Origin of the sequence: Nostoc sp. (genome assembly GCF_036917935.1) — a bacterium.
Taxonomy (GTDB): domain Bacteria; phylum Cyanobacteriota; class Cyanobacteriia; order Cyanobacteriales; family Nostocaceae; genus Nostoc.
Map to the genome: position 1 here is coordinate 1 of NZ_JBALEL010000047.1, position 115,216 is coordinate 115,216.

The following is a 115,216-nucleotide window of genomic DNA, read 5'->3' on the forward strand; positions in this document are numbered from 1 at the left end:
GAAGCGTCGCTTTTTCGCGCTCCGCTTCCAGCACTTATTCAATATAGCGAACCTACCTCCTCATGTCAACTATTTTTTCCAAAATAATTTTGGACGGCTTCTGCATCACTATCAAAGCCTTGGAAACTAAGGGGTTTAGGCTATAGTATTCCTCAAGTCTCTAAGGAACTAATGAAATTTGTGAGCTATTCTGCTGTTTTGCCGCCCTGGCTGGTTTTAGATCCTCTGTTGCGTAGCTGGTTGTTGGAGGATATTGGTAGAGGCGATCGCACTACAAATACGCTTCTAGTAGAAGATGTGACGCTAGGATCTGCTAAATGGATCGCTAAAGCTTCAGGGATAATTACTGGCTTACCAGTTGCAGCTAGAGTGTTTCAGATTTTGAATGAAAAAGTCAGCTTTGTGGCGGTTGCGGCTGAAGGTGCATGGTGTGAGCCAGGACAGATCGTAGCTGAAATTCATGGTTCTCTGGATGCGCTACTGATGGGAGAACGGGTGGCACTCAACTTGGCTATGCGGTTGAGTGGGATTGCTACGCTGACTAATATATATATAGAGAAAATTGCTGATTTACCTGCTCAGTTGGTGGATACGCGTAAAACGACACCAGGGCTGAGACTATTGGAAAAGTACGCGACTGCTTTGGGTGGGGCAATTAATCACCGCATGGGGTTGGATGATGCGGTGATGATTAAGGATAATCACATTGCGGCGGCTGGGGGAATTGGAAAAGCAGTTATCCGTATTCGTTCTCAGATACCTTATCCCTTGACAATAGAGGTTGAGACGGAAAATTTAGAGCAGGTGAAAGAAGCTTTGCAGCACAAGGCTGACATTATTATGTTGGACAATATGCCTTTGGATATGATGCGTCAGGCGGTGCAGTTGATTCGCCAGCAGGATAGTCGGGTGAAAATCGAAGCTTCGGGGAATGTGACTTTGGAAACCATTCGCAGTGTTGCAGAGACGGGTGTGGATTATATTTCTAGCAGTGCGCCGATTACTCAGTCGAAGTGGTTGGATTTGAGTATGAGGATTGTAGTTTAAATATAATAAGGCGTTTGAAAAGCAACTTGAATTATTTTTGTACTCATAAATAGCTATGGGATAGAATAAATTATCTCAACAGTGCAATAAAGTAAAGTGCAGATAAGTGTTATGTTTAGTGTTTTGACACATATCCAATTATTTGTCCATATAAAGATTACTGAGTTTATGTCTACAGTGATTGAGTAAAGATACTTAATATATTGCACCATGTTTGGTCAAGCTACGATGTGAAATAAGAACAGTGTGGGAAAAGCGATCGCTAACCCATCCTCTAAGAATTATCTGAGAATCTTCGCAATGGTTACACAGCTACCATCTTCCAGTCCAAAACACATTATCTACCCTGATAGTGATGGACAATCAATGGCAGACAACACTAAGCAGTTTGAATTAATTGTCTGGATTAAAAATAATTTAGAACTGCTGTTTGGCAATGACCCAAATGTGTTTGTCGCTGGAGATTTGTTGTGGTATTCGGTGGAAGATGATAACAAGCTCCGCCAAGCTCCTGATGTGATGGTAGTATTTGGTAGACCAAAGGGATACCGAGGTTCTTATCAACAGTGGCTTGAAGACAACATTCCCCCGCAGGTGGTATTTGAAATTTGGTCGCCTGGAAACCGGATCTCTAAAATGGCGAAAAAATTAGAGTTTTATGAGCGCTACGGTGTGGAAGAATATTATCTGTATGAACCTGATGTGGTTGACTTGACAGGCTGGCAGCGACGGAACTCAAGATTAGAAGTGATTGACCAAATTGTTGGTCGGGTGAGTCCTCGATTGGGGGTGCGTTTCGAGTTGACTGAGGAAGAACTGCAAATTTATCGTCCTGATGGCGATCGCTTTCTGACCTTTTTGGAACTAGACCAACAACGACAGCAAGAAAGACAACGAGCAGAACAAGCTGAAGCCCAGTTAGAAGCCCTCCGTGCTTTACTACAAGAACGGGGAATTAATTTAGACCAATTGTGAGCGAATTTAATTTACAAGTTTAAGAAAATAGCGATCGCCTTAAACAACAGGTTTACTAATTTGCAGTCCCATGATCACTAAGTCCCGTTCAACGCTGTCAAGTTCAGCAATTTGCGGCAAATGTCCCCAGCGCTGAAAACCAAATGTTTCAAAGAGTTTTAAACTGGGTTGATTGTGGGCAAAAATGAAACATACTAGGCTCTTTAGACCCAAACTAGGACTTTCACTAATTGCTTGTGTTAAGAGTTGCCGTCCCAAGCCACACCGATGAAAGCTAGGGGCTATATAAATACTAATTTCGGCAGTCTTACTATAGGCGGGTCGCCCATAAAAGGATTGGAAACTAAGCCATCCAGCGATTACTCCGTCTACTTCAATTACCCAAAGTGGTTGTTGCGAAGGCGATCGCCCCTTAAACCAAGCAAGGCGACTTTCCACAGATACTGGTTCTAAGTCAGCGGTTGCCATGCGGCTAGGAATTGCAGTGTTGTAAATTGCCACAATTGCAGGTAAGTCAGTTTCAGTCGCATGGCGAATAGTCATTGCTACCGTCTCGGAAAAATCTTAATAAAATATTCAAAAATAATACAGTGTTAACAGTAGCAATTCTACGGCTTCTATAGCGATTCTCATTTGAATAAAGTAGGCGGTTAGGGGCGCACAACTGTGGCCCCTACTGAATTCTGACTCCTGAATCCTGAATTCTGTTTCGATAACTCCTGATTTTATTTAATTAAGCGCGTGCTAGTAAGGGAGCAGCAGCTAGTAAGGTTTTGGTATAAGGGTGCTGAGGATTAGCAAAAATCTTTTTTGTAAGACCGAGTTCGACAATTTTACCGCCATTCATCACGGCAATACGATCGCACAAAAATCTAGCTAACCAAAGATCATGAGTGATAAATAGATAAGTTAACTCAAACTCTTCCTTTAATTGCAACATCAAATCCAGCACTTGCGACTGCACACTAGCATCTAACATACTCACTGGTTCATCGCAGATTAAAAGTTTAGGATGAGTAATCAAAGCACGAGCGATCGCTACTCGTTGCTGTTGTCCACCAGACAAATCCGACGGATAACGCTCATAATACAATTCTGGCGGTGTTAACCCAACTTTATTTAGCATCCACAAAACCTGTTCTTTTGCCTTGGCAGGATTGGCAAGATTGTGAATAAATAAAGGATCAGCGATACTTTGTCCCACTGTCATCGCGGGATTGAGACAAGCATGAGGATCTTGAAAAACCATTTGTATTTGTCGCCGTGAGGAACGAATTTCTTGACGCGACAGTTTAGTTAAATCCTGTCCTAAAAACTCAACTTTGCCACTAGTGGGACGAATTAGTTGCAAAATTGTTCGTGATAGTGTGCTTTTTCCACAACCTGATTCCCCGACTAAGCCGAGAATTTCTCCTGAATAAATATCCAGGTTGATCCCGTCTACTGCTTTAATTGTCTGCGTTTGTGTGTTAAACAGTCGTTCGATAAAGTTAGGTTCGATGGTATAGTGTTGCTTGAGTTCTGTAACACTCAAAATTGGGGATTTCTCATTGATAATCGGTAATTGCTTTTCTCCGTCATTAACAATTATCAATTCTCCACTATCAGTTACTGCTTGAATGTGTAAAGCTGCTTTTAAGAGCGATCGCGTGTATTCATGTTGAGGTTCCCTAAATACGGTTTCTGTAGAACCCATTTCGACTATCTTGCCGTTGTACATCACGCCAATGCGATCGCAATACTCAGCCACCATTGCTAAATCGTGAGATATCAACAACAGTCCCATGTTTTCTTCACCGCACAGACGAGTTAATTCTTGCAATATCTGCGCGGAAACAGTCACATCTAAACTGGTGGTGGGTTCATCGGCAACAATTAACTTGGGGTTAAGAAGTAAAGCTAAAGCGATCGCTACCCGTTGCCGCATTCCGCCGCTAAACTCATGAGGATACTGATTCCAGCGACTAGCGGGAATATTCACTTTTGCCAAGGTAGCAAGTGCTTTTTCTTTGGCTTTCCGCGTTGATAATTCTGGTGAGTGCGCCTGAAGGGTTTCGATACAATGCTTACCAATCGTCATCAGCGGATCGAGGCGTGTCATGGGATCTTGAAAAACTAATGCGATCGCCTCTCCCCGAAATTTCCGTAACTGGTTAGGTGTCAAGTCAAACACTGACTGTCCCTGAAATATCACCCGTCCCTCAACACGACTAGAGGCTGGTAGTAAACGCATTACTGCCCGTCCGATAGTTGACTTACCACAACCAGATTCTCCCACCAATCCCATTCTTTCACCTGGTTGCAAGGTGAAAGATACATCATCAACCGCCCAGCTTGCTTCTTCTCCACTCCTCTGAGGATAGGCAACTCGCAGATTTTCGATACAGAATAAGGCTTCACTCATAGTTAGTTATCAGCCCTGAGCTACCAGCTTTTATAATTTCAAATTTAAGATAGTCTATCAAATTAAGTATTAGACCTGTTTTATAAAACTTACCTAAACATAGCAAAACATGCAAAAGTGTATCTCGTAGCGATCGCGATAAATCTCCAGTCCTAGCAATTGCAGACAGCTATCGATATTCTTGATAACCACTGCTAAAGTTGATACAGCACACAACTATGATGTTATAAGTGTAAAATTCCAATCTGTAAAAACTAGAATCAAAATTAATTCAGCAAATCAGGATTTTTAAGTCAATATTATGGAGCAAAATCAGCCACAACAGCCCCGCGTCGCCGATCAAGTGTTTGAACAATCCCTCGATCAGTTGGAGGATATCTTACAAGAAAGTTCGACTGAGGAAGAAGAGATCCCCCAACTGCATACTAGTACTTTCACTGAAGTCGAACTCGATCAAGACTTGATAGATATTGATTTAGCGGCTCTTGAGGACGCCGTTGCCGATATTGAACAATATCTCGAAGAAATAACAAAAACCGAATAGGGGTAAAAAGTTAAAATTCATTACTGACAAATCAATTGCCGTTGAGCTTCGTACAACATTAAAGCGGCGGCGATCGCCACATTCAAAGATTCCACCCCAGGACTTAAAGGAATTCTTACTTGCCGATCTGCGATCGCTGCTAAATCTGCCGACAATCCAGCACCTTCATTTCCCAGTAAAATCAGACTGGGTTTTCGCCAGTCCACTTCCCAATAAGTTAAAGTCGCATTGGGTAAGGTTGCCACTACCTGCATTCCTGCCTGCTGACTTTGTTGAACTGTCGCTTTTAAATCTTCGGTTACGGCTGTTGCGAGGCGAAACCATTGTCCTGCTGAAGCCCGGAGAACTTTGGGGCTATCTAAATCTACACTATCTCCACTTACCCACAAACCTGATGCTCCGGCGGCGGCAGCAGTACGGATCATTGTACCCAGGTTGCCGGGATCTTGCACCGTTTCTAAAGCTAGCACTAAACCAGTAAATGGTAGTTGAGTTTGGCGTTCACTTCGTTTTGCCGTTGCTACCACACCATCCGGTTGGACTGTGGTAGCGATCGCATCCAAGACTTCTTTACTGACAATTTCGGCGCGATCGCATAGACTACAAGCTTCATCCCACAGGGAAGGGTGGGCTGCTTGCCAATCTGGGGTACAACACACTGTTTCTAGCGGGTAATTCACCGCACAAGCTTCTTCTAACAGGTGTGTCCCTTCTAGTAAAAATAACTGCTGCTTGTGCCGTTCCTTGGTGGAGTGCAGTTTGCGAATTTGCTTGACTAGAGAATTCTGTAAGCTGGTCAACACGATTTTAGATTTTGGATTTTGGATTTTAGATTAATCCCTTCTCCCTTTGGGAGATGCTGTGCGAACGCTAACAGCAATCGGTCTTGGGGGAAACCCCTTACCCCTAGCCTCTCCCAAACGGAGAAGACCCCGCTGCTTCACCAAAATCGGCAATCTAAAATCCAAAATTGATATGCGGAACCCGGGACTTGAACCCGGAAGCCTTGCGGCACTAGAACCTGAATCTAGCGCGTCTGCCATTCCGCCAGTTCCGCTGGCACTTGTCACTTGACGACAATTTCTTATTATTGCGTAATTTTCTACCTTTGTCAAGTAACAACATCGCACCTAGTTAAGAATCTTAGACTGGAAAGGAGTGATTCAGGCGATAGGTCAAATCAAAATATTAACTGGACAGTACAGCATTGATTTTTAGAGAACACTTAAGTTATTTTACTGAGTATTTAATTTTGCTTTAAACTACTACTTATTCATTCTTTTTTATTAAAATTTTAAAAAGCTCAAAAAGCTGACTATTGCTTCTTTTCAGCCCGTTTTTTTCGCCATAAAACAATTTTTTTATGCAAGACGCTGCCCTAAAACGTGGACATTTTGAATCTTTACTGTAGAATCAAAACCAACTTCAAACATATAAAATACGTATTACTTTTGGAGGTAGGCTTATTAATCCTTCTACCAGCTTACCAGATGCCAAAATTGCTCCAGAAGCAGACTCCTCAGTCTTGCAAATTTGGGGTGGGCATCCTTTGCGAGGTCATGTGAAAATTAGCGGGGCAAAAAATGCAGCACTGGTAATCATGGCTGGAGCCTTGCTGTGTCCGGGCGATTGTCGTATCCGCAATGTCCCTTTATTAGCGGACGTAGAGCGGATGGGTCAGGTGTTATTGGCTTTGGGTGTACAATTAACACGACAAGGTGACATTTTAGACATCAACGCCAGCGAGATTAAAACATCAAAAGCTCCCTATGAACTAGTTACCCAATTGAGGGCGAGTTTTTTCGCCATTGGTGCGATTCTGGCAAGACTGGGAGTAGCACAGATGCCCTTACCAGGCGGTTGTGCTATTGGGGCAAGACCAGTTGACTTGCATGTTCGAGGACTGCAAGCAATGGGAGCGGAAGTACAAATTGAGCATGGCATTTGTAATGCTTATGTCCCTGGCAGCAGCCGAAGATTAAAAGGTGCGAAGATTTACTTAGACATCGCCAGCGTTGGAGCGACGGAAAACTTGATGATGGCGGCTACCCTAGCAGAGGGGGAAACGATCATCGAAAATGCTGCTAGAGAACCGGAAGTTGTTGATCTAGCTAACTTCTGTAACGCGATGGGAGCGAAGATTAAGGGCGCGGGGACTAGCAGGATTATTATCGAAGGAGTCCCCAAGTTGCATTCTGTTGACTACAGCATTATTCCCGATCGCATTGAGGCTGGGACGTTTTTGCTGGCAGCAGCAATTACTCGCTCAGAACTTATCCTCTCGCCAGTGGCTCCAGAACATCTCATACCAGTGATTGCCAAGCTGCGGGATATTGGAGTAACGATAATTGAGGAAAAGCCTGAACACTTACATATTCTGCCAGCGGAAACTCTCAAGGCAACGGATATTGAAACCCAATACCATCCAGGTTTTCCTACAGATATGCAAGCGCCGTTCATGGCTTTACTGACATTAGCAGAAGGCGACAGCGTAATTAACGAATCCGTGTTTGAAAATCGCTTGCGTCATGCCTCAGAGTTGAATCGCTTGGGGGCAGACATTCGTGTTAAAGGCAACGCTGCTTTCGTTCGGGGAGTACCAAAATTGTCTGGCGCACCAGTATTAGGTACAGACTTAAGAGCATCGGCAGCGTTAGTCATCGCAGGACTGGCAGCAGAAGGACAAACCACGATTCAAGGATTACAGCACCTCGATCGCGGCTACGATCGACTTGATATGAAGTTGCAGCAATTGGGGGCTAAAATCCTCCGCGTGGGTGAAACATCAACAGATGCAGAAATCGTTCCCAGTATCAGTAGTCTGTCAAGTTGAAATTGATCGGTTGAGACTGACGCGGGGAGAAGGGAGATAAGGGAGACAAGGTAAAATTTTCTCCCTTTACCTCTCCCATCTACACCCTGCAATCTGCGGAATTATCCTCATAGATAGAGGGTTTTAAGCTTTGCCCATATCTTTTTTTGATGAATATTCAGGAAAAATCTGTGTTGGCTGTTACAATATTGTTAAGAAAAGTTGCCCGTTGCATTTTGGGAACGCGCAATTGGGTCTTAACTCTCTTGAGAAGACAACGCAAAAAAACATTTTCTAGACCAGCTGTGGGAGGCTGGTCTTTTTGTATTTAAAGTACTCATGCATTGGTTATCCGATAACTGACTACAAACACTTTGAGCATCTCTAGTTAATAACTTCAAGGCTCTAACTGACAATGCTAAAAAGGGGCCATCTTTAAGTAATTTCCGCAATTTCTATGTTTCATCTGCGTTCAATTCACTAGAGATTTTAATTTTCCTGCTCCTACAAATTGTTGTATAGCAGGGAACAGGGAATAGGGAACTCTTAACAGGCTTGAAAGTCTCTTGGTGTCAGTGTTTTCTGATTAACTGATGTCAACCGCTACCTGGCAACTGCTATATCTACATGAAAATCACTATAATGTTTTGAGATACCATACTCAGCATTTTTGCTGAGTTTTATTTTTGAAACTACAGACAAAATAAAAGACGCAAATTTATCCTTTGCGTCTTCAAGCAAGATTTTAAAAATTAGAAAGTGAATGTGGTTCTCACTGTACCAATCACGATATCATCGTTTTGATTGTTATGATCTGGCGCTGTTAGCCAAATAACTCCTGGGGTAATGCTGATATTGTCACTCAGCTTATATTGATAGAAACCTTCAATGTGATATGAAGTGTCTGGATCTTTGTTGATACCTGCATTACGGAGAGAACTGCTCACGCCGGTAACTTTAGGTTCCATACCCACAATAATGCCTGCAATGTTACCTTTTTTACCAAGATCCGGGAAAGCCAGTGTGACGGCATAGTTCCAGATGTCAGCATCACCAGGAGTAACTGAAAGGATGCGAGCTTTGGTCAAGCCAGCCCAACCGCCAATCACGAATTTTGAGCTAGGTTGAAAGGATGCTTGTACACCGTAGGAGTTACTAGAAGCATTCTGCAATATGTCATTAGCGTTATTGCTACCACCACTACCATTAGCAAAAAAAGTATTTCTGTAGGCGTTAATGTAGGTCAAACCAAGGGTAATTTGATTGCTAGGCTTAACAGTTAACTGCCCCATAGCACCATAAGCACCGTTGAAGAGTCCAGAGCTTGGCTGAGGACTAGCAGCATTATTCGCTAAATACCCCAAGCTTAGTTCGAGGTTATCACTGAACTCGTGTTTGATTCCTATACCAGTACCGTTGACTAGATAATAAATTGGGTTGCGACTCCCAAATTGGGAAAAGGCACCGCTACCACCGTCCCCATCTAGGTAGGGGTTGACTGTGTTAGTGAAATCATCAATTGCACCTGCATTTGCTTCCAGGGTGACGCCTGTTTTCTTACCGAGAGGAAACTGATACAACAGCGCGTCTACCACAACTCCATTATTGTTGTTACCACCAGCAAATCGGAAGTCACCTTCTGGTGTAAAGGTAGCAGTCTGAGAGAAGGGGTCTAGGTTTGTTGCCTGAAGTCGTGTTCTGAGTAAATCTTGACCTGTGAAACTGGTGTCGAGGTTCAGACGCACGCGGTCTGCAAGGACAGGATTTTCGTTGACTTTTTGACCCTTAACTGTATTTCCACTTATGACACTGGCGATCGCAATTACCACTTCCCCATTCAGTTTGGTTGTGGTTGAAAACTGATTCGCTTCTAATTCAGCAGTGCGTGCTTCTACTGAATCCACACGACCTCGGAGTGTGGCCAGTTCTGCTGAAAAATCTTCTTGCAGCTTTTGTAATGTGGCTAAATCTTCTTTTTTAACTAAATCGCCAGTGGCTGTAGCAATAAGTTCATTAACGCGATCGAGACAAGCATTCAAACCAGCAGCAAACTCATACCGCGTTAATGCCCGATTACCACGATAAGTACTATTTGGGTATCCTGCAATACAGCCATAGCGCTCAACCAAGGACTGCAATGCTTGGAATGCCCAATCTGTAGGTTGTACGTCGGAAAATTGAGATACGGAGGTAACTTGCCCTATGTTCTGATCTTTTTCTTTGATGTCTGGATTAGCTAAAACTTGCGGTTGATTGATTTCAGACGTGCTGGAAGTTTCACCTGCAAATGCAGCAGTATTCACAAATAGTATTACACCGCAGACTGCTGGACTAACTAGCAGATATTTACAGAATTTTTTCATTTTTCCCCTCACACTTATCTCCAATTCACACCCAAACCACGTTTAAAAAAACGTGTATTTTATGAGAATATTTCTCAGTAATCTTATCAGAAGTAAGCAAACTTTTTAATAAAAAAGTCAAGAATTCCTAATTATTCAGGGAAAACTAAATTGCAGAGGGCTGTATCGGCTGAAAAAATTTTGTTGTTACTCATTAGACAGGAAACGCAGAATGATGTTATATATTTTGAATGAGAATGAGAATTATTATAGTCTAAAATGTAGAACAGGTCTGATTGTCAATAGAAACTGTGACAGAGGCAGAGCAAGCATCCGTTTCGAGGAGAAAACATGGTGATGATGAATTGCAGAGGACAAACAAGGGGCAGACAAACAAGCGGCATCTTGCCCATAATTGCTCTATTAATGTTGTCAATGGCTACTGGCTGTAGTCAATCGAATCCGAATCAGAGAAGTACTTCCGAACAGTCGCCGCAAGCACAGGAAGCTGCCTCTACCCCATCGGTGCAGTCAGGAAAAACTAAAATAGTGGCGACATTTTTGCCGATATATTTGTTTACCAAGGCAGTAGCTCTTAATGTGGCAGATGTAGAAATTCTAGTGCCACCCGGTACGGAGGTACATGAATACCAAGCGACACCAGAAAATGTTAAAGCGATCGCTAATGCGAATGTGTTAGTGAAAAATGGTTTAGGTTTGGAGGAATTTCTGGAAGGTACTGTCAAAAATGCCCAAAATCCCAAATTAATTGAAATTGATGCTACTAAAGGTATTAAACCCTTAAATGAAATTTCACCTGTTGTGAAAACGGCGCAAGAGGAAAAAGACCACGACCACGCCCAAGGTAATCCTCACGTTTGGTTAGATCCAGTTTTGGCAAAACAACAAGTAACAAATATTCGGGATGGATTAATTGCTGCCGATCCCGCAAACAAAGCTACTTATGAGGCCAATGCTGCGGCTTATATTAAAGAATTAGAAAGTTTAAACAGCGAATTTCAGCAGACTTTGCAGAAAACTCCTAATTGTACCTTTATTACCTTTCATGATGCCTTTCCATATTTAGCTAAACGCTATAATCTCAAGCAAGTTGCTGTGGTGCAAATTCCCGAAGATCAACTTTCACCAGCGGATGTACAAAATGCAATCAATGCCGTGAAAAAGTACAAAGTTAAAGCTTTGTTCAGCGAACCAGGAGTAGATAATAAACTTCTGACTAGTCTCTCCAAAGACTTGAAATTAAATTTGCGTACTCTGGATTCTCTGGAAACTGGCGAAACAGATCCGCAGCATTATTTTAAGGCAATGAAAGCTAACTTGCAAACTTTAGAAACGGCGTGTAAATGAGTTAGGAGTTAAAAGTCATAAATCCTAATTTATCAATTATTATTTTTGAAATAATGAATAATCAGATTGCTATTTTGAAAGTAGAAGGATTAACTGTTTATCAAGGCAGCTATCTAGCTGTTCGAGATGTTTCCTTTGAATTGTTGCCAGGAACAGATACAGCCATCGTTGGCCCCAATGGTGCTGGTAAAAGTACTCTGGTAAAAGCGGTTTTAGATTTGATCCCTCGAAGTGCTGGTACGATTGAAATATTAGGTCGCCCAATTGCCAGGTTGGGGCATTTACGTCACACATTAGGCTATATGCCGCAAAACTTCATCTTTGACCGCAGCTTTCCCATTTCTGTCAGCGAATTGGTGGGACTGGGATGGACTAAAGAAGGCAAAAGAAAGGGTTTGTTTTTCTCTAAGCTGTGGAGACAAGACCGAGAAAAATCGGCAGCAGTAATAGAAGCTTTACGGCGAACTGATGCTTATCATTTACAGCATCAAGCTATTGGTACTCTTAGCGGTGGTCAACTCAAGCGGGTTTTATTGGCTTATTGTTTGGTAATGCCTCGGAAACTGTTGGTGCTAGATGAAGCCTTTGCTGGTGTTGATGTGCAAGGTTCAGCAGATTTTTACGCTTTGCTAAATGAATTAAAACGGGAGGAGGGTTGGACAGTATTGCAGGTTTCTCATGATATTGATATGGTAAATCGCCATTGCGATCGCGTGCTTTGCCTGAACCAAAGCATTGTTTGTACTGGTAAGCCGGAAATTGCCCTTTCACCGCAAAACCTGTTAGCAACCTACGGCCCAGGTTTCAGTCGCTACCAGCACCAACATTAATGCCCATAAGTATGAATTTATTCAATGATTGTCAGATAGTTTGGCTAGCGATCGCCAATATTAATGACTTCGTAAGTTTGTTACAACACCCCTTTATGCAGCGTGCGATCGTCGGTGCTGCCTTGATGGGAATACTTGGCGGGATGTTGGGTAGTTTTGTCACCTTACGCCAGTTGTCTTTTTTCAGCCACGCGGTTGGTCATGCAGCATTAGTAGGTGTGGCGTTAGGTGTGCTGCTACAGGTAAATCCTACTTGGATGCTGTTACCTTTTACCTTAGTTTTTGGGGTTATTGTCCTCTACTTTATCGACAAAACCGACTTAGCTAGCGATAGCGTACTTAGTATAGTGTTATCTGGAGCATTAGCGATCGGTCTAATTCTCACGAGCCTAATTAAAGGATATCGTGGCAACTTGATGGCTGTCCTTTTCGGGGATATTCTAGCGATCGACACCACAGATTTGATTTTGACGCTGCTAGTCCTTGTGGGAGGCGGCATATTTTTACTATCAACTCTGCGACAGCAAATTTTATTGACCCTTAACCCCGATGTTGCTCAAGTTCAAGGCGTTCCCGTCCAATTGTACCGCTACGCTTTTGTGGTCTTGCTTTCACTCGCCGTTGCTGTCGCGATTAAAGCTGTTGGCGTTTTACTAGTGAATGCCTTTTTGGTCATTCCCGCCTCCACTGCCAAACTGATGAGCCACCACTTTAGCCGCTTTCTAGTCATGTCGGTGATAGTTGGTTCCATCAGCAGCATTGCTGGCATCATGGTGTCAGGTATTTTCAACCTTGCTTCTGGGCCAAGTATTGTTCTTGTCCAGTTTCTACTATTTGTAGCCGTTTTCATCTGGTTTAAGTTGAGTTTGAAAGCTGCATAACTATTTTTCTCCAAAGACTTGCTATATTCTTAGATGTTTGCTACATTGATTAATCGTGGCTCATAAAAGCCCCAGCCGGGATAGCTCAGTTGGTAGAGCAGAGGACTGAAAATCCTCGTGTCACCGGTTCAAGTCCGGTTCCTGGCATACTTTCAATATGTAAAAAGCCTTGATATATCAAGGATTCAAGAAAACCACCCTAGTAACGGTAGAAAAACTAGTGGTGGTTTTTACATTTTTTAACTTGACTTTGACGATGAATTGACTTGTTTACTGGCTTAGTAATCCGATCGCCATCTCAAGGTGAATTCTAGCCTTGTGCAAGTTGAGTAGGTTCTCTGGGTCAAATCTATCAGGGTAGCTCATAGCCTTGCCCTCCATTGTTAGCTTAATCAGCGCGGCTTGCTCGTCAGTAGGTGAGTTCATCAAAAAAATGGGTAGAAACCCCGCCCTACAAGGCGGCTTTATATTGGGAATAGTGCATCTCACAGAATAAATGCTACAATGTGAGGATGACACAAAAAGCTTTTAAGTACCGATAAATGAGGCGACTGTTTACACCATCTCAAGAGGCTGAAATCTGCAAAAGATACATCGCTAAAGAATCTACCTCTGTGATAGCAAATTCTTTGGGGACAGGGCATAGAGTGATTAATGGGGTTTTGAAGCGGAATAATATTGCAATTAGGACTCGCGGCAGGTACATTTCTGTTGACTACAATCTGATATTTACGCTTTATAAGCAAGGTCTTTCTGACGGCGAGATCGCAGGTAAATTGAATTGCACTAAAGGACTTGTGCAATCTGCTATTTACAAAAAGAAACCGGAAATCAGAAGAGGTAGATCGGAAGCTATCAAAATTAGTCAGCGAACCAAAAATAGAAAGTGGGTCAACGGGAAGCCCGAACTTAGAGGAAGTAAAAACCCTCTTTGGAAGGGAGGAAAAACTGAACTTAGTCAGGCTATTCGAGCAGATGCACTTTACAAAAAATGGAGAAGCAACATTTTTGAGCGAGATGAATATATATGCCAAGATTGCGGAGACAAATCGGCTCCAGGAAATAAAGTTATTCTTCACGCAGATCACATCATTCCACTCCATGAATTGATTGATATTCATCGCCTCAAAACGATCGAACAATCCAGAAATTGTGAGTCCCTTTGGGATATTAGCAACGGTAGAACGCTTTGCCGTTCTTGTCACAAAAAGACTGCTACTTACCGTGTAAATAGGCATATCAAATAAATGCAACGCAGTTTCAAGTACCGCTTCTATCCAACTTCTGAGCAAGAAACCTTGCTTCGGAGAACGTTGGGCTGTACTCGATTGGTCTATAACCGTGCCCTCGCCGCAAGGACTGAGGCATAGCTGACTCGCCTTGAGCGAGTCAGCTATGCCCAAACTTCTAGTCTGCTGACAGATTGGAAAAAGCAAGACGAACTTGATTTTCTTAACGATGTCAGTTGTGTGCCGTTGCAGCAAGGCTTGAGACATCTGCAAACCGCTTTCACTAACTTCTTTGCAGGAAGGGCGCAATACCCAAACTTTAAAAAGAAGCACAGTGGCGGTAGTGCGGAGTTTACCAAATCTGCTTTCAAATGGCGCGATGGTCAATTGTTCCTGGCTAAAAGTTCGGAACCTTTGGACATCCGATGGAGTCGAGCCATTCCCGGAGGCGCAGAACCTTCTACCGTGACGGTGAAGCTCTCGCGCTCTGGACGCTGGAGCGTCTCCCTGTTGGTGGATATTGAGATTGAACCATTGCCGGAGTCTCCTAACGCTGTTGGGATTGATTTGGGCATCACGAGTTTGATTGTTCTGAGTACGGGTGAGAAGGTTGCGAACCCCAAAGGTTTTAAGGCAAAACGCACCAAGCTCAAAAAAGCGACTAAAGTATTGAGCCGTAAGCTTCATGGGTCGAACAATCGCGCTCATGCCCGCCTCAAAGTCGCTAAAGTCTATGCAGAAATTAGTGACGCAAGACTTGATTTTCTTCCCTTCGGGACGCTTTGCGAACACAAGTTGACGACTCGGTTGGTGAGAGAGAACCAAACCATCGCCGTAGAAGATTTGGCTGTGAAGAACATGATGAAGAACCGGAAACTCGCTCTTGCTATCAGTGATGCCAGTTGGGGCGAACTGATCAGACAACTTGAATACAAGTGCGATTGGTATGGCCGCACTCTGGTCAAGATTGACCGATGGTTTCCAAGTTCTAAGCGATGTGGCAACTGTGGACATATCGTTGATAAATTGCCGTTGAATGTACGAGATTGGGATTGTCCTAAGTGTGGGACACATCACGACCGGGACGTCAACGCAAGTAAGAATATTTTGGCGGCTGGGCTAGCCGTTTCAGTCTGTGGAGCGAACGTAAGACCTAATAATCTTGAGCTTATTGGGCAGTTGCAAAAAACCCTTTTGGCTCGCACTGAGCATAGCCGAAGTGGAAAGAAACAGAAACCTAAGTCGTGAGTCTTAGGAATCCCTGTCCTTTAGGTCAGGGAGGATGTCAACTACTACCCCTTCAAGGAACTGAATAACGCTAAAGCCTGGTGACTTTAATCCTCTTCCCTGCCTTAGTTGAGCGAGTGCTATCTGTGGAAATGCCATCAAGGTAATTATTCAGCTAACCTTGTAGCCTCCATTGCCGGTAGGCTTTAGTCCGTAGCGCCTACACAAGTCTCTTAACTCAGCAGTGGTTTTGATTTCGAGTTCTGACCTTGTGAACATAAAATAGAGTTACCCGAATATTGGCAACGCGATCGACGCCAAACGTTTGAAATTTACAAATTGGTAGATAAAAATTATCAATTACAAATTGGCGAACCCCATTGGATGCCAGAAGTTGGTTTAGGGATTGGACGACATCAAGGTGTTTTTGGTGGGATTGGTCAGGAATTTCTATCTTGGTATGACGAACAAGGAAATCGGTATTTAACGAGAGAAGAAAAAGCAGAAAAGTTGGCGCAGCATTTACGTTCTCTTGGTATCGACCCCGATAATTTACTCAGCAATCCGTAAATTAGCTTTTCTTGAAGCCAAGAAGCCGGAGAGTTGCCAAGTAGTTGAAATCTTGTTAGCATTTATGTTTAAAATTGCACAAGAGGTTTATTTAGCATCTACTCACAGCTAAAGTTGACCCTTTGCAGGACTCTCCCAAGCAATGCTGACTGAAATTTTGCCTTTCCGCTTTGAGTTAGACACGATCGCGATCGCCGGAGCGAGTTTGTGGTCATTAGCCCTATATCTAGGTTTTTCCAGAGTCAATGAATGGGTAATCGAGCAACTCAATCGCTGGTTTAACTTTGCGGAGCGATCGCTTTACACCAGCCAGTCAGAATTTGAAAAGACTCGTAAAGCTAGAGAATCCCAAAACGCTTTCTACGCCTCACTGTTTAGCATTGTGCCTTTTTTGGTAGTCGGCACTTTATGTAACTGGGGTCTGGAAATTAGTTTAGGTGAAAGTTGGGGAATTAGTACAGGTATATTAGCTTGTATGGGTGCCGGCATTTATGAACTTGGGCGCAGGGATGGAGAATCTTCGGATTAAGCCAGAGTGAAAATGAGGGGGATGTTGCTCCCATTACTCCCTCATCTTTCACTACTTGCCAATTTCCTCACGAACAATCTCTGCTATCTTCTGGGCTGCACCGCTTTCACCGCGAATATTACGGAGTTTGGCGCGGATATCAGCCAATTTTTCTGGATGTGCCAAAAAGTCTAAAACCATTTCCCCAACTTCTTGCGGTTCAAGTTTACCCATAAGTTCTGGCACGATCTCTTCCTGTGCCCAGATATTTGGCCATGCTAATAAACCTTTGTGTCTCACGAATCTCAGAAATGACCAATTAATCACCTTAGCGCATAGTGTACCGACTACTGGCAGATTTGCCAACAATCCCGGTAAACCATCCCAAGAACGCATGGCATCAAGTTGCTGTGTTGGTAGCAAAACAATCATTGGCACTCCTAAAGCACCGAGTTCAGCAGTGTTTGCCCCCACTGTAGTCAAGCACATGCAGCACTGGGATAATAAGTGATATGCAGGGTTTTCTTGCCACAGTTCTACAGTTAAACCACTTGCTGTTTTTAGCGATGCCTTGCCTGTAGCGTCCTCTGAAATAATTAAGGAACCACCGCTAAAACCAAAAGTTTCCACAAAAGGGTTTTTTTGGGAATCGCCAAAACTAGCTAAGGTTTGTAAATCGACGGTTGGAGCGACAGGAATCACAAATTTGGTTTGGGGTCTTTTGCTGTGGATGTATTCGCCAATGGCTAACATTAAAGGTATCCCTTGGGTTAATTTTGCCGCTTTTGAACCCGGTAAGACACCAATTAAGTCAGTTATTTGTCCTTTGTCAGAGGAATTACTACTAGCTTCTAACATCAAATCTCCCACAACAGTGAATTTGTGGGCATATTTTTGGGAAACACGGGCAGCAACTTCAGCTTTCATCACGCCAAAGCGATCAATCCAGTTATGCCAACGGGCTGACCATTCGGCGTAAACCACTGTGCGATATCCGAGCTTTTTGCCTATGACTACAGGGAAAATTTGATCGCCACCTAGAAAAACAACTACACCGCGATCGCACCAGTCCCAATGATCAAATGTTTTGCCCCAAAGCAGAAATTGCCAAAAATGCTCTGCTCCCTGTACTCTATCTACTTCTGGATAAGAAAGAGCGATCGCTGCTTCTTTACCACTGGCATTTGAGCAAGGTGATAATACCACAGAAATCCTCACTACAGAAGGATCATCCCCTAGTTCTTGCCGCAATGCCCTTACTACTGGACGCACCCAGGTTGTTACTTCACCTGGGCCATTTGAAAGGATAAGAATATCTACTTGAGTCATTAGTCAAGAGGTAAATATTAGCTAAGTAGCAATTGGCCATTTTCAGAGACTGAAATATCGGTAATTTCGTCTACTTGATCTAGGAAAGACTTTACACATTGACTATAATATGCGTGGCAGACTTGTTAAGTTAAAAGTCTTGCCCTGACTTGTTCTTGGGCTGCTACCTTGTTACCAAAGGTAATTTACAGTTGGTTGTCTCTGTCAATGCATAAGTCCTACTTCACTTAAATAAGTCTTTTTCAAAAATCACATTTTGTTCCTATATAAATATATTGATTATTTTGTTATGGATAACAATCAAAGCTGCGATTATCAATAATTTTTTGGGCAATCTAAATATAGCCCTTTTTTTGCTTACCAAACCCATTATTTAGAGGGTGATACCTTTGATGAAAGGCAGCTCCAGCCCATCTGATGCCAAAATACATTCCTCGCGCAATTTGTTGATCCGATTTATTCTTGGCGGCACTACTCTGATTGTGAGTATTTCTGCTTATTTTAGCTATCAGGCTGCTCGAAAAATAACCCTAGAAGACTTGAGAGGAAAAGCTTTTTTAGAGGTAGAGAGAGGGGTTGATGAAATTGAGGAGTGGTTGCATGTTCGCAAAGTGGAGGTGCAAACCCTTGCTCATACTTCAACTGTACGCTCCTTAGACTGGTCTGTGGCAGAACCCTATTTAAAGTCAGAAGTTGAGCGGATCAATGAATTTTTCTTTTTCCTAATAGCTACCCCGGATGGTTCGTATTTTAATACTAAGGTTGGCCGGTCAAATAAGAATATTAAGGATCGAGACTACTTTCAAAAAGCACTAGCTGGAAAAAGCAACATTTCTGATCCCTTTATCAGCCGTTCCACGGGCATTCCTTTAATTGCGATCGCCACCCCAATTTGGTCAAATTCTCTTACCAATCATTCACCGATTGGGGTCTTTCACGGCAATGTTAAAGTCGATCACATTGCAGAGGTGGTCAACTCGCTGCGCTACGGCAAGAATAGCTATGCGTTCGCTCTCAATTCCAAAGGAGAAGCGATCGTCTACCCCAACTCAACGTTAATGTCAACGCTAGAAAAACCTGCACCCAGCCTGCTGAAAATTCCAGATCGCAATTTAAATGCGATCGCGCAGCAGATGGTAAACAGACAACAGGGAATTCAGTTGATGGAAATTGACGGTACCAAAAAGTATGTTGCTTATATGCCGTTGCGAGAAGCTAATTGGTCTGTGGCTTTGGTAATTCCACGCCAAAATATTGAATCTCGGCTACAATTCCTCGATCTGATAGCCTTAATTGTGGGCGGGTTGACAGTGACGATGATCACTGTCTTGTGGCAGGTGCAAGCGTTTGAACAGGCTCAACTGAAAAAGTCCAAAGCAGCGGCTGATACCGCAAATCGTGCTAAGAGCGAATTTTTAGCCAACATGAGCCATGAACTGCGAACGCCCTTGAATGGTATTTTGGGTTGCGCTCAAATTTTGCTGCGTTCTAAAGGTTTGCCGGAGCCAGAGCAATATCATGTAAACATCATTGAACAGTGTGGTTCTCATCTGCTGACTTTAATTAATGACATTTTGGATCTTTCCAAAATTGAAGCGCAAAAACTGGAACTGCATCCTCAAGATGTGCATTTCCCGTCTTTTTTACAGGGGATTGGGGAAATTTGCCAGATTCGGGCAGAACAAAAAGACATTTTGTTTGTCTATGAACTCGCCAGCAACTTACCCACAGGGGTTAATGTCGATGTCAAAAGGTTACGTCAGGTTCTCTTGAATCTGCTGGGAAACGCCATCAAATTTACGGATGAGGGTAAAGTTAGTTTCAAGGTTGAGGTAATCGATCAACTTCCTGCTGATGGGCAAACAGTGAAATATCGCATTCACTTTAGTGTAAAAGACACAGGAATTGGCATAACTCCAAACGAATTGGACAAGATTTTTTTGCCATTTGAACAAGTAGGTGATAAAAAGCGTCAGACAGAAGGGACGGGGCTGGGTTTAGCTATTACTCGGCAGTTGGTGCAGATGATGGGTAGCGATATCCAGGTTAAAAGTCATCTTGGTCAGGGTAGTATTTTCTGGTTTGAAATTGCGATCGCCCAAGCCAGCGAATGGGTACAGTCTGCTATGGCTGCATCCAAGGGACAAATCATTGGCTTTGCAGGTAGCCCCCACACCATCCTGATGGTAGATGATCGCTGGGAGAATCGCACAGTAATTACAAACTTACTGCAACCATTGGGTTTCAATGTGGTTGAAGCCAGCAACGGTAAAGAAGGTTTAGAAAAAGCGATCGCCCTTAAACCAAACCTGATCATTACAGATTTGCTCATGCCAGAAATGGATGGGTTTGAATTGATTAAACACCTGCGTCATACCCCAGACATCCAGGATGTCAAGATTATCGTCTCTTCCGCTAGTGTCTTTGAAGCCGACCAACATCGCAGTCTGCAAGCAGGAGGTGACACCTTTTTGAGCAAACCTATACAGGCAGATGAATTACTCCAGCAATTAGAGTGCCACTTAAATTTGGCATGGATTTACCAGCAGTCTCAGTCTGAGGAACAAAGAATCAACTCTTCGGCTACAACACGTGATAGCCCATCAGATCAATTGACTACTCCTTCCCCCGATGTATTGCGAGAACTAGTTATTTTAGCCAGCAAAGGTAACTTCAATACCATTCTCAAATGGGCCGATAAACTAGAGGAAACAGACACAAAATTCGCTGCCTTTGCTAACCAATTGCGGCAACTAGCGAGGCAGTTTGACGAAGATTTAATCCTCAACTTTTTGACCAAAAAAGTTGAGGATTGATTCCTCTAAATTTATTTATGGAGATTATGAATTTTGAATTCGGAGCCTTTGTCTTTGGCGTCTCACAGAGAAACAACGTAACTCAATATAGGGTAGAAACAGCATGACAGCGACGATAGGCGATCAAAAAAATTCTCTGAATTGCGAGCCTACCAGAGGAATTATTTTAGTCGTTGACGATAACCCTGCCAACTTACAAGTTTTATCCAGCTTTTTGGATCAGTCTAGCTTTGAAGTTTGGGCAGCTCGCAGTGGTGAAAAAGCCATTCAGAGATTAGACAATGATAATTTACCTGATTTAATCTTACTTGATGTGATGATGCCAGGTATCGATGGGTTTGAAACTTGTAAACACCTAAAAAGCGAAAGCAATCCTCGTATCCAGGATATTCCGATCATTTTTATGACTGCTCTTTCAGATACTGCTGATAAGGTTAAAGGATTGCGATTGGGAGCCGTAGATTATATTACTAAACCTTTTCAGTATGAAGAAGTCTTGGTGCGAGTAGAGCACCAACTAAAGCTGAGAAATTTGACGAAAACCTTGATTGCTAAAAACGCCGAATTACAACAGGCTCAAACCCAACTGATTCAAGCAGAAAAGGTAGCAACATTGGGTCAAATGACAGCAGGAATTGCCCATGAAGTAAATAATCCCATTAATTTTATCGCTGGCAATTTGAATTTTATTGAGCAATATTTCCAAGAGGTTGTCAATTTACTCGAGCTATATCAAAAGTATCTGCCCGATCCACCTGCTGAAATTCAAAATGCTATTAAAACAAAAGATATCAGCTATTTATTAAATGATTTCTCCAAAATTATTCAATCTATGCAATTGGGTACAGATCGCGTGACAGAAATTGTGTCATCGTTGAACAAGTTCTCTCGACACGGAGAAGCAGGGAAGAAACGGGCTAACCTGCATGAAGGGTTAGAAACTACGCTACTCATTCTTGGACATCGACTCAAAGCAAATGCTCATCGTCCGGCAATCCAACTAAACAAAGAATATGGAGAGTTACCACTTATTGAGTGCTATCCAGGCGAAGTAAATCAGGTTTTTATGAATTTAATTGGTAATGCGATCGATGCAATTGAAGAAATACCAAAAAATCAAGACTTGGATGAAACTTTTAGACATATTGGTGTGATTTGGATTAAAACTGAGAAAATTGGAGAACAAGTTATTCTCCGAATTGCAGACAATGGCTCAGGAATCAGTGAAGCAAATCGGATAAAAATATTCGATGCTTTCTACACTACAAAAACCATCGGAAAAGGAACAGGTTTAGGTTTATCAATTGCTTACCAAATTGTAGTTAACAATCATCACGGCAAGCTAAGTTGCTATTCAACACAAGGTGAGGGTACAGAGTTTGTGATTGAATTACCTATCCGATAAATTATAATCCTAAATCGTATCCGTATCGGTATTCAGAAAATACTTGCAATGGCTGAGTTCTCGGTTACAGACACAACGAGAGTCATTCAAATTCAGGGGTGCCGCAGCTACGCCCGTCGTAGACATCGCAGCAATGGCAGCTTTACGATTGTTACAGTGCGTCTTAATTGTAATTCTAGTAGTTTTGTGTTTACAACGAGCGATCGCTCTCTGGTCTGTTATTAAACTGATATAATCTGCTATATGTTTGATAATGTCTGTAAGTTTCTTGCTGAGTCATTTTCAGCCGACTTTGCAACATGGCTACTCGGTGAAGCAATAACTCTCACAGAACTGAGTCCTTCTGAATTATCCCTCGAACCCATTCGCGCCGATGCACTAATTTTATTGCAGTCGGATGAGATTGTCCTCCATCTCGAATTCCAAACCGTACCTAAAGCCGATATTCCTTTTCGGATGAATGATTATCGCTTACGGGCATATCGAAAATTTCCCCATAAGCGAATGCGTCAGGTGGTAATTTATCTAAAACCAACTGATTCTGAGCTAGTCTATCAAACGGAATTTGTTCTAGAAAATAGTCTGCACAGATTTGAAGTAATTCGACTTTGGGAACAGCCAACTGAAATATTTTTCAATTCTCCGGGTTTGCTACCCTTTGCAGCTTTAAGTCAAACCAACGATCAAACGCGAACCTTAGAAGAAGTTGCCCAAGTTATTGAAGCACTCAACGACACCCGAATCCGCAGTAATGTTGCTGCATCAAGAGCAGTCTTAGCTGGGCTAGTATTAAATAAAGACGTGATTAAAAGAATATTGCGGAGTGATCTTATGCGCGAATCTGTAATTTATCAAGATATTCTGCAAGAAGGGCTTGCACAAGGTTTAGAACAAGGGCTTGAACAGGGTATTGAACAAGGTTTTGAACAAAAAGCTCAGGAGATTGCAACAAATATGCTCAACGAAGGAGTTGCGATCGCATTAATTGTCCGTGTTACTGGTTTAGCTGTCGAGCAAGTTGAGCAATTACAGGCTAAAACCTCACGGTAATCAAGCTGAGTGAGTCAATGATACGCCAAAAGAGTCTTAGAATCCCGGCTTCTGGGAGAAGTCGGGTGCTAACAAAACACCTATAAGCGCCATATAATCAATACTCAGAGATTAATAATTGCTAGATGCCATAGTCAAATCTTGAAGATTGTCTTAGATTTCCTGATGTAATCTTACCATAATTCCTGATGGCAGCTAGTGATAATTAGCTTTTAATTGAAAGATACTGAGATCAAAGCAATAAAAGTTACAAAAAATTTAAGTGGTTGTTTGATTAAGTTCAATCATTAAATTTTGCATGAGAGGAATTAACTGATGTTACCGGATTGGTTATCTAAAAACTTACCTAAGCAGAAAAAAGTTGATGATTTTCATGAATCTCTAATCTTTAATCTTGATAATCTCAATAAATGGTTACAAGACTTATTTAAGGTGCGGGAAGTCGTGTCTGTAATGACCTACGAAAATGCTTTCAAGTATTTTGTGACAGAGCGACCATCCGACCCAGAAGCAGAAGTTAAAAGGGGAGCGATTCTAAAGCAACATCACCAACAAGGTTATTATTTAGCTCAAGTTTTTCTTGATAGTTATAATAATGTTCTTTGTCAAGCTAATGGAAAACCCTATGGTCGTCAATTAGTTGCTAGAGAGCTTGATGAAGAGTTGCGGGATATTTTTGGTGATAAAGATTTAATTATTGTGGAGTAAAAAAGTATGTTTGACCCCATTTCACTTTTGATTCGTGGCGTAATATTTGCAATGGCAGCTTGTGAAATTGTTTATTATGCTTACCTTACCTGGACAATAGTTGTTAATTGGTTTCAAGACAATGAACATCTTGCTACTCAACCTAATAATGTAGCTGCAACTATCAAGACAAAACTAGATAGTGGAGAACATGTTGTTGTTCAGGGTATTTTTAATAAGAAAACTGGTGATACTGTAGAAACACGTACTATTAAGTACGATCAACTCGATTCAGATATTAGAGATGCTCACCGAGGAAGTGAAGTTGTTATTTGGCAATAGAATCACATACAAGTTTTTAAAACATTGGTATTTGTCAAATGAAAGTATCTCAAAATATCGTAATCCAGGGTATCCCCAATAATGTACCTGAAGATATTGCTGCTCTTTTTCGTTCTCGAATTTTAAATGCTGTAAATAAATTAGTTGATGAAACAAGTTTAGAGAAAATCAATATAATTGTAACAACTGCTTCGGAAGCAAGAAATATAGATGAAGGAAATTCTATAAAAAAAACCGAAGCTGATAATCAAAAATCAAATAATCATGATTTATCAGTCGAAGAACGTGCTGGTAAATACAAAGCTGCACAACCACTATTTGATTTTGAACAGTTAGTCATCACTGAAGAAGTGAAAGATGACCTTTTGCTAGCAGTTGACTTAATTAAGTTAGAAGCTCAGGTTTTTGATGATTGGGGTTTGAGACAAATAGAACCTTTTCCCCGGACTGCATTAAATTTTTACGGTTCACCAGGTACTGGAAAAACTTTATCTGCACATGCAATAGCTTCTAAAATCAAACGACCAATTTTAGCTGCTAGTTATGCTCAAATTGAGAGTATGTATCACGGTGAAGGTCCGAAGAATCTGGAGGCAATTTTTCTTGCAGCAGAAAGAGATAATGCTTTGCTATTTATTGATGAAGCTGATTCTTTACTTTCCAAGCGACTTACAAATGTAACGCAAGGTTCAGAACAAGCTATCAGTAGCTTGCTTCCCCGTTCGCGGAGCGTCCCGTAGGGAAGGATTACGCCACAATATTTATTAATAGCTATTTAGTCATTAATAAATATTGCAAAAAATTTACAAATAATTGAGCAAATACTTTTATACACAGTAAATAATTACAAAGAAATATTTCGTTTTTTATATCAATTTGTGTCAGATACACGATAAAATTCCCACTGGGCAAGCGTTTTCTGATAAAAAACAGATATTGCCTAAATATCACAAGTTACCTGTGGCTGATGATGCCGCTAGGAACTTCGAGTAGAGAACACGCATCAAAGGAGCCGAAGAAGCATGTTCACCCACGTCAAGTCCACCATTAGACACATTGCGCCTGATGACTTACGCGGACGTAATTTAATCAAGGTGGTCTATGTCGTGCTAGAGTCCCAGTACCAAAGTGCTTTGTCGCAAGCGGTTCGCACGATTAACGCGAACAATCCCGACTTGGCGATTGAAATCAGTGGGTACTTGATTGAGGAACTCCGCGACCCAGAGAATTACCAGGAGTTCAAACGAGAAATTGAGAGTGCGAATATCTTCATCGCTTCTCTCATTTTCATCGAAGACTTAGCACAGAAAGTAGTAGCAGCAGTAGAACCACACCGCGATCGCTTGGACGTTTCCGTTGTCTTTCCCTCGATGCCAGAAGTAATGCGCCTGAGTAAAATGGGCAGCTTTTCCCTGGCACAGTTGGGTCAGTCAAAAAGTGCGATCGCCCAATTTATGCGGAAACGCAAAGAAAAATCCGGTGCGGGATTCCAAGATGGAATGCTAAAGCTTTTGCGAACACTCCCGCAAGTGCTGAAGTTCCTACCAATGGAAAAAGCCCAGGATGCCCGAAATTTCATGCTCAGTTTTCAGTATTGGCTAGGTGGTTCTCCAGAAAATCTGGAAAACTTCTTGCTGATGCTAGCTGATAAATACGTATTTAAAGATTTAGAGAAACAAAATTTTGCACCTTCTACATACGAACAGCCGGTGGTTTATCCCGATTTAGGGATTTGGCATCCTTTGGCTCCCAGTATGTTTGAGGATGTCAGAGAGTACCTCAATTGGTATACAGCTCGTAAGGATATTTCTAGCGATCTCAAAGATCCCCTAGCTCCTTGTGTCGGGTTAGTATTGCAACGCACTCACCTAGTTACAGGGGATGATGCCCATTATGTCGCAATGGTGCAGGAGTTGGAAGCAATGGGCGCACGGGTATTACCTGTGTTTGCTGGTGGTTTGGATTTCTCCAAGCCTGTGGATGCCTACTTCTACGAACCAATTACCAAAATACAGTTAGTAGATGCAGTGATATCGCTGACTGGTTTTGCTTTAGTGGGTGGCCCAGCTAGACAAGATCATCCCAAAGCAATTGAATCACTCAAACGCTTAAACCGTCCTTATATGGTGGCGTTACCCTTAGTTTTCCAAACCACAGAAGAGTGGATGGATAGCGATTTAGGGTTACATCCGATTCAAGTAGCTTTGCAAATTGCGATTCCCGAATTGGATGGGGCAATTGAGCCGATTGTCTTATCAGGTAGGGATGGGACTACAGGGAAAGCGATCGCACTGCGCGATCGGGTTGAAGCTGTCGCCGAACGCGCCTTAAAATGGGCAAACCTCCGTCGCAAGCCGAAACTGGATAAAAAAGTCGCCATCACCGTTTTCAGCTTCCCGCCAGATAAAGGCAACGTCGGAACCGCCGCTTACTTGGATGTATTCGGCTCCATCTACGAGGTAATGAAAGCCCTCAAAAATAACGGCTACGACTTACCAGAATTACCAGAATCAGCCGAAGCGCTGCTGCAAGAAGTCATCCATGACGCTCAAGCGCAGTACAACAGCCCAGAACTGAACGTTGCTTACAAAATGTCGGTTCCTGAGTATGAGGCGCTGACCCCATACTCTCACCGCTTAGAGGAAAACTGGGGCCCACCTCCTGGACATCTCAACAGCGATGGGCAAAACTTGCTGATTTATGGTAAGCAATTCGGTAACGTCTTCATCGGTGTCCAACCCACATTTGGTTACGAAGGCGACCCGATGCGGCTGTTGTTCTCCCGTTCAGCTAGTCCTCACCACGGTTTTGCTGCTTACTACACTTACCTAGAGCAAGTTTGGCAAGCTGATGCTGTACTGCATTTTGGTACACACGGTTCCTTGGAATTCATGCCAGGTAAACAGATGGGGATGTCTGGTGATTGTTATCCAGATAACTTGATTGGCTCAATTCCCAACTTGTATTACTACGCAGCCAATAATCCGAGTGAGGCGACAATTGCCAAACGCCGGAGTTATGCCGAAACAATTTCTTACTTGACACCGCCGGCAGAAAATGCTGGTTTGTATAAAGGTTTGAAGGAACTCAGCGAATTAATTGCTTCCTACCAAACCTTAAAAGATAGTGGACGCGGTGTTTCCATTGTCAACAGCATCATGGATAAATGCCGGATCGTGAATCTGGATAAGGATATTAACCTGCCAGAAACCGATGCCAGAGACATGAGTACCGATGAGCGGGATAATATTGTTGGCAACGTCTACCGCAAGTTGATGGAAATCGAGTCACGGTTGTTGCCTTGTGGGTTGCACGTTATTGGTAAACCGCCAAGTGCAGAAGAGGCGATCGCAACTCTGGTTAATATTGCTAGTCTAGATCGTCAAGAAGAAGGACTTCAAGGCTTGCCGGGAATTATCGCTAACAGCATTGGGCGTAATATTGATGATATTTACCAAAGTAACGACAGAGGCATTTTAGAAGATGTCCAGTTATTGCAAGATATCACTTTGGCGACCCGTGCAGCAGTTACTGCCCTTGTTCAAGAGCAAATCGACGCGGAAGGACGAGTTTCTCTGGTTTCCCGGTTGAATTTCTTCAACATGGGCAAAAAAGAACCTTGGGTAGAATCATTGCATAAAGCAGGTTATCCCAAAGTTGACACCGCAGCCCTCAAACCCCTATTTGAGTATTTGGAATTCTGCCTGCAACAAGTTTGTGCCGACAACGAACTAGGAGCATTACTCAGAGGCTTGGAAGGTGAATACATCCTACCTGGCCCTGGTGGCGATCCCATCCGCAACCCGGATGTATTGCCCACAGGTAAGAATATCCATGCCCTCGATCCCCAATCCATCCCAACAACAGCAGCAGTACAATCAGCCAAAATCGTTGTAGATCGGCTTTTGATCCGTAACAAGGCAGAAAACGAAGGAAAATGGCCAGAAACCATCGCCTGCGTCCTCTGGGGAACCGATAACATCAAAACTTACGGTGAATCCCTGGCGCAAATTATGTGGATGGTGGGCGTGCGTCCAGTTCCCGATGCTTTGGGACGGGTGAACAAGTTGGAATTGATATCTTTAGAAGAGTTGGGACGCCCCAGAATAGATGTGGTAATCAACTGTTCTGGTGTATTCCGCGATTTGTTCATCAACCAAATGAACCTGCTAGATCAAGGTGTGAAAATGGCAGCCGAGGCAGATGAACCCTTAGATATGAACTTTGTTCGCAAACACGCTTTGCAACAAGCTGAGGAAATGGGAATTAATCTGCGTCAAGCAGCAACGCGCGTTTTCTCCAATGCTTCTGGTTCCTACTCCTCAAATATCAACTTGGCGGTAGAAAACAGCACTTGGGATAGCGAAGCCGAGTTGCAGGAAATGTATCTCAACCGGAAATCCTTCTCCTTCAATTCCGATAACCCCGGAATCATGGACGAATCGCGCGGTATTTTTGAAAGCACATTGAAAACTGCTGATGCAACTTTCCAAAATCTCGATTCTTCGGAGATTAGCTTAACGGACGTTTCCCACTACTTCGACTCAGATCCCACCAAGCTTGTGGCAAGTCTGCGCGGTGATGGTAAAAAGCCAGCATCTTATATTGCAGATACAACCACAGCTAACGCTCAAGTGCGGACATTATCGGAAACCGTGCGTTTGGATGCGCGTACCAAATTGTTAAATCCCAAATGGTATGAGGGGATGCTGTCACACGGTTACGAAGGTGTGCGCGAACTCTCCAAGCGGTTGGTGAATACAACAGGTTGGAGTGCGACAGCTGGCGCTGTGGATAACTGGATTTACGAGGATACTAACGAAACCTTCATCAAAGATGAAGAAATGCAGAAACGGTTGTTGAACCTTAATCCCCATTCTTTCCGCAAGATTGTATCAACTTTGTTAGAAGTGAATGGACGCGGTTATTGGGAGACTAGCGAGGATAATTTAGATCGTCTGCGCGAGTTGTACCAAGAAGTTGAAGACCGAATTGAAGGGATAGAATAGGATTACATGGGCAGGCGTTATGCCTGCCTTAACTTTTGAATCCGAGATATGACTATGAATGCTTTAACCGTCAACCTTCAATCAGTATTGGAACTGACAGATGAGCAGTTTTTTAATCTATGTCAGGCAAACCGTGACTTGAGGTTTGAACGCACTGCAACCGGAGAATTAATTATCATGCCACCAACCGGGGGAGAAACCGGAAATCGTAATGGTAGACTAAATCAACAATTATTTAATTGGTCAGATACTGATGCTACTGGCATCGCTTTTGATTCTTCTACTTGTTTTAAATTACCTAATGGTGCAGATCGTTCACCTGATGCTTCTTGGACAAAGTTAGAACGATGGGATGCTTTAACTGAAGAAGAAAAACAAAAGTTTCCTCCCATTTCTCCTGATTTTGTAATTGAGTTACTTTCGCCAAGTGATAGTTTGAAAGTAGCTCAGGAAAAGATGAGGGAATACATAGGTAATGGTGTGCGTTTGGGTTGGTTAATTAATCGTAAATCGCGGCAAGTGGAGATTTATCGGCAAGGACAAGAGGTTGAGGTGTTGGAATCGCCTGTTACTTTGTCAGGAGAAGATGTTTTGCCGAGATTTATTTTAAACTTAGAAGCGATTTGGTAATAGTTAATAACTTGAGTAAATTGGCTATCAAAATTTAATATAATGTGATTTAGAGCAAGAGGTGATTTTCCAATAGATAAATTAACTCGATATCGCCAGCTTGTACAACAGATATTACAGGAATATAGTGAGCAAAAACCCGCTTACGGAAATATAGAAGTTGAAACAATTTTTGATACAGAACGTGACCATTATCAAATAGTTAATGTAGGCTGGGAAGGTCAAGACTGGGTACATAGTTGTATTATTCATATTGATATTAAGGGTGGAAAAATTTGGCTTCAGTGGAATGGTACAGAAGATGATATTGCAGCTAATTTGGTAGCTGCGGGAGTTCCCAAAGATGACATTGTGTTAGGTTTCCAATCTCCTTTTATGAGACAGTTTACAGAATATGCAGTGAGTTAAGAGATGTTTTGAAAATCTCCAAGCGCGATTTATGTAAATTTAGTTCAATCTCAGCTAAGTAAGTGGATACATTAATTATGGATAATTGGCAAGATATTACTGATGATAGATTAGTAAGACCAATACATCCTGGCGAAGTAATTGCAGATATTTTAGATGATTTAGATATTAATGCCGCAAATTTTGCAGAAATTTTAGGAGTATCTAATCAAACAATTCAGGAGATTATTAATGGTCAAAGATCAATTACGGTAGATATAGCAATACGTCTTGGTAAAGCTTTACGAAATAGTCCAAGACTTTGGCTTAATCTTCAGCAAAAAGTTGATCTTTGGGATGCTTTGCAAAGCCATAAAGAAGAATATGAGCAAGTCATGACATTGGTTTATAAGAAATTGTGAAGAATTATTTTTTAATAATTGAAATTTAGAGCAATTTTCAGGTAAATGAACCACATTTTTAAATATCACGCAGAGGCGCAGAGAGTAAGAGTGCAAATTCTTGGTTTATTAAATTTTATAATTTTTGGCTAGGAGAAATACCTATTGATAAATCCATACCAACAGTACGAATTGTATTTGGACGCTTGATAGGATGAAGTTTTGCAATTTCTAGTTCTGGATAGCTATTTTGAGAATAACTGGAATCATCAGCTGATTTCAGCCAGTAAACAAGATAAATACCGTAATTTGTTCCTATCGATTGCATATATTTGGGCAACTGGACAGTTAAACCATGCTCCAAATCATCTGAATTAGCCTTTTTGGCTTCTATTGCTATCTTTCCTAGACCTTTGATATTAGATACTGGCGCAACTACATAAAAATCTACCCTGCCATTGCCAGCAACTGTTTCACATAAAACATCGAAGTTTTTCATCGTTCCGTAAATGCTTAAAAAAGCCGCAACTCCCTTTGTTATATCTGGTTCATTGAGAGGTTTTCGTATTTTTTTATCTACAGGTCTCCAAAAGAGAGTTTCAGAGCCATGCCGTCGAATGTCTTCCTGACAGCAATGAAGACAATCCAAGACAGTAGAAAAAAAATCATCCATATTTGGATAACTATCATTTGAGAGAAGATTTTCTCTCCTTAGAATTGTCACGATTTCAGCCGGAGGTATTGTAATTGGTGTACGAACAGATATCATATGCTGATTCATATCTGTCAATGAACCGTAAGGAACAATACCACATCCTATAGAGTCGGCATTCCACTGCAAAGATACCTGGCATGGTTCGTTTCCCAAATACTGCTCACTATGCTGATATAAATCATTGCGCTTAATAAAAACCATGCCATTGTGAATCTTAGCTTCAAATACGAAATCACGATATGAAAAATTAAAAAGCTGTACTGAATTCCGTAAAAAACCTTCATAAGCGTTAAAATCTATAGTCCCAGCAGGTACACAGAAGTCAGAAAAAGTTAGGCAAGGTCTCATACTAGAGAGTAGTTCCAATGTGACTTCTCCCAGTTGTACTTTGTCAATTTTCATGTATTTTTAGTATAGTTATAATTTTCGGACTGTATCTCTAAATTGTATCGCTGCTTCTACGAGAGACAACGCCGAAGTTACAAACTTGCCTGGATATTTTATTGATAGTGAAACTTAGAAGTAGAACGAGACTGCTCAAGAATTAGGTCTTCCTATTCCTGAATTTAGATAGCGTTTGATGTCTGCCTAATTGATTATAATACCAAGCGCGATGGCACTCTCTCTTCCACAACAGGCGATCGCTTTATTTTTGAGGTTTTAATGCAAGGCTATACCTAGGGTGAGCTTCGCTAATGCACTCTCTCTTCCACAACAGGCGATCGCTTTATTTTTGAGGTTTTCTGTAAGGCTATACCTACGGTGAGCTTCGCTAACGCACTCTCTCTTCCACAACAGGCGATCGCTTTATTTTTGAGGTTTTCTGTAAGGCGATCGCATTGTTTTTGAGGTTTTCTGCAAGGCGTAGGCGTAGCCCGTCGTAGACATCGCACTCATTTTTCCCCAACACGCGATCGCATTATTTTTGAGGTTTTGTGCAAGGCGATGTCTACGGCGGGCAACTCTTAGAGAGGCTACGCCAACGCCTACGCTCTTTTAGCCATCCAAGCATAAAATCGAAATATGACTGTTCATAAAACGGATATGCTAAAAACGCTTTGGGCTACTGTTCGGCAAGGAAAAATAGAACTGCTGGAGTCAGAGGAATTACCGGAAGGAACAAGAGTGCTAGTGACGCTGCTTCCTAATGATGAAACTGAATTTTGGCTTCAAGCCAGTCAAACATCACTCGATGCAGTTTGGGATAAGGCTGAGGATGATGTCTATGCCCAACTACTCTAAAAATAACATCATTTTGGTTCAGTATCCCTTTTCAAATTTGTCTAGTTCAAAAATTAGACCTGCTGTTGTTATAAGTGCGCCACACGTTTCTCAAGACATCCTAATTACACCCTTGACGAGCAAAACTGGAGTATTACTAGAAGGCGAGTTTGTCTTGTTGCTATTGGGAGATAAACGGCTTGATTCAGATACAGCTTATGCGCTGTCCCAAATTATCAAAGCAACGTATCGTTATTTGTTAGAGTGAATGGGCAGCAGCAGGGCTAAACGTGGCTACAGCAGTCAAGAGAGGTTTATATACAGTGCATAAAAGCTTGGTTGTAAAAGTGATTGGCAAGTTAGCTGATGCTGATGCTGAACTGTTAGAGCAATCTTTGCGGTGTTGGTTGGGGTTGTGATAGGAGGTAGCAATAGTATTAGGAACTTCGCAAAATTGAGAATTGAATGCCTAGATAATGCGATCGCTCACTCTTCCACAACAGCGATTGCATTTGCTATATCGGCGATCGCATTTGCTTAAGTAGGGGCGCACAGCTAGCTGTGCATCCCTATACCAAAATCCACGCAGCCTGAAAAAAGTCGCGCTCGCAAAACATCGCATAACGATAAGTGGAATGCACAACAGAATTGGTAACGGCATAATTGTCAACCAAATTTTCTAATTGTTGTGTTAGTGGTTGAAAGTCTGCACTGCTATAAGTACGAATCCAGTCTGCATATTGATGATTAGGAATACCGTTACCAGCCAATTTTTCTCCTAAAAAGGCATACAAACGCATACAAGGAGACATCGCCGCCGCAGTTAAACCCACATCTCCACCCCAAGCAGTTGCTAATAAAAAGTCAGTATAGCGGCGGGTGGCAGATGCAGGTTCCACAGAATGTAAATTGACTCCCCACCCAGAAGCATAGCCACTATGCAACCGCAGTTCTTCTAAAACTCCACTAGCTAAGTTATGAAATGTGGTGAAACCTAACCAATCTGGTGCTTTAGCTGCGGCAATACTGTAGGCACGGGCAAAAGCTTCTAAGAAAAAAGCATCTTGCCCTACGTAGTAAGCAAATTTAGCTTGCTCAAGAGTAGCATCGCCAATGCCTTGAACGAAAGGATGCTCTAGGCAAGCTTGGGCCAAGTCTTGATTTGCTGCCCATAATTCCTGAGATAAAGTCATTTGTTAGTTGTTATTGGTCATCTGTTATTATCCCCTTCAAAAAGGGAAAAACTGAAGCAAGACTGAGCCAATACTTCCCAAAAAGTCAACGAAACTGGGGCTACCAGTACTTACCTTTTCATTGACGGGTGTTTGCAGTTCTTTGATAAAAGCTTGGGCTGTTAGCGTTCCAGTGCTGTTGTTTTGGGATGTAAACAATTTTTCCGCAATTTGGGCATCTTGGAATGCACCTTGTCTATCTAGTATTTGGTAACGGGCGACACCACGAGCTAGATAAGCATCCGCATATTCTGGTTTAATAGCGATCGCTTGATTAAAATAACCGATTGCTTGCTGTTGGTTGCCTTTTTGTCCTTCTGCTACACCCCAAGCATAAAACTCTTTTGCGGAAGCAATTTGTAATGGTATCCCAACTGCACCCTGAAAGTTAGCACCATTCAGGTAAGCACCAGTAAATTCTGCATTTGCTAAATAAGTATTTCTCAAATCAGCACCCGCCAAATTTGCCCCACTAAATTTAGCTTCGCTCAAGTTAACACCAAATAAACTAGCGCCACTCAAGTTTGCACCCCGTAAATCTGCGCCACTCAAGTTTGCACGGCTGAGGTTAGCACCTGTGAGATTAGCACCGCTCAAATTTGCTCCAGATAAGTCAGCCATCACTAAACCTGCACTCGTCAAATCACAGTTTTGACATTGTTTAGTTGCTAATAACTGTTTAACATGTTCATAATTTGCTGCTTGTACGGTTGTTATCAAACTAATCGTGGTTAAAAATGCAGCTGCACCTAGAATTTGTTTTTTCATATTTGTGTAATATTTCTTACTCAATACCAACATTAACTGAGACGGATTTATACCTCAGCATTATGATATGAGCAATCTCAACAATTTGCCCTCTGTAGTTGCCTATATCACTTATAAATTGGCGATACCTTTGCTGCGGAACCCTACGCTAAAGGATTGTAGAAAAGTAGTCAAGCGATCAATTGAGCCAATATTAAGACTGATAACTCCGGTAATCATGGTAAACGAGGAGCATTCGTCAAGAAAAATGATACACTCCACGATAGGCAAAACTGATGTCACAAAACTAAACTTACTGCAAAACATTGCTTCAAAGAAAGCATCTGTAACATCCAAATAATTAGCATTTTTTGCAATCAAGTAAATCAGTCCAGTAGTATCTCAGCCTAAAGTTTGCCCTGAAAACTCGACTAGCCATTGTCATCAGGGATACTCTCACTCAGGAACAAAATCATAGTTTTGCTTTTGTATACCCTGATTTTAAAGAAATATGAGACTATAGAAACATTAAGACGGTCAGAAAAACGTGAGTCAGCAAGACAAACTCTTAGAAAAAATTATCTCTGGGACTTCTGATACAGACATCCCTTTCGCTCAACTGTGGCAACTTTTATATAAACTAGGCTTTGATGAGCGGATTCGTGGCGACCATCGTATTTTTATCAAAGCCGATGTTGAGGAAATATTGAACCTGCAACACAAAAGAGGAAAAGCCAAAAGCTATCAAATTAAACAAGTTCGGGCAGTGATTCTCAAGTATAAGCTAGGAAGTAAAAATGATGTTTCGGTATGAAATTATTCTCTACTGGAGTGAATTAGATCAAGCCTTTATTGCTGAAGTACCAGAATTATCAGGCTGTGCTGCTGACGGTGATACTTATCAAGAAGCCCTGCATAATGTAGAATTAGTTATGCAGGAATGGATAGAAACGGCTAAGGATTTGGGGCGTCCAGTTCCTGAAGCTAGACCACGTTTGATGTACATTTAATTGATACACAAGCTAAGTAAAACTGATTTTTTAGCATCATCAAAAATGTTTGACACGCCCTAGATACGGATAAGAAAAATTTTCACTATAGCGATCGCTCCTTTGTATGCAATACACTTTCATCTCTCTCCTAAAAACCTAGCTTGATAAGACTTCCCTCGTTCCCAGTCTCCGACTGGGAATGCATTCATTGAGTCTCTGACTCAATATCTGACTGGAGGCAGCAGCCCCTAATCAGGCATTCCCAGTCGGAGACTGGGAACGAGATAAACGAGAGAACAATGGGAATTATTCACGCCCACTTACTTAGTTACTAGCAACCTTACAAATCACCATAATATATGATTTGTATTTGTCAGAAAAATTGCTTTGTTGGGTTGCGCTTTGCTTAACCCAACAAAGCCCCGGAAATGTTGGGTTTCGTTCCTCAACCCAACCTACGCAGTTTAAGGGTTTTTGCGTTAACCCAAGCGTATTGAGTTATACCCAATTTGCTGTAGGTTCGCTGTTTTGGAAATGACAGAGGAAATCGAATTGAAAAGCTTAGTTACTAGCAACCTGACAAATCACCATAATATGTGATTTGTATTTGTCAGTATTATAGTGAAGAAGTTGTAGTCCAGAACGTTCTATTTCTTGCAAAAGTTTAGGCATTTCATACTTGTGATGTCGCCAAATAGTAATCTCTTCACCTTCAGAGATTTCAATCTTTTTATCTATCCCCATCTGACTAAAATTTATAGTGTAATCATGACGGAGTTTCAGATTAGCAACTATACTATCTGTTTTTAAATCATACTTTCTTACTAATTCGCAATCTTCAGATTTAATCCCAATCTTATTTTTAACCCACCCATATATTTCTTCTACATGATACTTGCAGCCACCTCTAACTATTCCATCCCATTGAGAGTTAGAACCAGTTTCGTTGGTGAATACCAGAAAATCGTTTTTCCCCATGCTATCTCTAAAATTTTTGAGTACCTCATCTCTATTTTGATGATTCCCAATGGTAACTCCTAAGTGTAAAAAGATTTTTGCTGTGTCGTCAATTTCCAGACTAGCTGGATTTTGGAATAAAATTTTGGGTACACAACTATTTTCTATATCAATTGGGGAACTAATAAACTCAACGAAAGGAAACCATTTTTTAAAATTATTTCTGGATACATGAAGTAATTCTTCACTAATATCTAAGGCAATATATTTATTCACCTTTCCTAATTTATTCAGTCTGCGGATAAATTTTTTAACTGGATAGGAATTTCCTGCACCAACGTCTACAATATTGACTTTTTTGCCAGGTTTTATATTGTTATTTAGACATTGAAAACTATCTTTTAAAAGGTCAATTTCTACATTTGATCTTCCATACCATCTAGGAATAATATATTTTAGATAAAAATCGTTCCAAATTGTTGCACCTCTACCTTTATAAGAATACTTTAGAGGTATTTCTCGTCTGACTTCTAATGCATGAATCATCCCTAAAACTTCTTCTTCAGAAAAAAGAGAGTAGAACTCAGAACTTGGCTTTGCTGTGCGACTGATAGCAGATGAAATATCTAAGGGAAGTTGGGAATTGCTATGAAAATTTTGAGCCATTATTCTTGTTCTTTGGTTTTTTTCGGTCTTGAAATTGATTAGCCGCAATGCTTGCTAGAAATGTATTCTCCCATACCACTGTCCCAAAACTTGAAATTTTAATCACAAATAATTTGCCGCAAGTCATACAGTATTTAATCAAAAACAACATAAACCTTGCTACTCTTCTTTTGGCAGAGATGCTATGCTAACGGGAAAGCTCCGCAAACGTCGTTCCTCTTCGCAATTACATATTAGATTTAATTATGTCTGCCTACTTACATTATGGTAGATAATTCCCAAGAGCCAAAAGAGCATGATATATCTCTGTGCGGTCATTCTAAATTCCCAGCAGACGGTGTAGTTTTGGGAGAACTTGAAAGAATTAACCAGTTGATGGCGTATGGAAGGATTGAGCAAAAAATTGATGCTCTTCTGGATGCTTTTGAATATGGTCAAGCTGGCTTAGAAATAATTATTCATTCGTTGCATGACTCTTCAAGAGAAGTGAGGGAAGCTGCCTATTTTCTACTTCAAGAAAGTACAGAATTGTCAGCAAAAGAGGTATTACAAGAATATATACCCTATGAATTTTTTAAATGCCTTCATGCATGGAATGGGGAAACTGTAATGTCTTTGTGTTTTTCAATCAGTTCAGATTGGAAAACTCTAGTAAGTGTTGATAATGGAAAGTGCAACCTTTGGGATTTAAGAACAGGTCACCTAATACGCACTTTGGATATAGATTTACCAAATGATGATGTTGATGATGTTACTGATTATGTTAATATCGCTTTCATTTCTGATACGCAAACACTTCTCATTTCATCTGAAGGTATAGTAAGTGTATGTTTAATTAGGGGAGAAAAAATACATACGCTTGAAGGCTCCGCACCTGTGGCTTTCAGCACAGATGCTAAAGTTATCGTTAGTGGAGGTGCAGACAATACAATCATTGTGTGGGATTTACAAACGGGTGAAAAACTTTGCATACTGGAAGGTCATTCATCTCGAATTGTAGACATTGCTATCAGCCCAGATGGCCAAACTATTGTCAGTTCCAGTGACGTTAGTAGTTACTTTGCTAACGATACTACTATCAAAGTCTGGGGAGTGTGATAATACTAACACCCTAGATGGACTAGCCAACCAGTTTTATACAATCAAAGTAGGTGATAATTTTCCAAAGATACAGGGGTAAATACCATTGGTTCAGCTACCAGAACTTCAGGAAACTTCGTCAATCAAGTCAACCCAGCGTGTGCTTAAGAGTTTAAGCACTTACCGATGGACTTCACTGGGAGCATTAGTCAGCTTATTGCTGTTAACGATCGCCAACGCTATTACCCCACAACTATTTCGGTGGGGAATTGATCAGGGGATCACGCCAAAAAACCTCCAAATTGTGCTATACAGCGCCGCCTGGATGGTAGTAGCGGCGATCGCTCGTGGGGTATTTAATTTTGGACAAAGCTATCTAGCAGAAGCAGTGTCTCAGGGTGTTGCTTATGACCTGCGGAACAAAATTTTTAGCAAAATTCAAAATCTCAGTTTCAGCTATCATGACCAGGCGCAGACTTCCCAACTACTAACCCGTGTCACCAGCGACATTGAGCAGATTCGTACCTTTGTTGGCACTAGCTTAATTCAGGTCGTCGGTTCAATTGTGACATTGGTGAGTATTTCGGTACTTTTGCTGGTGATGAACTGGCAATTAGCCCTAATTACCCTCACAGTAGTGCCCATTTCCGCATGGTTAATGGCGCGATTCATCAGCCGAAATAACAAACTTTTTCGGCAAGTACAAGAGCAACTGAGCAACCTCAATGCTGTATTGCAAGAGAACTTGCTAGGAATCCGGGTAGTGAAAGCCTTTGTGCGGGAGTCAACTGAAAGGTCGCGTTACACGACACTGAATGATGGCCTAGTCAAGGCAAACATGAAAACCATTAGCGCCATCCGTGATACCTTTCCGTTGATCTTTTTACTGAGTAATTTGGTAACACTGGCAGTTTTCGGCTATGGGGGAGCGCAGGTGATTGGGCGCAGATTTTCCATTGGGGAACTGGTGGCGTTTAACTCCTACCTAGCGTTGATACTCCAACCGATTTTGTTAATTGGATTTGCCGCACCCGCGATCGCTCAATCAGCTGCTTCTGCGGAAAGAGTCTACGAAGTTGTAGACGCAGAGGTAGAAATTCGCGATCGCCCCGGTGCTGTCCCATTTGACACCTGTGGGGGTAGAATTACCTTTGAAAATGTTTCCTTTCGCTATCCAGGAGCGACAACCGAAACTCTCAAAGAAGTTTCCTTTGAAACCAAGCCCAACGAGCTAATCGCCGTTCTCGGAATGACTGGTTCGGGGAAAAGCACAATTATGAACCTGATTCCCCGCTTTTACGATGTCACAAAGGGAGCAGTTCGCATTGACGGACGAGATATAAAAAGTTTCACACTCAAAAGCCTCAGATCGCGTATTGGTATTGTATTTCAGGAAACCACCCTTTTCTCTGGCACAATCCGCGAAAATATTGCCTACGCCAAACCCGATGCCACCTTAGAGCAGGTGATTGAAGTTGCCAAAACTGCCCAAATGCACGATTTTATTAGCGGTCTACCCGATGGCTACGAGACGATTGTGGGTGAACGGGGCGTGGGCTTATCTGGTGGACAAAAACAACGAATTGCGATCGCTCGTACCTTACTAACCGATTACAGCATTCTGATTCTTGATGACAGTACCTCAGCGGTAGATGCAAAGACTGCTGCCCAAATTCAAGCCGAACTAGACCACTTAATGCGCCAAAAAGCTTGTACAACCTTTGTAGTAGCTCAACGTATTAGCACCGTCCAGAATGCCGATCGCATTTTTCTTATGGATAAAGGACGATTGGTAGCACAAGGTACTCACGAGGAATTGATGCAAACCAGCCCACTCTACGGTGTGATTTTGGAATCTCAGGTAAAGCCGAAGCAAAAAAATGATCCCAAGTTAGGATAATTACTCTGGCTGGAAATTTTGAACCAGCCTTGTAAAAAAGACTTTTAATCCAAAATCCAAAATCTAAAATCCAAAATTTTTATGAGAGGCACTATTCCCGTTGTTGCATCTGAGCAGACGAGTCAGCAACTTTCCACCCTGCGGCGCTTTTTGCAATACGTGCTACTCTATCGCAAAGAAATTCCCATCGCCCTGACATTAGTATTAATTGGTGCCATAACCCAAGCAGTTGGGCCATTCTTTATCGGCTGGTCGATCGATCATCTGATTGCACAAGGGAATTTGCAAGGACTGCTGATGTTGTTAGGGCTACTAGGGCTGAACTATGGACTTGGTGTGTTGGCAATTCGGGGTCAAATTATTCGAGTCGGCTGGATTATGCAGCGATTACTGGCTCAACTGAGGCAAGATATTTTCATTAAAATCCAAAGTCTACCACTCAGCTTTTTTGACCGCAGCGAAGCAGGCGATTTAATGAGCCGATTGCTGAATGATGTCAATACTGTGAATCAAGCATTTGGACTGACGATCGCCCAAATGCTGGGCAACACTTTCAGTTTGGTTGGCATTGTAATTGCAATGCTCTCAATCAACCTGCAACTTGGTTTGTTGAGCAACCTGGTTGTACCACTGATGATTTTTACCACAAGCTTATTTGCACGTTGGGCAAGAGCCAGATTTCGCGTCACCCGACAAACTATTGGGGAGCTTTCGGCCAAGTTAGAAGAAGATATTGGCAGCGTGCGAGAAGCACAGGCATTTAATCGTGTACAGATGAATATTGAAGAATTTGACATTCTTAACGCTGCCAATAGAGATGCCAACGTTGAGGCTGTGGCAATTACTTCAGCCTTTTTGCCCTCCATCGATTTTCTCAACACACTAGCAACCGCAGGCGTGTTAGCTTATGGCGGTTATCTGGCGGTAACAGGAGCTGCAACAGTGGGTGTGGTGACATCCTTTTTACTTTACGTCCAGCAATTCTTCCGCCCGATCCAAATTCTCAGCCAGTTTTACACCCAAGCTCAATCTGCCTTCGCTGGATTAGAGCGAATCTTTCTATTATTAGATGAACCGTCAGAACTCAAAGATGCACCCGATGCCACAGAAATGCCGCCTATTCAAGGTGAGGTGACATTCGAGAATGTGAAGTTTGGCTATAACCCAGATCAACTAGTTCTCAAAGGAGTGAATTTGCACGCCTATCCAGGGCAGATGGTTGCGTTAGTAGGGCAGACCGGTTCGGGAAAAAGTACAATTATTAACTTGATTTTGCGCTTCTACGATGTATCTGGCGGTGCAGTGAAAATTGATGATATTGATGTGCGTAGTGTTACTCAAGCAAGTCTGCGGCGTCAAATTGGCATCGTCCTGCAAGACAATATTCTGTTCAGCGGCACCGTCGCCGAAAACATTGCCTTTGGCGCTCCTTACGCCACCCAAGCTGATATCGAAGAGGCTGCACAACTAGCAAATGTGCATGAGTTCGTTACCTCACTACCACAGGGTTATACAACTCAATTGGGTGAACGGGGCGCACCCCTCAGTCAAGGACAGCGACAACTAATCAGTATTGCGCGTGCGGTATTAATTAATCCCCGAATTTTGATTCTTGATGAAGCCACCAGCAGCATTGACACGCGTACAGAAGCGCTAGTGCAAAGTGCGATCGCTCGCTTGCTCCAAGGTCGTACCAGTTTCGTAATTGCCCACCGTCTCAGTACAGTTACCCAGGCAGATCAGGTATTAGTAATTCAGCAGGGACAAATTGTAGAACAGGGCACTCACGCCGAACTCGTCAATCATCAGGGTGTCTATGCCAACCTCTATGCTCTGCAACTGGGTGCAGCAGACACAATGGTTCTTCAAAATGAAAAGTAAAATATATATAGCGAGAATTTACCAATTGTCAGCAAAAGAATGAAGCTACCTAACCTCGATTCACAAACCATCGATCGGATCATCGAAATGGCATGGGAAGATAGAACATCTTTTGATGCTATTGAGGCTCAGTTTGGGCTACTGGAGAAACAGGTAATCGCCCTAATGAGGCGCGAAATGAAAGAATCTAGTTTCAAGATGTGGCGAGAGCGAGTCACCAAACGCAATACAAAGCATTTATCTCAGCGAGAATTTATTGCAGGTCGGTTTAAATCGCACAATCAAAAAACTTAAGTAATTGGGTAAGCGACGCCGATAGCGAAGCGGTAGCGAGTCATCGAGCGTCATAGCCCGTCGTAGACATCGCTATGATGTGATATGTTCAAGTGAACTACTCAGACTTGGCTTCGCCTGAAGTCTGAGCTTCCCAATTCATCGGGAATAGCCATCAATTACTCCGTAGTTTTTTTGGTCTGACATTCCCTCCAAGGGCAGGAGTCCTGGTTCCCAAGACCCAAATCTTTCTCTTACGACATATACCTATTAGCTTGCTTTTCGCTTGTGGCATTGATGGTCAAGATATTACCTATGTTACCAGAAAATCCTGGGGATTCGTCATACATCCAAAATTTGTTTTTGCACAGCAAAAAATCAATTCCAGATGCAATCCTCATCCCCCGCTCACAATCCCCATCTTAGGAGTACCTTGTTCGCGTTAGCGTCTCGCAGAGAAGATGGGGACTTCCGCGATACGTTAAAATATCTAAAATGCTGTAGAAGAAATAAGCCTGTGTTACGCGCTTCGCGTTGCCGCAGGCATCGCTTGCACCAATTGAGTGAAAACTACCAAATTCACCAAGCACAATGACGAAAGTTACACTCTACATTGCAGCTAGTTTGGATGGCTACATTGCTCGAAATGATGGCGGAATTGATTGGCTATCAATCCTTGATACAGACGGTGAAGACTACGGTTACAGTGCTTTCTACGAATCGATTGATGCTATCGTCTTAGGTAGCAAGACATATCAAGTAGGGCTTGGTTTTGATCAATGGCCTTATCCGGGAAAGAAATCCTTCGTTTTCACCCAGCGCCATCTCCAATCTGACCGTGATGACGTTGTGTTTGTTTCTGACCCAGTAAAACAGGCGTTAGCAAATATAGAGGCTCAAGGCTTAGAAAACATCTGGCTAGTTGGTGGCGGAGCATTAATCAATTCGTTTCTTCAGCACCGCTTGATTGACGAATATATTATTTCAACTATTCCAATTATCTTAGGTGGCGGTATATACCTTTTCCCATCACCTACCCCTGAAGAAAAATTGGAGCTGATTAACTCAAAACAATACCCAGGTGGTTTACTTCAAGCACATTATAGGTCAATACACTTGAGTTAAGGGATTTCCAACAAATAAACTATCCAATCTTGTGGGGTGAGACACCCACCCCACAAGAAATTATTGGATGTTTTTTTATTTGGAAGTCCCTAAGAAGAATACTAAGTTGGGTTGGGTTTCGTTTCTCAACCCAACCTACGCCAGTTTTAGTTTTTAGCCTTAACCATTATGGGTGAAAAGGAAATGTCTAAAATAATTCGTAATTTTTAATGATCTTCTCTACGAATTATCTAGCTTGCTTCTCCCCGGAGGCGAGTATTACGAATTAGCTAAAGAAGCTTCTGAACAGCGTTGCTGAAGTCCTCGTAAGGAGAAACTCCTACGATGGTTTCTGCTAAATTACCATCTTTAAAAATTAAAACCGCTGGAATACTGCGAAGACCGAATTGTTTGAAAATCGGCTTATTGCTGTCAACATCTACCTTCACCACTTTAGCGCGACCTTTGTATTCTTCAGCAAGTTGATCCATTAATGGACTGATTAAGCGACAGGGGCCACACCAAGTAGCAGTAAAATCAACAACAACAACTTTCTCATCACTTCCATTTAAAACAACATCAAATTCACTTTCTTGAACGTAAGCAACTATCTGAGTATCAGTAGACATTTTTTTAACTCCTTAGTATCAAACTAAAATTTCAGCAAAAAGCTAACTATATAAACTATACTCCCTTCTGCCGGTCAGATTCACCAGTTATCTACATTCGAAAAACCCCGTAACTGAGGTTTGCTGAGGAGCGTATATTTAATAACTTACAATTTTTGTACGTAGAGTGCGATCGCATTACGCAGCCAAGCAACCAACCTCATCCAAAAACCTATATCTCCAAGGCGTAGAAGCGTCAATAGTCATCCTGCCGATCAAACAGTTCTAACAACCCAATAGTGCCGACAAAAAAAGTATAAGTAGCATATTTTATTGGCATCTTTTTTCTTGAAGGTGCGTAAAAAGCTGCTATAATACTCTCGATGAAATGGCTCATCATAGCAAAACGCTCAATCCAAAAAATTGGATTAAGGCTGCTTGGTACATTAATATTATTTATTACTGCATAAATATTCCACGATTCCAATCCAATTGCACTTGTTATCAGCACTGTAGATATAATTTTTACAAAGGTGTAAATGTTTCCCTTTATCAACTTGAAGTTCATACTGTTCACGAAAAAATTCTTTAACATATCTACAAGACTCGGTAAAATAATAGACAAGTTAATCTGTGTATCTAAAAATCCGCCCCAAGTCAATCAATCTTATATATATGATTTCTGTTTTTGTAAAAGTCTGTAAAAATATGGACATAGTATTAGAGAATGTTTGAAAAGTATTAGGCGAATATCATTCGCTAGTAGACAAAGCTTAGTCCACCTTCGTAGACTAAGAGAAAATCAAGGGTTTAAAACCCAACCCACGGAGGTGGGTTTTGCCTATATAGCCGCGACTTCTAGTCGCCAGGGCTAGTATATTTTGCGACTTTTCAAACATCCTCTTAAGCCCATATCCCCAAACTATTGAGAATGGAACTGTGAAAAAAACTATCATAGTCCTCTCCTCGCTTGCGGGGGTTGGGGGTGGGGTTCTTGTAGCTCACTGAAAACCGCAATATTTAAAAAATGAGAAAAGTGTGGAATAATACATAAGTGGTAAACTTAATTGCACTCCATAGATTGATAATAAATGTAAAGCTATGATTGCTCAACATTACAATTCAATTCATGTTGAAAATAACTTACTTAAAAAAATCAAAATTAAAGAAAATCAGCTAAAAATTGCACAAGAATCTAATATGATCTATGCAGCAGAGGCATTACAGAATCAATTATTAAAGTTACAAGCTGAATTATCAGAGCCGCAAGACGTTGAAATTCAAGCGTTGATGAGTTTGCTAGACGATTAAAATTGTAAATTTATATTGCAAAGTTAATTGAAAACGCAAAACCTGTGTAACCCAGAAGCAGAGCATAGTGATTCTGATGCCTGGGAATGTAGTTTATGTGCTATGTCTCCAGACTTAACACTACAACAAATTGCCATCTAAAGTCTCATAGAATAATGATTATTCTTACTTAGATAAGACGTTGGGGTTTTTGCTGGGGATGTGGTCTTTTAATCTGCGGTACTGAATCAATCTTAAGAACAGGTTTAATTGAGGGCTGTTGTCTTTGCCTAAGAATTTGAATTTCTCTCTCAATTGAATCTTTTCCTTGCCTAAAAAAGTCTTGAGAATTATATGGAACCAAGTCACGGGATAAATGTTGAGCTTGTGCTGGCGTCAAACTAGGAACAGCCTGTTGAGCATTGGCAGAAGTTTGTACAGCCAGAAAAAAAGCTGTTGAAACCACCAAGAGTTTTATTTTTATACATCTGGTGAATATTAGGTTGAACATAGTTGATACATCTGTTGCGTGAATCCTGCTTCAAACCATCTTGTATTGGTCTGATTATAAGCAAAGTACACTTATTGGGTTGCTAATTACCTCCTACAAATGGGTGAATTAATCAACTAAACTATTGGTACAGCACAGCGAAAATCCAGCTACCATCTCAATTAATCAGACAAGTTGCTCAAGCAACTTGTTAAAGGTAAGCAAACTTCCGCCGCTTGGAATTTCGATGGATGTTGAGAGTAAGAGAATTGTGCTATTCAGTAGATAATGGTATTTTCGCCTTTTGAAACACCTGCTCAACAGTAAATTCTAGTCCCTCAAATAAAGAATCTGTGAGTAATTCTTCTCCCATATAAGTTTGTGGTGCTGCATCTGGATAAAAAACAGTAATGCTTCTGGCTTTACTATCTAATACCCACACTCGCAGCACCTTAGCATCTAAATAGTCTTTGGCTTTAGCCGTCATTTGCCCAAAGGTTTGTCCTGGGGAAATAATCTCAATCACCAAATCAGGAGGAACAGAACATGCTCCTTCTTGATTCCAATCAGGGGGTAAACGTTCATTAGAAATATATAAAATATCTGGTATTGGCATCCAATCTCGCCCTCGACGAGTTAATGCGACAGCTAATTCTGGGCAAACCTCTCCTTTAGCATCACAGCACTGCTCAATTAAATTGAGAAGAGCGCGGGTAAGTTTAGAGTGGAATTTTTTAGCTCGTATTTTAGGAATTGCTTGACCATCAACAAGCTCATAACTTATATCTCCCTTACCTGTTGGAAGATTTAAGAACTCTTGCAAGGTTAATTGATTCTTAGAGGTTGTTTGAAAAGTGGTGAGTGAGGTATCCAAAACTTTAGATCCTCTTAAATCCTCCGATAAATTGGAGGACTTTGAGAACGTTATTCCCCCCTTTTTAAGGGGGGCTAGGGGGGATCTAGATACAAGCGTAGACTTTTCAAACATCCTCTTAGCTTGGAGTATCATGGCTCAATAACTTCGTAATTCGTAATTGAAGGATAGAGCAACTAATTTTTATTCTGACTCCTGAATTCTGACTCCTGAATTCTTCTTTAAATTGTTCACATTCCCCGCAAAACTTGCCGAATAATATCCGATGGCACCTCATCGGTAACTGTTACTACACCAATCTCTGTTGGTAAAACAAACCGCACTTTCCCGGCTTTGACTTTCTTATCTAACTGCAACGCCTCAATAATTGCTTCAATATCTACTCCATCTGGTAACTTAGTCGGTAAACCCGTTTTTTGAATTAAAGCATTTTGACGTTCTCTGTCTTCCTTTTGCCACAGTCCCAAATCCACAGCAATTTGACCGGCTGCTACCATGCCAATAGCCACTGCTTCACCGTGATTCACTAGACGATAACCAGTCAAACTTTCTACTGTATGACCGATGGTATGTCCATAGTTAAGAATTGCGCGTAATCCGGCTTCTTTTTCATCTTTGCCAACAACATCAGCTTTAGCTTGACAAGAGCGCGTTAATATGTTTGTTATTAGGTCAGGTTTGACATAGCGGAGTTGGTCGAGGCGTTTACTTGCTTCCAACTGGGAAAATAATTCGGCATCCCAAATCACACCGTACTTAATAACTTCTGCCATCCCTGCCCGAAACTCACGCATAGGTAGAGTTTTTAACACATCTGGGTCAATCAAAACCAAACGCGGTTGATGGAATGCCCCAATTAAGTTTTTACCGTGGGGATGATTCACGCCAGTTTTGCCACCAATTGCCGAATCTACCATCGCCAACAAAGAGGTAGGCACTTGGACAACATTAATACCGCGCAGCCAAGTTGCAGCCGCAAAGCCAGTCATATCGCCAATTACACCTCCGCCCAAAGCCACCATTGTAGAAGAACGTTCTAGGCGGTTTTCCAAGGCGATATCGTAGAGTTTTTGGATGGAATTGAGGGTTTTGTAGCGTTCACCAGGTGGTAGGGTGCAGCTAGCAACTTCAAATCCAGCAGATGTTAGGGATGTGATTGCTCTTTCCCCAAAATGCTTAAAAATCGTCGGATTAGAAACCAGCAGTACCTTCTTGCCCAGCTTGAGACTGGACATCTGTTGACCCAGTTGATCTAAACTCGAAGGTGCGATCGCAATCTCATAAGACTGCTCTGGTAGATTTACATTAATTACAGAAGTCATTGCCCAACCCCAAACAAGCGCCTGTGGGGTGTATTGTATCGCAATCTAGGAAATGGGCATAGGGATAGGGCATAGAGCATAGGGGATTGGGAAGAAGCAGGGGGAAGTTGTACTAAGTATTTCCCCTCTGCCCTATACCCAATGCACAATGCCCATGCCATTCGCCCAATACCCAATGCCCAACAACTAATGATTCAATAGATTTAGGAAGTATTCTGGAGAGAAATAAATGTTTGCAATTGTAGCTTATGTCCTCTTCTTGGCTTTATTCTTTGGCTTATCTGTAGGTTTGCTGTTCGGTCTGCGGACTGCCAAGATAATTTAATCGAGAGGTATATTCAACCCAAGACTCTTGTGGGGTGGGCATCTTGCCCACCCTCAATTTATCAATATCCGATAAAACCCTTACTTTTTCACCAAGCCCATGTCGGCGGACTTAGTGAAAGTGCCGTAGGCTTTAGTGCGTCGGCACTTACTGGCTAATGTTGACAAGAAGTTAATTGTTTTTTCCTAAAGTATTGTTACCGGATCGTGATATGATTCATCTGACTGAATGTGCAGTCATCATATTTTACTGTACTGGTTTCAAGTCCCGTGAGCTTGTCTGACGAATCAATTGCGCCCACTCCGACAACGCAACAAGATGCTAAAACTGGTTCTGAAGACACAGAATCAGGTAACTCCATGCAAGAGTTCCATCAACTCTTCCAGCGATTATTGGTAATCACGCTTGTCTTGACGGGGGTTATTTTTATCTCTGTGTGGATTTTTTATTCCTTAAACATTGCCCTAAATTATTTAATTGGGGCGTGTACAGGTGTGGTTTACTTAAAAATGTTGGCTAGAGATGTTGAGCAGCTCGGTAGTGAGAAAACCAGTCTGAGCAAAACTCGTTTTGCTGTATTTTTGGGAGTGATGATCGTGGCAACTCAATGGCGTGAGCTACAGATTCTCCCCATTTTTTTGGGATTTCTAACTTACAAAGCCACGCTCCTCGTCTATATGGTGCAAATTGCGTTCATTCCTGATTCTTAAAAGTCAGGCTCACAAAGATAGTAATCCCATCCTCGCTCGTTGGGGAAAATGCTTGAAGAATGCAAATGCTTAGTGTCTTAAACGCCTTTAATTCTTTTCCCCTCGCCGAATTAGAAGTAGGACATCATTTCTACTGGCAGTTGGGCAATCTTAAAATTCATGGGCAAGTTTTTCTCACCTCATGGTTTGTGATTAGTATTTTAGTAGTGGCTTCAATAGCTGCGACTCGCAACGCACAAAGAATTCCCAAGGGCATCCAAAATTTGATGGAATACGCCCTAGAATTTATTCGTGATTTGGCCAAAAACCAACTTGGTGAGAAAGAGTACCGCCCTTGGGTGCCATTTATTGGCACATTGTTCTTGTTTATTTTCGTATCGAACTGGTCAGGTGCGCTAATTCCCTGGAAGCTCATCAGGCTACCTTCGGGCGAATTGGCAGCTCCCACCAATGACATCAATACGACTGTTGCATTGGCACTGCTGACCTCTTTAGCGTACTTTTACGCAGGTTTTAGCAAACGGGGTTTAGGCTACTTTAAGAAATATATAGAGCCTACACCTATTTTGTTGCCGATCGCAATTCTTGAAGATTTCACCAAACCTCTCTCCCTAAGCTTCCGGCTATTTGGTAATATTTTGGCGGATGAATTGGTTGTAGCGGTGTTGGTGCTGCTAGTTCCTCTATTTGTACCTCTGCCTGTAATGGCCTTGGGTTTATTTACTAGTGCCATTCAAGCCCTGGTTTTTGCCACCCTCGCCGGAGCATACATTCATGAGGCAATGGAGGGGCATGGTGGAGAAGAACATGAGGAGCATTAAACTTCTCAGCTGATAGCACAGTTCCCAGAGCATATTCGCTCAAAACATCGCAAAGCGCGATTTAAAGAACCCGGTGCAGCGTGAAAAACACGTTTCTAATCGTTAACGTAATGTCTGTTAGTTTTGTAATCAAAGCAAGGAAAATCAACATGGATCCATTAGTTCAGGCTGCTTCAGTTCTCGCTGCTGCTTTAGCGATTGGTTTAGCTGCAATTGGCCCTGGTATTGGTCAAGGAAACGCTGCTGGACAAGCAGTAGAAGGTATTGCTCGTCAACCTGAAGCAGAAGGAAAAATTCGCGGTACTCTGCTATTAACCTTGGCATTCATGGAATCCTTGACTATCTATGGTCTAGTAATTGCCTTGGTATTGCTGTTTGCTAACCCCTTCGCTTAATACCTGAAAGTTTTTGTGAGTGTGGAGACGTGAACCATCACGCCTCTACAATCGAAATGTTTTGGGTATCTTAATAGTTCTAATGTTCAGTTGACCCTTATTGGCTATGGGTCTCTAAAATATGAAAGGTTGGATGATGTTGCTAGCCACGAAAACTGCTACTCCAGCCAAAGAGGAGACAAATGTTTGATTTCGATGCTACCTTGCCCTTCATGGCATTGCAATTCCTGCTATTAGCAGCTTTGTTGAATGCAATTTTCTATAAGCCACTGACCAAGGTACTAGACGATCGCGATAATTATATCCGAACGAATACCCTGGAAGCGCGCGAGAGCTTGGCTAAAGCCGAGCGCTTGGCTACCGAATATGAGCAGCAACTCGCAGACGCTCGCAGACAATCGCAAGCAACTGTAGAAGCAGCTCAACTTGAAGCTAAGAAAATTACTGCCGAGAAAATTGCTGAGGCCCAAAAGGAAGCTCAGACTCAACGAGAACAAGCTGCTGTTGAAATAGAACAACAAAAGCAGGAAGCTTTTCGCACCTTAGAGCAACAAGTTGATGCTTTAAGCCGGCAGATTCTAGAAAAACTATTGGGGCCAACTCCAGTTAGATAAGCTAACTAGACTGGTTCTGTGAAAGCATACGCGCAACTGGGCCCTAGTCCAGAGCGCTTAATTAAGTGTCAAAAAAAGGCACTTTTTCCCTACGAGATAAAGATACTTTATTTACTACGGGAAAAGATACTTTATTTCTCCTTGGGAAAATACAACGTATTAGCAAGCGAGCAGCGCACTTGTAAATGGGTATCATGGGCACATTCTTATTACTTGCCGCAGAAGCGAACGCTGTTCACTCTGAATTGGCAGAAGGCGCAGCAGAAGGTGGTTTCGGTCTAAACCTAGACATTTTTGAAACCAATCTGATCAATCTAGCGATTCTGATTGGCATACTATTCTACTTCGGACGTAAGGTTTTAAGCAATATCCTGAACGAGCGACAATCCAATATTGCCACTGCAATTCAGGAAGCAGAAGGGCGCTTAAAAGAGGCTTCAACTGCCCTTTCCCAAGCGCAAGAGCAGTTGAAGCAATCTCAGGCAGAAGCGCAACGTATCCGCCAATCTGCCGAAGAAAACGCCCAAAAAGCGAAAGAAGCCTTGTTAGCGAAGGCAGTGCAAGACGTAGAACGCTTGAAACAAACAGCAGCAGCAGATTTAAACAGTGAAACCGATCGAGCGATCGCTCAACTGCGGCAACGAGTTGCTACACTAGCATTGCAAAAAGTCGAATCGCAACTCAAAGGCGGGATTGCCGACGATGCTCAACAAAGTTTAATTGACCGCAGCATCGCACAACTGGGAGGCAATGTATGACAAGCCAAGTAGCGGCAGCCGAAGTAGCCCAACCTTACGCACAGGCACTTTTGTCAATAGCGCAATCGAAAAATTTGACAGAAGAGTTCGGGGAAGATGCGCGTACTTTCCTGGGACTGCTCAGGGCAGACAAACAGCTACACAACTTCTTCAGCAACCCGTTTATTCAGTCTGAGAACAAAAAAGCTCTGATCAAACAAATACTCGGTGAAGGCGCTAACCCCTACTTACGCAATTTTTTGCTAATACTAGTAGACAAACGCCGTATTGCATTCTTGGAATCAATTTTTCAACAATATCTGGCGCTGTTGCGGCAGCTGAATCAAACCGTATTAGCGGAAGTAATTTCAGCCGTTCCCCTCACAGAAGCTCAACAGCAGGCAATCATCCAAAAGGTCATCGCCATCTCGAATGCTCGCCAGGTAGAACTAGAAACCAAGGTAGACAGCGAGTTAATTGGTGGTGTGATCATTAAAGTAGGTTCGCAGGTAATTGACGCCAGTATCCGGGGTCAGTTGCGCCGCCTTTCATTGCGCTTAACTAATAGCTAGAAAATTAGAAGTTAGGAGTTAGCAGTTAGGAGTTAAGTAAATAGTAATTTATTTTGACTTTTAACCTTTGCTTTTTTAACTCAGCACGGGCTAAACCCTAGCTATCCGCTAACAGCACGGAATTCAGTCTCGAAAGCAAACAAGATAGACACATGAGCATATCAATTAGACCTGACGAAATTAGCAGCATTATCCAACAACAAATCGAGCAATACGATCAAGAGGTCAAAGTTGCTAACGTTGGTACCGTTCTACAAGTTGGTGACGGGATTGCCCGGATTTATGGTCTGGAAAAGGCTATGTCTGGGGAACTCTTAGAATTTGAAGATGGCACAATTGGCATCGCCCAGAACTTAGAAGAAGACAACGTGGGCGCGGTGCTTATGGGTGAGGGGCTGGAAATTCAAGAAGGTAGTTCTGTAACCGCCACTGGTAAAATTGCCCAAGTACCCGTAGGAGAAGCCTTAATTGGCCGAGTTGTAAACGCTTTGGGTCTTCCCATCGATGGTAAGGGAGAGATCAAGTCCTCAGAAAGCCGTTTGATTGAATCTCCAGCACCAGGTATCATTGCCCGTCGGTCTGTACACGAACCCATGCAAACGGGTATTACAGCTATTGACTCAATGATTCCTATCGGTCGTGGTCAGCGGGAATTGATTATTGGCGATCGCCAAACCGGTAAAACTGCGATCGCGATCGACACCATCATCAACCAAAAAGAAGAAGATGTAGTTTGTGTCTACGTTGCGATCGGTCAAAAGGCTTCCACAGTTGCTAACGTGGTGCAGACATTGCAAGAAAAAGGCGCAATGGATTACACCGTCGTTGTCTTTGCTAGCGCCAGTGAACCAGCAACCCTACAATACCTAGCTCCCTACACAGGCGCAACTATTGCTGAGTACTTTATGTACAAAGGCAAAGCTACCCTGGTAATTTATGATGACCTCTCCAAGCAAGCCCAAGCTTATCGGCAAATGTCTCTACTGCTGCGTCGTCCACCCGGACGCGAAGCTTACCCTGGTGATGTATTTTACATCCACTCTCGTTTGTTAGAAAGAGCAGCAAAATTGAGTGACGAATTAGGTAAAGGCAGTATGACCGCCCTACCAATTATCGAAACCCAAGCTGGTGACGTTTCAGCATACATCCCCACCAACGTAATTTCGATTACCGATGGTCAGATATTCCTGTCTTCTGACTTGTTTAACGCTGGTATCCGTCCCGCTGTAAACCCCGGTATTTCTGTATCCCGCGTGGGTTCTGCGGCTCAAACCAAGGCAATGAAAAAAGTTGCCGGTAAGATTAAATTGGAACTAGCCCAATTTGACGACCTGCAAGCCTTCGCACAATTTGCTTCTGACTTAGATAAAGCCACTCAAGACCAGTTGGCACGGGGTCAACGGTTGCGCGAACTCCTCAAGCAGCCACAAAATTCGCCACTCTCGGTATACGAGCAAGTAGCAATTTTATATGCTGGTATCAATGGTTACCTAGATGATATCCCTGTAAATCAAGTAACCACCTTCACCAAAGGTCTGCGTGAGTACTTAAAGACTGGAAAAACCCAGTATGCACAGGGAGTACAAGCATCTAAAGCACTAGGTGATGCAGAAGAAGCTGCCTTGAAGGAAGCACTGACCGAATACAAGAAGACCTTCAAAGCTACAGCGTAATAAATAGAGTGCTGTTAGCGGATAGCTAGGGTTTAGCCCGTGCTGAGTGCTGAGTGAGAAGAGGAGTCAAGAGTGAAGATAGATGAGCATGATGCTTACAAGTTCTCACATTTCCAATTCCTATAAAGCTTTGCATTCAGTACTTTCTGCCACTCAGGACTCAGAACTCAGGACTCAGAACTTAAAGTTATGGCCAATCTAAAAGCAATACGCGATCGCATTCAGTCGGTCAAAAACACCAAAAAAATTACAGAAGCCATGCGCCTCGTAGCTGCCGCTAGAGTGCGTCGGGCGCAAGAACAAGTGCTAGCAACTCGCCCCTTTGCCGATCGCTTGGCACAAGTATTGTATGGTTTGCAAAGCCGTCTGCGCTTTGAAGAAGCAAACCTACCACTACTGAAAAAACGCCAAGTTAAGTCAGTCGGGTTGTTGGTTATTTCAGGCGATCGCGGTCTATGCGGCGGCTACAATAATAACGTTATCCGTCGTGCAGAAAACCGCGCCAAAGAAATCAAGGCAGAAGGTTTAAACTATCAATTTGTACTCGTCGGACGCAAAGCTACACAGTACTTTCAACGCCGCGATCAGCCAATTGATGCCACCTACAGCGGCTTAGAGCAAATCCCCACGGCAGCAGAAGCCAATCAGATTGCTGACCAACTACTTTCCTTGTTCCTTTCCGAAGAAGTTGACCGCATCGAATTAATCTATACCAGATTCCTTTCCTTAGTTAGCTCCCGTCCTGTGGTACAAACCCTACTGCCTCTTGATCCACAAGGTCTAGAAGTAGCCGATGATGAAATCTTCCGCTTGACAACCCGTGGCGGTAAATTTGAAGTAGAACGCGAGAAAGTGACTAAGCAAGTCCGCCTGTTGGCTCCTGATATGATTTTCGAGCAAGATCCAGTGCAAATTCTCGATTCTCTGTTGCCCCTGTATCTGAGTAACCAGCTATTGCGGGCGCTGCAAGAATCGGCAGCTAGTGAACTAGCAGCGCGGATGACAGCCATGAGTAATGCCAGTGAAAATGCTGGTGAACTGATTAACACCCTCACGCTGTCTTACAACAAAGCCCGACAAGCTGCAATTACCCAAGAACTCCTTGAAGTTGTGGGCGGTGCTGAAGCACTAACTTAAGATATAGCTAATTATTTACTTCTAAAATATAGCTAATTGCTAATTATTTGAAGGTTAGCAATTGGCTATTTTTAGTATTTGGGACTTTTAACTAGATGTCATTGACGGTGTATGAGCCTTTATGTACTGAGATTTATGAAATAATCAAGCCTATTGATCGAAATTATCCTGATGTTAAATACTACAAAAGACACCCTGTATTTCTCAGCAGCACTTGCATAAATCAAAAATTTTTGTCTAGCAACACATTTCAAGAATTACGTATTATAATTGAAGTTATGAAGCGCATGGGTCCGTCACGGTTTCGACAGGTTGGCGAACGCTGCTCTGTGATTCAGGTCGAGAGTGAGTCTCCTCTCGGAAATCAAAGGCTCAAACAAAAAGTAAATGCGAATAACATCGTTAGCTTTGCTCGTAAGGATGCTCTAGTAGCAGCCTAAACACCTCTTATAGGTTCGAGCGTCTTTAGTTTGACTCCGTTAAGGACTGAAGACCAAACCCCAACGGATGCTCTAGTAAGCGTTCTCTGGTTGGCTTGCTGGCTAAGATTAAATCAGAGCATCCTACGTTCGGGATAATGAACGATTCCCGCCTTGAGGATCAGAAAGGCTAAACCTGTGAATGAGCGGGGAGTCAATACCCAATTTGGACAGCAGTTCGACTCTGCTCGGATCCACTAAAAATAGTTAACAAGTCCACCTCGTAATTTGATATCAAGGTGGACTTTGTTTTTTGGTGTCTGAACATAATTTGAGGTTTAATGGGATTAAATCAATAGATGGAATTGACCCAAGAAAGAAAGGAATCAATTCAAAATCGAAAATTATTCGAGTTGTCCAAGAAAAATTTAGATTAAATCATCAAATATCAACAAGTAATTCTGAGCATTTGTGGGCTTTCAGCAGAAAAAGCAGAAAAAGCAGAAACTTTGGCAGTTGATTTTCCCCTGACAGAATTATCTGCCACCTCGGTTTTCCTGAGTTACATCACCAATTTTAACATCACCACCAACGTGCCAATTTTTACCAAATACTTTGTGTACATCATTCCAAGTAGTACACCGAGTGATGCAAAAAACATACTAAAGCTTACATTCTTAAGCTGAAATAAATATTGTAGAGAGTCATTAACACAAGCTTCATACGCTTTAAAACCTAAGCCACTAAGCAATCCTAATAGTCCAAATATTAAAGCAAAATGTACAGTATTTATTAATGAGTTGTGAATGCCTTGATTGGGAACCGCTCTTTTTTTTATATCTATAATTTGGCCCAGTTAATCCAATTAATAGTCCACGTAACAATGCAGTCGTTCTAGTCAAGATATGCGATCGCTTGTACGTGCGCTTCCAAACCTCCTTCCTCTTTTTTTCAGTACTCGTCGTAGTCGATCTGCACTCAAGTTTACTTGACGCTCAGATGCCAGTTTTTTTGCTAATTGTTTAGAGTTATAAGCCTGTGACTCTTGAGCTAAACAATTTTCGAGATAAACCAAATCTGATTCCGAATATCGCGGTTTTCCCCCTCGACCTGGAGCATCCCATAAACCTGCTAAACCCATCTTTTCCCAGCGATGAAGGGTTTGACGCACTGTTGAAATCGCCCAGTTCAAGCCTTTTGCAATTTGCTCATTTTTTAAGCCGCGAGTATTCAGCAGTAAAACTTGAGCGCGATCCTTGGTGCGTTGAGGAACATCTTTGGCTTTTCTCAACTCTTCTAAAGTCAGCTTTTCTTCTTCTGTGAGAAACACTTTTAATCGGCATCCCATAAACAATAACCTTTTATACAATCAATTTTTGCTATTTTTGTATCTATTTACGCCTACATGCTTAATTACTTAGGTATTTCATAATACATTCCAAAAAACTGAACTACAAGTATTAAGGATGTCGCCATTTATAAGGCTGCTACGCAATAAGTATTAGCTTGAGAACACTATCAAAGTTTGCAATTTCTGATCAACAATGGATTTTTCTAAAAAGTTAGGCACATCGAGATGACACCATTAACCTATATAGGCAAATTTATTCGATAGCCTGAAGCTCTAGCTTCTAGCTATGACAATAAGAATTTGTTGGCGTTATCCTGATTAATGTCTAAAGTCGATAATAAAGGACTGTATCATTAAACTTCTGAGATTATTCGTATGGTTACGGAGATTTATCGAAACTTTAAAAATGATTTTTACGCTAGGTTCCATTTGGATGAGCAGAAAAATAGATACAAGCCTAGTTCCTTTTTATTCAACTAGTCTCTGGAAATTTGCCTTATACATCTCCAACAAAATATCTGTTTTCTCGACTTTACATAAAGTTTATATTCTACCTAACCAGATTTTTGATTAAGACAACAATATATTCAATACCCATTGGATCAACCAGTGTTAACAGCCTGTTTGATGCTTATTGAAAACCTAATAAAGTTTGTCCTACTTTTCCCACCTTTCCTACTTTTCCTACCTTTCCTACTTTCCCCAACTTTCCCACCTTTCCTAATTACTTTTAAGGGAGTACCCCGAAAAAATAAATTTTTCTATTTGACATATAAATATATTTTCTGACAACATCAAGTATTACAAGTAATTTAGGGTTGGTAGATCAACCAATAATCTAATATTGTTTAAATTATGCTTTTTTGGTCAAAAAATCTGACGATCATGATATTTTTGAATTAGGATAAAACTAGATAGGTAGCAAAATTAAATACTCAGTAAATTTCAGGAATTAATTAATTAATATTTAGTATTTTTTTAAGTCATATTTTCTGTTAAAAAACAGCAATAATTGATACAAGTTAAATTTTTCAAAAACTGATATTCATTACAACTTCAACAATAAATAATAGAGACAATGGGTGCAGAAGAAAAACCTGTTAATTTGCGCTCGGAGACGAATAATGGTAGCGATGTCTACGACCGGCAATGCCCACGCAGAGAACGTTCAACATCGGTTAACTATACAAACTGTAGAAATTGCCCCTAACACAACGGCGATTCGCTCTCTTGATTGGGATCGCGATCGCTTCGATATCGAATTCGGACTGCAAAACGGTACAACCTACAATTCATATCTAATTAGGGGCGAACAAACAGTTTTGATTGATACTTCTCACCAGAAGTTTCGCGATCTGTATTTAGAGACTCTAAAAGGTCTTGTTAACCCCAAAACAATTGATTACATAATTGTCAGCCACACAGAGCCAGACCATAGCGGCTTAGTAGAAGATGTCCTCCAGTTAGCTCCTAGAGCCACCGTCTTAGCCTCAAAAGTTGCACTTCAGTTTCTGGAAGGATTAGTCCACGATCCTTTTAGTAAGCGGGTCGTGAAAACTGGCGATCGCATCGATATCGGCAAAGGACACGAAATGGAATTCGTGAGTGCGCCTAACCTGCACTGGCCAGATACAATCTTTAGCTTTGACCGCAAAACCCAAATTCTCTACACCTGTGATGCTTTTGGGATGCACTTCTGTGACGATCGCACCTTCGACGAAGATTTAGAAGCGATCGAAGCTGACTTTAGATTTTACTACGACTGCTTGATGGGCCCTAACGCTCGTTCGCTGCTGAATGCGATGAAGCGGATGGGTGATCTCGGAAAGATTAATATTATTGCCAACGGTCACGGCCCATTATTATACCACCATTTAGATGTTCTAACCGGGTGTTACGAAAATTGGAGCCAAAAACAAGCTAAAGCAGAAACCACAGTTGGCATGTTTTTTGTCTCAGAATATGGGTATGGCGAACGCCTTGGTCACGCAATTGCCGAAGGTATACTGAAAACTGGCATTGGGGTAGAAGTACTGGATCTGAGTACTGCCCAGAGCCAAGAAATCCAAGAACTAGCCGGGAGAGCAGCTGGGATCATTATTGGTATGCCCCCGACTACAAGCGCCGCCGCCCAAGCTAGTATCAGTTCGGTGCTAGCTGTCGCCAAGAACAAGCAATTGATTGGGTTGTTTGAATGTTACGGTGGGGATGATGAACCCATTGATACACTCCGCAGACAATTTCTTAACTCTGGCATCAAAGAAGCTTTCCCACCCATTCGGATTAAAGAGACTCCCAGCGCATCAACATTCCAGTTGTGTGAAGAAGCGGGTAAAGACATTGGACAATTGCTAGTGCGCGATCGCAACATCAAGCAAATCAAGTCCCTTGATGTCAACATGGAAAAGGCGCTGGGTCGCATTAGCAGCGGACTATATATAGTCACCACAAAAAAAGATAATGTGTCAAGTGCAATGCTGGCATCTTGGGTAACACAAGCCAGTTTGCAACCATTAGGATTCACAATTGCCGTTGCGAAAGACCGCGCCATTGATTCCTTAATGCAAGTAGGCGATCGCTTCGTCCTCAACGTTTTGGAAGAAGGCAATTATCAAGAACTCAAAAAGCACTTTCTCAAGCGCTTACACCCCGGTGCTGACCGCTTTGCGGGAGTGAAAACTCAAACCGCGAAAAACGGTTCGCCGATTCTGGCAGATGCTTTGGCATACATGGAATGTGAAATACAGACCAGCATGGAATGCAGCGACCACTGGATTTTGTACTGCACTGTCGAAGAAGGTCGTGTCTCCAAAAACGATGGATTGACAGCCGTTCGTCATCGCAAAGTAGGTAATTACTACTAACCGAAACAGTGCTGAGTCAATACGTTTCGGTTAGGTGCATAGTCCTTAAAGATCCCCCTTAGTCCCCCTTAAAAAGGGGGAAATAGAGCCATCCATTCTTAGCCCCCCTTTTTAAGGGGGGTTGGGGGGATCAAGTCTTATCCGAACTGGATCGAAAGAGGAAGGGGAGAGTTGGAACTTAAAGTTTCAGGCTCAAAGGTGCAACTTCCGAGTTAAAAGGTGCAACTTCGAGGTTAAAAGGCTCAACTTCGAGGTTAAAAGGCACAGCTTCGAGGCTAAAAAGCTCAACGTCGAGGTTCAAAGGCTCAACTTCAAGGTTAAAAAGCTCAAGCTTCAGCATCAGAACCTCATTCCCCTCATCTTCTCCAATTCCCTGTTCCCTGTTCCCAAACTTTAAACAGCTATGACCAATTCCAAGCCACGCGACGTACAAGTTTTACCAATTGCTACCAATACTAAAGCTATCAGAGCGCGTAGTTGGTCACGTCTGCGGTTTGAAATTGAATACGCACTTGAAAGAGGTACTACCTCCAATTGCTATTTAATTGAAGCTGATAAAACCGCACTTATCGATCCACCGCCAGAAAGCTTTACCGAAATTTATTTAGAGGCATTGCGGCAGACTTTAGATTTACAACATTTGGATTATATAATCCTGGGTCATTTTAGTCCCAATCGAGTTGCAACCCTGAAAGCAATTTTAGAACTAGCACCACAGGTAACTTTTGTCTGTTCTCTTCCCGGTGCGAACAATTTGCGTGCTGCTTTCCTCGATCATGATTTGAAAGTCTTGGTGATGCGGGGGAAAGAAACTCTGGATTTAGGCAAGGGTCATGTTTTGAAATTCTTGCCCACTCCTAGTCCGCGTTGGCCGGAAGGACTTTGTACCTACGATCAGCAAACCCAAATTCTCTACACAGATAAGTTATTTGCAACTCATCTCTGTGGTGATGAAGTGTTTGATGATAACTGGGAAGCGCTTAAAGAAGACCAGCGTTACTACTTTAACTGCCTGATGGCTCCCCAAATTGCTCATGTGCAAGCAGCTTTGGAGAAAATATCAGATTTGCAGGTGAGAATGTATGCTGTGGGTCACGGGCCCTTGGTACGCACCAGCTTAATCGAACTCACCAAAGCTTATGCAGAGTGGAGCCGTTCTCACAACGATCGCGAGATTTCCGTTGCCCTACTTTACGCTTCAGCTTATGGGAATACGGCGACTTTAGCACAAGCGATCGCTCTGGGACTAACTAAAGGTGGAGTTGCAGTCAAATCGATTAACTGTGAATTTGCTACCCCTGATGAAATTCGCATCAGTCTAGCACAGTCAGAGGGTTTTATCATTGGTTCTCCTACTATCGGTGGTCATGCGCCAACTCCCATTCATACTGCTTTAGGGATTGTGTTATCAAGCGGTGACAACAGCAAACTCGCCGGGGTATTTGGTTCTTATGGCTGGAGTGGCGAAGCATTTGACTTAATTGAAGGTAAACTCCGCGATGCTGGATATCGCTTTGGCTTTGACACCCTGAAGGTGAAGTTTAAACCTGATGATGTCACTCTCAAATTCTGTGAAGAACTAGGTACAGACTTTGCCCAAGCACTGAAAAAAGCTAAAAAGGTACGCGTACCACAACAAGCCGCTACTCCTGTGGAACAGGCTGTTGGCCGGATCGTTGGTTCTGTTTGTGTGGTGACAGCGAAACTTGGAGATGTGTCTACCGCAATGTTAGGGGCTTGGGTTTCTCAAGCCACCTTCAACCCACCTGGACTAACAGTTGCGATCGCCAAAGAGCGAGCGATCGAATCTTTGATGTATCCAGGCGGTAAGTTTGCCTTGAATATTCTACCTGAAGGTAATCATCAAGATTACATGAAACATTTCCGCAAATCTTTCGCGCCTGGGGAAGATCGATTTGCTAACTTTAGTACCGCAGTTGCAGATAACGGCTGTACCATCCTCACTGATGCATTAGCATATTTGGAATGCTCAGTCAATCAACGTCTGGAATGTGGCGATCATTGGGTTGTGTATGCAACTGTGGACGAAGGGAAATTACTCAAGCCTGATGCTGTTACTGCCATCAACCATCGCAAAACTGGCACTCATTATTAGATAGTGAGAAGTTTTACCTAACGAAATCGCCTTAACTAGAATATAGCTAAGGCGTTTGATCACAAAAATTCTCTTTTTTTCTGGGATGGGCATCTTGCCCATCCCAGTTTTTTCATGCTTAATTGACAAAACTTAAACAATTGAAAGTGTGATTCCAATATGTCCCAAACTTAAAGGATGAAATCAGTCGCGGCAATCGTTGATAATCCATTCAGTTGAATTTCTAAATCTGCGAGTGTATTACCGTCGTTATTAATCTCTGCCTGAACGAATAGGTTGCTGCCACTTGTAAAGTAGCGTACTTCTCCAGCAGTTCCAGTGAAGGCAGCAGTACCGATAAAATTAAAGGCTTGATTGCCAAAAACTGAGAGTTCAGCATCTATTGCCGACAAGTCGATCTTGTCAAACCCTGATGTGAAATCTGTGAGGATATCCCGTGCCACACCTACCTGACTTTCAGAAGTACTGAAGTACTTGTAGATGTCATCGCCACCACCGTCAGTTATTCTATCAGTACCTGCTCCACCGATCAGAATATCGTCGCCATCTCCACCATTAATCGTATCGTTGCCACTACCAGTGTTGATGACGTTATTAGCCACACTGCCAGTAATACTGTCGTTCCCAGCACCAGTATTGACATTCTCAAAATTAATTGCCGTCTCACCCACAAAATTGGTGACTCCGGTTGTCAAGTTGAGTACATAAGCCCCACTGAAAAAAGTGACATCCAGAGTATCGACACCAGCACCACCATTTAAGATATCAAGTCCAAATCCACCGTCGATTGTATCGTTGCCCAATCCACCGTTGATTTCATCGCTGCCATCTCCACCGTCGATCCTATCGTTGCCGTTATTGCCGAACAGAAGATCGTTACCAGCCAAGCCTCTTAGAAAATCATTCCCATTATCACCAAGGATTACATCGTCTAAATTAGTACCTGTTGTGGTGTTATTGTCAGTTAGATTGCCATCAAAAATGTCGGTAAAAACTGCATTAGTCATGTTTTTCTTCCTTCAAAGTACTACATTCGACTACATGGAAGATTGTGTTTTATCTATCACTGAATAAAAGAATGAGTTACATAAATTTACATATAAACTCAAATAGTCGTCTCTGAAAATTAAAAAATAGTAGTCTAAGCTACAAACAGACTTCAAGACTTGTGCGTTGAAAGATAATCTCGCGCAATCTTGAGAATTGCAGATTTATAAAATACTATTGCTGATTTCGATATGGTTTCTGATATAGATACCAAATGCTTTGTTTGACCTGACAAAGCGGCTGTTGCTCGTGCATTGCCCAGATTATGGACAATAGAGACATTGACTGAAAGTTGTTTCTGTCCTGCGGCAAGATTCTCACGGATTTAACATCAGAGTTATTAAGGAGTCAAAGTTAAATGAATCCCCTTGACAAACCATCTTTAGAAATCAACGCTTCGCGCCAGTTTACCGCTTGGCTGTATGAGCAAAACCTCAGTTTGTGCTTCACTACCTATCAAGCAGGGAAATTATTTTTCATCGGCTTGCAACCAAACGGCAAATTGTCTGTATTTGAACGTAGCTTTGAGCGCTGCATGGGGTTGTGTGCCAATGGCAACAGCCTCTACATGAGTTCCCTATATCAACTGTGGCGATTTGAAAACATTATCCAACCCGGAGAAAACCACCAAGGCTATGATGCTCTCTATTTGCCCCAGATGAGTTATGTGACAGGAGATTTGGATATTCACGATATCGCTTTGAGTAAAGCAGAAGAGAAAGATGTAAAATCACAAAAACTATTATTTGTCAATACTTTATTTAGTTGTTTGGGAACAGTCAGCGAAACCCACAGTTTCGTTCCTCTATGGCAGCCAACCTTTATTAGCAAGCTGGCGGCGGAAGATAGATGTCACCTGAATGGGTTGGCAATGCAGCAAGAAAAACCCAAATACGTCACCGCTGTTAGCCAATCGGACGTAGCCGAAGGCTGGCGGGACTATCGGGCAAATGGGGGCTGTGTTATTGACGTAGAAAGCAATGAAATTGTCTTGGGGGGGCTGTCTATGCCCCACTCCCCGCGTTGGCATCAGGAAAAACTCTGGCTGCTCAACTCAGGCACAGGAGAGTTTGGCTTTGCCGACTTAAAGCTGGGAGTGTTTGAACCAGTCGTCTTCTGTCCGGGATATCTGCGCGGTTGTGCATTTTATGGCAACTTTGCAGTAGTGGGAATTTCCCAACCCAGGCATAACAAGACATTCAGCGGCTTGGCTTTAGACGAGAAATTGCATCAGAAAAACGTTCAGCCTCGCTGTGGGTTACTAGTGATTGACCTGAAAAGCGGTGATATCGTCCATTCTCTGCGGATAGAAGGGGTGGTACTGGAATTGTACGACGTGGTAGCACTTTTGGGGGTACGTCGTCCAATGGCGATCGGGTTTCGCAGCGACGAAATTCGGCGGGTGGTAACGGTAGGATGAAAAGCAATTCAAAATTTAAGAAAAATCAACATCAATGATATCTAATTGAGCAATTTTTCACCCATCTAATCTCAACGGCAGCAACGGCTTTGTGATGTGGAATCAGAAAAATTGTGCGTGCAATTTCAGTATTAAAGCGGAAACAACATAAACTCACTTGCTGAAATTCCGCAATTGCCACCAGGACAATTGCAAAAAGGCAGTGTAGTCTTTAACTAGAAAAACACTATCAGGCAATTGCTAGAAAAAATGCCAACTATGGCCACTAAACTTTTATAATATTTGTTGTTCTTATGACTCCAAAACACACCAAAATTCAATTTCCCCTTTGGCAGTATCTGAACCAGCCTTTATTTAGTCACGATGCTAAATTAGTTTTGAATCCCCAACGCTTTGCATTGATCTGGCGTCTTCAACTTCTAGAACGCTGCTGGACTAAAGAATGTGACGCTAAGGGGCCTCAACAGCATTAAATATCTGAAAAGCTGCTGTACTCAACTAAAAGCTAGCAAACTAAGCCTCGTCTACAGAACGTGGCTTTTTGCCGTCAAGTAAAGCACTGACAGTCATATCTCCCATGACATTAATTGCGGTGCGGCAGCGATCCAGAAACCAGTCTACAGTAACTAGCAAAGCAATGTACTGGGTAGGTAAACCTACAGAAGTGAACACCAGTGTCATCGTTACCAGTCCAGCATTGGGAATATTTGCCGCACCTACAGATGCAAAAATCGAGGTAAGGATGACAATTAACTGCTGTGGGAGACTCAGATGTTGCCCAATTAGTTGGGAAATATACAATGCAGACATTGCTTCATAAAGGGCAGTGCCATCATTGTTAAAATTTGCCCCTACTAATGCCCCCAAAGCAGCAGAAGATTCTCTTAAACCGACTTTTGTTTGCAAAACCTCAAAGGTTACGGGCATTGCCGCCGCAGAGGAAGAAGTTGAGAAAGCTGTCAAAAAGGCATCAGAACCGCCAGCTAGGAATTTTAACGGGTGTACCCAAGAACCAAATTTTACTCTGGTGAGGTAGTAGCACGCTTGCAATCCCAGCGCTAACAGCACCGCCAGTATAAAGGCACCCAAAGATTTAAATGGTGCAAAGCCTTGCATCGCAATAGTTTTAGCTACAATCCCAAAAACTGCGAACGGCACTAAGGCAATTACCCAGTTGAGGATACGGACTACCGCTTCAAATAAAATGCCGATCACATCCTCTATCGGCTGATATCCATTCTTGCCTTGGGCGATTTGTTCAGATTTTAATCCCCGCAGGACGATGCCAAAACTTAGAGCAATAACAATTAGTTGGATGACATTATTATCAACCAATGGCTTGAGGACAGCTTCCGGTACTGCATCTTTGAGTATTCCCCAAGGGTCAATACTCTGAGGAGTTACTTCTGTACTTGGTGAGGTGGTTACATTGCCCCAAGTCCCTGGACGCAGCACATTCGCTACGAGAAGTCCCACTAAAATAGCTACGGTAGTGTTGGTTAAAAGTAACACCGCCAACCGCCGTCCAGCGGTACCAGGGATGTTAGTCGTCATCAAAGTATGCAGCACTGCTGCCAGAATCAGGGGTGTAGCCAAGGCACGGAGAGCCTTTAGCACCAATTCAGCCGGAATTGCTAAATTGTTGATTAAGACGGCATTGCTGGGGTTGGGATTCCCTGCACCAAGGGCAATTCCGACGCTGACCGCTACTACTAAGGCGATGAGAATTTGTAACGTGAGAGGGATACGCTGCCACCAAGGGCTAGCTTTGGTTTCAGGCGAAGTAGTTCTCTCTGTTTGACTCATTGGCTAGATACTGGTTAACTGCTGTAACTATTAAAACAACACTAATGATAGTGATAATTCCAGAAAAAGAACAGCTTTAATTTTAGTTAAAAACTGTTAATCTAAGATTCCATTGCTTTGTAAAATCTAGCTCGAAAGGGTATACCAAAAGGTAGGCCCCTAGAGGTGTCTTGGCTTGTGGTTGGAGATGCTTATGTCCTTTGTCCCTTTACATATTCACAGTGATTACAGTCTGCTCGATGGGGCAAGTCAGCTACCAGAGTTGGTAGATCGAGCGATCGCACTGGGGATGAAAGCGATCGCCCTTACCGATCATGGTGTCATGTATGGAGCCGTTGAACTGATCAAAATCTGCCGTAGTCAAAATATTAAGCCGATTATCGGCAATGAAATGTATATTCTAAACGGTGATATCGAGAAACAAGAACGCCGCCCCAAATATCATCAAGTCGTTTTAGCTAAAAATACTAAAGGTTACAAAAATTTAGTTAAATTAACCACAATTTCTCACCTCAAAGGTGTTCAAGGCAAAGGAATTTTTTCTCGTCCTTGTATTAATAAAGATTTACTAAAAGAATATCATGAAGGCTTGATTGTCACCAGCGCTTGCCTGGGTGGAGAAGTTCCTCAAGCAATTCTCAGTAATAGGCCAGACGCAGCCCGGAAAGTTGCTCAGTGGTATAAAGATGTATTTGGTGATGATTATTATCTCGAAATTCAAGACCACGGTTCCCAAGAAGACCGGATTGTGAATGTTGAAATAGTCAAAATTGCTAGAGAGCTAGGGATTAAAATTATTGCTACCAATGATTCACATTTTATTTCTTGTTTTGACGTTGAAGCCCACGACGCTTTGCTCTGTATTCAAACTGGTAAATTAATTGCTGAAGATAAGCGGATGCGTTATAGCGGCACAGAGTATCTCAAATCTGGTGAGGAGATGCAGCAGCTATTTCGTGACCATTTGCCGGATGATGTGATTGTAGAAGCGATCGCCACTACTGAAGAAGTCGCTGATAAAGTCGAGCCTTACTATATTATGGGTGAGCCTCAGATTCCTACACCCCCCATTCCCTCCGGTCATACTGCTGACACTTATGCCGAAGATGTTGCATGGCAAGGACTTTTACATAGGTTAAATCGCAAATCTCGCCAAGAAGTCGATTCCGTTTATAAAGAAAGATTGGAATACGAACTAAAAATGATTCAGCAGATGGGTTTTTCCAAATACTTTTTAGTTGTATGGGACTACATCAAATTTGCTAGAGATAATAACATTCCTGTCGGGCCAGGTCGGGGTTCGGCGGCTGGTTCATTAGTTGCTTATGCAATGCGAATTACTAATATTGACCCTGTACATCATGGGTTACTATTTGAGCGTTTTTTGAACCCAGAACGTAAATCCATGCCTGATATTGATACGGATTTCTGTATTGAACAACGAGATAAAGTTATTGAATATGTCACTGATAAATATGGTGCTGATAGAGTTGCCCAAATTATTACTTTTAACCGCCTAACTTCTAAAGCAGTTTTGAAAGATGTCGCCAGAGTATTAAATATTCCCTATGGGGAAGCTGACAAAATGGCGAAAATGATTCCTGTGGTGCGGGGGAAACCAACGAAACTCAAGGTGATGGTTTCTGATAAAACTCCAGAACCAGAGTTTAAAGAAAAATATGATAAAGAACCCCATGTTCGCCATTGGCTTGATATGGCGATGCGAATTGAAGGAACTAACAAAACTTTTGGTGTTCATGCCGCAGGTGTGGTAATTTCTGCCGATCCACTTGATGAAATTGTGCCGCTACAGAAGAATAATGACGGTTCCGTGATTACCCAATATTTCATGGAAGACCTGGAATCAATGGGTTTGTTGAAAATGGATTTTCTGGGTTTACGGAACCTAACGCTGATTCAAAAGACTGTTGATTTGATTCAAGAAACGAGAGGATATCGGGTTGATCCCGATGAAATTCCCCGCCAGGAAAGAAAAGCCCAGAGGATATTAGCTAAAGGTGAACATAGCAGTCTACCAAAAGATGTCCAAAAAACTTATGAATTATTAGAAGCAGGTGAGTTAGAAGGGATATTTCAATTAGAATCTTCTGGGATGCGTCAGATCGTGCGAGATTTGAAACCTTCTAATATAGAAGATATTTCTTCAATTTTGGCACTTTATCGACCAGGCCCGTTAGATGCGGGACTAATTCCTAAATTTATCAATCGTAAACATGGACGAGAAAAGATTGATTATCAACACCAAATTCTGGAACCAATATTAGACGAAACCTATGGAATTATGGTCTATCAAGAGCAAATCATGAAAATTGCTCAGGATATGGCGGGATATTCTTTAGGACAAGCTGACTTGCTGCGCCGGGCGATGGGTAAAAAGAAAGTTTCGGAGATGCAAAAGCAGCGAGAAAAGTTCGTGGATGGCGCAGCGAAAAATGGCGTTCATAAAAAAGTTGCGGATGAATTATTTGAGCAGATGTTGAAGTTTGCTGAATATTGTTTAAGCTATGACACGGAAATTCTGACAGTAGAATATGGATTAATACCGATTGGAGAAATTGTCGAAAAACGCATTGAATGCAGTGTGTACAGTGTTGATAATCATGGAAATATTTACACGCAACCTGTAGCACAGTGGCACGATCGCGGACAACAAGAGGTATTTGAATATTGTTTGGAAGATGATTCAATAGTTCGGGCAACAAAAGACCATAAATTTATGACTGTTGATGGTCAAATGTTACCAATTGATGAAATATTTGAACGCGAATTAGATTTAATGCGGGTTGATGGTTTGCCGAATTGATGTTGCCGCATCTTGAAGGTGTAGAATTTATAACTTGATAGTGAGGTTAGATCGCTATGTATAGATCAACTGCTTTTCAAGAAGATAATGTTGATAAATTGATCGCCTTTATGAAAGCGAATAGTTTTGCTACGTTGGTATCCATCATAGATGGTGTACCTTATGCTTCACACGTTCCTCTTGTTATTGCAATGCAAGGTGATACTGTTAAATTAATTGGTCATTTGGCAAAGCAAAATCCTCAATCACAAGCCCTTGACACTGAATTACTTGCTATCTTCACAGGGGCACACGCTTACATTTCTCCTACTTTGTATGAAAAGCATGAGAGCGTACCGACATGGAACTATATTGCTGTTCATGCCTATGGTATTCCCAAAGTCATCATGCTCAATGACTTCCCAGAATCAATGAACCAAATGATAAACGAGATGATAGACACCTACGAAGCTGACTACAAATCGCATTGGCAAGGTTTATCTGACGGATTTCGTGAAGGTTTGATGAATGCTATTGTGGGATTTGAAATAACTGTTACACGTTTGGAAGGTAAGTACAAACTTAGTCAAAACCGAAGCCAAGTTGAGCAGCACAATGTCTCAAGTACACTGCTACAAAGTTCAGATCCAGCTGCTCGTGCCGTCGGTGTAGAGATGAAACAAAACCTTGAAACCAATGAGGATACAATACGATGAAAACTCGCAGCTTTGCAATCCTTATTTATAAAGAGGACGATATGTATATAGCTGAGTGTCCCGAAGTTGGTACGATTGATCAGGGAGAGACAATCGAACAGGCAATTGCTAGCTTGAGAGAGGCAACGCAGCTTTACTTAGAGGAATTTCCTCTACCTGAAACATCTCCAAGATATATAACCCATGCCCAATGACTAATGACTAATGACTATTTGTGGTTTTCCCCAAAGTATGGTCTCCTGTTTATAAATGGCAATTCCCGGTTTTGCTCCTTTGGGTTTGTAGACGTGTTTTAGCTGAGTGTAAACTACTGGCACTTGCTCACTCTGACGGGCGCGACTGTAGTAGGCAGCAAGATTAGCTACAAATTGCAAATCAGCTTCTTCTGCAACAGCACCGGGTTCTAGACGTAGTAGCAGATGGCTCCCTGGAATTTCTTGAGCGTGGAACCAGATGTCATAATCACCTGCTACACGAAAAGTCAATTGATCATTCTGGCGATTATTACGACCGATTAATACTTCAAAGCCGCCAGGGGTAAGGTAACGATGAAAGTTGGTGCTGGGGGCTTCGTTTGCGCTACGGCTGCGGTATTCTGGATCTTCCAGATACTTTTGCCCAATCAACTCTTCGCGGATTTCTTCTAAAGCTCGCAAATCTTCTGCTGTTTGGTAGGTGTCTATCTGGACGATCGCAGCTTCTACTTGTTCTAAATACTCAATTTCTGTCTGCACTTCTAATAGTAGCGGTTCCACAGCAGCACGAGCGCGTTTCAGCTTTTGGTGCTGTTTGTAAAGACTTTGGGCATTTTGGACAGCATTTTTATCTGGCTGGAGTGCGATCGCAATTGGCAAATTTGTCTCAAAATCAGCAAGGATAATTTCTTTCATCCCCGGTTCCCAGTTTTGCAGGTGAGCCATCAATAAATCAGCTTTTTGCCGATACTCATCGGCTTGATCTGATTGCTGCAAGCGCGTCTTAAAGGTTTGAGCTTTATTCCGTAATTTCGCCAGAATATTATTTAATTTCTGACTCAACTGATGGCGCAATTGAGAAAATAACTGTTGATCAATTTGGTTACTGTAGTAGTGGTTGAGTAACTCTTGGATATTTTTGACCTTTTCAACTACACCCCAACCCATTACCGTGTAGCCATCTTTTGTCCAAGCAGGTTGAAATTTACTGGAATTCAAGCCTTGCAGCCATTCTTGCCAACGCTCAAACAGCCGTCGCCAGTCGTCGGAGTTGAGAGTATCGGTGGATGTTTCTGGTGCGATATTTGCTTCTAGCAGCATTAACTCCAGTAATGCTGCACTCAAGCCACTATAACTTTTGAGCAATTGCCGCTTGATTGCTCCTGGTACTAAACTTACCCGTTCTTGCCAACGTTCTTGAGATTCGCTCAAACTGGGGACAGTTCCAGTCAGTTTCGGTGGTGTTTCATAAGGTTGTCCGGTTTGGATGGGACGAACACTAGATTGTTGCTGACTGACTTGATGAGCTGCGGTGATAATTATATTGCTGGCGTCGGTGAGAATGACGTTGCTATACTTGCCCATGATTTCTGCATAGACATGATATAGGGCGCTTTCTCCGGGACGACGGGCAAATTGCAAATCAATAACACGCTCCCAAGGAGCGATCGCTTCAATCGCCACCAGTGCTAAACCACCCAATTGGTGTATCAATTGTTGGCTAAATGTAAAGGTATCTGGCGATCGCGGTGGCGGATCGCCGATACAAATATGTGCAGCTTGAGGATGCCAAGAAATCTGTAGCCAATCTCGCTGTTCCAGGGTGCGTAATGCCATCGCAATCGTGTAGCGATCGCGCTGGTAAACCTGTTCTAAGCGTGATGGTAGCCAGTTAGCGCGGATTTCGCTACAAGCAGCTGTGAGAGTGGTAAAGTCAACTGGTTGCAAAGCGATTAGTTGTTAACATTCAAATGGTAGCGATCGCTATGTTTTTATTTTCGTTTAATCAAAGCATAGCAGACCTCAACTATCATAGCGGTTACTTGGTTTGGTGATAGCTGCGAATAAAAAAACGCGGAAATCTATCATTAAGATAAGCTTCTGCGCTGAGGTGACAAGTTACTTTTTTATACAGTTTGCTTTTGGTGTCGAGTTTTCCAAGCTTAAGCGATGCCGAAGGCGGGCTTCGCGTACGCTGCCAAAGTTAAACCCAAAATACGATCAAATGATTGAGTAATGGCGACTGAGGACTTAGAAAAGAAAATTATTGCTTATTTCCGAGTTACTCACTCACCATTATCTCTTGGGCAAGAGAATTATTTAGTAACCAAAACTGGCGTTTGTGCAGTTGACTGCACTAATTCGGCTGTTGATTGCACTAATTCTTTTGCTGTTGCTTGCACTAGTTCGACTGTTGACTCCACTAGTTCTTTTGCTGTTGGTGCTACTGGTTGTGGCTGCAACAGTTGGGTGTAAAGTTCACTCAGTTGAGTTGCTACACCATCCCAGCTAAACTTATTTTCGACGCGCTTTCTACCAGCTTTACCCAATTCATCTCGCCATTCTGGATTTAAGAGAATTCGGTCAATGGCAGAGGCAAAGGCATCTACGTCTTGCGGTGGAGCCAATAAACCAGTTTCTTCATTAACCACCGTAAACTGAAGTCCGCCGACATCACTAGCCACAACTGGTGTACCGCTTGCCATCGCTTCGATCGCCACCAGTCCAAAGGGTTCGTAGTGACTGGGAACAACGCAAACATCGGCAGCTGCGTAATAAGTTGGCAAAATATCTTGACTCAGACGACCGGCAAAAGTGGTTAAGTCGCTCATCCCTAATTCGTTGACGATTTGCTCAATGCGATCGCGCTCAATCCCGTCGCTGTTACCTGGAGTACTACCACCACCAATAATTAGCTGGAGATTGTTGGAGTCGCGAAGCCCAGACTCGTTTACTGCCCGCACCAAGGTTTCTATACCTTTGCGTGAGTCAAAACGTCCTACATATAATACAACTTTGGCTTCTTTCTCAATACCCAATTCCGCCCTGGCTGCTTCTCGTGCAATTGAACCAAACCGCTGAATATCTGTACCGCAGGGAATGATGTCGATATTGCCTTTGGTGGAAACTAGCGATCGCATGTGTTGCTGTTCTTGCGGACTTGTCGCTACAATTCGCTCTGCTTTTTCCAACACATCTTTTTCCACTGCTAATCGCACACTTGCAATCAGAGGAATATCTTCTATAGTGTTGTACTTGACTGCTCCTAAGGAGTGATACGTGTGAATCTGTTTACTCTCTTGGATTTTATTTAACTCCATCCCCACCCAACTAGAGAGCCAATAGTTAGTGTGAACTAATTGGTATGTAATCTCATTTTTTACTTGAAATTTGAGGAAATTATCGACAAATTCTGGCAGATATTCAAAAATCTCATCTCGCGGCACAAACTCAAGAGGGCCAGCTTTTAAACGAATAGTTCGACAACTGCCCCTATGTTCAACAATCGAGTCTTGCTCCAGACTCACTTTGCGCGTAAACATATCAACTTGCCATCCTAGCTGCGCTAGTGCTTCACCCACATTACGCACATAAACATTTTGTCCCCCAGCTTCTTCTTTCCCTATTTCAATCGCTGGATCTCCGTGGACGGAAATTAAGGCGATACGTTTTTCGGTGGTAGAGTTCATAGTTTGTGTGTTGCTAATTCTAACAAAGTTTTAGGCTGTTCCAAGCTCGTGTATAGCACACTTGCCTGAATTCTTTAGAAACTTTGATTAATGTTGATTTTAATTTATTATGTCTAATATTTTTTTACATCCTCTACCAGAAGTATACTTTTAGATTAGATACAAATATTTAATTTCTTTAGATATAGAAAATTATTATACTTATATCTCATACTTTTGATAGATGAAAATTATATTTTTTCATTTGTGGCTAGCTCTAATTTCATAGACATAGCAATCCCGTTTAATTTGCTCTCCACCCAGAGACTCATATCCCCGACTTCTTGAAGAAGTCGGGGATCTTTTGGTTCGTAACTCCTGTACGGATTGCTATAGATGTGTAGACATTAATTCAGGAAAATCACAGTTGATTAATGTATAAATTGAAACTAAAAATCATTTAATTCCGATATTGAAGTTCAAACCAGTTATCACGATCAGATCACCGCGTTGAACTCATGTTGTATTAAGTAGTAAGAATAACTGTTAAATATTGATGCAAAATCGGGTATTTTCTTGAATTTGCTTCGGAAAGTTTCAGATTATGTTTTCAACCATTAATAAATTTCAGGAGCAAATCAGGTGTTGACTTCAACCTTACTCGCTGCTGCAACCACACCTCTGCAATGGAGTCCTATCGTTGGACTGATTATGATTATTGCTAATATCGTTGCCATTGCCTTTGGCAAATCTACCATCAAGTATCCCAACGCCGAACCAGGACTACCCTCAGCCAATTTCTTTGGTGGTTTTGGTTTACCAGCCCTTTTAGCAAGTACCGCCTTTGGTCATATCTTAGGAGTGGGCACTATCTTAGGGCTGCATAACCTGGGAAGAATTTAGGTTCTTACCCAAGTTAGCCTTTACGTGATGATTCTTTTGTCTCCAGCTTTGAGCCAGAGAACTAACTCTCTGGCTCTTTTTTTTGTTAAAGGCAATGCCTACGCCTACGCACTCCTAGAAGTAGCTGTAAAAACCAACCAAAAAGGCAAACCTATCTGGGTTGTAGATGATTGCCAAAACCTTGAAACTGAAATTATTGGTATCTAAACAGTATGTTAGATATAACAGATTTATCAAAAATAATTCCTAATAAAGGCGACAATCCACTAAGTCTGTCACCTGTAAACTTGCAGTCACAAGAAGATGCAGAACTTGAGCGAAAACTGCGAGAACTCAAGTTTAAACAAGAACTGAGAAAAGATTGGATTTTATTTATTGTCAGGGATGTAATAATTTTTCCTGCCGCCATCCTTTTTATTTTTGCTGTTAGCGGTTATTCCCTATTTACTCAGATTCATCGGTGACATATCTAGCTACAATTTTTAATCGACCGCAGAGGCGCAGAGTACACAGAGAAAAGAGAGATGATAAGCTGTTGCGCCTTTAATTTACACTAATATTTTTCCAATATGATTGTGGGGTGGGCATCTTGCCCGCCCTGATAATGCAAGTTGTATACGTAACAGCTTAGAGGATGTTTGAAAAGTATTTGGCTGTGATTTTAGGCACTTTGATCCCCCCTAACCCCCCTTAAAAAGGGAGGAACCGGAGTCAAAGTCCCCCAATTTATCGGGGGATTTAGGGGGATCTAAAATATTTTGATACCGACAAGAGGACTTTTCAAACAACCTCTTAGAGTTCAGAAATGTTGTAAATTATTTCTCTTCAGGACTTACGCACTCAAAACCTGAAATCTAGATCCCCCCAAACCCCCCGATAAATTGGGGGGTTGGGGATCTCTTGTGCGTAAATCCTACTCTTGTCTGTTGTGTTTCTTTGCCTCTGCGTTCTCTGTGCCTCTGTGGTTATTTAAAAAAAATCCTAGAACTTATCTAGCTCAGTAAACTTGCGTAACTAATTTTACAGACGACGAAGCCAACTTGCTACAAGTAGACTCATCTTTATATCCACACAAATTTTCCTGGATATCAAAGATTACCGTGATTGGTAAATCTGCAAAAAAGTAAGTACCTAATGGAAATAACCTAAAAATATGGGGCTTTTAATATTTTCTGTTGCTTTAGTTGCCATTGTTGCTGTAATTATCATTAATAGCTACAACGATTTAGTCAAGTATCGCAACCGTTACAAAAATGCTTACTCTCAAATCGATGTTCAATTACAGCGCCGCTATGACTTAATTCCCAACTTGGTAGAAACTGCTAAAGGGTACATGAAACATGAGCGAGAAACCTTAGAAGCAGTTATTGCCGCCCGGAATTCTGCAATTAATGCTAGCAGTCGTGCCGCGCAAAATCCCGGCGATCCCCAAGCGATGCAACAGTTGGGCAATGCTGAAGGGGCGCTCACGGGTGCGTTAAGTCGGTTGATGGTACTTTCGGAATCTTATCCAGAATTGAAAGCCGATCGCGCCATGACTCAAGTGATGGAAGAATTATCTTCTACTGAAAACCGAATTGCTTTTGCACGTCAGGCTTTTAATGACGCAGTGACACTTTACAACACCAAGAGCGAATCTTTCCCCAGCAACCTTGTGGCAAATACTTTTAACTTTACGGTTGCAGAATTGCTCGCCGAAGCTACTCCAGAAATAAGAAATGCTCCCCGCGTGTCTTTTTAGGTATCTATGAATTTCTTTGAACATCAGGATCGGGCACGCCAAAATACGCAACAATTAATCGGGTTATTTTCCCTGTCGATCGCAGTCATGATTATGGCGATTTACATTGCCACTTTATTTCTGTTCCGCATGGCTCCCCGTGTTTGGTGGCATCCAGGATTATTTCTCTACGTGGCTGGGATTACAATAATTGCGATCGCAGTGGGAAGTTTGTACAAAATTGCCTGTCTCCGGGAGGGCGGAAGCGTAATTGCCCAGGAGTTAGGAGGAAGACTCCTGCTACCAGATACGGCAGATGAACAAGGGCGACAACTATTAAATATTGTCGAGGAAATGGCGATCGCTTCTGGTATTTCTGTCCCAGAAGTTTATCTCCTTGAAAGAGAAACCAGCATTAATGCCTTTGCTGCCGGATTTTCGCCCAATGATGCTGTAATTGGAGTTACCCGTGGAACTTTGCAACACTTGAGCCGGGATGAGTTACAAGGAGTCATCGGCCACGAATTCAGTCATATTCTCAATGGAGATATGCGGCTAAATTTGCGTTTAGTGGGACTATTGCACGGGATTTTGTTTATTTATTTAACTGGGGAATTGCTTTGGCGGATTCGTGGTACTTCCCGCGAAGACAAGGGTTTGCCTCTGTGGGCTTTTGGTTTAGCACTGATGGCAATTGGCGGTATCGGATTACTCTGTGGACGCTTGATTAAAGCCGCAGTCTCTCGCCAACGTGAATTTCTCGCCGATGCTTCAGCTGTACAGTTCACTCGCAACCCCAATGGGCTTACCGGAGTCTTCCAAAAACTTCAACAGATGGATTCACGCTTGATTTCGCCGGGTGCAGAAGCTGCCAGTCACATGTTTTTTGGCAATGCCCTCAACCCCTCTTTCTGGGAAAATATGTTTTCTACCCACCCACCGTTAGCAGAACGTATCCGCCGCGTTGGGGGTTTGAGAGTCACTAATTTAGCAGCAATGCCATCTCGCAATCAGATGCGTACTTCTTCCCAGGAATCTCTAACAATGGGCTTTGCTGGTGGTTCTAACGCCACGCCAGAGCAGGTTGTAAACCAAGTTGGAAGCGTCACACCAGAGCATTTTGCCCATGCTCAAGCGGTGTTATCGCAGTTACCAGAATCCCTGCGTTTAGGTGCGCGGGAGCAGCAAAGTGCAATGGCGATCGCTTTTGCGCTAGCGTTAGATACAGAAAATCTCCAAATCCAAGAACGTCAAATTGCTTGGTTACGCGAGGTGCAGCCTGCTGATTTGGTAGACAAAACCCTGGAATTGAGTAGCGAAATTAGTCAGTTAGATCCCAGAATTCGCTTGCCACTTGTGGATTTGGCAGTACCCGTATTACGCCAAAATTCTGCCAAAGAATGCCAAAGTGTCTGCAAATGCGTCCACGGTTTAGTTGTAGCCACCGAAAGTTTATCACTGTGGCATTTTGTGTTGCAGTTAATACTATGGCATCGTCTTCAACCTAGTATAAATCCCGCATCTACTACAACGGTAGAATTCACCTCCATCGAACAGATTTGGCCAGATAGTCTATTAGTATTGTCCGTAATTGCCCGTGTCGGACACTCCCAACCCGATGCGTCTACCGAAGACATCGCCTATGCTTTTCGTTCTGGAGTTTTTCGACTCCCCAAAGCCGGAGAGCAAGAAAAACCAGAAATACCACCAAGTTGTAATTTCACTGAACTCAAGAAAAGTATTGAGCGCCTGCGTCTTGCCACTCCCAAACTCAAACAGGCTATTGTTGATGCTTGCGCCCACACGGTACTATTAGATAACAAAGTTACTCCTTCAGAAGCAGATTTACTTAGAGCGATCGCCATGACGCTAGACTGTCCCATCCCCCCATTTTTAAACCCTCAGCCCCGTGTTTCAAAACAGAAACAATCTTCTCCAAAGCGAAGTTAATGTAACGAGTGAGACACGATTATTTATAACTAAACAAATAAAGTCCGCAAGAACGAACTTTTCCATTAGAGACCATTTATAAAGTAAAAATAAAATTCCTGTAGGGTGTGTTAGAGGATGTTTGAAAAGTCCTTAGTGATGTATCAAATACTCTTAGATCCCCCTAAATCCCCCTTTTTAAGGGGGACTTTGATTCCGTTTCCCCCCTTTTTAAGGGGAGCCAGCGCGGTCTTCTCTACGAGACGCTGCGCGATGGGGTCTCCCCAAGTAGAGCGACTGGCGTGGGCTAGGGGGGATCGATAAGTGCCTGATATCACAGCCGACCACTTTTCAAACAACCTCTTAGGCTAAAGCCATAACACACCCTAACTTTTGATTTACTTTATAAATCAACTCTTATTCTTTATTGTAGTTGCAAATGACTGTTTACCAGAACAATAACCTGTCGCCTTTTGATTATATTTACAGGCAATTGATTTGTTTTTTTATCCTGACTCTTAGAGGATGTTTGAAAAGTATTTTGCTGTGATTTTATGCACTTAGCGATCCCCCCTAACCCCCCTTAAAAAGGGGGGAACCGGAATCAAAGTCCCCCAATTTATCGGGGGATTTAGGGGGATCTAGAACGTTTTGATACCTACAATATAAATAGTTATCTTGGCAAAAGAGTATCATATTGTACAAAAAATCTTGACATTGCCTAGAAGTATTAACTTGCTTAAAAAAGTTTAGACAAAATGCCAGCATTCTATAAATTTGATTGCTATATTAGATTAAATAACTATTCTGGCAAGGGTTGAAAAGCTGTGCGGGATGATTTACAGGACTTGGAAATTAGTCAGGATGATCTGCAAAAGCTGACTAATTTACCTGTCAATGAGGAACTTTTAATCATTACAAATCCTCTCAAGAGATTAGCAAACATATATATACAAAAGCTGAAAAGCTCTGAAGGGGCAACTGTAGTTTTTATTGGATTTTCTACATTTGTTTTTGTCTATATTCTATTTGATATAATTATTAAAATGTTTGTGACGTGGATAACAATTCCATCTTGGATATTATTATTATTTTTAGGTCTTTGGGTTGGGGGTCTGATGCAAAGTATCCTATATTTAACCTGGAAAAGTAGAAGTAAGATTGTTAAACTTAATATGACAAAATCTCTGCAAATCCTGTTAAATGAGGTTAATAGATATAATACTGTTATTAGAGTAATAGATATCAATGACCAAATAGAAGAAGCTGGGAATCCAGAAGTGGTTATAAAGGAAAGGGAGGGTGTGATCGAAGCGCTTAAGCTTACCAAAGCTGATTTAGTTCGTGCTTTGAAGACAGAAAGGATTTTGAGAGAGAATAAGAATTTTATTCTGAGTAATACAGAACTATTTGTCAACAATTTAGCAACTTTAACAGCCATGCAAGTAACCGAACAGGCTACTGAACATGGAAGGTTACTCAATGAAGCATTACAAATTGCATTAGATGTGCAATACGAAATGAAAAGATTACAAACTCAGCGTTAAGATAATTCGTAATTCGTAATGGGGGATTTAGAAAGCAGCCCTGAATTGATTCAGCACTCAGTAATAGTTGGAAAAAGCGTAGATACTCAGGGTAAGTATATTAGACGCTGCTGGGTGGGTTGGCTTCCAGGCTACTAGTCAGATATTCTCAAGGGCTTTTTTCCATAATCCTTCCCACGGTTGCAATCCCCGGTCTAACATAAAGAATATTCGTAAAGCGATCGCTTATCCGCATGGACTGGAAAGAAATTAGAGGGAACTGGGTAATCATCCCCCGAAATCCCATTGGTATCGTTCATTTTTTAGGAGGTGCATTTGTCGCCACTGCACCGCACATTACTTATCGCTGGTTACTCGAACAACTGGCAAGTAAAGGCTATGTTGTAATTGCTACGCCTTTCGTCAATACATTGGATCATACTGCGATCGCAAAATCCGTGCTGTTAAACTTTGACCGCACCCTCGAACGATTACATGATTCTGGGGCATTACGCAAGCTTTACTTCCCCATCTACGGCGTCGGACACAGTATGGGCTGTAAACTTCACTTGCTGATTGGTAGCCTCTTTAAAGTAGAACGTGCAGGCAATATTTTAATATCCTTCAACAACTACGCCGCTAAAGAAGCTATCCCCCTAGTAGAACAATTCACTTCTACTTTTGCGATTGAGTTTACCCCCTCACCGTTGGAAACTAACAAGCTTGTCCAAGAGCGTTACAATATCCGGCGCAATTTATTAATAAAATTTAGTAATGACACCATTGATCAATCGGCAGCTTTAACCAAAATCTTACAAGAACGTTTTGATCAGATGGTGACAGCACAAACCTTACCAGGAAATCATACAACACCTTTAGGTCAAGATATTAAATGGCAAACTGGAACATCTTTTACCCCCTTTGACGCTTTAGGGCAATGGTTCAAGCAAGAAGCATACCGCGACTTGAACCAGTTAAAAAGCAACATCCTTTTGTGGCTAAATCCTCTGGCAGCACCATAATATTTTATGACTGTTCAACAGTCGTAAAATATTATGGGTAAATACAAATGAGTTATAGCACTTCTCATTTGAGTCTAATAGAGACTTAACCCACCAACCCCTTCCCTACCTCTCCCTAACTTAGGGAAAGGTAGGGAAGGGAAGTAAGATTCAAAGCCTCTCTCCTTTTATGAGAGAGGTTTTGATAGAGGTCAAAGTCTATTGTATACAAACGGTCAGCGCTATAATAGCATCTCTGTATTGATATTACTATTCGCTCATAGCATATTTTTATTCTCTATTTTGCCAACAAATTATTAATGAGTGTTTTCAACGACTTTCTATGTTTCAAATATTAGTAATTGATGACGACTATTCAATAAAAATACTCCTGAAAAGGATGTTGGAAAAACAGGGTTATGAGGTAGTTACTGCCAGTAGCGGCGAAGAAGGAATAGAAAAGGCCCTGGCTTACCGTCCAGCATTAATTATTTGCGATTGGATCATGCCGGGGTTGACTGGACTGGAAGTTTGCCACCGCATTAAGACAGACCCCAAATTTTTCACCACATTCTTTATTTTATTGACATCCTTAGATTCCGTTGCCGATTGCGTCAAAGGTCTAGATGCTGGTGCTGATGATTTTATCTCCAAACCTATTGAGCATAATGAATTACAAGCACGGGTAAGAGCGGGATTACGCCTACATCAGTTGAGTAGAGATTTGCAGGCTCAAAAGTTGCTTCTAGAATCAGAAATGTCAGAAGCAGCAGAATATGTGCGATCGCTACTGCCTTTTTCCATGACCGAACCCTTCAATATAAACTTCCGATTCATTCCCTCGCGACAACTCGGCGGTGACTGTTTCGATTACTATTGGCTCGATGATGATTATCTGGCAATTTATTTACTCGATACTGCCGGACATGGACTCAAAGCGACTCTTCCCTCTGTTTCAGTGCTGAATCTACTGCGATCGCGTGCGCTCAAAGGTCTGAATTACTATCAACCTAGTGATGTATTGAAGGCTTTAAATGATACCTTTCAGATGAATTATCAAAATGATAAATACTTTACGATTTGGTACGGAGTTTACAACCGAATCAACCGCCAGTTAATTTATGCTAGTGGAGGTCATCCACCAGCCGTTTTAGTAACCGGCGCATCTCCAAGGAAATCTGAAGTTAAACTCTTGAAAACCCCCGGTATGCCAGTTGGCATGTTTCCAGAGGCAAAATATGTTGATGAGTTTTGCAATATTGAAAAATTCAGTACCCTTTACATTTTTAGTGACGGCGCTTATGAAATCACTAAATCAGACGGCACACTTTGGAGTTTGGATGCTTTTATTCAGCTACTAGTTAGCTTACAAGATCCTATTGATAGCCAACTCGAACGCGTACTCAGTTATTTAATCGCTCTGAACTCCAAAGATGCTTTTGATGATGATTTATCTATTTTGCAAATGAAGTTTGATTAATTACGTTTGAGAGACTAAAACTTGATTAAATGCATCTTGACTAGGGAAGATTTCAAATACTTTATCCATATTAGTCAGTTCAAATAAGATCCTGACTTGCTCATTAATTGAGCAGAGAGCAAGCTTAATATCCGCTGCTCGCAAGGTTTTGAAAGCTAATACTAAAGCTCCCAAACCTGAACTATCCATAAACGTTACATCTTTAAAATCAACTAATACAATTTTCGCACCACTTTCTAGAATCTCAGTGATATTTTGTCGAAAGTCTTGTGAAGTTGTGGCGTTCAAATTACCACTGAGCTTAATAACTTTTACTTGTTCTCTCATAATTATGTCACTCTGATTTGCGTAAATAATGTTCTGATTTCGCCATTATAGAACATTTAAAAATGCTTGTAAAATAAAATCTCAGATTACATATTGAGTAATCATTGATAATTAATCAGGATAGATAAAGATTAATTATCAATTTTATCGTCTGATATTTTGTAATTTTAAAAAAATAATTAGCTTCATGAAGTAGACTTTTCCTACTAGGAACAGACCAATTATAAATAAACACGCTAAGTAAGTTGGCACGATAAAAAACTGGTATATTTAGTTTTGTAAAAATGTTGGAATGACCAATTTCTAAGCTGTTCGTTGATTTTATGTTTCGTCACAGATGTTTGTTTTTTAACGCTGACTTACTTGCATCTCATTGATCTATAGCAATCCGATTTTATTTTTGAAAAAATCAAATCTAAGTATATGTAGGCTGTGTTACGGCTTCCGTAACACAGCCTACGTGTATTTCAAAAATTAAATATGAGTCCTATAGATATATACTTATCTACAAGCTGAAGTTACTGCTTTTCAGATTAATTACCAAAAATTTTTGTTTGCAAAATTGAGATTCTCCAATAAATCTCATGATTATAGCCTTACATTAAACAATTCAAAATTCAACCAGTCGCAGCGATGCCTACGGTTTAGCAGCGGCGTTCTTCTTCCTGAGTACTGATGATAGTAACTAGGATCTACGTTTATTTATGTCCAATTACTTACATAATTGAAATAATTTACCTCTGGACTACCACTCTAGAGCCAAAAATTTAGGTTTCAACAGCGCCAAGCAAGCTCGAACCTACACCAAGGCTTTAAAAGAAGTTTTCTGAAGGCGATCGCCTCTGCTATTTTAGTATTCCCAATATCTGTCATTTATCAACATACAATACAAAAAGTAAAGAGTTATGAATTTGTAACTCCTCACACCCTCAAACAGGACTCACTTTAGCTCTGTAAAGCAGCTTCTCACCTTGAAGGTAGCCAGTGTAGCGTACTTTGACTGTTTCTCCAGGTTGTACAGTTCCTTCCATCAATTGGTGTAGTTGGGGATCATAAGGTAATTCTGCTCCCACGGGTGCGATCGCTTCTACTCCCCACGCCTGTAAAAGCTTTTCCAGGGGTTTTTGCACCAACGGTAATATTTTGACTGCTGCTAGCTGTGAATTCTCCTGCGCTTTCTGTGCTGCTGTTGGCCATTGCAATAATAAAGACTCCAGCAGTTGCAAACTCGACTGCTGGAGTTCTTGTAGCAATATCTCTCGCTGTTGTTGTAATTGAAGCTGCGAGCGATCGTACTCTCTTCTTAAATCTGTAATTTCTTGTAACAATTGCTGAGTAGGCGCTGTTTTCTCTTGTAACAACTCAACTGTTGAAAAAGTTGCGATTAATTCATTCAATGGCATCTGTAGCACTGGCGACAGCTTGAGCAGCACGTCTACCCGCATCTGCTCTAGCTTTCCTTGGCGTAAGCGCAAAAGTTGACGCTCTGAGACACCAGCAGCGCGACTCAGCCCTTTAAAACTAGAAATACCTACCTGTTGCATTAAATCTTGCAACTTTTGGGTGAAATTAATATTGGGCATAGGGCATTAGGCATAGGGCATTGGGAATTGGACATTGGCGATTAAGTTTTTCTCTGTCTCCTATTCCCTATGCCCTGTTCCCTATTCCCTATTCTTCCAGTAAACTTCTCAACATCCAAGCTGTTTTTTCGTGTACTTGCATCCGCTGAGTCAATAAATCGGCGGTAGGTTCGTCGTTAACTTCCTCTAGCACCGGGAAAATAGACCGTGCAGTTCTGACTACGGCTTCTTGTCCTTCTACAAGTTCGCGAATCATCTCCACAGCTTTAGGAACTCCGAGAGTTTCTGGAATCGAACTTAGTTTGGCATATTCGCTGTAGGTTCCTGGTGCGGGATAGCCAAGCGCTCTAATTCTCTCGGCTATTAGATCAACTGCTAAGGCTAATTCTGTATACTGAGTCTCAAACATCAAATGCAATGTTTGAAACATCGGCCCCGTTACATTCCAATGGAAGTTATGAGTTTTCAGATACAGTGTATAAGTGTCAGCCAACAGGTGAGATAAACCGTCGGCAATTTTAGCCCTACTCGCCTCGTCAATGCCGATATTTACATTTTTGACTGTTACTTTCGATGACATAATTTTCTCCTAATTAGGTTATATGTAATTGAGGTTGGGGATTGGGTATTGGGGATTGGCAAGAAAATTAAGCCTTTGATTCCTAGTCCCCAGTCCCCAGTCCCCAGTCCCCACTTCCATTTTCTATGCCAAGTGCATCTTTAAAACGCTGCGGGGTGCTTTACGGACTCTGGCTAACACGGTTTCTTTGCCTAAACGCTGGCAAGCCTCATACCGATGGCAACCAGAAAAGCCATAATATTGTCCATCTACTTCTAGGACATCAATCGGTTCTTGCTGCCCAATCTCCGCAATCGATTCCATTAAGGCTTGCACTTTATTTGGATCGTTTGTACGGGGCAATGGACGTTTTATCTGATTTAATGGAATTTCTTGGACTCTAACCATAAAGAGTTTATCCAACTAGTTCTGTTTTTGTCTCTAAATAAATCATAGTCATTATGACTTCGTTTTGCAACTTTTTGGGGGCAAAACTGTTAATGGTATCATTGGAGCACTCATGCGACAAAAAAACCGCACTACAAAGCAATTGGAAAATCAGCTCCAACGACGCATTAAGGGGCAGAAGACGCTGGAGTACTCGCGATCGCTTCTCTACAAGACGCTACGCGTAGCTTGCTTCCCCGTAGGGGTACGCTATCAGGTAGCCATGAAATTTTCGTTTTGGCGTTTTTCCCACACTGTGCTGACAACATTTTGTCTATTGGGACTGACTGCTGCATCAGGGCCTGAGAGCAACATCCAGGATATAGAACTGAAAATTGGGATTGTGCAGCGATTTGGCGCCGAAGCCACAGCCAAGCTGCAACTGGAACCGATAAAAGGCGATCGCTTAAAGCTAAAATTTCAAGCGGGCAATAAGCAGCAAATCCTGTTTACCAAAAACCCTGTAAAGCTGGAAACTCTCATGCAAGCTTTACCCCAGTCAGCAGTGGAAGAAGTAGTAGTTTTGGGCACATATCGCACTTTTGAAACGGCGGAAGATAGTGCTAATAAATGGCGTTCTCAGGGAATGGAAGTGGAAATAGCCCAGCCAGAACGCTGGCAGGTTTGGGCTAAACGAGATGTTTACAGCACTCCTTTACTGCGACGCTTGCTATTGCAGAACATCCAAGCTTCTACTAAAGAGAAAGTATATCTTGATACTAAGATTTGGAAACAAGTGCCGCGAGTTAGTTGGGTGGTGGATGGTAAACGCTATAGCCCGAATGATTTAGAAATTAGCACTGATAAAAACTTGATTCGGGTAAATAAAAGCGAAAAACCAGAAAATGCTCGTCTTTATGCCGGCCGACTGAATTTGCAGCCAAATTCTTATGGCACATACACTCTAGTCAACCAAGTACCCTTAGAAACTTATTTGCGTGGGGTTGTACCTTACGAAATAGGGACAGATGTACCAACAGCGGCGCTAGAAGCCCAGGCAATTCTTGCCCGGACTTATGCCTTAAGAAATTTACGTAGGTTTGCCGCAGATAACTATCAGTTGTGTGCGGATACTCACTGCCAAGTTTATTATGGGCTGAAGGGAGCAGCTGCCAAAACAGACCAAGCGATCGCCTCAACTAGGGGTAAAGTATTAACTTATAAAAATGAACTAGTAGACGCCCTGTATTCTTCTACCACTGGTGGCGTCACCGCCTCCTTCAGCGATGTCTGGAATGGCGACGATCGTCCCTATCTGCGCCCTGTACTGGATGCTCCGACTAATTTTTGGGACTTGTCTAAGCAGAGTTTAGCGGATGAAAAGAACTTCCAAAAATTTATTAATACGCAACAAGGATTTAATGAAAGCAAGTGGGATATGTTTCGTTGGCACAAGGAAACCCCGTTAAAAGATATTATCAAGGACTTGCAGAAATTTTTGCAGGTGAAAAACAGTCCCGATGCCAAATTTAAGACAATTCAGGCTATGGCAGTAGTGAAGCGAAGCCAGAGTGGACGTATCCTTGAACTTGCCGTTAAAACCGATCGCAGCACCTTTACTCTGCACAAAGACGAAGTTCGCAGTGCTTTTGCAGCCCCTATAAGTACGCTTTTTTACATAGAACCCCTGAACAAAGGCAAACCGGAACTCTGGGGATACGCTTTTATTGGTGGTGGATTAGGACATGGAGTCGGATTGAGTCAAACTGGCGCTCAAAATTTAGCAAAACTAGGTTGGTCAAGTCCAAAAATTCTCCAATTTTACTATCCTGGTACTCAGATTCAAATTCTCAGCAAAGAGATTAAGTTTTAAGCTAATTGGTATTCAAGTTACATCTTTAAGGTAGGAGTCGGGAGTTAAGAAGAGGCAAAAAATAAACAGGAAACTCCAGACTTAAAAAATTAAGCAGGAACACAACATTTACTGTGTTCCTGCCCAACACAAAATTAGGCTTTTTGTCAAAGTCGTTTTTAGAGCCAGAGATGGCATTGCAAGGGTGTTAATTCTAGATGCCCCTGCTGCTATTTTTTTGTCAACATTACTAACTCTTGCAAGAGGTTTATTGTTGAGTCGCTTAACTCTTAGTAAAGGTCTTCTTCTTTGTGAGTTTCGATTGTTACGTCAGAGGTTGGGTAAGCGACACAAGTCAGGACATATCCCTTTTCTATTTGTTCATCATCTAAGAATGACTGATCGCCCTGATCGACAGTACCCTTGACGATTTTACCTGCACAGGTCGAGCAAGCACCAGCGCGGCAAGAATAGGGCAGGTCAAGACCAGCTTCTTCGGCAGCATCTAGAATATAGGTATCATCATCAACGTCAAGTGTTGTGTTAAGTCCTTCGGCCTCGTTGATTAATGTCACTTTATAACTTGGCATTGAGTAATCCTCTCTTTTGCAAACGGCGGTATAAGTTATCTTAAGGCAAAGATCACGGCTGTTCTGTGGAATTAGCCGCTGGTTTAAATTTGCTTCAATTCTGATACTACGAGAAAAATTAAACGATGTAACTGGAAATTGAACCCGATTAGTAATGAAATTTAGTTACTTAATCCCGATAAGTTTTATTTATATTATTTTCTACCCTAGTCAGGTTGTGATTAGAAAAAGTTATCTTATCGAAAAGAAAACATGAGTAAGGTTAATGTTGCCGATATTTTGGAGGATTTACGCAGAAGAGACTCCCCAACTCCTTTAAAAAGCAGGGCTGTTTCATTTCCTCATCTAAATTAGACAACGCGATCGCATATCTCTACTCTTAAAGCCTTGTCATTACACACATTTTTGTAATAGTCAAAGTGTCGCGTTGACCGACATCCGGGATGTCGGTCAAATCCAATGAACAAAGGGGCTTTTCTTTTGAAGTCTCCCTTTTTGAGCATACGTACTTCTGCCTAGCTTCAAATAAAGTCTCATTAGTGCTTGAGGGGGTAGGACGAATGTTGTAGAGTCAAGACTGGTAAAACCCATGAAGAAAGAATATCACCATTAGAAGCGTGGGATGATCAAAAACAGAACTAGTGAGGATCATGTACAATTCAGAAGTAGCTTTGGAAAAAGCAAGAGTGCGTGTAGGTTTGGTAGGTACTGGGTATGCGGCAAAGTTTCGGGCTGAGGCATTGCTCCATGATGAGCGATCGCATTTAGTCGCAGTTGTTGGCCATACAAGAGAAAAAACCGAACCCTTTGCCAAAGAGTATCAGATTGAAGCGTTGAGTTCTTGGCAAGAGCTAGTAGAACGTGAAGATATAGACCTAGTAGCGATCTCTACTATTAATCGAGATCATGGGGCGATCGCTCGTGCAGCACTTACCAACGGCAAAGATGTGATAGTAGAGTATCCTCTTTCGTTGGATGTAGTTGAAGCTGAGGAACTAATTGCCTTAGCCAAAGCACAACAAAAACTCCTGCATGTTGAACACCTGGAACTTTTGGGTGGTTTGCATCAAGCCTTGAAGCAAAACTTAGCCAAAATTGGTGAAGTGTTTTATGTTCGCTACAGCACCATCAATCACCAGAATCCGGCACCCCGCAAATGGACTTATAACCATGAGATGTTCGGTTTTCCCTTAATGGGGGCTTTGTCTCGCCTACATCGTCTCACGGATTTATTTGGTAAAGTATTTACAGTTAACTGTCACCAGCGATATTGGGAAATAGAACCGGAATATTACCAAACCTGTTTTTGCACTAGTGAACTGTGCTTTAACAGTGGACTTTTAGCCCAAGTAGTCTATGGCAAAGGCGAAACTATTTGGCAATCAGAACGCAAGTTTGAAGTTCATGGTGAAAAAGGTGGTTTAATTTTTGATGGCGACACCGGAATTTTCATCCAGCCAGGGGAAACAACACCTATAGAGGTTGGCCCTCGCCGGGGTTTGTTCGCCAAAGACACGAGTATGGTGTTAGACCATCTTTTTGATGGCACTCCTTTGTACGTTACCCCAGAGGAGAGCTTATATACCCTGCATGTTGCTGATGCTGCACAAAGAGCCGCACAGACTGGGTTAACTATGTTTATGAAAGATACTTTAGATAAAAGTTAATGAAAACTGAACTAATTGTTATTTTATCCCAGAGAGAATTAGACAAAATGCGCCAAGCTGGGCGTTTAGCTGCTAAACTTCTCCAGCATCTAGAACCATTCGTGAAGCCAGGGGTTAGCACTCTCGAAATCAATGATGAAGCCGAACGTTGGACACAAGCGCATGGAGCAAAAAGCGCACCCCTTGGCTATAAGGGTTATCCTAAATCGATTTGCACCAGTGTAAATGAGGTAATCTGTCACGGTATTCCCAATGCCAAGCAAATCCTTAAAGAAGGTGACATCATTAATATTGATGTCACGCCGATTGTTGAGGGTTATCACGGCGATACATCGAAGACATTTTTTGTCGGTACACCTTCGGCAAAAACGAGGAAGCTGGTAGAGGTGACAAAAGAGTGTTTGCGTCTGGGTATTGCTGAAGTTAAACCTGGGGGACGCATTGGCGATATTGGTGCAGCCATTCAAGAGTATGCTGAAGCAGAAGGCTTTTCTGTGGTGCGAGATTTCGTGGGACACGGCATCAGTAACGTTTTCCATACTGCGCCGGATGTTCCTCATTATGGCACACGCGGTAAGGGCAAGCGCCTCAGACCAGGGATGGTTTTTACTATTGAGCCAATGATTAACGAAGGCACTTACGAAGTCGAAGTTCTCAGCGATAAGTGGACTGCTGTCACGCGCGATCGCAAACTTTCTGCTCAATGTGAGCATACCCTAGCTGTAACTGAAAACGGCGTTGAAATCCTTACCTTACCTGAAGGCGAGATTTACCCCTGAGCAATGAGAGATCATCAACTTACAAACATCCCCTACTGTAATTATTACAGGTGGAAACAGTACCGTATTGATATCATGTCCGCTTAAAAACTTATCGTTTAGCCTGACGTAAGGATGCGGAGTTAGAATAATTAAGAGCAGCAATACTTGCTCTAGTTCTGAACCTGGAAGGACAAATCTCTATGGTTTCAGCCACTATTAATACAGGTACTCTTAACTCTGAGGCATTCGTTGCTGGCTATCTGGATGATGTACGCTACGAGTTAATCGACGGAGAACTAATCGACTTGGAACCCACTGGACTTGATGAACAGGTAGCTGGGTTAATTAATCGTAAGCTCAACGTAGCAATTGATCTACTCAACTTGCCTTGGTTTATTCCCATGAAATGCCTGATTAAACCATTAGGTCAAAATTCAGCCTTTAGACCCGATGTTGTGATTCTTGATCAGACAGGTTTGGCTAATGAGCCATTATGGAGAACTGAGCCAGTAATTACACTAGGCAATTCTGTTAAATTGGTCGTAGAGGTTGTGAGTACAAATTGGCAGAATGACTATGCCCGAAAAGTGGAAGACTACGAAGCATTAGGCATTGGGGAGTATTGGATCGCAGATTATCTAGGGCTAGGAGGCAAACGTTACATCGGCTCGTCTAAACAACCTGTGATTACAATTTATCAGTTAGTGGATGGAACTTATCAAGGACAACAGTTTAGGGGAACAGAACGCCTCATCTCCCAAACATTTCCAGACCTGAATTTAACCGCAGAACAGATATTTGTTGCGGGTTGCTAGATTTAGAGGTTGGGGGAATATGTGGCGCTCTCTGGGGAGAAGTATTTAAACTTGGTATAATTATCGTCCCAACTTATTAGGAATACCTTCACAACCACCAGGAATAGTACCTCTAGTTTTTTCGCCACCCCAAGTGCAACAGTAGTTACGTGTTGACTCAGACATCCGTTGCACATTGCTGAAATCGGCATTTTCTACCACAGCGCCAGTTTGTTCGCCGGTTTCATAATCTGGTGCTTGGGTGCGACTGCGGGGTGATGCTTTTTCTACTACACCGTAGAATAGGCGAATCCCGTTGATGTCAGCACCATTGAGATTCGCATTATATAAAATTGTGCGGGAGAGGTTGGCTTTTACTAAATCACAACCGACCAAATTAGCGCGGACAAGATTAGCTTCGCTCAGGTCAGTCCAACGCAAATCGGTACCAGAAAGGTCTGCTGCGGCTAGCATGACGCCTAAATCGATGACACGCACACCATCCAGGCGGTCTTCTGCATATCCGCCAGTCCCGTCGAGAATGGCTCGACCTAATAAGCGATCGCGTTTTAGGGGTGACAGCAACTTAGAACGTGAGAGAAAGCGGAGAATTTTCGCTTTACCACTGCCATCTACACTACTTAAAATTGCCGCCGTCCGTCCTTCAGCGATCGCTCTTTCTTGGGGCCAATCTTCTAATAATCCTTCTTCATCTAATACCAAGTCTGAAACGCCCTGAAAATAGGAATCAATTGTCTGCTGCTGAGTGATAATATTTTGCTGAACTGTTAACAGGTTTTGCTGAATTGTCAAGTCTTTGGAAATGACATATTGTCGCCACGCCACGTAAACGGCGATGACAGCGATGAAAATTTGCCCCAAAGCGCCAAACCAGTCTGCTAGGGTTCCAGCAATATCCCAGTTAATTTGGTGTCCCCAAAGTAGCAAGCGATCGCCCACACCTGTAAACTTGATCAAGCCGATGATGGCTACTATTAGTCCCAAAAAAGCAACAAACAGGGTGCGCTCTTCCGGAGAAAACCACTCGTCTAAGGCTTTTTGCAACCAAGGCAATAGTATCGCCAGGGATAACAGCAAAGTCATCAGTGTTCCGATAATGCCAACGATCCAGTTATTCAGGATAATTCCAATGAAGGTGATGGCGATCGCGATTAGAGTAATCAGCAATGCCCTCGGCTTAACTGTGAATTGGTTGGCAATGGGTTGCTTGAAGTCAGAACGAGCTTGTTTGAGAGCAGTTGTATGTTGCGGAGATTGCAAAGACCCAATCGCCGCTAGTGCTTCTGAGGTTAGGTTCTTCTCAGTTGAATTACCGTCAAAGTCATCTGGTTGCAAGTCATTTTCGGGGACTGGTTTTGGGGTTGGTAGATTAGAGGAATCGGATTCAATCGTCATGTTTTCTATTTTGCCCCCTCAATCCAAGTTATGCAGCGTTCCTACCGCAGTAAATTCTTAAAAAGCAGGTTGAGGATTATACTGCTTGTCCTTGTGGCAACTACCACTATTGCCCTGACAGTCATAGGCAGACCTGTTGCTCACCTTACTTTAACAGCCTGGAGCGATCGCGATGACCGTCAACCTCTGCCTCCCGGCACAGTTGATGATGCCAGTCACTTGAACCAGACACAGGTGACAATTAAGCAGGTTAAGAGTCAGCCTGGAGTTACTGAGATGATACTACAGTCTGTACTTAGAGATGCCTTACGTCAAGGTCAGAAGGTAGCGATCGCGGGTTCACGCCACACTATGGGTGGTCACACTCTGTATGCTAATGGCATCTCCCTCTTGATGCTCCACTTCAACCGGATGCAATTCAACCCAGCAACTAAAATCCTGACGGTGCAATCAGGAGCTAAATGGTCTGATATTATTCCTTACCTAAATGAACGTGGTTATTCTGTCGCCGTCATGCAGTCCAACAACGATTTTTCTGTCGGCGGCACGATGAGTGCCAATGCTCATGGCTGGCAACATAATAGTCCCCCCTTTGCTAGCACGGTCGAACGTTTCCGGTTAATGCTGGCAAGTGGCAAGGTTGTGGAGTGTTCCAGACAGGAAAACCCAGAGTTATTTTCTCTAGTTTTAGGTGGTTACGGACTATTCGGGATCATTCTTGACGTGGACTTGAGAGTAGTACCCAATGAGACGTATATAGCTGAACGGCTCGTGATTAAGAGCAAGAACTATATTGATACCTATCGGCAACGGGTAGATGGTGCAGCCACTATTGGTATGGTATACGGTAGACTTTCTGTCGCACCGGAAAGCTTTTTACAAGAAGCTATTCTCACCACCTACCACCAAGTCCCACAAGCAACTCAGGCTATTGTCTCCTTAGAAAAACAGGCATTTGGAGTAGCTCGGACGGTTTTCCGTGGCAGCATTGGCAATGACTATGGCAAGAGCTTGCGCTGGCAACTAGAAAAAATCGTTGGGGGAGAAGCCGAAAACCGAGTTTCGAGAAACCAGATTCTCAACCGTTCCTCCGCCTTATTTGAGAATCGTCACCAGGCAGAGACTGACATCCTGCATGAGTACTTTATTCCCCCTAAATCTCTGGAAGCGTTTTTAGAGCAGTGTCGCACCATTATTCCCCAATCTGAAGGGGATTTGCTCAATGTCACGGTGCGAAATGTTCACCAGGATAACGACAGTTTTCTCAGATATGCTGATCAGGAAGTTTTTGGACTGGTGATGCTGTTTCATCAGCAACGCACCCAAGAGGCGGAGGCAAAGATGCAGGTAATGACCCAGAAACTGATTGAGGCAGCCCTAGCGGTTGGTGGTAGGTACTATCTCCCCTATCGTCTTCATGCCACACCTGAACAATTCCGTAGAGCTTATCCACAAGCTGCTAAATTTTTCGCCCTCAAGCGCAAGTATGACCCGGACGGGATTTTCCAGAATTATTTTTACCTGAAATACGCCAGTTAAACGGGGGTATATCTGACGAAGACACTGTAGTTAGATTGCTTAATTCTGTCCGAAGTATTGATATATGTTGTGGGGTGGGCATCTTGCCCGCCCTGATTCATGAGCGTGCAGGATGTCCACCCCACAAAATTGAGTCATGTATTTGTTGTAATTTCCAGTCCTTTGCACTCAGTTAAGGTGCAAGGGCATTACCCCGAATTAGACTACCAATGGTTTTGGCAGTAATTTTCAGTTGGGTGATGGGATTAGCTGGGACAACGGTCTTATACAAATAGCTATCGAATGTTAGCCGTTGTACATCAAGGTCATCGCACATTTCCACAAACGCCTCGCGGGTGGCGTTAGAACGATAGAACACGGTTTGCAGAATGTCCAACACCTTGTAAGTGAGTCCGTATCTTTTATCCCAACGCTTCAGATAAACCTTGAGGTCGCCTTCTGTAGGAATGCGGCTACCACTGTTAGATGTTTCGACAATGGTTTCGGCACACATCCGCCCAGATTTAGCGGCAAAATAAATACCTTCACCAGAGGATTTGGTAACGTAACCAGCAGCATCTCCCACCAAAGCGATGCGACCAACAACACGACGGGGACGGGGATGTTCAGGAATGGGGTGGGCTTCGACTTTGATGATTTTACCGCCTGCTAGCTTCTCGGAAGCACGGGCACGAATACCAGCTTGTAACTGTTTGATGCTGGCTTTATTGATGTGCATTGTACCAGTACCGACAGCTACGTGGTCATGTTTGGGGAAAACCCAAGCGTAGAAATCGGTAGAAACGTCATCACCGACATACATTTCGGCGAGGTCGTTATAGTAGGCCATTTTGTCTTCGGGTAAGCGAATCCGCTCTTGGAAGGCGATCGCATAATTGTAATCCCCAGCGTCCATTTCCTTAGCAACGCGGGAATTAGCCCCATCTGCCCCAATAATTACATCCACTTTCAGGGTTTTGGCAATACCCTGTGATATACCTTCTGTATGGTCAATGTAATGGATGGTATAGGGATCAGTATTGTTTCCTGGTATATCGAGTTTATGAACAGTGGCATTAATTAAATTTGCGCCTACTTTTGCCGCGCGATCGCGCAAAAAGCCATCCAGCACTTCCCGGCGGCACATTCCTATATATTCATCTTCATTTACCAGATTGATATCAACCTCGCGATTGGAAGGCGAAATCATTTTCATCTTCCGTACCCGGCGATCGATAATCTCTGGTGGTAAGTCAAATTCACTCACCATACATAGGGGAATTGCGCCCCCACAAGGCTTTGCATTGTCTAGCTTCCGCTCAAACAGGTAGGTTTCAATCCCAGAGGCTGCCAGCGTTTCTGCGGCAGATGAACCAGCAGGGCCTGACCCAATAACAGCAACCCGTAGTGTCAAAGGTCTTTCTCCCAATCTTCACATTTACCGAGAGCATACTACCACGGTCTTTCTGGTGATTTGGCGCTTTACCTTCAGGTTTCTACTGAAATGCAATATTCCTTAATGTTTCGATACGAATTGGGGATTGGGGAAGGTAGGGAATTGGGAAGAATGAAGGAAGAATATTGCCTAATCCCTAGTTTCTAGTCCCCAGTTCCCAGTTCCCAAATATGCAGATTTCCTTGTTGGATTCTTTTACTAGACAAGTTAGTGCCGCCGCAATTACCGGATATCAAAAGCACATTTCCCCACACAAAGGTTTTGCTTGTGCCCACAGAATACTATATGGCAGCGAATCTTGCTCTCAATACATCAAGCGGGTAATTGCCAAGGAAGGATTAAAAGCAGCTTTTGTCAATTCTCATGAACGATTTCAAGCTTGTAAGCAAGCTAATCAAATTTTGCGTAGACACGTAGCAAGCCGCTACGTGTCTACGCAAACCGAGAACTCAGAAGAATCCACAGAGGAGGAAGCAGACACGCAGCAACCACAACAAGCATCTGGTAAAGTTGCTCAAAAATCCCCATTTATTAGCAACGACAATACTGACTGTTTTGATTGTGCCGATTTGGGCTGCAATTGTGCCAGCATAACTCCTGATTGTGGCTCCCTAGATTGTGGTGCTGCTGATTGCAGTTCCCTAGATTGCAGTGGTGCTGATTGTAGCTTCCTCGATTGCGGTAGTTGCGGTAGCTAAATCTTGTTCATCCATAAATAATGATCTATGGTATATGTAAGACACAGTAATCCTACCAAGGATCTGTAGATTTAGTTGCAGAGGTACAGCAGCAGTGGGCATAGTAGTTGAGAACGTATCCAAACAATTTGGTAGTTTCAAGGCAGTTGATCAGGTCAGCCTGGAAATTAAGAGTGGTTCGCTAGTTGCATTGCTCGGGCCATCGGGATCAGGTAAATCTACGCTACTACGGTTAATTTCCGGTTTAGAAATGCCAGATAGCGGCAAAATCCTGCTTACCGGTAAGGACGCTACATATCAAAGTGTGCAAGAGCGAAATATTGGGTTTGTGTTTCAGCACTATGCCCTATTCAAGCATCTAACTGTCAGGCAGAATATTGCCTTTGGTCTAGAAATTCGTAAGGCACAGCCAAAGAAGATTAAGGGGCGGGTAGAACAGTTACTCGAATTGGTACAATTGACTGGACTAGGCGATCGCTATCCATCACAACTTTCTGGTGGTCAAAGACAACGGGTAGCTTTAGCCAGGGCACTGGCAGTAGAACCGGAAGTTTTATTGCTAGATGAACCATTCGGCGCACTTGATGCTAAAGTCCGCAAAGATTTACGGGCATGGTTACGCCGCCTCCATGATGAGGTTCATGTTACCACGGTTTTCGTCACCCACGACCAAGAGGAAGCAATGGAAGTCTCCGATGAAGTTGTGGTCATGAATAAAGGGCGTGTGGAACAGGTGGGGACACCAGCAGAAATTTACGATGACCCTGCCACGGCATTTGTGATGAGCTTCATCGGCCCAGTGAACATATTACCTAGCACCTCGAAGATTTTTAAAAGTAGCGGATTTGATGCGCCACACCCACAAGTGTTTTTGCGTCCGCAAGATGTGATTTTTGAAACTAGTGCCAACGATGCCACTACACCTGCGACAGTGAGTCGGTTAGTACATTTGGGTTGGGAAATTCAGGTGGAATTAACTTTCGATGATGGACAAGTATTGACAGCGCATTTAACACGCGATCGCTTTAATGATTTAGAGTTAGAACCTCAACAGCGAGTCTATGTGAAGCCAAAAGATGCAAAATCCTTCCCAGTGTCTTATTCAATTTGAAGGAGACAGGAGGACGTTCAGCGATCGCTCTGTCGAGCCGCAGAAGGCAGAATTCCGCACTAAAACCTTATAGTAACCACAAAAGAACTGTGTTCCTGAAACTGCTTTTGTCTTTAAGGAGTCAGATCCCGACTCGCCAACTGTATCCTTAGAGAAGTCGGGGATCTTGTTGTTCAAATAATTTTTTTGATTATCGGGAAATGACTGAGGACAAATTGGAGTAACAAGTAGAAACTAAATCAGGAACCAAAACCTCTGGAGTTCCCAGAGGTTTTTTCTTTACTCTAGTAATCTTTTTCGGAGCGATCGCCCCAGTATACACTTCAATCAGGGGGTGTCTGACTACAAGCTGCGGCGTATGCAAGCATCTGACAATTCTAGTGATCAAGCAGCAAAAATTGTCGCAGCGCATTAGTCAACTGGAGTAAGCTAAATTTAGGTTTGAGCTACTGGGAGTGGAGATGATGTTGTTGGAATTAAAGCGCATCCATGTTCCACCAGGACAAAGAGTGCTACTGCGAGATGTAACCTGGCAGGAATTAGAAGCAATTCTAGAGGATTTAGGGGAACACCGGGCTGCACGAATTGCTTATGACAGGGGAATACTGGAGATTATGGCACCACTGCCAGAACATGAAGACGATAAAGAAATTATTAGCGATTTAGTTAAAGCTCTTTTGGAAGAATTAGATATTGAGTTTAGATGCCTTGGTTCTACCACTTTCAAAAACCAAGCAATGGCTCAAGGTATAGAACCCGACCAGTGTTTTTATATAAAAAATGAATCCAAGATTCGCGGCAAAAAGCGACTAGATTTAGCAGTAGACCCTCCTCCAGATTTAGCTCTAGAAATTGATATTACTTCTCGGACTCATCCTAATATTTATGAAGCACTAAAAGTACCTGAGCTTTGGCGTTTTGAGCGCGGAAAGCTCCAAATTAATGTTCTACAAAATGACCATTATGTAGAATCTTCGCAAAGCCTAAATTTTCCTCTATTCCCACTAATTGAAGTGATTCCCCAATATCTGGAGCAAAGTACAACAGCAGGTAGAAATGCAACGCTCAAAGCTTTTCGTCTTTGGGTACAAAAGCAAATACAATACCAATAACTTATGCTGTCATCAGCATTCAAAATATATATAGCGTTCCGAATCATATAAGAGGATGTTTGAAAAGTATTTGGCTGTAATTTTAGGCACTTTGATCCCCCCTAACCCACGCCAGTCGCTCCACTTGGGGAGACCCCAGACGCTCGATGACTCGCTATCGCTTTTAGCGTCTATGCGGTAAATAACTCACCTCGCATCACAGTTACGGCTTGTCCGGCGAGAAAGACGCGATCGCCTCCGTCATAATACACCTTTACCACGCCACCGCGACTTGATGCCTGATAAGCCAACAGATGATTTTTCTGCAAGCGATCGCGCCAAAACGCAGCAAGGCAACAATGGGCTGAACCAGTCACCGGATCTTCATTAATACCTACCTCTGGTGCAAAAAAGCGAGAGACAAAATCATAATCTGAATCAGCATTAGTCAAGCTGGTAACTATAACCTTACCAAGTGGTAAAGTTTTTAATAGTTGAAAATTAGGCTGCACTTGCCGCACCAAATCTTCCGATTCTAATTCCACTAAATAAGCTAGTGAATTCTGCAAGGTAAATCTGTATGGTACACCCAAAGCCGCCTTGAGTTCTGGAGGTCCGATGATTACTCGTGAGTGATTCACAGGAAAATCTAACTCAATCCATTCACCTTGTAACTTAGCAATCAGCACTCCACTTTTGGTATAGAAACGCGCAACTTCATCAGGTGATAAATGTCCCTCTGACCAAAGTACATGGGCACTAGCTAAAGTTGCATGACCACAAAGCGGCACTTCTACCGTGGGTGTAAACCAACGCAGATTAAAGCCATCATCCTGTCTAACTAAAAAAGCCGTCTCAGATAAATTCATCTCCTGCGCTACGTTCTGCATCCAGCGTTCATCTTGAGGAGTACGCAAAACACAGACAGCAGCAGGATTACCCGCAAAAGGTGTATTGGTAAAGGCATCAACCTGAGTAATGATTTGTCCCACTAGAGTCACCTAATTAGCTGAATAAAAAGACCTCTAAGAAGTTTTACCATGCAAAACAGTCCTTGTCCGATTCGGAGAGGGACAGACTTGAACTCTAGTTCAAGCAGGGAGAGGTTCATCAAACTCACGTTACCTTATAAATTAGTAATACAATCTCCAAAAACTAGGGTCAATGTTAAAGCAAAACGGAAACATGAGGATAAAAATCTTCAGAAGCATCTTTGCTGCTGTAAACTTAGCGCTAATTTGTGGAGGATTAGTTAGTTGTGTTGTTGAAGCACCACAGCCACCTGCTGCAACTGAGCAACAAAAACCAGTCGTACAAACTACCCAAAAGCCTAACCAGACAAAGAAAAAGAACAAAGATGACGATGATAAAAAAGATAGCGATCGCAAGGATGATAAAAAAGATGACGATAACGACTAAATAAAGGCAAAGCTATCACCTTTATCCTTTCCTTTGAGTGGACTGACATTTATGCTTATCCAACAAACTTCTACTTCCCTAATCGATACTTTACGCCACCGACGGCAACAACTAGCCAACCTGATTGATTTTCCCGCAATTCTATGGTCGGGTAGCAACAATCCGCGCAACTTTCCCGCAAATCCCTTTCCGTTTCGTGCTAGCAGTCATTTTCTCTACTTTGCCGGACTGCCATTATCAAAAGCGGCAATTCGTCTAGAAGCGGGTAAGCTAGAGTTATTCATGGACAATCCCTCACCCAGCAGCGCCCTTTGGCATGGAGAAATGCCAACGCGCGACGAAATAGCCCTGCATATTGGGGCGGATGTGGCTCGACCAATGGCAGAATTAGAGTCTTGGGTAGAAGATGCCGCCACACTTGCTGTACAAGATGCAGCTACTTGGACGCAGCAATCGCAGCTATTAAATAGATGGATTTTACCACAAAGTCCTCCTCAAGGAATTGACTTAGAGTTAGCTAAAGCGATCGCTTCCTTACGCCTCACCCACGATGAAGCTGCATTAGCCGAGTTACGAAAAGCTGCTGCACTCACCGTAGATGCACACAAAGCTGGTATGGCTGCAACACCTAAAGCCAAACTAGAAGCAGAAGTTCGCGCAGCGATGGAAGGGGTAATTATTGCTCACAATATGACCACCTCTTACAACAGTATTGTCACTGTTCACGGTGAAGTTTTGCATAACGAGCAGTATCACCACCCCCTACAACCAGGCGACTTACTGCTTGCCGATGTTGGTGCTGAAACCGAGACGGGCTGGGCAGGTGATGTAACTCGCACGTGGCCAGTTTCCGGTAAATTTTCATCTACCCAGAGAGATATTTATGATGTCGTGTTGGCCGCCCATGATGCTTGCATTGTCAAAATACAGCCTGGTGTAGAGTATGGGGATATTCATTTGCTAGCTGCTACGGTGATAGCTGAAGGTTTAGTAGAGTTAGGCATTTTACAAGGAAATCCCCAAGATTTAGTAGAAATGGATGCCCACGCGCTGTTTTTCCCTCATGGTATTGGTCATCTACTGGGTTTAGATGTCCATGATATGGAAGATTTGGGCGATTTAGCTGGGTATGAAGAGGGACGTGAAAGAAGCGATCGCTTTGGCTTAAGCTACCTCCGTTTAAATCGTCCCCTGCGTCCAGGAATGTTAGTCACAATTGAACCTGGTTTTTATCAAGTACCAGCAATTTTAAATGATCCTAATGTGCGTTCAAAATATCACAGTGTGGTGAATTGGCAGCGTTTAGCTGAATTTGCTGATGTACGCGGAATCCGCATTGAAGATGATGTTTTAGTTACCGCAGAAGGCAGCGAAGTTTTAACAGATGCGTTGCCGAATGATGCCGATACTGTAGAAAATCTAGTCAATGGCTGAGTTAATACTTATGCAACAAAGGTGCAGGTCGATGCAACAAAGGTGCAGGTCTATACAACAAAGGTGCAGGTCAAGTGTGTGTATACCGTAGCCCTGCAAGGGAAGGTGATTTTAGGCACTTCTAGATCCCCCCTAACCCCCCTTAAAAAAGGGGGGAACCGGAGTCAAAGTCCCCCTTCTTTAAGGGGGATTTAGGGGGATCTCAAAGTATTTGCTACCAAGAAGAGGACTTGTTCATTCATCCTCTTAGCTTTGCAGAACTCTTATTCCCGTAAACCCAGGTGATTTTGTAACGCTTGGCGCATCACTTCTACAGGCACTATTTCCTGCTGCAACCAGATTTTCAATGCTGCTACCCCTTGTTGAACTAGCATTTCTAATCCATCGATGGCAATCGCACCTTGTTTTTCAGCGTGCTGTAGAAATTGCGTTGGTTTAGGAATATATATTAAATCGTAAGCGATCGCACCCGTTGGTAAATTTGCTGTTTCCTCTACACTCAAAGGCGACTGATCGACTTTGGGATACATCCCTATAGGAGTTGTATTTACCAACAAATTTGCTTGGGGAATGAGCTTTGGCAATTCCTCCCATTGATGAACCTGGAATTTATCAGCTAGGGGTGAATTGCTCCAACTGTTGCGGAATTCCTGTAATCTCTGCATATTGCGCCCAACAACATGAATTTGGGCAAAACCTAGCTGAATACAACCTGCTACAACTGCTCTAGCTGCACCACCATTACCTAAAATTACCGCGACTTTCTGACTCCAATCTTGTTTATATGTTGTCTGCAAAGGGGCGATAAATCCTTCTATATCTGTATTTGTGCCTACCCATTTGTGATTTTGGCGGCTAACAGTATTTACTGCTCCGATAGTTTGAGCCAGGGGGGTAATTTCTGAGAGTAGGGGGATGATTGCTTGTTTATGAGGTATTGTGACACTAAAGCCGACAACACCAATAGCGGCAAAACCTGCGATCGCCACCTCTAAATTCTGTGGTTCGATGGGAAAAGGCAGATAAATGTAATCTAATTCTAATTGGGCGATGTCTTCTCTACGAGAGGCTTCTCTTTCAGAGACGCTAACGCGAACGCCAACGACGAGCTGCGCTAACGCAGCATTATGCATCACTGGCGACAGCGAATGTTCCACCGGATGTCCAATGACACCTAGTAGTTTAGTTTTGCCTGTAATCAATCTTTCTTTAGTCATTTGTCATTTGTCCCTCATCTTTGCACTCCCTCACCTAGCCTACAATTATTAGAAGCTCCTTAACATTTCTTTAAATCATGCAGGCAACTACAGCCCTCTCTACAACTCCAACACCTGGTAAATATTGGCAGTGGCGCGGGCACAACGTTTACTATGTGCGTGCGGGAGAGAAACAAACGCAACGTCCGCCCTTGCTTTTGGTACATGGATTTGGTGCTTCTACAGACCACTGGCGCAAGAATATCACAGGATTGTGTCAAGATTTTGAAGTATTTGCGATCGACCTTTTGGGATTCGGGCGATCGGCAAAACCAAAATTGCAGTACAGTGGCGACTTGTGGCGCGACCAACTCCACGATTTTATCAACGAAGTAATTGGTCAAAAAACAGTATTAGCAGGTAATTCTCTTGGTGGTTATGCTTGCTTATGTGTTGCAGCACAACGTCCTGGTAGCGTAGCTGGTTTAGTGTTACTCAATAGCGCTGGCCCCTTTAGCGAAAGCCAGCCGACATCTGAACCTGAAGCTCTGCAAAGCGAAATTCAGCCACCCAAAAAACCCTCTGCTTTAGAGAAACTTTTGGGTGATTCGGTTAAGTGGATTTTTCAACAACCTTTAGCTCAATTTGTGTTATTTCAATACGTGCGACAACGTTGGGTAATTCGCCAAACTTTAGAAAAAGTATATCTTGATAAAAGTGCGATTACAGACCAATTAGTAGAAGAAATTTCTCGTCCTGCGTTCGATCCGGGTGCGTTGGATGTATTTGTTTCAGTTTTTAGTAGTCCTCAAGGGGAAAAAGTTGATGTGCTGTTGAAGCAATTAAGTTGTTCTTTATTGATGTTATGGGGAGAAGCCGATCCTTGGATAAATGCTAGAGAACGTTCTCAAAAGTTTCGTCAATATTGTCCTGAATTGACAGAGCATTTCTTAACAGCAGGTCATTGTCCCCATGATGAAGTACCTGATAGAGTAAACCAACTTTTACGCGATTGGGTTTTGTCTAAGTAAGTGGGCATGAATAATTAAAAGTTTGTAGTAAGCAGTTCCAGCCACTTACTACAAACAAGCTTATTTAAAAACGTAAGATTTAATTTCTTGCTCGATTTGGTCACTAATAATTTCAGTTCCCATAGCAATTTTATCGAGGTTAACCCTGACAAAATTTGTTTTGTCTTCTTCTGTAAACTTTTTATTATTATCCGAGTCTTTAATAATTTTTAGAAAAATTGCATTTTGACTTGGAACAACAACCCAACTGATTATTCGAGTATTATTTGGGGTAATTTGCTGTAAATTCTTACCTGATAAATCAGAAAGATAACCAATAGTAGCATCTTCGCCGTTGAGTTTTTTATCTGTATTTGTATCTTGGTCAATGATTTTATATAACCAAACTCTTGTGGTTGGTTTGTTTGCTGTTTTGACCTCCAATAAATCGAAGGAGGTGATAATGGCTTTTTTATTCAATAAAGGATGAGCTTCACCATTTTGCTTTTGATAAAATATGATGTTATACAATAATTGATTACTTCTTTCATAAGAACGTGAAAGTTTTAAATCAATTCCTTTATCTTGATTCTGCTCTGGAAGAGTAACGGGAATCATCAGATAATCTGATTGTTCTTTAATGATTAAATCCCCATAGACAAGATTTGGTTGTGGCTTCGGTTTCTCGGTTGCCTTTGCCTGTTCTGCTTTTCTGTTAACAGCAGACTTACAGGAAAAAGAAAGGGTCGCTATAATAAGAACTGTAGTGATTTTATTTAAAAAGCTATAATTTTTCATCAAATTCTCCTAGCAGATATGTTGCTGTCCTATTTTATTCTCTGCTGGAGAATTAGCCACAGTCTTAATTTGAGTTTATATTGTACAAAACAAGCCCACATAAATGGGCTTGTTTTTTTTTAGCAAAATAAGTGAAGTACCCTAACCAAAAGGTTTTGGGTTTCTTGGGCACATTAACTGTTTTTTGTTAATGTTATCCTAGTCTCACAACTAGCTCCTCAAGCGTGAATTCCGGCACTACCTGCCGTACTTATAAAATTATATCACAGTAAAATACCAAAAACCTGGTCGGGGTTGACCAGGTTTTATCGAGTTTACAGATTTCAAATTGTTAAACTAATTAACTAACTGAAGGTTAATAACTAAGGTGGACTAAAAAACTAACAAACTCAGCATTCCCGCGTTTTTCCGCTTTAGGATTTGGCTTTGCCTTCTAAATTAGGCTTTTTGCCACTTATATAATATTTGATATGCTGAAATTTGCTTGGGCTGATGACAAGGAGACACTAAGCCATTGACCCTTTTTGTTTGGTTTGGTTTTGTTTGGTGTCCTACTATTTAAGTTATCACTTAGTTTGTGAGTTGAAACCCTTGGTTTACTAAAGTTGACGTTTTGTTAGATTTTGCAATCTAAAGCTAGAAATTTTGTCTAATGCTTGTTCAGGATAACGCGCCCCTGTGATATCTGACGACAAGCTGCTGCGCGTCTACGCATTTGTTTGCGGTTGAGCAATTAACCAGGCTAAAACTAACTGAGCAAGGATACAATTATCAAGAAGGGCTATAGGACGTAGTTTTTCTCGCGCTTGTTGAGCATGTTCAAAGTTTTCGCCTTGAAACAGTTTATTCTTATAAAGCTTCAGCAACAATTGGCTCAAAGTGTCGTTCACCATATAGTTCAGCAGTATTAATTGTCGTGATACCAGCTTGATAAGCGGCTCAGATGGTTTTAATCGAGTCAGCATCTTCAATTACCACCCACATTCTTTTACCAGCTTGCCAAGTTCCCATTAGGATGGGTGTGGTTTTGACTTCAGTTGTACCTAGCGTCACCGAACAGCCTCTCGTAGACATCGCTTTTCTATAACTGTTTCCTAATTCATTACCTTGGACAGGTTGATACTTTATCAGTCTTAGCTTCAAATTAAATCAGAGTTACAGTAGATGCCGATGGAATTGACTACAACTTTTCATGCTCTCAAAGAATGGGCAGTTGCCATAAATGCCTTGGAAAGTGGCAAAACAATTATGTTGCTCCGCAAAGGCGGTATCCATGAACGAAATGGACATTTCCAAGTTGCCCACAAGCAAATTTTGCTTTACCCCACTTATGAACATCAACAAGCTTTCATGTTGAAACCTGAGTATGCCAATAGTGTCTATCCAGTAACATCAGGCTGGCATCCTGAAACAGTTCGCATCGGCAGTTGGGCTGAAATTACAGATATTTTGCCAGTTAGTGACGAGTCTATTGTTAACACCTTGCTTCCCTTCCATATTTGGAACGACCATTTTATTAGCGATCGCCTCAAATGGAAAGCACGTCAGCCTCTTTATATTCTCCTCCTGCGGACTTATAACCTACCGCAAGAGCAAGAAATTTCCTATTACGCCAAATACGCTGGCTGTAAGTCATGGATTGATTTAGATCAACCAATTCACTTGCAAGCAGGAAAACCAGTTTTATCTAACTTTGCATACACCCAACTAGTAGAGACAATTCGCGGGATTGTCGGCGATAAGTTGTATGCTCCATCCTTCTAATAACCCAACTTCCTGCCCAGATCCCCTATTCAGCATCTGTATACTTTTAGAAGTCGGGGATCTGGGTCTTGCGTATATCTGAGGTAATTAGTTGCCTTTGGTTACAGTATCTCCAGGCCCAGCGGTGACAATTACCAGATTTTCTGGCTGAATTAAATCTTCAATTGCCTGTTGCATGTCAGCCATAGTAACCGCTTGAATCCGCTGGGGAAACTCTCGGATTTCTGACCGTGAAAGCCCCAAGACCGCATTATCCAAAATGATACTTGATACATCACTGGGATTAGCTAAATCCACAGGGTAGCTATTGGTAATTGAGCGTTTTGCTGTGTTAAATTCAGCCTCAGTCACTCCTTGCTCGCGCAACTGTTTGAGTAAAGCGAGAGTACTGGCGATCGCTTTTTGGGCATCAAGAGGAGCAGTTTGCATTTGAATCAAGAACGGGCCAGGATTGATTCCGGCGGCAAAACCACTATATATACCATAGGTTAGACCTTGGCGATCGCGCACTTCTGTACCCAGGCGGCTGGCTAAGGTATCACCACCCAAAATTTGATTTAGCACCAGTGCCGCATAATAACGTGGATCTTTCCGAGAGATGCCACTGTAGCCGATGTAGGTAACAGCCTCAGATTTACCAGGAATTACTTTGTTTAGACGTGTCAAAGTTTGCCGTAATGGTACAGACTGTATTTTGAGAACAGGTGGCTTACCTGTGGCTTGCCATTTACCAAACACCTGATTCAGCAAAGCTTTTACCTTAACTGAATCAAAGTCTCCAACTATTGCGATCGTTGTGGTATCCGGTCGGTAGTGTGTCTGGTAGAAGCCCAGCAAATCATCACGGGTAATGCTTTTTAAACTCTCGGCTGTAGGAAAGCTGTGGAACGGATGGTTTTCAGGGTAAATTGCCTGCTGGAATACTTGTCGTCCCAGTCCTTTCGGGTCATCTAGCTGGACTTTCAGACTTGTCAGTGCCCGCTGGCGACTCAGTTCTAACTGATCGGCTGGGAAAGTGGCCTTTTCTAACACATCTGCCAGAGTTTGAATCAATATCGGCATATCTGCTGAAAGTCCCTCACCGCTAACATTAGTTCCCTCGCGGCTAGCGCTGAAGCTCAAACCGGCTCCCCGATCTTCTAAGGTTTTTGCTAGAGTCAGAGCATTTTTAGTCTGCGTCCCATTCATTAAGTTGTTTGCAGTCAAATTCGCTAATCCAGCTTTTTGATTGCCGTCAAATTCACTACCAGCGTTAATTTGTCCACTCAGGTTAATGGTGGGAAGGTTGCGATCGCGCAAAAGCAGAACCTTCAAACCATTATTTAAGGTAAACTCTTCTGGTAGCGATTGTTTAGCTGAATCTGTCGCTGATGTGGCAGGTGGCAGATATTTCGCTAGTTCTGCCGGATCTACAGGCTTACCAGGGCTGAAATTTTCCACTGTGCGACTAGAACCAGCGCTAGAAGTCCCTGGTTTACCATCTGGTTGAGTCGGCTCAAAGAAGCCGATGGTTTGTTGAGCCGGATTCAGGTAAGTTTTCGCTGCTTGCTGCACTTGAGCAGGGGTGACTTTAGCGATCGCAGCCAGATACCTTTCAATAAAACGATAATCCCCTGCGATCGTTTGGTTATACCCCAGTTGATTAGCCTGACTAGTAATATCTTGATTCCCCAAAATATACGAGGCTTGCAGTTGCGTCTTCGCCCGGTTCAACTCTTCTGAGGTAACAGGCTGCTCTTGCAATTTTAGTAAAGATTCCTGGAGTACCTGGGCAATTTTCTCCAACTCTTGACCTGGAGCCGCCGTAGCATCAATTTCATACCAACCCGGTTCGATGAGTTCGGCAGCACCGCCACTCACTGAACTAGCGAGTCCAGATTCCACCAAAGCCTGGTAAAGCCGAGAACTACGTCCACCTGTGAGAATAGCATCCATCAAATCAATTGCTGGAACATCAGGATGTTTGATATCTGGCAGAGGATACACTGCTTGCAATAGTGCTGCACTTCCAGGTTGCTTGAGGACAATCGGTGCTTTTTTAGCAACAGGGGTAGACGGGGAAGCGTCAGCAATGGAAGAAGATGCCGAGGAACTATCAATTGCTCTCCTGGCATTATTGACTACCGTGTCCTTTTTTGCTCGTTGCGATAACTTACCAAAAGTTTCTTGAACAACTTTGAGTACAGGTTTTGTGGCAAAATCCCCGGTAATCACCAACGTGGCATTTTCTGGGCTGTAATAGGTTTGGTAATAATTCCGCACCTGCTCCACCGTGAATTTCTCTACATCAGCTTTTGTACCTCCCACCGATAAGCCATAGGCTCGATTGGGGAAAGCAGCTCGCATCACTGCCCGACTCAGACGATAGCCTGGTGAATTTTCGTATCCCTGTAACTCGGAGATCACCACCCGCTTTTCACTTGTGAGTTGTTCAGTCCCAACTAAGGAGTTTTCCATGCGATCGGCTTCTAGTGTCAGCAGTGCTTCCAATCTGTCTCGCTGCACTGTGCCAAAGTAAGCTGTTTCGTCATAACTAGTAAAAGCATTGAACTGGCTACCCAAGGCACTAAACAACCGTCCAAACTGTACTGGACGGTCATTTGTACCTTTGAACATCAAATGTTCTAGCTGGTGAGAAATACCATTCTCTCCCTTAACCTCGTTGCGTGAACCAACTTTATACCAAACCTGCACACTCACCACTGGAGCGGTATGAACTTCTTTGGTTAGTACCGTTAAGCCGTTGTCTAATACCGTTTTTTGCACGCCTTGGGTGAATGAGAGAGCAGAGACAGGTGTGACTGCTGTTGGTGTTGCAGCATTAGTGAAATTACCTGACAAGGGCACGACAGTTAAAAGAAGGCTGAGGAAAAATCCTAGAAGCATGTATGATCGCCGTTTCATAAGCAATACAAAATTTCCAAGTTTCAAATAAAACCCCAAAGGGTATTTCAAAATCTAAATCTAACTCAAGTTGCTAGTACACTGTGGCGGAAGTTTGCCTACTTTTAACTAGTTGCTCAAGCAATTTGTTTGGTTAATTGAGATAGTCGCTGGATTTACGCCGTTAAATCTACTGAGTGTAATAAGGTTTGCAGATAAAACTTTTACAGAATATCAGAAATTATTGCAAGTATATTAAACCTCTTGCAAAAGTCCCCTAACACTCCACCCCCAGCCCCTCCCCGCTCTTCGGGAGGGGAGACTTTGACGTAAGTCAAAGGCGGGGTGGGGTGCTTTTTTTGATTTATGCAAGAAGTATATTAACAACCTTTACAATGTGTTCCATTTGACACGATTTTCGGAATATCATTTTTTTAAATTGGTATTAGACCTGTTGTCATCCCATATAAAGCAGGTGTCTCGGTCAAACTAGCAATAACTTTTTAAGATATGCAAACCACAAACTTAATTGGATCGTTCACATTAGGTATGCTGTTAACAGCAATACCTGTATTATCGGCTAAAGCCTCGGAAGCAGTACCGAACTTGTACCAGCTTCAATGCAAGAATATTAGCATTACGTATTCAACCACAAGCTTTGGTGGTAAGCCCCTTTTTACCTATAAAGATAAGCAACAGATATTAAACTTTCAAGGTACTGATGAGATCCGTAGTGTAGAAACAGAAATTGGTACACTAGTAACTGTAACTATCCGTAAGACAGTAGATACAGGCAATACCGTGTTTACCTTGATCTTACCCCGCATAAACCTTGGAAAAAGCAACTCAGCGCCAGTTGAAATTAAGGGAATTACAACAACAAACCTCTTTTCTGTGATTCCTAAATTCAACCAGGGGCAAAGACAAACTTATACGACAATCCATTTGACTGGTACAGCCGAAGCTGTCGCGTTTTAACTACACAAGAAGGATAAAGATTTAAACTTCTTGCTCGCATCGGGAAAAGCGGTAATACTATTCGGTTAAGAGGATGTTTTAAAAGTGTTCGGCTGTAATTTTAGGCACTTCTAGATCCCCCTTAACCCCCCTTAAAAAGTGGGGAACCGGAATCAAAGTCCCCCAATTTATCGGGGGATTTAGGGGGATCTAAAACGTTTTGCTACCGACCAGAGAACTTTTAAAACATCCTCTAAGACAAGACGCGATGAATCGCCGTCTCTACAATAATCATTCCTTCGTAGAGAGAGTGATTCATCGCATCTTTAGCGTTCTAGAATTCTCATCAAAAAACCTTAACCAAACCGTATTGAGGGTGAAGGTAAATAATTGTTTGCCTTCACCATTATCACTTAACTTTTTGTCAAGGTTAATATCGCGTTATTTATGAAATAGATGATAATTTAAATTAAGTAAAGTTTATTTTTATGTAATTTTTAATTTAAAGATTATCAATACTTTTGAGATGCATTTTAAAAGTAAGTAATTTAGGCGATCGCTCTTTTGAAGGGTAAATCTTGTAATTGTTTGTGTTCGCAAACTTCTTATCATTTCATAATTAATATTTGCTTAGAGTAATGATTTAATTTTAACTCATCTATTAATATTGAGACTCACCCTCTGATTGCAGATAAGAGAGTAGAACGAAACCCAGCCCTACTATCTCAATTAATTTATGAAGATTATTGAACAAAACCAGCATCGGCTCCTTTTGCGTTTCCAAAAATCGCTTTGGGGTGTATTCATCATTAGTATAACTTTGATTCCATTTGGTCTTTTCCTTTGTTTATTGGGGTTGGTACTCCAGCGTGCTGATTATCCTGGAATCATCGCCGTAGTAAGTGGATGCGTAATGGTTGCAACCAGTCTATATACAATAATTGAAGATACAGAAATTACTACTTACACTTTTGATAAAGTAAAAAATTCTATTCTCTGGGAAAGACGAAATCGATTCAAAATTGTACACACAAAATCTGTTGAGTTTCCCTGTCATCTTATTTCAGGTATTGAAAACTTTTTGTGTAAATTGATTATTGATTCAGTTAGTTTAGCCTCCTAGAGTGGGCAATGCCCACCCGACAAAGTTGCTAAACTTCAACATCCAAAGCACGCACCAAAAAAGCCCATTTATCTGCGGCTTCTTCGATAATTTTAGCCGTGGGTTTACCTGCACCATGTCCGGCTTTAGTCTCAATTCTAATTAAAATTGGCGCATCACCTGCGTGAGCTTCTTGCAAAGCGGCAGCAAATTTGAAACTATGAGCAGGGACAACGCGATCGTCATGATCGGCTGTGGTAATTAAGGTTGCTGGGTAAGCTGCATCTGGTGTGATGTTGTGTAATGGCGAATAAGCATACAGCACCGGAAACTCTTCTGGATTATCTGCTGAACCATATTCGGAAGTCCAAGCCCAACCGATGGTAAATTTGTGGAACCGCAACATATCCATCACACCGACTGCTGGTAAAGCTGCACCAAACAAATCGGGACGTTGCGTTATACAAGCACCGACTAATAAACCGCCGTTACTACCACCTGCGATCGCTAGCTTCTCAGTCTTAGTATACTTGTTAACAATCAACCACTCAGCAGCCCCAATAAAGTCATCAAAGACATTTTGCTTTTTATCCTTCATTCCTGCTTGATGCCATTCTTCGCCGTATTCTCCACCGCCGCGGATATTGGGCATAGCATAGACACCACCCATCTCCATCCACACCAATAGACTCACAGAAAAGCCAGGTGTCATTGAGGCATTAAAACCGCCATAAGCATAGAGATAAGTCGGGTTATTTCCATCTAATTTAATACCCTTTTTGTGCGTAATAAACATTGGTACTCTAGTACCATCTTGGCTCTGATAAAAGACTTGTTTTGTCTCATAATCATCAGGATTAAAATCTACCTGTGGTTGACGGAAAAGCTCACTTTTTCCTGTCACTATGTCGTAGCGATAAATAGTGCCTGGTATAGTAAAGCTGGTAAAACTATAAAAAGTTTCAGTATCATAACGCTTACCACCAAAACCTCCGGCTGAACCGAGTCCGGGTAGTTCTACCTCTCGAATAAACGCACCTTTGAGGTCAAAAATTTTTATTTGGCTGTGAGCATCTTTGAGGTAATCAGCAACGAACTGATTATTAAGTATACCAACGCTTTCCAAAGTTTCCACAGATTGGGGAATGATTTCTCGCCAATTTTCTGGCGCAGGGTTTTTCGTGTCAATCGCAATAACTCTTCCCCGTGGTGCATTTAAATCTGTGCGAAAATAAAAAACGTTATCATCATTGTCTATAAAGCTATAATCTGCCTCAAATTGGTTAATTAGTTCTATGACTTCCGCATTAGGGTTAGTTAAATCTTTGGAGAAAACCAAATTTTTAGAGTCAGTACCTAGCCAAATTGAAATTATGAGATAGCGTCCATCTTCAGTAACGCCACCACTAAAACCCCATTCTTTTTGGTCAGGACGATGATAAATTAGTACGTCTTCTGATTGAGATTTCCCTAGTTGATGATAGTAGAGCTTTTGATAATAGTTGACATCTTCTAATTGAGTTTTTTCATTTGGTTCATCGTAGCGACTGTAGAAAAAACCTTGATTATCATGTGTCCAAGATGCTCCAGAGAATTTAATCCACTTGAGGTGGTCTTGGAGGTCTTCACCAGTTTCAACATCGCGTACTTTCCACTCTTGCCAATCAGAACCAGAGGAGGATAGACCATAAGCTAAAAGTTTACCATCCTCGCTAATCGACAATCCCGAAAGAGCAACAGTGCCATCTTCTGAGAGTTTATTGGGATCGAGTAAAACTTGGGGTTGGTCGTCGAGGGTTTTCAAGGTGTAAAGGACACTTTGATTTTGCAGTCCGTCATTTTTGAAATAAAAGTAGCGTTCGCCTTCTTTAAAAGGAATACCGTATTTTTCATAATCCCAAAGTTTGGTGAGGCGCTGTTTAATTTTTTCCCTAGCAGGAATTTCACTCAGGTAGCCAAAAGTAACTTGATTTTGTGCCTCAATCCAAATTCTTGTTTCTTCGGAGTCAGGATCTTCTAACCACCGGTAAGGGTCTGCGACTAAGGTACCGTGGTAATTATCAGCTTGATTGCTCTTATAGCTGGTTGGGTAAATGAGAGATTTTTTAGAAGAAGGCATAATCTTAGGTCAAAGTGCTTCTTTACATACTACAAAGATAGTACCCAAGACTTGGATGGATACACTCTAATTGTTCTCAAAGGGAAAGCCCCGGCTTCTGACGGGGCTAATACGTGCTATGTTCATTTCTAGAACAATTGTACTATAAAAACTGGTATCAGCTTTAATGCAGGTAGAAGCGTGTACAGTTTTCCTTAAAATCGAAGTCTTTTGGTTGATTTAGTTAACGAGTTTCTCTCCTTTGAGCATCCGCGCCGCGGCTTCAAGTAGAGCTTCTTCGAGATATGGCTTGGTAAAGTAGCCACTAGCACCGAGTTGAGCTGCAATTTGTCTGTGTTTGTCTGCACCCCGCGAGGTGAGCATTGCGATCGGTAAGTGGTTAAGGTTAGGGTCTTTCTGGATGCGAGAGAGTAATTCCAGCCCATCGCAACGAGGCATTTCAATATCGCAAAATACGATATCGCAAGGCAGACCGGAGCGGAGTTTATCCCAAGCTTCCTGACCGTCACGCGCTTGTTCTACGCGATAACCTGCTTTGTTAAATGTCAGGGATAGTAATTCTCGGACTGTAATTGAGTCATCCACAATCAGGACTGTCGGGTCAATCTTCGCGGGAGAGGTATCTGGGGGAGTGAGTTTTTGTTGCCAAGAATTTTCACCAGTTTGTGTAGAAATCCGTCCCTGGAAGATGTCAATTATTTCTAGCACGTCAGCAATGGGCATAATCCGACCATCACCCAGGACTGTAGCACCAGCTACACCAATGGGTTTAGGTGCTGGCCCTTCAAATTGCTTAATTACAATTTCTTGTTCGCTTAACACCAAGTCAATCTGTAGAGCAATCAGGGTATTTGCCGATCGCACCACAACCACAGAAACCATATCATCATCTCTGGTGCCGCCATAGACATTACCGCGACTGATTTGGCGATTGAAGGTTAACAGTTCCTTCAGAGGTCGGAATGGCAGCACTGTATCACGCCAGGAAATAAACGATTGCCCATTGTCATCGTGCTGAATATTTTTGAGTGGTATATCCAGCGTATCTTCTACACCGTCCATCGGGAAGGCTATTCTGGCTCTATCGGAGACGCAGCAGAGAGCTTTACAAATACTCAGAGTCAGTGGTAAACGAATAGTAAAGGTGGTTCCCTTCCCGATCGCAGAATCGGTGTTAACTGTTCCCCGAATTTCGCTAATCTCAGAGCGCACTACGTCCATACCCACACCACGACCGGAAATTTCATCAGCTTGGTCTTTAATCGTAAAACCAGACTGGAACAGCAGATCGTAGACTTCCAGACGAGACATGGCTTTTGCTTGCGCTTCTGTAATCATGCCAATCTTCACCGCCTTAGCCTTAACCCTTGCGGAATCGATGCCTGCGCCATCATCGCCTACAGATAGGATCGTTTGGTTGCCTTGGTGGAAGGCACGGATAGTAATGATTCCCACGATTGGTTTACCAGCAGCTTGCCTTTCTTCTGGCGTTTCAATACCGTGAGCGATCGCATTATTCAGCATGTGAGTCAGCGGATCGGTAAGATGATCCAAAATCATCTTGTCAATTAAGGTATCGCCACCTTCGATCACCAACTCTACTTGTTTGCCACACTTGATGGCGTTGTCGCGCACTCCTCGCCGCCAGCGATCGATAGTTTGAGCAAAAGGCACCATTCGCGCTCTAGTTAATCCCTCTTGTAACTGGGTGGTTACTTGGCGGAACTGCCTTGCTACTCGTTCGGTTTCTTCGGTAACAAAATCAATGTCACTAGCTGACTCACGCACTCGTACAATGCGCTCAATCATCTGCTGTGAGAGTGTGTGGAAGGGAGTAAAACGATCCATTTCTAGCTCGCTAAAACCCCTATCAGCATTGAAATCAGGGGCTTGTAAGCCGGGTTCTTTCTTTTTGCGTCCGGCTAACAGAGACGCTTCCAGTAGCGATCGCTCATACAACTCCTGCATCCTTGCGCCCACATCCGAGAGTTGTTGTACCTGAATCAGCAAGTTATCTAATGACTGTCGCAGTCGTTCATGATCCTGCTCTAAGGTATTACGGTTTACCACCAACTCCCCAACTAAATTACTCATATCGTCCAGTTGTTTAACTGGAACCTTCATTGTTTCTTCAAATCTCGCAGCCCGACGAGTAGAGGGGGGGGTAGTTTTGTTGGTGTTCGATTTTACTAGAGGAGAATGGGATATTGTTTGATTTGCTTCTGCCAGCAACTTCTCCAAGTCACCAAATTCATCTTTTATGGCTGGTGATGGAATAGGATTTTTAGCTAAGACTGGTTGAGTGTTGAAGGGCTGGCGTTGGCGTAGCCCGTCGTAGACATCGCTGTTGTTATCTGTACTTAGCAATTCTTCCAGGGCAGTAAAATCTACTTCTGGTATTTTCTTAGCTTTGGGGATGGGTGCTACTTCCTCTCCTAGTAATGCTGCCAAGTCTGCAAATTCATCTTCTGGAGCAACTACTTCAATGGTTTCTGTAAACAATAAATCATTTTCAAAAAGGGTGTTTTCTGTGAATTCAAAGGTAGTTTCTAAATTATTATTTTCCTCACTATCTAAAACTTCTGGTCTTGTCTGGGCTGAATCTGAAGTTTCCCCAAAACTGAAATCTAAAGAAGTCTGTGATAGTTCATCCACAGTATTATCTGTGGTTTCCATCTGAATATAGGTGGAGTGATCTGTCGCTACATCTTCAAACAGCAGTTGGTGATTTTCATCTTCAGAGTCGAACAAATCACCTGGCTGTGCTTGGGCTAATACGGAATCTGAAGTTTCTCCAAAACTGAAATCGAAGGAAGTTTCTGATAGTTCATCCACAGTATTATCTGTGGTT

106 protein-coding genes, 2 tRNA genes, 1 other RNA gene and 2 pseudogenes are annotated in these 115,216 nt (G+C 42.4%); 74 read left to right on the forward strand and 37 right to left on the reverse strand.

Annotation, left to right across the window (positions count from 1 at the left end):
- Positions 1-180: 180 nt before the first annotated feature.
- Together nadC and V7K62_RS19470 are read left to right on the forward strand one after the other, a co-directional pair.
- Positions 181-1,047 (forward strand): carboxylating nicotinate-nucleotide diphosphorylase, encoded by an 867-nt coding sequence (gene nadC / locus V7K62_RS19465; RefSeq protein WP_334866853.1) that lies wholly within the window; start codon positions 181-183, stop codon positions 1,045-1,047.
- A 300-nt stretch (positions 1,048-1,347) separates the two neighbouring features.
- Complete coding sequence (locus V7K62_RS19470; protein WP_334866855.1) at positions 1,348-2,022, forward strand: Uma2 family endonuclease; 675 nt, start codon at positions 1,348-1,350, stop codon at positions 2,020-2,022.
- Positions 2,023-2,061: 39 nt separating this feature from the next.
- On the opposite strand, the gene V7K62_RS19475 is transcribed toward V7K62_RS19470, so the two are convergent.
- Positions 2,062-2,565, reverse strand: a complete 504-nt coding sequence (locus V7K62_RS19475; RefSeq protein ID WP_334866857.1) for a GNAT family N-acetyltransferase — start codon at positions 2,563-2,565, stop codon at positions 2,062-2,064.
- Between the two features lie 190 nt (positions 2,566-2,755).
- Positions 2,756-4,426 (reverse strand): ABC transporter ATP-binding protein, encoded by a 1,671-nt coding sequence (locus tag V7K62_RS19480; RefSeq protein ID WP_334866859.1) that lies wholly within the window; start codon positions 4,424-4,426, stop codon positions 2,756-2,758.
- Between the two features lie 301 nt (positions 4,427-4,727).
- Here V7K62_RS19480 and V7K62_RS19485 point away from each other — a divergent pair, with 301 nt between their 5' ends.
- The gene (locus tag V7K62_RS19485; protein WP_334866862.1) at positions 4,728-4,970 is read left to right on the forward strand and encodes a hypothetical protein; all 243 of its coding nucleotides are present in this window, start codon (positions 4,728-4,730) and stop codon (positions 4,968-4,970) included.
- 20 nt (positions 4,971-4,990) lie between these two features.
- Here V7K62_RS19485 and V7K62_RS19490 read toward each other — a convergent pair whose 3' ends face one another.
- Together V7K62_RS19490 and V7K62_RS19495 are read right to left on the reverse strand one after the other, a co-directional pair.
- Positions 4,991-5,773 carry a TrmH family RNA methyltransferase gene (locus V7K62_RS19490; protein WP_334866864.1) on the reverse strand — a complete coding sequence of 261 codons (783 nt, stop codon included), beginning with the start codon at positions 5,771-5,773 and terminating at the stop codon, positions 4,991-4,993.
- A 173-nt stretch (positions 5,774-5,946) separates the two neighbouring features.
- Positions 5,947-6,027, reverse strand: a tRNA-Leu gene (locus V7K62_RS19495).
- 408 nt (positions 6,028-6,435) lie between these two features.
- Here V7K62_RS19495 and murA point away from each other — a divergent pair.
- Entirely contained in the window at positions 6,436-7,803 is a 1,368-nt protein-coding gene (gene murA, locus V7K62_RS19500; RefSeq protein ID WP_334867052.1) for a UDP-N-acetylglucosamine 1-carboxyvinyltransferase, read from the forward strand.
- 731 nt (positions 7,804-8,534) lie between these two features.
- Here the strand turns inward: murA and V7K62_RS19505 are convergent.
- Positions 8,535-10,145, reverse strand: a complete 1,611-nt coding sequence (locus tag V7K62_RS19505) for an iron uptake porin (RefSeq protein WP_334866866.1) — start codon at positions 10,143-10,145, stop codon at positions 8,535-8,537.
- A 405-nt stretch (positions 10,146-10,550) separates the two neighbouring features.
- Between V7K62_RS19505 and V7K62_RS19510 the strand changes: the two genes are divergently transcribed.
- The 9 genes from V7K62_RS19510 to V7K62_RS19550 all read left to right on the forward strand — a co-directional run bounded on the left by V7K62_RS19510 (position 10,551) and on the right by V7K62_RS19550 (position 16,758).
- On the forward strand, positions 10,551-11,492 hold the full coding sequence (locus V7K62_RS19510; RefSeq protein WP_442937314.1) for a metal ABC transporter substrate-binding protein: 942 nt from the start codon (positions 10,551-10,553) through the stop codon (positions 11,490-11,492).
- A gap of 53 nt (positions 11,493-11,545) precedes the next feature.
- A complete protein-coding gene (locus tag V7K62_RS19515; RefSeq protein ID WP_334866868.1) occupies positions 11,546-12,322 on the forward strand; it encodes a metal ABC transporter ATP-binding protein in 777 nt (258 codons plus the stop codon).
- 11 nt (positions 12,323-12,333) lie between these two features.
- Complete coding sequence (locus tag V7K62_RS19520; protein WP_334866870.1) at positions 12,334-13,203, forward strand: metal ABC transporter permease; 870 nt, start codon at positions 12,334-12,336, stop codon at positions 13,201-13,203.
- A gap of 74 nt (positions 13,204-13,277) precedes the next feature.
- Positions 13,278-13,350 (forward strand) — tRNA-Phe (locus tag V7K62_RS19525).
- A 395-nt stretch (positions 13,351-13,745) separates the two neighbouring features.
- Positions 13,746-14,450 carry an HNH endonuclease gene (locus V7K62_RS19530; protein WP_334866872.1) on the forward strand — a complete coding sequence of 235 codons (705 nt, stop codon included), beginning with the start codon at positions 13,746-13,748 and terminating at the stop codon, positions 14,448-14,450.
- On the forward strand, positions 14,451-14,573 hold the full coding sequence (locus tag V7K62_RS19535) for a helix-turn-helix domain-containing protein (protein WP_334866874.1): 123 nt from the start codon (positions 14,451-14,453) through the stop codon (positions 14,571-14,573). It begins immediately after the preceding gene.
- Positions 14,574-15,680, forward strand: coding sequence for an RNA-guided endonuclease InsQ/TnpB family protein (locus V7K62_RS19540; protein WP_334867054.1), 1,107 nt, complete (start codon positions 14,574-14,576; stop codon positions 15,678-15,680).
- A 318-nt stretch (positions 15,681-15,998) separates the two neighbouring features.
- Complete coding sequence (locus V7K62_RS19545) at positions 15,999-16,229, forward strand: hypothetical protein (RefSeq protein WP_334866876.1); 231 nt, start codon at positions 15,999-16,001, stop codon at positions 16,227-16,229.
- 142 nt (positions 16,230-16,371) lie between these two features.
- A complete protein-coding gene (locus V7K62_RS19550; protein WP_334866878.1) occupies positions 16,372-16,758 on the forward strand; it encodes a hypothetical protein in 387 nt (128 codons plus the stop codon).
- A gap of 51 nt (positions 16,759-16,809) precedes the next feature.
- On the opposite strand, the gene V7K62_RS19555 is transcribed toward V7K62_RS19550, so the two are convergent.
- Positions 16,810-18,066, reverse strand: a complete 1,257-nt coding sequence (locus V7K62_RS19555; protein WP_334866880.1) for a lipid-A-disaccharide synthase — start codon at positions 18,064-18,066, stop codon at positions 16,810-16,812.
- 392 nt (positions 18,067-18,458) lie between these two features.
- Here V7K62_RS19555 and V7K62_RS19560 point away from each other — a divergent pair, with 392 nt between their 5' ends.
- The 11 genes from V7K62_RS19560 (at position 18,459) to V7K62_RS19610 (ending at position 30,814) form a co-directional block, all read left to right on the forward strand.
- Positions 18,459-20,882 (forward strand): hybrid sensor histidine kinase/response regulator, encoded by a 2,424-nt coding sequence (locus tag V7K62_RS19560; protein WP_334866882.1) that lies wholly within the window; start codon positions 18,459-18,461, stop codon positions 20,880-20,882.
- 103 nt (positions 20,883-20,985) lie between these two features.
- Positions 20,986-22,287: a sensor histidine kinase gene (locus tag V7K62_RS19565; RefSeq protein ID WP_334866884.1), complete on the forward strand. Its 1,302-nt coding sequence runs from the start codon at positions 20,986-20,988 to the stop codon at positions 22,285-22,287.
- A 48-nt stretch (positions 22,288-22,335) separates the two neighbouring features.
- Positions 22,336-22,512, forward strand: coding sequence for a hypothetical protein (locus V7K62_RS19570; RefSeq protein ID WP_334866886.1), 177 nt, complete (start codon positions 22,336-22,338; stop codon positions 22,510-22,512).
- Positions 22,513-22,530: 18 nt separating this feature from the next.
- Complete coding sequence (locus V7K62_RS19575) at positions 22,531-23,337, forward strand: Rpn family recombination-promoting nuclease/putative transposase (protein WP_334866888.1); 807 nt, start codon at positions 22,531-22,533, stop codon at positions 23,335-23,337.
- 315 nt (positions 23,338-23,652) lie between these two features.
- Positions 23,653-24,045, forward strand: coding sequence for a hypothetical protein (locus tag V7K62_RS19580; protein WP_334866890.1), 393 nt, complete (start codon positions 23,653-23,655; stop codon positions 24,043-24,045).
- Positions 24,046-24,051: 6 nt separating this feature from the next.
- Positions 24,052-24,366, forward strand: coding sequence for a hypothetical protein (locus V7K62_RS19585; RefSeq protein WP_334866892.1), 315 nt, complete (start codon positions 24,052-24,054; stop codon positions 24,364-24,366).
- 38 nt (positions 24,367-24,404) lie between these two features.
- Entirely contained in the window at positions 24,405-25,106 is a 702-nt protein-coding gene (locus V7K62_RS19590) for an AAA family ATPase (RefSeq protein ID WP_334866894.1), read from the forward strand.
- A gap of 282 nt (positions 25,107-25,388) precedes the next feature.
- Positions 25,389-29,375, forward strand: a complete 3,987-nt coding sequence (locus tag V7K62_RS19595) for a magnesium chelatase subunit H (protein ID WP_334866896.1) — start codon at positions 25,389-25,391, stop codon at positions 29,373-29,375.
- 54 nt (positions 29,376-29,429) lie between these two features.
- A complete protein-coding gene (locus V7K62_RS19600; protein WP_334866899.1) occupies positions 29,430-30,005 on the forward strand; it encodes a Uma2 family endonuclease in 576 nt (191 codons plus the stop codon).
- Between the two features lie 72 nt (positions 30,006-30,077).
- Positions 30,078-30,413 carry a XisI protein gene (locus V7K62_RS19605; protein WP_334867056.1) on the forward strand — a complete coding sequence of 112 codons (336 nt, stop codon included), beginning with the start codon at positions 30,078-30,080 and terminating at the stop codon, positions 30,411-30,413.
- A 77-nt stretch (positions 30,414-30,490) separates the two neighbouring features.
- Positions 30,491-30,814, forward strand: a complete 324-nt coding sequence (locus tag V7K62_RS19610) for a HigA family addiction module antitoxin (RefSeq protein ID WP_334866900.1) — start codon at positions 30,491-30,493, stop codon at positions 30,812-30,814.
- Between the two features lie 115 nt (positions 30,815-30,929).
- Here the strand turns inward: V7K62_RS19610 and V7K62_RS19615 are convergent, their stop codons facing one another.
- Both V7K62_RS19615 and V7K62_RS19620 read right to left on the reverse strand, forming a co-directional pair.
- Positions 30,930-31,910 (reverse strand): hypothetical protein, encoded by a 981-nt coding sequence (locus V7K62_RS19615; RefSeq protein ID WP_334866902.1) that lies wholly within the window; start codon positions 31,908-31,910, stop codon positions 30,930-30,932.
- A gap of 370 nt (positions 31,911-32,280) precedes the next feature.
- Complete coding sequence (locus V7K62_RS19620; protein WP_334866903.1) at positions 32,281-32,418, reverse strand: hypothetical protein; 138 nt, start codon at positions 32,416-32,418, stop codon at positions 32,281-32,283.
- 113 nt (positions 32,419-32,531) lie between these two features.
- Here V7K62_RS19620 and V7K62_RS19625 point away from each other — a divergent pair, with 113 nt between their 5' ends.
- From V7K62_RS19625 to V7K62_RS19635, 3 genes are read left to right on the forward strand one after another with little or no spacing between them, the layout of a single operon-like run.
- Positions 32,532-32,750, forward strand: a complete 219-nt coding sequence (locus V7K62_RS19625) for a hypothetical protein (protein WP_334866904.1) — start codon at positions 32,532-32,534, stop codon at positions 32,748-32,750.
- Positions 32,734-32,997, forward strand: coding sequence for a hypothetical protein (locus tag V7K62_RS19630; RefSeq protein WP_334866905.1), 264 nt, complete (start codon positions 32,734-32,736; stop codon positions 32,995-32,997). The genes V7K62_RS19625 and V7K62_RS19630 overlap by 17 nt, the downstream gene beginning before the upstream one ends.
- 22 nt (positions 32,998-33,019) lie before the next feature.
- Positions 33,020-33,148: a hypothetical protein gene (locus tag V7K62_RS19635; RefSeq protein ID WP_334793899.1), complete on the forward strand. Its 129-nt coding sequence runs from the start codon at positions 33,020-33,022 to the stop codon at positions 33,146-33,148.
- A 150-nt stretch (positions 33,149-33,298) separates the two neighbouring features.
- Here V7K62_RS19635 and V7K62_RS19640 read toward each other — a convergent pair whose 3' ends face one another.
- A complete protein-coding gene (locus V7K62_RS19640; RefSeq protein WP_334866907.1) occupies positions 33,299-33,922 on the reverse strand; it encodes a TenA family protein in 624 nt (207 codons plus the stop codon).
- Between the two features lie 36 nt (positions 33,923-33,958).
- Positions 33,959-34,729: a pentapeptide repeat-containing protein gene (locus tag V7K62_RS19645; RefSeq protein WP_334866909.1), complete on the reverse strand. Its 771-nt coding sequence runs from the start codon at positions 34,727-34,729 to the stop codon at positions 33,959-33,961.
- A 526-nt stretch (positions 34,730-35,255) separates the two neighbouring features.
- Here V7K62_RS19645 and V7K62_RS19650 point away from each other — a divergent pair.
- On the forward strand, positions 35,256-35,522 hold the full coding sequence (locus tag V7K62_RS19650; protein WP_334866912.1) for a type II toxin-antitoxin system HicA family toxin: 267 nt from the start codon (positions 35,256-35,258) through the stop codon (positions 35,520-35,522).
- Entirely contained in the window at positions 35,506-35,718 is a 213-nt protein-coding gene (locus V7K62_RS19655; RefSeq protein WP_334866915.1) for a type II toxin-antitoxin system HicB family antitoxin, read from the forward strand. The genes V7K62_RS19650 and V7K62_RS19655 overlap by 17 nt, the downstream gene beginning before the upstream one ends.
- A 543-nt stretch (positions 35,719-36,261) precedes the next feature.
- Here V7K62_RS19655 and V7K62_RS19660 read toward each other — a convergent pair.
- Entirely contained in the window at positions 36,262-37,323 is a 1,062-nt protein-coding gene (locus V7K62_RS19660) for an L-histidine N(alpha)-methyltransferase (RefSeq protein ID WP_334866917.1), read from the reverse strand.
- A 264-nt stretch (positions 37,324-37,587) separates the two neighbouring features.
- On the opposite strand from V7K62_RS19660, the gene V7K62_RS19665 reads away from it, so the two are divergent.
- The 5 genes from V7K62_RS19665 (at position 37,588) to V7K62_RS19685 (ending at position 43,582) form a co-directional block, all read left to right on the forward strand.
- Positions 37,588-38,421 carry a WD40 repeat domain-containing protein gene (locus V7K62_RS19665; RefSeq protein WP_334866919.1) on the forward strand — a complete coding sequence of 278 codons (834 nt, stop codon included), beginning with the start codon at positions 37,588-37,590 and terminating at the stop codon, positions 38,419-38,421.
- An 88-nt stretch (positions 38,422-38,509) separates the two neighbouring features.
- Positions 38,510-40,303, forward strand: coding sequence for an ABC transporter ATP-binding protein (locus tag V7K62_RS19670; protein ID WP_334866921.1), 1,794 nt, complete (start codon positions 38,510-38,512; stop codon positions 40,301-40,303).
- 81 nt (positions 40,304-40,384) lie between these two features.
- Positions 40,385-42,184 carry an ABC transporter ATP-binding protein gene (locus tag V7K62_RS19675; protein WP_334866923.1) on the forward strand — a complete coding sequence of 600 codons (1,800 nt, stop codon included), beginning with the start codon at positions 40,385-40,387 and terminating at the stop codon, positions 42,182-42,184.
- A gap of 39 nt (positions 42,185-42,223) precedes the next feature.
- Complete coding sequence (locus V7K62_RS19680; RefSeq protein ID WP_094351153.1) at positions 42,224-42,478, forward strand: TIGR03643 family protein; 255 nt, start codon at positions 42,224-42,226, stop codon at positions 42,476-42,478.
- Between the two features lie 570 nt (positions 42,479-43,048).
- The gene (locus V7K62_RS19685; protein WP_334866926.1) at positions 43,049-43,582 is read left to right on the forward strand and encodes a dihydrofolate reductase family protein; all 534 of its coding nucleotides are present in this window, start codon (positions 43,049-43,051) and stop codon (positions 43,580-43,582) included.
- Between the two features lie 269 nt (positions 43,583-43,851).
- Here V7K62_RS19685 and trxA read toward each other — a convergent pair whose 3' ends face one another.
- Together trxA and V7K62_RS19695 are read right to left on the reverse strand one after the other, a co-directional pair.
- Positions 43,852-44,190 carry a thioredoxin gene (trxA, locus tag V7K62_RS19690; RefSeq protein WP_334866929.1) on the reverse strand — a complete coding sequence of 113 codons (339 nt, stop codon included), beginning with the start codon at positions 44,188-44,190 and terminating at the stop codon, positions 43,852-43,854.
- A 235-nt stretch (positions 44,191-44,425) separates the two neighbouring features.
- Positions 44,426-44,737 carry a hypothetical protein gene (locus tag V7K62_RS19695; RefSeq protein WP_334867058.1) on the reverse strand — a complete coding sequence of 104 codons (312 nt, stop codon included), beginning with the start codon at positions 44,735-44,737 and terminating at the stop codon, positions 44,426-44,428.
- Between the two features lie 533 nt (positions 44,738-45,270).
- Between V7K62_RS19695 and V7K62_RS19700 the strand changes: the two genes are divergently transcribed.
- A complete protein-coding gene (locus V7K62_RS19700; RefSeq protein ID WP_334866932.1) occupies positions 45,271-45,480 on the forward strand; it encodes a hypothetical protein in 210 nt (69 codons plus the stop codon).
- Between the two features lie 169 nt (positions 45,481-45,649).
- Here V7K62_RS19700 and V7K62_RS19705 read toward each other — a convergent pair whose 3' ends face one another.
- The 3 genes from V7K62_RS19705 to aroB all read right to left on the reverse strand — a co-directional run bounded on the left by V7K62_RS19705 (position 45,650) and on the right by aroB (position 48,145).
- Complete coding sequence (locus V7K62_RS19705) at positions 45,650-45,925, reverse strand: hypothetical protein (protein ID WP_334867060.1); 276 nt, start codon at positions 45,923-45,925, stop codon at positions 45,650-45,652.
- A 298-nt stretch (positions 45,926-46,223) separates the two neighbouring features.
- Complete coding sequence (locus V7K62_RS19710; protein ID WP_334866934.1) at positions 46,224-46,823, reverse strand: Uma2 family endonuclease; 600 nt, start codon at positions 46,821-46,823, stop codon at positions 46,224-46,226.
- A gap of 230 nt (positions 46,824-47,053) precedes the next feature.
- The gene (aroB, locus tag V7K62_RS19715) at positions 47,054-48,145 is read right to left on the reverse strand and encodes a 3-dehydroquinate synthase (RefSeq protein ID WP_334866936.1); all 1,092 of its coding nucleotides are present in this window, start codon (positions 48,143-48,145) and stop codon (positions 47,054-47,056) included.
- Between the two features lie 229 nt (positions 48,146-48,374).
- On the opposite strand from aroB, the gene petL reads away from it, so the two are divergent.
- From petL to ssrA, 10 genes are all read left to right on the forward strand, one after another.
- On the forward strand, positions 48,375-48,470 hold the full coding sequence (petL, locus tag V7K62_RS19720) for a cytochrome b6-f complex subunit PetL (RefSeq protein ID WP_334866938.1): 96 nt from the start codon (positions 48,375-48,377) through the stop codon (positions 48,468-48,470).
- A 269-nt stretch (positions 48,471-48,739) separates the two neighbouring features.
- On the forward strand, positions 48,740-49,180 hold the full coding sequence (locus tag V7K62_RS19725) for an ATP synthase subunit I (RefSeq protein ID WP_099101761.1): 441 nt from the start codon (positions 48,740-48,742) through the stop codon (positions 49,178-49,180).
- Between the two features lie 59 nt (positions 49,181-49,239).
- Positions 49,240-50,001, forward strand: coding sequence for a F0F1 ATP synthase subunit A (gene atpB / locus V7K62_RS19730; RefSeq protein WP_334866941.1), 762 nt, complete (start codon positions 49,240-49,242; stop codon positions 49,999-50,001).
- Between the two features lie 149 nt (positions 50,002-50,150).
- Complete coding sequence (atpE, locus tag V7K62_RS19735) at positions 50,151-50,396, forward strand: ATP synthase F0 subunit C (RefSeq protein ID WP_013192016.1); 246 nt, start codon at positions 50,151-50,153, stop codon at positions 50,394-50,396.
- Between the two features lie 182 nt (positions 50,397-50,578).
- Positions 50,579-51,010 carry a F0F1 ATP synthase subunit B' gene (locus tag V7K62_RS19740; protein ID WP_094351161.1) on the forward strand — a complete coding sequence of 144 codons (432 nt, stop codon included), beginning with the start codon at positions 50,579-50,581 and terminating at the stop codon, positions 51,008-51,010.
- A gap of 185 nt (positions 51,011-51,195) precedes the next feature.
- Positions 51,196-51,768: a F0F1 ATP synthase subunit B gene (locus tag V7K62_RS19745; RefSeq protein WP_334866943.1), complete on the forward strand. Its 573-nt coding sequence runs from the start codon at positions 51,196-51,198 to the stop codon at positions 51,766-51,768.
- Positions 51,765-52,319 (forward strand): ATP synthase F1 subunit delta, encoded by a 555-nt coding sequence (gene atpH / locus V7K62_RS19750; RefSeq protein WP_193945631.1) that lies wholly within the window; start codon positions 51,765-51,767, stop codon positions 52,317-52,319. Before V7K62_RS19745 ends, atpH begins: the two co-directional genes overlap by 4 nt.
- Positions 52,320-52,471: 152 nt before the next feature.
- Positions 52,472-53,992 (forward strand): F0F1 ATP synthase subunit alpha, encoded by a 1,521-nt coding sequence (atpA, locus tag V7K62_RS19755; RefSeq protein ID WP_334866946.1) that lies wholly within the window; start codon positions 52,472-52,474, stop codon positions 53,990-53,992.
- A gap of 189 nt (positions 53,993-54,181) precedes the next feature.
- Positions 54,182-55,129, forward strand: a complete 948-nt coding sequence (locus tag V7K62_RS19760) for a F0F1 ATP synthase subunit gamma (protein WP_334866948.1) — start codon at positions 54,182-54,184, stop codon at positions 55,127-55,129.
- A gap of 289 nt (positions 55,130-55,418) precedes the next feature.
- Positions 55,419-55,808: a transfer-messenger RNA gene (gene ssrA / locus V7K62_RS19765) on the forward strand.
- Between the two features lie 638 nt (positions 55,809-56,446).
- Here ssrA and V7K62_RS19770 read toward each other — a convergent pair.
- Positions 56,447-56,896, reverse strand: coding sequence for a helix-turn-helix domain-containing protein (locus tag V7K62_RS19770; protein ID WP_334866950.1), 450 nt, complete (start codon positions 56,894-56,896; stop codon positions 56,447-56,449).
- Between the two features lie 1,127 nt (positions 56,897-58,023).
- Between V7K62_RS19770 and V7K62_RS19775 the strand changes: the two genes are divergently transcribed.
- Positions 58,024-59,763 (forward strand): diflavin flavoprotein, encoded by a 1,740-nt coding sequence (locus V7K62_RS19775; RefSeq protein WP_334866952.1) that lies wholly within the window; start codon positions 58,024-58,026, stop codon positions 59,761-59,763.
- Positions 59,764-59,941: 178 nt separating this feature from the next.
- On the opposite strand, the gene V7K62_RS19780 is transcribed toward V7K62_RS19775, so the two are convergent.
- A complete protein-coding gene (locus V7K62_RS19780) occupies positions 59,942-60,103 on the reverse strand; it encodes a hypothetical protein (RefSeq protein WP_334866954.1) in 162 nt (53 codons plus the stop codon).
- A 63-nt stretch (positions 60,104-60,166) separates the two neighbouring features.
- Between V7K62_RS19780 and V7K62_RS19785 the strand changes: the two genes are divergently transcribed.
- Positions 60,167-61,879 carry a diflavin flavoprotein gene (locus V7K62_RS19785; RefSeq protein ID WP_334866956.1) on the forward strand — a complete coding sequence of 571 codons (1,713 nt, stop codon included), beginning with the start codon at positions 60,167-60,169 and terminating at the stop codon, positions 61,877-61,879.
- A gap of 170 nt (positions 61,880-62,049) precedes the next feature.
- Here V7K62_RS19785 and V7K62_RS19790 read toward each other — a convergent pair whose 3' ends face one another.
- Entirely contained in the window at positions 62,050-62,886 is an 837-nt protein-coding gene (locus V7K62_RS19790; RefSeq protein WP_334866959.1) for a calcium-binding protein, read from the reverse strand.
- 398 nt (positions 62,887-63,284) lie between these two features.
- Between V7K62_RS19790 and V7K62_RS19795 the strand changes: the two genes are divergently transcribed.
- Together V7K62_RS19795 and V7K62_RS19800 are read left to right on the forward strand one after the other, a co-directional pair.
- The gene (locus V7K62_RS19795; RefSeq protein ID WP_334866961.1) at positions 63,285-64,346 is read left to right on the forward strand and encodes a TIGR03032 family protein; all 1,062 of its coding nucleotides are present in this window, start codon (positions 63,285-63,287) and stop codon (positions 64,344-64,346) included.
- Between the two features lie 293 nt (positions 64,347-64,639).
- On the forward strand, positions 64,640-64,819 hold the full coding sequence (locus tag V7K62_RS19800) for a hypothetical protein (protein WP_334866963.1): 180 nt from the start codon (positions 64,640-64,642) through the stop codon (positions 64,817-64,819).
- A gap of 40 nt (positions 64,820-64,859) precedes the next feature.
- Here V7K62_RS19800 and V7K62_RS19805 read toward each other — a convergent pair whose 3' ends face one another.
- Positions 64,860-66,152, reverse strand: coding sequence for a dicarboxylate/amino acid:cation symporter (locus V7K62_RS19805; RefSeq protein ID WP_334866965.1), 1,293 nt, complete (start codon positions 66,150-66,152; stop codon positions 64,860-64,862).
- 193 nt (positions 66,153-66,345) lie between these two features.
- Between V7K62_RS19805 and V7K62_RS19810 the strand changes: the two genes are divergently transcribed.
- From V7K62_RS19810 to V7K62_RS19820, 3 genes are read left to right on the forward strand one after another with little or no spacing between them, the layout of a single operon-like run.
- Positions 66,346-68,976, forward strand: a complete 2,631-nt coding sequence (locus tag V7K62_RS19810; protein ID WP_334866967.1) for a DNA polymerase III subunit alpha — start codon at positions 66,346-66,348, stop codon at positions 68,974-68,976.
- Positions 68,977-69,032: 56 nt separating this feature from the next.
- Positions 69,033-69,671, forward strand: a complete 639-nt coding sequence (locus V7K62_RS19815; RefSeq protein WP_334866970.1) for an FMN-binding negative transcriptional regulator — start codon at positions 69,033-69,035, stop codon at positions 69,669-69,671.
- Between the two features lie 41 nt (positions 69,672-69,712).
- Positions 69,713-69,865 carry a type II toxin-antitoxin system HicB family antitoxin gene (locus V7K62_RS19820; RefSeq protein WP_334866972.1) on the forward strand — a complete coding sequence of 51 codons (153 nt, stop codon included), beginning with the start codon at positions 69,713-69,715 and terminating at the stop codon, positions 69,863-69,865.
- Here V7K62_RS19820 and V7K62_RS19825 read toward each other — a convergent pair whose 3' ends face one another.
- The gene (locus V7K62_RS19825; protein ID WP_334866975.1) at positions 69,866-71,593 is read right to left on the reverse strand and encodes an Rqc2 family fibronectin-binding protein; all 1,728 of its coding nucleotides are present in this window, start codon (positions 71,591-71,593) and stop codon (positions 69,866-69,868) included.
- A 491-nt stretch (positions 71,594-72,084) separates the two neighbouring features.
- A pseudogene (locus V7K62_RS19830) lies at positions 72,085-73,335 on the reverse strand (glycosyltransferase family 4 protein); the annotation flags it as partial.
- 621 nt (positions 73,336-73,956) lie between these two features.
- On the opposite strand from V7K62_RS19830, the gene psaK reads away from it, so the two are divergent.
- The 8 genes from psaK (at position 73,957) to V7K62_RS19870 (ending at position 81,873) form a co-directional block, all read left to right on the forward strand.
- Complete coding sequence (gene psaK / locus V7K62_RS19835) at positions 73,957-74,217, forward strand: photosystem I reaction center subunit PsaK (RefSeq protein WP_334866978.1); 261 nt, start codon at positions 73,957-73,959, stop codon at positions 74,215-74,217.
- Between the two features lie 27 nt (positions 74,218-74,244).
- A complete protein-coding gene (locus V7K62_RS19840; protein ID WP_334866981.1) occupies positions 74,245-74,424 on the forward strand; it encodes a DNA-binding protein in 180 nt (59 codons plus the stop codon).
- A 5-nt stretch (positions 74,425-74,429) separates the two neighbouring features.
- Positions 74,430-74,681, forward strand: coding sequence for a hypothetical protein (locus V7K62_RS19845; RefSeq protein ID WP_334866983.1), 252 nt, complete (start codon positions 74,430-74,432; stop codon positions 74,679-74,681).
- A gap of 689 nt (positions 74,682-75,370) precedes the next feature.
- The gene (locus tag V7K62_RS19850) at positions 75,371-75,958 is read left to right on the forward strand and encodes a LemA family protein (protein WP_334866986.1); all 588 of its coding nucleotides are present in this window, start codon (positions 75,371-75,373) and stop codon (positions 75,956-75,958) included.
- Between the two features lie 6 nt (positions 75,959-75,964).
- On the forward strand, positions 75,965-77,887 hold the full coding sequence (locus tag V7K62_RS19855) for a M48 family metallopeptidase (protein ID WP_334866988.1): 1,923 nt from the start codon (positions 75,965-75,967) through the stop codon (positions 77,885-77,887).
- An 806-nt stretch (positions 77,888-78,693) separates the two neighbouring features.
- On the forward strand, positions 78,694-79,413 hold the full coding sequence (locus V7K62_RS19860; protein WP_334866990.1) for a hypothetical protein: 720 nt from the start codon (positions 78,694-78,696) through the stop codon (positions 79,411-79,413).
- 233 nt (positions 79,414-79,646) lie between these two features.
- The gene (locus V7K62_RS19865) at positions 79,647-80,414 is read left to right on the forward strand and encodes a DUF1350 family protein (RefSeq protein ID WP_334866992.1); all 768 of its coding nucleotides are present in this window, start codon (positions 79,647-79,649) and stop codon (positions 80,412-80,414) included.
- Positions 80,415-80,736: 322 nt separating this feature from the next.
- The gene (locus V7K62_RS19870; protein ID WP_334866994.1) at positions 80,737-81,873 is read left to right on the forward strand and encodes a PP2C family protein-serine/threonine phosphatase; all 1,137 of its coding nucleotides are present in this window, start codon (positions 80,737-80,739) and stop codon (positions 81,871-81,873) included.
- Here the strand turns inward: V7K62_RS19870 and V7K62_RS19875 are convergent, their stop codons facing one another.
- From V7K62_RS19875 to V7K62_RS19890, 4 genes are all read right to left on the reverse strand, one after another.
- Positions 81,874-82,200, reverse strand: a complete 327-nt coding sequence (locus tag V7K62_RS19875) for an STAS domain-containing protein (protein ID WP_334866996.1) — start codon at positions 82,198-82,200, stop codon at positions 81,874-81,876. It abuts the gene before it with no gap.
- A 929-nt stretch (positions 82,201-83,129) separates the two neighbouring features.
- Entirely contained in the window at positions 83,130-83,783 is a 654-nt protein-coding gene (grpE, locus tag V7K62_RS19880) for a nucleotide exchange factor GrpE (RefSeq protein WP_334866998.1), read from the reverse strand.
- Positions 83,784-83,871: 88 nt separating this feature from the next.
- Positions 83,872-84,363 (reverse strand): Dps family protein, encoded by a 492-nt coding sequence (locus tag V7K62_RS19885; protein ID WP_334867000.1) that lies wholly within the window; start codon positions 84,361-84,363, stop codon positions 83,872-83,874.
- Between the two features lie 123 nt (positions 84,364-84,486).
- Complete coding sequence (locus V7K62_RS19890; RefSeq protein ID WP_194043156.1) at positions 84,487-84,750, reverse strand: ParB N-terminal domain-containing protein; 264 nt, start codon at positions 84,748-84,750, stop codon at positions 84,487-84,489.
- Between the two features lie 112 nt (positions 84,751-84,862).
- Here V7K62_RS19890 and V7K62_RS19895 point away from each other — a divergent pair, with 112 nt between their 5' ends.
- Entirely contained in the window at positions 84,863-86,602 is a 1,740-nt protein-coding gene (locus tag V7K62_RS19895) for a SpoIID/LytB domain-containing protein (protein ID WP_442937313.1), read from the forward strand.
- 269 nt (positions 86,603-86,871) lie between these two features.
- Here V7K62_RS19895 and V7K62_RS19900 read toward each other — a convergent pair whose 3' ends face one another.
- Positions 86,872-87,171, reverse strand: coding sequence for a ferredoxin (locus V7K62_RS19900; protein WP_334867002.1), 300 nt, complete (start codon positions 87,169-87,171; stop codon positions 86,872-86,874).
- A 650-nt stretch (positions 87,172-87,821) separates the two neighbouring features.
- Between V7K62_RS19900 and V7K62_RS19905 the strand changes: the two genes are divergently transcribed.
- From V7K62_RS19905 to V7K62_RS19915, 3 genes are all read left to right on the forward strand, one after another.
- On the forward strand, positions 87,822-88,838 hold the full coding sequence (locus V7K62_RS19905; protein WP_334867005.1) for a Gfo/Idh/MocA family protein: 1,017 nt from the start codon (positions 87,822-87,824) through the stop codon (positions 88,836-88,838).
- Positions 88,838-89,617 (forward strand): type I methionyl aminopeptidase, encoded by a 780-nt coding sequence (gene map, locus V7K62_RS19910; RefSeq protein ID WP_334867007.1) that lies wholly within the window; start codon positions 88,838-88,840, stop codon positions 89,615-89,617. Before V7K62_RS19905 ends, map begins: the two co-directional genes overlap by 1 nt.
- Before the next feature lie 182 nt (positions 89,618-89,799).
- The gene (locus V7K62_RS19915; RefSeq protein WP_334867010.1) at positions 89,800-90,414 is read left to right on the forward strand and encodes a Uma2 family endonuclease; all 615 of its coding nucleotides are present in this window, start codon (positions 89,800-89,802) and stop codon (positions 90,412-90,414) included.
- Positions 90,415-90,474: 60 nt separating this feature from the next.
- On the opposite strand, the gene V7K62_RS19920 is transcribed toward V7K62_RS19915, so the two are convergent.
- Positions 90,475-91,809: a pentapeptide repeat-containing protein gene (locus V7K62_RS19920; RefSeq protein WP_334867013.1), complete on the reverse strand. Its 1,335-nt coding sequence runs from the start codon at positions 91,807-91,809 to the stop codon at positions 90,475-90,477.
- Positions 91,810-91,902: 93 nt separating this feature from the next.
- Here V7K62_RS19920 and V7K62_RS19925 point away from each other — a divergent pair, with 93 nt between their 5' ends.
- Complete coding sequence (locus V7K62_RS19925; protein ID WP_334867015.1) at positions 91,903-93,348, forward strand: FAD-binding oxidoreductase; 1,446 nt, start codon at positions 91,903-91,905, stop codon at positions 93,346-93,348.
- Between the two features lie 172 nt (positions 93,349-93,520).
- Here V7K62_RS19925 and chlP read toward each other — a convergent pair whose 3' ends face one another.
- Positions 93,521-94,741 (reverse strand): geranylgeranyl reductase, encoded by a 1,221-nt coding sequence (gene chlP / locus V7K62_RS19930; RefSeq protein WP_334867018.1) that lies wholly within the window; start codon positions 94,739-94,741, stop codon positions 93,521-93,523.
- A 212-nt stretch (positions 94,742-94,953) separates the two neighbouring features.
- Here chlP and yidD point away from each other — a divergent pair, with 212 nt between their 5' ends.
- Both yidD and V7K62_RS19940 read left to right on the forward strand, forming a co-directional pair.
- The gene (yidD, locus tag V7K62_RS19935) at positions 94,954-95,481 is read left to right on the forward strand and encodes a membrane protein insertion efficiency factor YidD (RefSeq protein WP_334867020.1); all 528 of its coding nucleotides are present in this window, start codon (positions 94,954-94,956) and stop codon (positions 95,479-95,481) included.
- 94 nt (positions 95,482-95,575) lie between these two features.
- A complete protein-coding gene (locus V7K62_RS19940; RefSeq protein WP_334867022.1) occupies positions 95,576-96,592 on the forward strand; it encodes a sulfate/molybdate ABC transporter ATP-binding protein in 1,017 nt (338 codons plus the stop codon).
- Here V7K62_RS19940 and V7K62_RS19945 read toward each other — a convergent pair.
- Positions 96,584-96,769 carry a hypothetical protein gene (locus V7K62_RS19945; protein ID WP_334867024.1) on the reverse strand — a complete coding sequence of 62 codons (186 nt, stop codon included), beginning with the start codon at positions 96,767-96,769 and terminating at the stop codon, positions 96,584-96,586. The two genes, V7K62_RS19940 and V7K62_RS19945, sit on opposite strands and share 9 nt — an antisense overlap.
- Positions 96,770-97,056: 287 nt before the next feature.
- Here V7K62_RS19945 and V7K62_RS19950 point away from each other — a divergent pair, with 287 nt between their 5' ends.
- A complete protein-coding gene (locus V7K62_RS19950; RefSeq protein WP_334867065.1) occupies positions 97,057-97,704 on the forward strand; it encodes a Uma2 family endonuclease in 648 nt (215 codons plus the stop codon).
- A gap of 170 nt (positions 97,705-97,874) precedes the next feature.
- Here V7K62_RS19950 and V7K62_RS19955 read toward each other — a convergent pair whose 3' ends face one another.
- The gene (locus V7K62_RS19955; protein WP_334867026.1) at positions 97,875-98,675 is read right to left on the reverse strand and encodes a PhzF family phenazine biosynthesis protein; all 801 of its coding nucleotides are present in this window, start codon (positions 98,673-98,675) and stop codon (positions 97,875-97,877) included.
- A gap of 193 nt (positions 98,676-98,868) precedes the next feature.
- On the opposite strand from V7K62_RS19955, the gene V7K62_RS19960 reads away from it, so the two are divergent.
- Together V7K62_RS19960 and V7K62_RS19965 are read left to right on the forward strand one after the other, a co-directional pair.
- On the forward strand, positions 98,869-99,102 hold the full coding sequence (locus V7K62_RS19960; protein ID WP_334867028.1) for a hypothetical protein: 234 nt from the start codon (positions 98,869-98,871) through the stop codon (positions 99,100-99,102).
- Positions 99,103-99,153: 51 nt separating this feature from the next.
- Positions 99,154-100,536 (forward strand): aminopeptidase P family protein, encoded by a 1,383-nt coding sequence (locus V7K62_RS19965; RefSeq protein ID WP_334867030.1) that lies wholly within the window; start codon positions 99,154-99,156, stop codon positions 100,534-100,536.
- 263 nt (positions 100,537-100,799) lie between these two features.
- Here the strand turns inward: V7K62_RS19965 and V7K62_RS19970 are convergent, their stop codons facing one another.
- Positions 100,800-101,753: a shikimate dehydrogenase gene (locus V7K62_RS19970; protein WP_334867032.1), complete on the reverse strand. Its 954-nt coding sequence runs from the start codon at positions 101,751-101,753 to the stop codon at positions 100,800-100,802.
- A gap of 77 nt (positions 101,754-101,830) precedes the next feature.
- Between V7K62_RS19970 and V7K62_RS19975 the strand changes: the two genes are divergently transcribed.
- On the forward strand, positions 101,831-102,763 hold the full coding sequence (locus tag V7K62_RS19975; RefSeq protein WP_334867036.1) for an alpha/beta fold hydrolase: 933 nt from the start codon (positions 101,831-101,833) through the stop codon (positions 102,761-102,763).
- Positions 102,764-102,823: 60 nt separating this feature from the next.
- Here V7K62_RS19975 and V7K62_RS19980 read toward each other — a convergent pair whose 3' ends face one another.
- Positions 102,824-103,540, reverse strand: coding sequence for a hypothetical protein (locus V7K62_RS19980; protein WP_334867038.1), 717 nt, complete (start codon positions 103,538-103,540; stop codon positions 102,824-102,826).
- Between the two features lie 852 nt (positions 103,541-104,392).
- Positions 104,393-104,614: pseudogene (locus V7K62_RS31600) on the reverse strand (aldo/keto reductase); the annotation flags it as partial.
- A 90-nt stretch (positions 104,615-104,704) separates the two neighbouring features.
- Between V7K62_RS31600 and V7K62_RS19990 the strand changes: the two are divergent.
- Entirely contained in the window at positions 104,705-105,304 is a 600-nt protein-coding gene (locus tag V7K62_RS19990) for a DUF1802 family protein (protein WP_334867040.1), read from the forward strand.
- 87 nt (positions 105,305-105,391) lie between these two features.
- Here V7K62_RS19990 and V7K62_RS19995 read toward each other — a convergent pair whose 3' ends face one another.
- Positions 105,392-108,190: a M16 family metallopeptidase gene (locus tag V7K62_RS19995; RefSeq protein ID WP_334867042.1), complete on the reverse strand. Its 2,799-nt coding sequence runs from the start codon at positions 108,188-108,190 to the stop codon at positions 105,392-105,394.
- Positions 108,191-108,697: 507 nt separating this feature from the next.
- Between V7K62_RS19995 and V7K62_RS20000 the strand changes: the two genes are divergently transcribed.
- Together V7K62_RS20000 and V7K62_RS20005 are read left to right on the forward strand one after the other, a co-directional pair.
- Positions 108,698-109,165, forward strand: a complete 468-nt coding sequence (locus tag V7K62_RS20000) for a hypothetical protein (protein ID WP_334867044.1) — start codon at positions 108,698-108,700, stop codon at positions 109,163-109,165.
- 715 nt (positions 109,166-109,880) lie between these two features.
- Positions 109,881-110,267, forward strand: a complete 387-nt coding sequence (locus V7K62_RS20005) for a hypothetical protein (RefSeq protein ID WP_334867046.1) — start codon at positions 109,881-109,883, stop codon at positions 110,265-110,267.
- A gap of 28 nt (positions 110,268-110,295) precedes the next feature.
- Here the strand turns inward: V7K62_RS20005 and V7K62_RS20010 are convergent, their stop codons facing one another.
- Both V7K62_RS20010 and V7K62_RS20015 read right to left on the reverse strand, forming a co-directional pair.
- Positions 110,296-112,365 (reverse strand): prolyl oligopeptidase family serine peptidase, encoded by a 2,070-nt coding sequence (locus V7K62_RS20010; protein ID WP_334867048.1) that lies wholly within the window; start codon positions 112,363-112,365, stop codon positions 110,296-110,298.
- 219 nt (positions 112,366-112,584) lie between these two features.
- Positions 112,585-115,216, reverse strand: a 2,632-nt coding sequence (locus V7K62_RS20015; protein WP_334867050.1) for a hybrid sensor histidine kinase/response regulator, incomplete at its 5' end; no start/stop codon positions are given.

Bases quoted from the DNA above. Each gene is read 5' to 3' on its own strand.
- V7K62_RS19630 (WP_334866905.1), top strand. From the start codon at position 32,734: ATGCCCAACTACTCTAAAAATAACATCATTTTGGTTCAGTATCCCTTT.
- V7K62_RS19845 (WP_334866983.1), top strand. From the start codon at position 74,430: ATGTTAGATATAACAGATTTATCAAAAATAATTCCTAATAAAGGCGAC.
- atpH (WP_193945631.1), top strand. From the start codon at position 51,765: ATGACAAGCCAAGTAGCGGCAGCCGAAGTAGCCCAACCTTACGCACAG.
- V7K62_RS19520 (WP_334866870.1), top strand. From the start codon at position 12,334: ATGAATTTATTCAATGATTGTCAGATAGTTTGGCTAGCGATCGCCAAT.
- V7K62_RS19905 (WP_334867005.1), top strand. From the start codon at position 87,822: ATGTACAATTCAGAAGTAGCTTTGGAAAAAGCAAGAGTGCGTGTAGGT.
- V7K62_RS19700 (WP_334866932.1), top strand. From the start codon at position 45,271: ATGATTGCTCAACATTACAATTCAATTCATGTTGAAAATAACTTACTT.
- V7K62_RS19780 (WP_334866954.1), bottom strand. From the start codon at position 60,103: ATGCTGAAGCTTGAGCTTTTTAACCTTGAAGTTGAGCCTTTGAACCTC.
- V7K62_RS19550 (WP_334866878.1), top strand. From the start codon at position 16,372: ATGCTGACTGAAATTTTGCCTTTCCGCTTTGAGTTAGACACGATCGCG.
- V7K62_RS19480 (WP_334866859.1), bottom strand. From the start codon at position 4,426: ATGAGTGAAGCCTTATTCTGTATCGAAAATCTGCGAGTTGCCTATCCT.
- map (WP_334867007.1), top strand. From the start codon at position 88,838: ATGAAAACTGAACTAATTGTTATTTTATCCCAGAGAGAATTAGACAAA.
- V7K62_RS19675 (WP_334866923.1), top strand. From the start codon at position 40,385: ATGAGAGGCACTATTCCCGTTGTTGCATCTGAGCAGACGAGTCAGCAA.
- V7K62_RS19810 (WP_334866967.1), top strand. From the start codon at position 66,346: ATGTCCTTTGTCCCTTTACATATTCACAGTGATTACAGTCTGCTCGAT.
- V7K62_RS19555 (WP_334866880.1), bottom strand. From the start codon at position 18,066: ATGACTCAAGTAGATATTCTTATCCTTTCAAATGGCCCAGGTGAAGTA.
- V7K62_RS19790 (WP_334866959.1), bottom strand. From the start codon at position 62,886: ATGACTAATGCAGTTTTTACCGACATTTTTGATGGCAATCTAACTGAC.
- V7K62_RS19625 (WP_334866904.1), top strand. From the start codon at position 32,532: ATGACTGTTCATAAAACGGATATGCTAAAAACGCTTTGGGCTACTGTT.
- V7K62_RS19640 (WP_334866907.1), bottom strand. From the start codon at position 33,922: ATGACTTTATCTCAGGAATTATGGGCAGCAAATCAAGACTTGGCCCAA.
- V7K62_RS19965 (WP_334867030.1), top strand. From the start codon at position 99,154: ATGCTTATCCAACAAACTTCTACTTCCCTAATCGATACTTTACGCCAC.
- petL (WP_334866938.1), top strand. From the start codon at position 48,375: ATGTTTGCAATTGTAGCTTATGTCCTCTTCTTGGCTTTATTCTTTGGC.
- atpB (WP_334866941.1), top strand. From the start codon at position 49,240: ATGCAAATGCTTAGTGTCTTAAACGCCTTTAATTCTTTTCCCCTCGCC.
- V7K62_RS19995 (WP_334867042.1), bottom strand. From the start codon at position 108,190: ATGCTTCTAGGATTTTTCCTCAGCCTTCTTTTAACTGTCGTGCCCTTG.
- V7K62_RS19615 (WP_334866902.1), bottom strand. From the start codon at position 31,910: ATGAAAATTGACAAAGTACAACTGGGAGAAGTCACATTGGAACTACTC.
- V7K62_RS19680 (WP_094351153.1), top strand. From the start codon at position 42,224: ATGAAGCTACCTAACCTCGATTCACAAACCATCGATCGGATCATCGAA.
- V7K62_RS19695 (WP_334867058.1), bottom strand. From the start codon at position 44,737: ATGAACTTCAAGTTGATAAAGGGAAACATTTACACCTTTGTAAAAATT.
- V7K62_RS19585 (WP_334866892.1), top strand. From the start codon at position 24,052: ATGTTTGACCCCATTTCACTTTTGATTCGTGGCGTAATATTTGCAATG.
- aroB (WP_334866936.1), bottom strand. From the start codon at position 48,145: ATGACTTCTGTAATTAATGTAAATCTACCAGAGCAGTCTTATGAGATT.
- V7K62_RS20005 (WP_334867046.1), top strand. From the start codon at position 109,881: ATGAAGATTATTGAACAAAACCAGCATCGGCTCCTTTTGCGTTTCCAA.
- V7K62_RS19980 (WP_334867038.1), bottom strand. From the start codon at position 103,540: ATGAAAAATTATAGCTTTTTAAATAAAATCACTACAGTTCTTATTATA.
- V7K62_RS19785 (WP_334866956.1), top strand. From the start codon at position 60,167: ATGACCAATTCCAAGCCACGCGACGTACAAGTTTTACCAATTGCTACC.
- V7K62_RS19600 (WP_334866899.1), top strand. From the start codon at position 29,430: ATGAATGCTTTAACCGTCAACCTTCAATCAGTATTGGAACTGACAGAT.
- V7K62_RS19795 (WP_334866961.1), top strand. From the start codon at position 63,285: ATGAATCCCCTTGACAAACCATCTTTAGAAATCAACGCTTCGCGCCAG.
- V7K62_RS19855 (WP_334866988.1), top strand. From the start codon at position 75,965: ATGAATTTCTTTGAACATCAGGATCGGGCACGCCAAAATACGCAACAA.
- V7K62_RS19815 (WP_334866970.1), top strand. From the start codon at position 69,033: ATGTATAGATCAACTGCTTTTCAAGAAGATAATGTTGATAAATTGATC.
- V7K62_RS19760 (WP_334866948.1), top strand. From the start codon at position 54,182: ATGGCCAATCTAAAAGCAATACGCGATCGCATTCAGTCGGTCAAAAAC.
- V7K62_RS19805 (WP_334866965.1), bottom strand. From the start codon at position 66,152: ATGAGTCAAACAGAGAGAACTACTTCGCCTGAAACCAAAGCTAGCCCT.
- V7K62_RS19870 (WP_334866994.1), top strand. From the start codon at position 80,737: ATGTTTCAAATATTAGTAATTGATGACGACTATTCAATAAAAATACTC.
- V7K62_RS19960 (WP_334867028.1), top strand. From the start codon at position 98,869: ATGAGGATAAAAATCTTCAGAAGCATCTTTGCTGCTGTAAACTTAGCG.
- V7K62_RS19575 (WP_334866888.1), top strand. From the start codon at position 22,531: ATGTTTGATAATGTCTGTAAGTTTCTTGCTGAGTCATTTTCAGCCGAC.
- V7K62_RS19470 (WP_334866855.1), top strand. From the start codon at position 1,348: ATGGTTACACAGCTACCATCTTCCAGTCCAAAACACATTATCTACCCT.
- V7K62_RS19485 (WP_334866862.1), top strand. From the start codon at position 4,728: ATGGAGCAAAATCAGCCACAACAGCCCCGCGTCGCCGATCAAGTGTTT.
- trxA (WP_334866929.1), bottom strand. From the start codon at position 44,190: ATGTCTACTGATACTCAGATAGTTGCTTACGTTCAAGAAAGTGAATTT.
- V7K62_RS19915 (WP_334867010.1), top strand. From the start codon at position 89,800: ATGGTTTCAGCCACTATTAATACAGGTACTCTTAACTCTGAGGCATTC.
- V7K62_RS20000 (WP_334867044.1), top strand. From the start codon at position 108,698: ATGCAAACCACAAACTTAATTGGATCGTTCACATTAGGTATGCTGTTA.
- V7K62_RS19840 (WP_334866981.1), top strand. From the start codon at position 74,245: ATGATTCTTTTGTCTCCAGCTTTGAGCCAGAGAACTAACTCTCTGGCT.
- V7K62_RS19655 (WP_334866915.1), top strand. From the start codon at position 35,506: ATGATGTTTCGGTATGAAATTATTCTCTACTGGAGTGAATTAGATCAA.
- V7K62_RS19920 (WP_334867013.1), bottom strand. From the start codon at position 91,809: ATGACGATTGAATCCGATTCCTCTAATCTACCAACCCCAAAACCAGTC.
- V7K62_RS19895 (WP_442937313.1), top strand. From the start codon at position 84,863: ATGCGACAAAAAAACCGCACTACAAAGCAATTGGAAAATCAGCTCCAA.
- V7K62_RS19990 (WP_334867040.1), top strand. From the start codon at position 104,705: ATGCCGATGGAATTGACTACAACTTTTCATGCTCTCAAAGAATGGGCA.
- V7K62_RS19975 (WP_334867036.1), top strand. From the start codon at position 101,831: ATGCAGGCAACTACAGCCCTCTCTACAACTCCAACACCTGGTAAATAT.
- V7K62_RS19800 (WP_334866963.1), top strand. From the start codon at position 64,640: ATGACTCCAAAACACACCAAAATTCAATTTCCCCTTTGGCAGTATCTG.
- V7K62_RS19770 (WP_334866950.1), bottom strand. From the start codon at position 56,896: ATGGGATGCCGATTAAAAGTGTTTCTCACAGAAGAAGAAAAGCTGACT.
- V7K62_RS19850 (WP_334866986.1), top strand. From the start codon at position 75,371: ATGGGGCTTTTAATATTTTCTGTTGCTTTAGTTGCCATTGTTGCTGTA.
- V7K62_RS19560 (WP_334866882.1), top strand. From the start codon at position 18,459: ATGAAAGGCAGCTCCAGCCCATCTGATGCCAAAATACATTCCTCGCGC.
- grpE (WP_334866998.1), bottom strand. From the start codon at position 83,783: ATGCCCAATATTAATTTCACCCAAAAGTTGCAAGATTTAATGCAACAG.
- V7K62_RS19645 (WP_334866909.1), bottom strand. From the start codon at position 34,729: ATGAAAAAACAAATTCTAGGTGCAGCTGCATTTTTAACCACGATTAGT.
- V7K62_RS19820 (WP_334866972.1), top strand. From the start codon at position 69,713: ATGTATATAGCTGAGTGTCCCGAAGTTGGTACGATTGATCAGGGAGAG.
- V7K62_RS19610 (WP_334866900.1), top strand. From the start codon at position 30,491: ATGGATAATTGGCAAGATATTACTGATGATAGATTAGTAAGACCAATA.
- V7K62_RS19530 (WP_334866872.1), top strand. From the start codon at position 13,746: ATGAGGCGACTGTTTACACCATCTCAAGAGGCTGAAATCTGCAAAAGA.
- V7K62_RS19510 (WP_442937314.1), top strand. From the start codon at position 10,551: ATGTTGTCAATGGCTACTGGCTGTAGTCAATCGAATCCGAATCAGAGA.
- V7K62_RS19660 (WP_334866917.1), bottom strand. From the start codon at position 37,323: ATGGCTCAAAATTTTCATAGCAATTCCCAACTTCCCTTAGATATTTCA.
- V7K62_RS19570 (WP_334866886.1), top strand. From the start codon at position 22,336: ATGGCTGAGTTCTCGGTTACAGACACAACGAGAGTCATTCAAATTCAG.
- V7K62_RS19775 (WP_334866952.1), top strand. From the start codon at position 58,024: ATGGTAGCGATGTCTACGACCGGCAATGCCCACGCAGAGAACGTTCAA.
- V7K62_RS19875 (WP_334866996.1), bottom strand. From the start codon at position 82,200: ATGAGAGAACAAGTAAAAGTTATTAAGCTCAGTGGTAATTTGAACGCC.
- V7K62_RS19740 (WP_094351161.1), top strand. From the start codon at position 50,579: ATGTTTGATTTCGATGCTACCTTGCCCTTCATGGCATTGCAATTCCTG.
- V7K62_RS19665 (WP_334866919.1), top strand. From the start codon at position 37,588: ATGGTAGATAATTCCCAAGAGCCAAAAGAGCATGATATATCTCTGTGC.
- V7K62_RS19595 (WP_334866896.1), top strand. From the start codon at position 25,389: ATGTTCACCCACGTCAAGTCCACCATTAGACACATTGCGCCTGATGAC.
- V7K62_RS19885 (WP_334867000.1), bottom strand. From the start codon at position 84,363: ATGTCATCGAAAGTAACAGTCAAAAATGTAAATATCGGCATTGACGAG.
- V7K62_RS19580 (WP_334866890.1), top strand. From the start codon at position 23,653: ATGTTACCGGATTGGTTATCTAAAAACTTACCTAAGCAGAAAAAAGTT.
- V7K62_RS20010 (WP_334867048.1), bottom strand. From the start codon at position 112,365: ATGCCTTCTTCTAAAAAATCTCTCATTTACCCAACCAGCTATAAGAGC.
- atpA (WP_334866946.1), top strand. From the start codon at position 52,472: ATGAGCATATCAATTAGACCTGACGAAATTAGCAGCATTATCCAACAA.
- V7K62_RS19865 (WP_334866992.1), top strand. From the start codon at position 79,647: ATGGACTGGAAAGAAATTAGAGGGAACTGGGTAATCATCCCCCGAAAT.
- yidD (WP_334867020.1), top strand. From the start codon at position 94,954: ATGCAGATTTCCTTGTTGGATTCTTTTACTAGACAAGTTAGTGCCGCC.
- V7K62_RS19515 (WP_334866868.1), top strand. From the start codon at position 11,546: ATGAATAATCAGATTGCTATTTTGAAAGTAGAAGGATTAACTGTTTAT.
- V7K62_RS19890 (WP_194043156.1), bottom strand. From the start codon at position 84,750: ATGGTTAGAGTCCAAGAAATTCCATTAAATCAGATAAAACGTCCATTG.
- V7K62_RS19565 (WP_334866884.1), top strand. From the start codon at position 20,986: ATGACAGCGACGATAGGCGATCAAAAAAATTCTCTGAATTGCGAGCCT.
- V7K62_RS19685 (WP_334866926.1), top strand. From the start codon at position 43,049: ATGACGAAAGTTACACTCTACATTGCAGCTAGTTTGGATGGCTACATT.
- V7K62_RS19970 (WP_334867032.1), bottom strand. From the start codon at position 101,753: ATGACTAAAGAAAGATTGATTACAGGCAAAACTAAACTACTAGGTGTC.
- V7K62_RS19505 (WP_334866866.1), bottom strand. From the start codon at position 10,145: ATGAAAAAATTCTGTAAATATCTGCTAGTTAGTCCAGCAGTCTGCGGT.
- atpE (WP_013192016.1), top strand. From the start codon at position 50,151: ATGGATCCATTAGTTCAGGCTGCTTCAGTTCTCGCTGCTGCTTTAGCG.
- V7K62_RS19590 (WP_334866894.1), top strand. From the start codon at position 24,405: ATGAAAGTATCTCAAAATATCGTAATCCAGGGTATCCCCAATAATGTA.
- V7K62_RS19475 (WP_334866857.1), bottom strand. From the start codon at position 2,565: ATGACTATTCGCCATGCGACTGAAACTGACTTACCTGCAATTGTGGCA.
- V7K62_RS19950 (WP_334867065.1), top strand. From the start codon at position 97,057: ATGTTGTTGGAATTAAAGCGCATCCATGTTCCACCAGGACAAAGAGTG.
- V7K62_RS19535 (WP_334866874.1), top strand. From the start codon at position 14,451: ATGCAACGCAGTTTCAAGTACCGCTTCTATCCAACTTCTGAGCAAGAA.
- V7K62_RS19745 (WP_334866943.1), top strand. From the start codon at position 51,196: ATGGGTATCATGGGCACATTCTTATTACTTGCCGCAGAAGCGAACGCT.
- V7K62_RS19900 (WP_334867002.1), bottom strand. From the start codon at position 87,171: ATGCCAAGTTATAAAGTGACATTAATCAACGAGGCCGAAGGACTTAAC.